Here is a 115,343-nt window from a genome sequence, read left to right on the forward strand (position 1 = left end):
AATCACGCGCGCAACACGGCCGTGCAGATCGTCGACGGCACGGTGCAACTGACGCCCCTGTTCGATTTCGCGCCGATGTACCTCGACCCCGAAGCGATCTCGCGCACGCTGCGCTGGTACGCGCCCGACACCCGGGCCGAGCTGACGGATTGGCGAAGGATTCTCGACGCACTGCCCGTGCCGGAACCCGAGCGCATCGCGCTGCGCGAGCAACTCGGCCGCTTCGGGCAGCAACTCGAACAGCTCCCCGAAATCATGACCGCGCAGCGCGTCGATGCCGACATCACCGAATTCCTCAAGCCGTCGATCGCCACGCAGGTCCGGCAACTGCAAGCCCTTTGAACCCCGGAGCCCTTCCATGCCGCGCCTGACCCGCCCCAGCCGAGACGAGCAGAACGCCCTGCGCCTGGCCTTCTACGAACAGATCGGCCAAGGCGCCCTGACGCTGCCCGAAGCCATGAAGGCGATGCGCAAGATGACCGGCCTGACGCAAGCCGAATTCGCCGCGCATCGCGGCGTCAGCCGGCGCGTCATTCAGGACATCGAGCGCGGCACCGGCAACCCGACCGTCGAATCGCTGAACAGCATCGCGAAATTGTTCGGCCTGCAGGTCGGGCTGGTGCCGGTCCGGCGCAAGAGCATCACGCCAAGCGCCGTGCGTTGAGCCACGCAAGCCGAAAAAAACGGACCCCGAAAGGTCCGTTTTTTCACCCGGCATCCCGCACCGGCAACCGGCTACGCGCCGCTCAAAACCCGAGCCGCTCGCAGATCACCCGCGTCGGCGAAGCCAGGTTCAGCGTGTAGAAATGCAGCCCCGGCACGCCGGCCTTGATCAGCCGCTCGCACATCGCGGTGATCACGTCGGCGCCGAACGCGCGGATCGACTCGCGATCGTCGTGATAGCTTTCGAGCCGGCGCGCGATCCAGCGCGGCACTTCCGCGCCGCACATCTCCGAGAAGCGCATCAGTTGGGTGTAGTTCGTGATCGGCATGATGCCGGGCACGATCGGCACGTCCACGCCGAGCCGCACGGCATCGTCGACGAAACGGAAATACGCGTCCGCGTTGAAGAAGTACTGCGTGATGGCCGAATTGGCGCCGGCCTTCACCTTGTCGGCGAAGTGCTGCAGGTCGAGCTTCGGCGAACGCGATTGCGGATGGTATTCCGGGTACGCCGCCACTTCGAGCCAGAACCAGTCGCCGTGTTCGGCGCGAATGAAGCTGACGAGCTCGGACGCATAACGCAGCTCGCCCACCTCGCCCATGCCGGACGGCAAATCGCCGCGCAGCGCGACGATGTGGCGGATGCCGTGCGAGCGGTACTGCTCGAGGATCGCGCGCAGGCTGTCCTTCGACGAACCGATGCACGACAGGTGCGGGGCGGCCTCCAGGCCGTCCTTCTGCATGTCGAGCACGGTGTCGAGCGTGCCTTGCTGCGTCGAGCCGCCGGCGCCGAACGTCACGGAGACGAACTTCGGCTTGAGCGGCAGGAGCTGCGCACGCGTGGCGCGCAGCTTGTCGACGCCTTCCGCCGTCTTGGGCGGAAAGAATTCGAGGGAAAGTTCGATCGGTTTCATGATTCGGGAAAGCGGCTCAGCCCAGGTTGCGCTGGCCGAAGATCAGGGCGGACAGGAGCCACGACACGATGCTGTACAGGATCGATCCGAAGAACGCCGACCAGAACCCCGACACCTCGAAGCCCTTCAGCAGCGACGACGCGAACCAGAAGCAGAGCGCGTTGACGACCAGGATGAAGATGCCGAGCGTGAGGATCGTGACGGGCAGCGTCAACAGGATCAGCACCGGCCGCAGGATCGTGTTGATCAGGCCGAGCACCACCGCGACGATCAGCGCCGTCCCGAAGCTCTTGATATGAATCGAGGGCACCAGGTACGTGATGATCAGCAGCGCAAGCGCGTTGATGATCCAGGTCAGGATGACGGACATGAGAGGCTCCTAGTACAAACACAAACCGGGCCGTTCGACACGGCCCGGCTGGGCCGCGCTTGCGGCCGACGCTGCGTGGCGCGCCGCTCCGCGAGGAGCACCGCGCGCCACGCCCTGACCCGGCCCGCAGGCCGGGCTGGCGATCAATAACGGTAGTGGTTCGGCTTGAACGGGCCTTCCTGCGACACGCCGATGTACGACGCCTGCTCCGGCGACAGCACCGTCAGGTTCGCACCGATGCGCTCCAGATGCAGGCGCGCGACCTTCTCGTCCAGATGCTTCGGCAGCACGTACACCTTGTTCTCGTACTGCTCGCCACGCACGAACAGTTCGATCTGCGCGAGCGTCTGGTTGGCGAACGAGTTCGACATCACGAACGACGGGTGGCCGGTCGCGCAGCCGAGGTTGACCAGGCGGCCTTCGGCCAGCAGGATCACGCGCTTGCCGTCCGGGAAGATGATGTGGTCGACCTGCGGCTTGATGTTGTCCCACTGGTACTGGCGGGTCGACGCGATGTCGATTTCGGAATCGAAGTGGCCGATGTTGCAGACGATCGCGTTGTGACGCATCGCCTTCATGTGGTCATGGCCGATCACGTGGAAGTTGCCGGTGGCCGTCACGAAGATGTCGGCCTTGTCGGCGGCGTATTCCATCGTCACGACGCGGTAGCCTTCCATCGCCGCCTGCAGCGCGCAGATCGGATCGATTTCCGTGACCCACACGGTCGCACCGAGGCCACGCAGCGATTGCGCGCAGCCCTTGCCCACGTCGCCGTAGCCGGCCACCACCGCGATCTTGCCCGCGATCATCACGTCGGTCGCGCGCTTGATGCCGTCCACCAGCGATTCGCGGCAGCCGTACAGGTTGTCGAACTTCGACTTGGTGACCGAATCGTTGACGTTGAACGCCGGGAACGGCAGGCGGCCGTCCTTTTCCATCTGGTACAGACGGTGCACGCCGGTGGTGGTTTCTTCCGTCACGCCCTTGATGTGCGCGAGGCGCGTCGAGTACCACACCGGATCGGCGTCGAGGTGCGCGGCGATCGACTTGTACAGCGCGACTTCTTCCTCGTTGGTCGGCTTGGCGATCACCGAGCGATCCTTCTCGGCCTTCGCGCCGAGGATCAGCAGCAACGTGGCGTCGCCGCCGTCGTCGAGGATCATGTTGGCGAATTCGCCGTTCGGCCATTCGAAGATGCGGTGCGAGAACTCCCAGTATTCGTCGAGCGATTCGCCCTTGAACGCGAACACCGGCACGCCGGCTTCGACGATGGCCGCGGCCGCGTGATCCTGCGTCGAGAAGATGTTGCACGAGGCCCAGCGCACGTCGGCGCCGAGCGCCTTCAGCGTCTCGATCAGCACGCCCGTCTGGATCGTCATGTGCAGCGAACCGGCGATGCGCGCGCCCTTCAGCGGCTGCGATGCCTTGTTTTCCTCGCGGATCTGCATCAGGCCGGGCATTTCGGTCTCGGCGATGTTCAGTTCCTTGCGGCCCCAGGCGGCCAGCGCCAGGTCGGCGACGAGGTAATCGTTGGAAGCTTTCGAATCGATAACGGCGTTCATCACGCCCTCCTTTCTTGATGGATCAAAGATTGGTGACGTGAGCGCCGTTCAAGGAGCGACTCGCTGGCCGGAGGGTTCGTGGGGACGGACCCGCCGGGCGGTGCGGGCCGCGCGGTGAAGATTTCCGAGCCTGGCGGGCAGGACGCCCGTCGCAACGCTCCTCGGAAACGAGCACGGATTGTAGCAAACAGTCGTGAACAATTCCCACACGCACGGCGCGGGATTCGACGGCCGAAATCCCGCGATCGATCGCGACGATGGCGGCAGGCGGGCACTCGCCTGCGGGCCTCGTGCGGCGCGCCGTGGCGCACTGCGGCACCCGATACGCGGCGCTCAGTGTTCGGCGCCGACCCAGGCCTGTTCGCGCAGGCGGGCGCGCAGACGCGCCACGGCCTGGCTGTGCAACTGGCACACGCGCGATTCGCTGACCTCCAGCACCGCGCCGATTTCGCGCAGATTCAGCCCGCGCTCGTAATACAGCGACATCAGCAATTTCTCGCGCTCGGGCAGGCGATCGATCGCCTCCACCAGCGCGGCGCGCAGGTGATCGTCGAGCAGCGCCGACAGCGGGTCCGAATGGTCCACGCGATAGCGGTCGAGGAACGGCTCGTCGTCGGCGGAGCGGTCGAAATCCTCGTAATAGATCAACTGGCTGCCGTGCAGATCCTGCAGCATCGACTGGTACTCGTCGAGCGGCATCTCCAGGTGCGTGGCGATCTCGGTTTCGTTGGCCGGGCGGCCGAGCTTCTGCTCGACGCGGTGCACGGCCTGCTCCACCTCGCGCGAGGTCTTGCGCAGGCTGCGCGGCAACCAGTCGTTGCTGCGCAGCTCGTCGAGCATCGCACCGCGAATGCGCTGCGTCGCGTAGGTTTCGAACTGCGCGCCCTGATCTTCCTTGTAGCGGCCGGCCGCGTCGAGCAGGCCGATCATGCCGGCCTGGATCAGGTCGTCGAGATCGACGCTGGCCGGCATCTTCGCGACCAGTTGCAGGCCCAGACGACGCACCAGCGGCGCATATTTCGCGAGCACCTCGGCTTGCCCCATCCCGGCCTCGGCCATCGCCGACGTGGACAGTTTTCCTTGAGCGTTGTACATCGGCTCTCTCCTGGTAGCCCTTTGGGTCAGGCGGCTTGCGCCGCACCCCGTTCGACGGCCGGCGTAGCGGCGAACGGCCGGCCGGCGACCGGCGCCGAACGCATCGGCCAGTACAGCAGGTCCGACGCGATCTGCCGGTAGTCGCGCGCGGCGGCGGCCGACGGAAACGCGTCCACCACCGTGTGCACCAGTTCGCGGGCGCGCGCGACGAGCGGATCGGCGCTGACGTAGCCGCCTTCTTCCAGCGCGACCGTCAGGTAGCGCCCCGCCACGCCGGCCAGATTCTCGTAGGCGGCGCGCGCATCGGCTTCGCTCTGCACGTGGTTGATCAGCACGCGGAACTGCGCGAGCGCGTGCGCGTAGTGCAGGCGCTTCATGCAGGCATAGGCTTCGGTGATCGCCGCGCCGGCCACCCGCGTGACGATCAGCACGTCGTGCGCGGCGCGCGCGAGCGCCGACAGCGCACCGTTCGCGTCGCGCTGGGCGTCCACCAGCACGATGTCCGCCGCGCCGTCGAGATAGGCGGCCAGGCGCTCGTCGTCGTAGCCGTCGCGCGCCAGATCGGCCGCCACGCACAGCGAGAAGCCGGCCTCGTGACGCACCGTGGTGCCGGTGCGCAACCAGGCGCCGGCCAGCGTCGCGGTGGCGGATTCCACGTCCGAGCGCTCGTCGACCACCAGCACGTCCTTGCCGAGCGCGGCCAGCGCGGCGGCCAGATTGACGACCGCCGAGGTGCAGCCGACGCCCGACGGGCCGCCGGTGACCGCAACGATCCGGGTGGCGCGGCCGGCCAGCAAGCGCCGCAATCCTTCGGCCTGATCGGTAGTGCGCTTATCCAAAGTAGACCTCGTGTTGTCCGGCGCCCGGGCGGCCGGCCAGAGCCGACAGCATGCCGGGCAGTTCGTCTTCGTGCGGCACGAACGGCGAGCCGTCGCGCGGCACGCAGAACGCGCTCTTGAGCAGGAACTTGCGGGTGGCGACGTACAGGTTCTCCGGCACCTTCTGGCCGGTCGACACGTAGTGCACCGGCAGTTGGTAGCGGATCACCGTGTCGAGCACGCTGCCGAGGTTGGTGGCCTCGTCGAGCTTGGTCAGGATGCAGCCGGCGAGATCGGTCTGACCCGCGCCGCGATAGGCCTGCACCACTTCGTTGAGCGTATCGCCGTGGCTGGTCGCCGACATCAGCAGCAGCCGCTGCACGCGCGAATCGGCGCCTTGCAGCATCGCGATCTGGTCGGACACGGTGCGGTCGCGCTGGCTCATGCCGATCGTGTCGATCAGCACGATGTGCTTGTTGCGCAGCTCCGAGAGCGCCAGTTGCAGATCGCCGCCGTCCTTCACCGCATGCACCGGCACGCCGAGAATCCGGCCGAAGATGCGCAGTTGTTCGTGGCCGCCGATCCGGTAGCTGTCGGTGGTCAGCAGCGCGACCTTGCTGGCGCCGAAGCGCATCACGCAGCGCGCGGCCAGCTTGGCGGTGGTGGTGGTCTTGCCCACGCCGGTCGGCCCCATCAGCGCGAACACGCCGCCGCGCTCCATCAGCGCATCCTCGCTGTCGAGCACCGGCAGGTTGCCGGCCAGCACCGTTTCGGCCCATTCGCAGGCGCCTTCGAAGCTGCCCGCCGACACGTCGGCCGGCAGGTTGTCGACCAGGGTGCGCACCAGTTGCGCCGAGAAGCCGGCCGAGAACAGGCGCTTGGTCAGCGCGCCATGCAGCGGGCTGCGGCGTTGGCGGTCGCCCCACACGAGGCCGGCGAACTGCTCTTCCATCATGCCGCGCATCGCCGACAGCTCGTTCATCACCGTCTCGTTGACGATCCGCTCGATGCGCGAATTGACTTCGTCGGCGATCGAGGCGGCCGGCGTCTGGGTGCCGCGCACCACGCGTTCGGCGAGCTTGGCGACGGCCGGCGAGATCGCCGGGGCAACCGCAGCGGCCGGGGCGGCCGGGCGTTGCGGCGGCTCCACGCGGGCGGCGACGTTGCGCACGATGTCGCGCGCCCATTCGGGCGTCGCGCTGTCGTCGAGCGCCGCATTCAATTCGGCGGCCGTGACCGGCTCGCCGCGTGCGGCCGGGGCCGAGATCGCATCGTGCTGGCGCGTCAGGCGGCGCGCGTGCTCGACGAGCCACGGGGCCGGCGTGGACGGCGCGACGGCCGGGGCCGGTTCGTAGGCGGGTGCAACGGCGGCCGGGGCGGCCGGGGCGGCGTCGTGCTGGTCGTCGTCGCCCAGGTCGTAGCGCGAGGCAGCCGAGGCCGGTTCCGTGGTGTCGGCGCTCGCGCCGAACATCGACGAGAACACGTCGCCCGAGGCGTACGGATTGGCCGGCATGCGCGGCGCGGCGGGCGCGGCGGCAGCGTTGGCGGCCGGCGCCGGGCGGGCGGCGGGCGGCAGCGCGCGGGCCTGCGCGGGCGCGGCGGCCGGCGATTTCGGTGCCAGCGCGGCCAGCTCGGCGTCCGCGAGCGCGACGATTTCGACCGAACCGTCGTCGAGCGTGCGGTTCGACAGCACGACGGCATCGCCGCCAAGCGCTTCACGCACCAGACGCAGTGCGTCGCGGCTCGTTGCGCCAGTAAATTTGCGGATGTTCAAGCGTTACCCCCGATGACGTTCGTGACTTTGATCGTGCGTGTTTCCGGCACTTCGGCATAGGACAGCACTTTCAGTTGCGGCAGGCTGCGGCGCAGGAAACGCGCGAGCATCGCGCGCAGCGCGTGCTGCACCAGCAGCACGGGCGGCAGCCCCATGTTCTGCTGCCGCAGCATCGCTTCTTGCGTGCCGATCAGCAGCGTGTGCGCGAGACCCGGTTCGAGACCGGGGTTCGCGCCCGTGGCGAGCGCTTGCGACAGCACCCGCTCCAAATTCGCATCGATACCCATCACCTGCATTTCGCCGGTGCCCGGATACCACTGTTGCGTGATCGCGCGTCCCAGCGCGAGCCGCACCACGGCGGTCAGTTCGTACGGGTCGGTGATGCGTCCCGACTGCTCCGACACGGCTTCGATGATGGTGCGCATGTCGCGGATCGGCACGCCTTCTTCCAGCAGGTTCTGCAGCACGCGTTGCAGCGTGGTCAGCGAAACCGTCTTCGGCACCAGATCCTCGATCAGCGACGGCGCGTCGCGGCCGGTGCGCTCCAGCAGCGCCTGCACTTCCTGGCGGCCGAGCAGCTCGGCGGCGTGCTGCACCACCAGATGGTTCAGGTGGGTGGCGATCACGGTGCTGGCGTCCACCACGGTGTAGCCGTACACCTGCGCCTGTTCGCGCTGCGACACGTCGATCCACACCGCCGGCAGGCCGAACGCCGGGTCGCGCGTCTGCGCGCCGGGCAGCGCGGCCGTGACCTGGCCCGGGTTGATCGCCAGCCACTGGCCCGGAAACGCTTCGCCGGTGCCCACCTCGACGCCCTTCAGCGCGATGCGATAGCCGTTCGGGCGCAGCTCCAGGTTGTCGCGGATATGAATCACCGGCGGCAGGAAACCGATTTCCTGCGCGAACTTCTTGCGGATGCTCTTGATGCGCTTGAGCAGTTCGCCATCGCCGCTGTTGTCGACCAGCGAGATCAGCCGGTAGCCCACTTCGAGGCCCAGCGGATCGATCAGCGTGACGTCTTCCCAGGTGGCTTCGTGGCTGTCGGCCGGCAGCGCGGCGGGCGGCGCGATCTCGGTCACGTCGCCGGAGGCGCGCTTGGCGGCCTCGCGGCGGCTCATCGAGCGCGCCAGCCAGATCAGCCCGCCGCCCAGCAGCAGGAAGGCGAAGTGCGGCATGTTCGGGATCAGGCCCATCACCGCGATGATCACGCCGGTAATGAGCAGCACGCGCGGGTTGGCGAACAACTGGCCGGTGATCTGGGTGCCGATGTCCTCGTCGGTCGCCACGCGCGAGACGATCACGCCGGCCGCGGTCGAGATCACCAGCGACGGGATCTGCGCGACCAGGCCGTCGCCGATCGTCAGCAGCGTGTAGTTCTTGCCCGCGGCGGCAAAGCTCATGTCGTGCTGCACGATGCCGACGATCAGGCCGCCCAGCACGTTGATCACCATGATGATCAGGCCCGCGATCGCGTCGCCGCGCACGAACTTCGAGGCGCCGTCCATCGAGCCGTAGAACTCGGCTTCCTGCGCCACCGCGACCCGGCGCTTGCGGGCCTGGTCCTCGTTGATCAGGCCGGCGTTCAGGTCGGCGTCGATCGCCATCTGCTTGCCGGGCATCGCGTCGAGCGTGAAGCGCGCCGACACTTCGGCGATCCGCCCCGCGCCCTTCGTGATCACCGTGAAGTTGATGATCATCAGGATCACGAACACCACGATGCCGACCGCGAAGTTGCCGCCCACCAGGAAGTGACCGAACGCCTCGATCACCTGGCCGGCCGCGTCGGGGCCGGTGTGACCTTCGAGCAGCACCACGCGCGTGGAAGCGACGTTCAGCGACAGGCGCAGCAGCGTCGAGAACAGCAGCACGCTCGGGAACGCCGCGAAATCGAGCGGCTTCATGGTGTACATGCTGACCAGCAGCACCATCACCGCCAGCGCGATGTTGAACGTGAACAGCAGATCCAGCAGGAACGGCGGCAGCGGCAGGATCATCATGCCGAGGATCATGACGATCAGCACCGGGCCGGCCAGCGCGCGCAGGTTCGCCACGTCGAGGCGGCCGGCGCGCTTGGCGCCCGGAAGCGAGGTCGGCGTGCTCATGCGGCGCCTCCGGTGCGGCCGCCGAGCGCTTCGTCGGCTTCCTCGGCTTCGTCTTCGTCGGCAATCTCGCTGCCCTTGTCGAGTTCGGCCGGCACGTCGAGGCCGGTCGGCTCGGCCGGGAACGCGCCGCCTTCGCTGCGGAAACGCTTGAGCTGGTAGACCCACGCCAGCACTTCGGCCACGGCGCCGTACAGCGGGCCGGGGATCTCGCGTTCGAGATCGACGTTGTGATACAGCGCACGCGCGAGCGGCGGCGCTTCGAGAATCGGCACGCGATGTTCCTCGGCAAGTTCGCGAATGCGGGCGGCGACCAGGTTCACGCCCTTGGCGACCACCTTCGGCGCGCGCATTTCGCCGTCGGCGTAGCGCAGCGCAACCGCGAAGTGGGTCGGGTTGGTAACGACCACATCGGCCTTCGGCACGTTGGACATCATGCGGCGGCGCGCCATCGCGCGCTGCTGCTGGCGGATGCGGCCCTTCACGTGCGGATCGCCTTCGTTTTCGCGGTGCTCGCGCTTCACTTCTTCCTTCGTCATGCGCAGCTTCTTGTTGTGCTGCCACATCTGGTACGGCACATCGAGGGCCGCCACCACCAGCGTGCCGGCGACCGTCATGCCGCAGCACACGGCGATCAGGTGCATCGCATCGGCCAGCGCTTCGTGCAGCGGCAGCGTGGCGAGCGCGAGCAGGTCGTCGCGGCTGCGCCAGATCGCGACGCCGCCGATGCCGCCCACCACCAGCGTCTTGACCAGCGCCATGCCGAGCTGGATCACGCCTTTCGGCGAGAACACGCGGCCCAGGCCGGTAATCGGGTTCAGGCGGTCGAACTTGACGCCGATCGCCTTGGACGAGAGCAGCCAGCCGCCCAGCGCCAGCGGCGCGGCGAGCGCGGCCAGGCCGGTCAGCGCGAGCACCGGGGCCACCGCGCTCAGGCCTTCCATGCCGGCGCGGCCGGCGCCGGTCAGCATGGCATTGGTATCGAACGCGCTGGCGTGGTCGAAGCGCAGCGCGCCTTCGAGCATGGTGCGCAGATGCAGGCCGATCGGGCCGGACAGCAGCCAGGCGCCGTAGAAGCCGGCCGCGAGCAACGCGAACGACGACAGCTCGCGCGAGCGCGCGACCTGCCCCTCCTCCCGCGCCTTTTCACGGCGCCGGGGGGTGGCTTCTTCGGTTTTCTCGAGATCGCTGTCCTCTGCCACTGCAGCCTCCGGGGGAAACAGCGGGATGCCGTTTCCAGTGCATCGATTATTGATGGACGTGTCGAGCGGCGATCGGTCGAGGAAAGCAGGGAAACCGGGGTATTTCCGGCGATGGAGTCGGGTGGGCGGTAAAAACGACAGGGCGGCGGGCAGGTGCGCCGGGGGATCGCGGGTAGCTTGAGGCCGGGATGGGCGGCTCGGCGGGAGCACGGCCAGACATGACCGGGGCGGCGGGACGACGGCCCAACTCGGCACGGACGACGGCGACAAAACGGAAACAGCCGGCGAACGAGGCAACGGCGGGCGGTAGCGGTAGCGGTAGCGGTAGCGGTAGCGGCATCGGCATCGGCATCGGCATCGGCAACGGCATCGGCATCGGCATCGGCATCGGCATCGGCATCGGCATCAACGATAACGCCAGCCGGCCCGAGCGCGGCTTGGCGAGCCGGCATGGAGGCGGCGGCGATCGGAACGCGGCCGATCCGATCGCCCCGCGCCGTCCGTGCCGGCCTGCCTCAACCCACCGCCGCGCGCTCCAACCCTGCCAGATCGAGCTTCTTCATCGCCATCAACGCGGCCATCACACGGCCGGACTGCGCCGCGTCGGCGTCGCCGAGCAGCGCCGGCAACTGCACCGGGACGATCTGCCACGACACGCCGAAACGGTCCTTGAGCCAGCCGCATTGTTGCGCCGCCGCATCGCCACCGTCGGCCAGCGCGGCCCAGTAGCGGTCGATCTCGGCCTGGTTCTCGCAATTGACGACGAACGACACGGCCGGCGTGATCCGGAACACCGGCCCGCCGTTGATCGCCGAGAACGCCTGGCCGGCCAGCTCGAAACCGACCGTCATGACCGTGCCCTCGGGCTGGCCGGCGGCGCGCGCGCCCTCCTTGCCGTAGCGGGCCACGCGCGTGATGCGCGAATCGTCGAACACCGACACGTAGAAATGCGCCGCCGCCTCGGCGTCGTGCTCGAACCACAGGAACGGCGTGATGCGCTGGATCGACGGCCGCGCCGTCGCAGGGGTCAAGGTCATGGCCTGTCTCCGGATCGTCTCGCCGAGGCCGGCCGGTGCGCGTCGGCGCGGATGCCGGCGGTTTCCGGCAGGATTCGGCGAGCTTCGTTGAAGCCGCGCGCGCGTCGGGCACGCCCGGCCGGTTTTCGATGATAGGCCGCCGGCGCCGTCACCCGCAAAAAACGAAAAAGGGCGCGACCGTCGCGACCGCCCCTGCCGGAGCGGTGCGCGAGGTCGCGCCCTTCGAACCTTTGTGCAAAGCCGGCGGTTCGGCCGGCTCAGGCGGCTTACAGCGCCACGTAAGGTGTCTGCGTACCGCCGATCAAACGCTGGTCGATGCCGAAGTAGATGCTGCGGCCGTAGAAGTGCGGCAGGCCCAGATCGAGCGTGCTGCTCTGGCCGAACGGCCCGCCCAGATTCGCCAGCGCGAAACCGCCCGAGTTGAACAGGTTCTGCGCGTTGACCACCGAGAACGGCACCGCGAGGCTGGTTGCGCCGCCCGAGGCGGTCAGCGTGGCCGTCAGGCTGACCGTGGTCGACGGGCAGTAGAACGAGGGGTTCTGGCTGCAGGTCGGCAGCGTCGCGCTGTCGCTGGTGTCGAAGAAGTACGCGTTCGAGCCGCTGTCGATGAACGCCGACGAGATGGCGCGGCCCTGGAACGTGCCGGTCAGGTTGCCGGCCGTGGTGGTCGCGAGCTTGGTGACGCCGCTCGGCAAGCTGCCCACGCCGAGCGTCAGCGTGCCGGTGGCCGTGCCGTTGCTCGGTGCGTTGAGCTGGACGATCACGCCGTCGTTGTTGCTCGGAAAGCGCGACACCGGGTTCGCCACCTGGTTGGCCAGCGCGACCGTGGTGCGCGTGCAGGTGCCGTTCGACGGGCACGAGTAATAGTTGCTGTTCGCCGTCGAGCTCACGCAGCCCGAGCCGCAATCGAGCGGCGCCGGCCCGACGCCGAGGATGCCGTTCGCGCCGAGCGCGCTGACCGTGTTGGCCGAGGTGCCGCCGTTCGAGCAGGAGGTCGGCACGTTCGAGGTGCCGAGGTCGCCGATGATCTGCAGCGGCACCGAGCTGGCGGTGAGGCCGGCCAGCTTGATGTCGGCGCTGCGCACCGTGCCCCAGGTGTAGCTGGACACGAACTGGCCGCATTCGGTCAGCGCGCCGCCGTTCGAGGCGGTGGCCGTCGGCAGGCTGCCGAGCACGCTGGCGGCGGCCGAGCTGACGAGCCGCAGGCCGTACGAGGCGGTGTCGAGCAGCACGTTGCCGATCACCTGGCAGGTCGAGGAGCCCGGCGCGCAGACGGTGACCGACACGGTCGGCATGTTCACCACGTTGGCCACGCCCGCGTTGACGACGATCGGCACCGTATTGCCGGTGCCCACCGCGCTGCCGTTGCCCGCTTGGCCGTTGGCGCTGCTGCCCGAGGAACCGGCGTTGCTGCTGCTGTCATTGTCGCCACCGCCGCCGCAGGCGACGAGCGCGACCGTCAACGCAACCAGGCCCAGTGCGGCGAGTGCGCGGAAAGGATTCGATGGAATTCGCAAGGTCGGACTCCCGATGGTCACTGGATGTCGGCGCCGGACATGCCGGCGGGCAGAGCCTGGGGCAACCAGGCCGAGCCGGTGAAGGCGCCCATGTGGCCGCCCGAACGCACCACGAGCGAACCGGAATCGATCGCGACCGGCGCACGCAGGCCGTGGGCCGCGTGCGAGGCTTCGACGCCGCTGGTGTAGCTGGAGAAATAATCGCCGAAGATCGTGGCGAAATCGGGCTTGGTCGGACCTTGCCAAGCGACCCCGAATACGGCGCCGTTGGTGCCCACGTATTCGCGGATCACGGTGCCGGAACCGAGCGTGGTTTCGCGCACCGTGTAGGCGGCGGATTGCGTCGTGCCGGTGCCCGCGACGGTGCTCGCCGCCAGCTTCGAGCTGGCTGCCGCCGACGGCGACAATGTGCGCACCACGGCCCCGGTATCGTCGGCCGGCGGCGCCGACGGCGCCCCGCCCAGCGCGGCGAACGCGCCGGTGGCGGTTCCCGCCGCCAGCGCGGCAGCGGCCCATTTCGCGGCCAGGCCGCGCATGCGTTTCGAATTCACCCTGTCACCCCTCGTTGGCAGGCACCGCAGCGCGCAGGACGCGCGCCGCCGACGCCGCAAGTGCTCTCAGCGCAAACCGCCGGGCTGTCTGGCGGCGGCCCGGTCGCTGTCGCTCGACAGTATGCCTGTGAGAGATGGCAAAAACCAACCGGGATCGCCCGGGCGTAAGCAGAAGTAACAATTCGCCGCACGCGGTGCCGGCCGGCCCGGCGTCAACGTGCGCGCGCCCGCCGCCGGCTTACCGGGGGCGGGCGCGCGGGCATCCCGAAACAGCGGCGAAGGCGGGCCGAACCCGCGTCGCTCAGAAGCCCAGGCTGGCCAGCAGGTCGTCGACCTGAGCCTGATCCTGAACCACGTCGGTGCGGCCTTCGGGTGAGATTTGCGGGCCGTTCATCAACGATTCGGGCGAGGCCTCGTCGGCCATCACCGCGGCCAGCGCGGCGGCGTTCGCGGCGAACTGCTCGCGCCGTTCGGGCGCGATGTTGTCCACCAGCACCGCGAGCAATTGCTGCTCGATCAGATAGACCATATCCATGATCTTCTTGATCACCTGGCCGGTCAGATCCTGGAAATCCTGCGCGAGCATGATTTCGAGCAATTGCGTGCGCGTGGCGGAGGTCGCCTCGGGCAGCGTGCCGAGGAACGCGCGCGTGTCGTCCATCAACTCGCGCACTTCGGTCCGCTCGATCGGCGCGCGATACCAGGTCTCCCAGCGGGCGTCGAGCGCCTCGGCCTCGGATTGCAGCCGCTCCTGCACCGGCTTGGCGATCTCGATCGCGGTCAGCACGCGCTCGGCGGCCTGCTCGGTCATGTTGGCGACGTAACGCAGCCGATCACGCGCATCGGGCACGGCTTGCGCGGCCTGCTCGACATGCTTGTCGAGGCCCAGTTCGCGCATCGAATCGCGCAGCGTGCGCGTCAGTTGGCCGATCCGCGCCAGGATCCGGTCGCTCGTGAAATCCGCGCCGTCCGCCGAATCGTCGTCGGGGAAATCGGCGCCGGCCTTCGCTGCATGAATCGGCTCGTCCATCTCAGCTCCCGGCCTTCGCCATTTTTTCGAGAATCTTGTTCAGCTTCTCGTCGAGCGTGGCGGCCGTGAACGGCTTCACGACATAACCGCTCGCGCCGGCCTGGGCCGCCGCGATGATGTTTTCCTTCTTCGACTCGGCCGTCACCATCAGCACCGGCAGATGCGTGAGCGCGGCGTCGGCGCGGATCGCCTTCAGCATCGCCAGGCCGTCGAGATTCGGCATGTTCCAGTCGGAAATCACGAAATCGAAGCCGCCGCTCTTCAGGCGCGCCAGCCCGGCCGCGCCGTCTTCGGCTTCATCGACGTTCGAATAGCCGAGTTCCTTGAGCAGGTTGCGAACGATCCGACGCATCGTCGGAAAATCGTCCACCACCAGAATCTTCATGTTCTTGTCCATCACAGTTCCTCTGCAAAATTCCGTATTCTCGCCGCAACGTCAGACACGTTGCGTACGCTCACCCATTGCGGACAGCACGCGGCGGCTCATTTCCGAGAGCGGCACCACCTCGTCGGCCCCACCCAGCGCGATCGCCTCGCGCGGCATGCCGAACACCACGCAGCTCGCCTCGTCCTGCGCGAAGGTGCGCGCGCCCGCGCGTTTCATTTCCAGCAGACCGGCCGCGCCATCGCGGCCCATGCCGGTCAGGATCACGCCGATCGCATTCTTGCCGGCGTGCGTCGCCGCCGAGCGGAACAGCACGTCGACCGACGGACGATGCCGGTTGACCGGCGGCTCGTCCGACAGGTGTGCAATATAGTTCGCCCCACTACGTGCGAGCAACAAGTGTGCGTGGCCCGGCGCGATATACGCGTGGCCCGGCAGCACCCGCTCGCCATGCTCGGCTTCCTTGACGGCGATCCGGCACAGCGTGTTCAGGCGCTGCGCGAACGACTTCGTGAAGCCGGGCGGCATGTGTTGCGCGATCAGCACCGCCGGCGCATCGGGCGGCAGCGGCACCAGCAGCTCGCGAATCGCCTCGGTGCCGCCGGTGGACGCGCCGACGATCAGCAGCTTTTCCGTACTGACCAGCGGGTTGTTCATCAACGGCGCGTTCGCCTGCCCCGCCGCAGCCGCCGGTCGGGCCGGCGCCGCCTGGCGCACACGGGCGCGCGCCGCGGCGCGGATCTTGTCCGCCAGCTTCTCCGCGTAATCGAGCATGCCGTCGCGAATCCCGACGCGCGGCTTGGTGACGAAATCCACCGCGCCCAGTTCGAGTGCACGCAGCGTGATTTCGGAGCCGCGTTCGGTCAGCGACGATACCATCACCACCGGCATCGGACGAAGCCGCATCAGGCGCTCGAGGAAATCGAGGCCGTCCATGCGCGGCATTTCGACGTCGAGCGTCAGCACGTCGGGGTTGTGTTGCTTGATCAGATCGCGCGCGACGAGCGGATCCGGCGCCGTGGCACAGACCGACATGTCGGGCTGGCTGTTGATGATTTCGGTCATCAGGCTGCGGATCAGCGCCGAATCGTCGACGCACAATACCTTGATTTTCTGCACGGTGCTCAGGCCTCCTGCTTTTTTGTTCCGCTCGGGGCGGTCGAGCCGAACAGCTCGATGCGCGGCTTCGGCGATGCCGGCGCGGCGAACAGCTCGACGTGGGCGCGTGCCCGCTGCGCGCGGGCGGCGCGGGCGTCGGCGGCGGAGCGCGCGAGCGCGGCTTCGCGCTCCGCGACGCCCGGCACCGCCAGCCGCAATTTCTTGACCATCGCCTGCCCGGTGCGCGGCATGAACGCGACCTTGCGTGGATGCACGCCCTGCAAATCCTCGGCGACGATGCGGATCTTCTCGAGCGCCAGGTAGCGACGCACGAAATCGGCGTTGCGATCGCCGATATTGATGGTGGTCATGCCGGCCAGCACGGCCGCGCCGCCGAACACCTTCGCCTCGAAGCGCTCGCGCCTGCCGCCCGCCTTGATCAGTTCGTTGATCAGCACTTCCATCGCGTAGGCGCCGTAGCGCATCGAATCGGACGCCGTCGCGCGTGCGTCGGCGCCGTCGTCGGGCAGCATGAAATGGTTCATCCCGCCCAACCCCATGAACGGATCGTGCAGGCAGGCGGCCACGCACGAGCCGAGCACGGTCACCAGCACCATGTCGTCGCGCGTCGTGAAGAACTCGTTCGGCAACAGCTTCACGCCGGGCTTGCCGAAATGCGTGTCCTGATAGTGATTGGTGGCGATCGGCAGGCCGCTCATGCGTCCTCCCCGGCCAGGCTCGGCACGCCGGCCCCGGCCGACGCGCCGGCCGCCTTGGGCCGCGCGCGCGGCGCGGCGCCCGGCGACGCATCGCGGGTGCGCTCGTACACAGTCTGGCCGCGCAGCCGGAACGCCTGCGTCACGTACGAGAAGTTCTCCGAATGGCCGGCGAACAGCAGGCCGCCCGGCTTCAGCAGCGGCTCGAAGCGGGTCAGCACCTGCCCCTGCGTCGGCTTGTCGAAGTAGATCATCACGTTGCGGCAGAAGATCGCGTCGAACGTCTGGCCGATGCCGTAATCGGCGTCGGTCAGGTTCAGCGGCTCGAAGCGGATCATCTGCTTCAGCTCGGGCCGCACCTTCACGCGCCCCGCCTGCGGGCCGGTGCCCTTCAGGAAGAAGCGCCGCAGCCGTTCCTGCGACAGGTGCTTGACCTGGTCGAACGTGTAGATGCCCGCGCGCGCCTTTTCGAGCACCTGGGTATCCAGATCGGTTGCCAGGATCGTGGCCGAGCGCGAGGCCGACGGGCCGAGCGCTTCGAGCAGCGTGATCGCCAGCGAATACGGCTCCTCGCCGGTCGAGGCGGCCGAGCACCAGACAGTGACGGGCGACTGCCGCGTCTTGGCGAACTCGGCCAGGATCGGGAAGTGATGCGCCTCGCGGAAGAACGCGGTCAGGTTGGTGGTCAGCGAATTGGTGAACGCTTCCCACTCGGCCGGATCGTTGTTGCGTTCGAGCTGGTCGAGGTAATCGCGAAAACTGTCGAGGCCGAGCGCGCGCAAGCGGCGCGCCAGGCGGCTGTAGGCCATGTCGCGCTTGTGCTCGGACAGCGAAATGCCGGCCCGGCGATGGATCAGCGCGCGAATCCGCGCGAAATCCTCGCTGGTGAAGGCGAAATCGCGGCCGGCCTCCGACACGCGCGGCGGCAGCGCGGCAGGCAGATCGAGACGGGACGCAGGGCGGGCGTTCATGGCTGGGCCGGGATCAGAAGGTTTCCCAATCGTCGTCGGAACCGGCTGCCACGGCGGCCGGCTTCGACTCGCCCGACAACGCCGGGCGCTTCAGCGCGCCGCCGTTCTCGGTTGCGGCCGCTTTCGCGACGCGCGGTGCATAACCCGCCTTGGCGGCGGCCGGCGCGGCCGAGGCGCTGCCGGCGCGCGGCGTGGCCACGGCGGCAGCCGGACGGCGCGGCGGCTTGGCAGCCGACGACGCCGGTGCCGATGCCGCGCTGGCGTGTTCCTTGGCCGGTTCGGCCGCAGGCGACGGCAACGCGGCCGGCTTGGCGGCCGGCTTGGCCGCCGGCTTCGGCGCGGGCAGCGCCGCCGCTTGCGGACGGCGCGCCGGTTCGGCCACGGCCAGCGTCAGTGCCGCGACGCCGCCCTCCACGCGCCAGCCCGACACGACCGCCTTCAACTGGCGGGTCTGATCTTCAAGCGAAGCGGCAGCCGCGGCGGCCTGCTCGACCAGCGCGGCATTCTGCTGCGTGACGGCGTCCATCTGGCCGACCGCGCGGTTGATCTGCTCGATGCCGGTCGATTGCTCGTGCGACGCGGCGCTGATCTCGCCGATGATGTCGGTCACGCGGCGCACCGCCTGCACGATCTCGGCCATCGTCGCGCCCGCGCGCTCGACCAGCTCCGAGCCGTTGCGCACGTTGTCGGCCGAATCGCCGATCAACTGCTTGATTTCGCGCGCGGCCGTGGCGCTGCGCTGCGCGAGCGAGCGCACTTCGCCGGCCACCACCGCGAAGCCGCGGCCCTGCTCGCCGGCCCGCGCCGCTTCCACCGCCGCGTTCAGCGCCAGGATGTTGGTCTGGAACGCGATGCCTTCGATGGTGCCGATGATGTCGACCACCTTGTTCGAGCTGACCGAGATCGCCTGCATGGTGGACACCACCTCGCTGACCACCTCGCCGCCGCGCGTCGCGATGTCCGACGCGTTGACGGCCAACTGGCTCGCCTGGCGCGCGTTCTCGGCGTTCTGGCGCACGGTGCCCGTCAGTTGCTCCATGCTCGAGGCGGTTTCCTGCAACGACGCGGCCTGCTGCTCGGTGCGCTGCGACAGATCGACGTTGCCGCTGGCGATCTCGTGCGCGCCGACATCGATCGACTCGGTGCCGCGATGCACGGATTTCACCATCGACGTCATCGCTTCCTGCATGTGGCCGATGCCGCCGAACAGACGCCCGATCTCGTTGCTGCCCTGACGCTGCACGCGCTCGGACAGATCGCCCGCGGCGATCTTCTCGAACTTGCCGATGGCTTCTTCGAGCGGGCCGACGATCAGGCCGCGCAGCATGAAGCGCACCAGCACGATCAGCAGCACCGACAGGCCGATGCCCACCGCGATGCAGGTCAGCATCAGCGAGATCTGCGCTTCGGTGCGATCGTGATGCGCGGCGACGCGCTTGTCGAGCGCGGCCACCACGGCCGTGGCCGCGTTGTCGTAGGCCACGAACATCGGGCTGATCTGCGTATCCGCGATCGCGTGGTAGGCGGCCATGTCGCCGCCCTTGACCGCGGCGATCTCGGCGTCGAGCGCCGTCTTGAGCGTATCGCGGCGCGCCGACACTTCATCGAGCTGCGCGCTGTCGACGCCGGTTTTCGGCAGCGCCTGGAACGACTGCCAGCTCTGCACGGCCAGATCGTAGAGCTGCTGGGTGCGGGCGATGGCGCTTTGCGCGTCTTCGGTCTTGCCCGATTCGGTCAGCGAGCGTACCCGGTCGAGCGAGACGCGCGTGCGCAGCAGATACGACGAGCCGTTGGTCAGCGCCCGGATGGCGGGGATATCGCCACCGACGATTTCGTCGAGCGCGCTGCCCGTCTGGTTCAGCGCCACGAGGCCCAGGCCGCCGACCACGGCGGTAAGCAATACGAACGACAATCCGATCGCGGTTAGCGTCGTGCGGATCGACCAGTTGTGCAACATCGTGACTCTCCCCGTGAGAAGTCGGGTTGGCGATTACACGCCGAATTGGTCGATGAGGGCCATTTCGCGGCTGGTCATCAACTTTTCGATATCCATCAGGATCAGCATCCGGCCGTCCACGCTGCCGAGGCCCGTCAGGTACTCGGTGGTCAGCGTCGCGCCGAATTCCGGCGCCGGCATGATCTGGTCGGAGGTCAGCGTCAGCACGTCGGACACGCCGTCCACCACCATCCCGACCACGCGATGCGCGACGTTCAGGATGATCACCACCGTCTGATGGTCGTAGTCGATGCGGCCGAGATGGAACTTGATGCGCATGTCGACGATCGGCACGATGATGCCGCGCAGGTTGATCACGCCCTTGATGAACTCGGGCGCGTTCGCGATGCGCGTGACGCTGTCGTAGCCGCGAATTTCCTGAACCTTCAGGATGTCGATGCCGTATTCCTCGTCGCCGAGCGTGAATACCAGGAATTCCTGGCCGGCTGCGTCGGCATGCGCGGCGTCGCGCCGGTTGGCGCCCGCGAGCGCGGCCGCCTGTTGGATCGATTGGACTTCGGACACGTTGTCCTCCAGTGCGGGCAAGCCGCGTAGCGGTTAGAAAGTCGCGAGCGCCCCCGCGCCATGCGCGGCGCGGGCATCGCGGTTGAGGGCGGCCACGTCCACGATCAGGGCGACGCTGCCGTCGCCGAGGATCGTTGCGGCCGAAATGCCATGAACCTTGCGGTAATTCGTTTCGAGGTTCTTCACGACCACCTGCTGCTGGCCCACCAGTTCGTCGATCAGCATCGCGAAGCGGCGGCCCTCGGTTTCCATGATCGTGACGATGCCCTGGGTCGGATCGGTACGCGCATCCTCCACCGAGAACACCTCGTGCAGCGCGACCAGCGGCAGGTATTCGCCGCGCACGCGCACCACGCGTTCGCCGTTGCCGACCGTGTAGATGTCGGCGGCGGCCGGTTGCAGCGACTCCATCACGAAGTTCAGCGGCAGGATGAAGATCTCGTTGCCGACCTTCACCGACATGCCGTCGAGGATCGCCAGCGTCAGCGGCAGCACGATCCGGGTGGTGGTGCCGCGGCCCGCGAACGACTGAATCTCGACGTGGCCGCCCATCGACTGGATGTTGCGCTTGACCACGTCCATGCCGACGCCGCGGCCCGACACGTCGGTGATCGTCTCGGCGGTCGAGAAGCCCGGCGCGAAGATCAGGTTCCAGACTTCGTCGTCGCTGATGTTGTCCGCCACCGGAATGCCCTGCTGGGCCGCCTTGGCGAGAATCCGTTCGCGGTTCAGGCCGGCGCCGTCGTCGCTGACCTCGATCACGATGTTGCCGCCGTGATGCGCGGCCGACAGCACCAGTTGGCCGACCGCATCCTTGCCCGACGCCCGGCGCTTCTCGACCGTTTCGATGCCGTGGTCGAGGCTGTTGCGCACCAGGTGGGTCAGCGGATCGATGATCCGTTCGATCAGGCTCTTGTCGAGTTCGGTGGCCTGACCGAACGTGACCAGTTCCACTTCCTTGCCGAGCTTGGTGGCCAGGTCGCGCACCAGGCGCGGGAAGCGGCTGAACACGTAATCCATCGGCATCATGCGGATCGACATCACCGCTTCCTGCAGGTCGCGCGCGTTGCGTTCGAGCTGCGCCATGCCGTTGTAGAGGCGGTCGTGCAGGGCCGGATCGAACGCGCTGGTGGTTTCGGCCAGCATCGCCTGCGTGATCACGAGCTCGCCGACCAGGTTGATCAGCTGGTCGACCTTTTCGACGCCGACGCGAATCGAGCTGCCTTCGGCGTTCGCCGGCGCATGCGAGCGGGCGCGGCGGTCCTCGCCGTGCGCGGCCTTGGCGTCGCCGTCGGCCGGGGCGGCGGCCGGTGCGGCTGCGGCCGGCGCGGGGGCGACCGGCGCCGGCGCAGCGGCAACGGGTGCAGTGGCCGGAGCCGGTGCGGGCGCGGCGGCCGGCGCGGCAGCCACCGGTGCGGCGGGCGCGGGCGCCGGAGCCGCTTCGAGCGTGGCCGGCGCACTCGCGGCGCCGTCGCCCGGCGCGGTGCCGTGGCCGATCGAGATCTGGCTGTCGTCGATCACGAAGCACAGCACGGCGACGATGTCGTCGGACGGCACGTCGCTGTCCAGCCAGAGCGTGACGTCCTCGCCCGCTTCGCTGCGGCCGACGATGCGGCCCAGGTTGCCGAGTTCCTCGACCAGCAGGTCGCGATCCTTGGCGCCGACGCCGCGCAGCGTGATGCGCAGATGCGGGCCGCTCTCGCCGGCGGCGGCCGGGGCGCTGCCCGGATGGGCCGCTTCCACCGCCTGCGCGATGACGTGATCGGGCGCGCCGTTGCCGGCCGTCGCGCTGAATTCGGCGGCGGCCGCCGCGAACGCGAGTTCGAGATCGGCTTCGGATTCGTCTTCCTCGGCAGCCGGTGCGGCGGCGGCCGGTGCCGCCTTGGGAGCCGCAGCAGCCGGAGCCGCAGCTTGACCGAGCGCTTCCCGCTGCAGCGTTTCGAGCTTGGCGCAGATCGCCGCGGCGGCCGCCGCATCGGGCTCGGCGCTCGCGCGATAGTCGGCCAGCTGATCCGACAGCACGTCCTTGGTTTCGAGGAACGCGTCGATCATCGGCATCGTCAGCGTGATCTCGTGATTACGCGCGCGGTCGAGCAGCGATTCGAGGATGTGGGTGGTGTCGGTCAGCGCCGCGAAACCGAAGGTGGCCGCGCCCCCCTTGATCGAATGCGCGGCGCGGAAGATCGCGGCCAGATCCTCGGGGTCCGGCGAGCCTGCGTCGAGACCGAGCAGCAACTGCTCCATCTGCGCGAGCAGCTCGTCGGCCTCGTCGAAAAACGTCTGATAGAACTGGGTGATATCGAGAGTCATGCCGGATCCACGTCGGTGTCGTCGGTTGGCGTCTTATGGGGTTCGGTCGCGGTGCGCTCGCGCGACTACGGGTGGCTCGGCGCCGCCAACGCGGCCACCAGGTCCAGCAGGGTGTCGGGGTCCAACGGCTTTTCGATCCAGCCGGTCGCCCCCGCCTCGCGCACCGACGACTTGAATTCGTCGCTGCTTTCGGTCGTCAGCACCAGGATCGGCGTGTCCGCGTAGGTGCCGCGCGCGCGCAGCGTGCGAATCACGTCGAGGCCGTTCTTGCCCGGCATGTGGTGATCGGTCACGACCAGGTCGAAGGCGATCGCCGCCGCGAGTTCGAGCGCGATCTCGCCGTCGGCGGCCACGTGCACGTCGTAGCCCGCGTCGGCGAGCGTCGCCTGGAGCAGCGCGCGCATGGTCGCGGAGTCGTCGATGGCGAGAATGGAGCGGATCATGTCGTTCGGTTCCGGTTCACATTAGTGGGCGCTGCCGGTCGCCGGGGCCAGCGGCGCGATCGGCGCCGCCGGGGCGACCGCCGGCTTGCCGGCCACCGGCGCCACGGCCGTGCCCGGCGCCGCCGTGGCCGGCTTGCCGGCACCGCCCGCGATCTGCTGGGCCAGCGCCTGCGAGCCCGCGGCGTCGTTCGACAGCGTGGTGGCGGTCGAGTCGTCGCGCATCAGCGCCATTTCCGACTTGTGGTTCAGCACCAGGATGCTGATCCGGCGGTTTTCCGGATCGAGCGGATCAGCCTTGTTGAGGTTCTGCGTGGAGGCCAGGCCGGTCACGCGCAGCACTTTCGCCTCGTCCATCCCGCCCGACACCAGTTCGCGGCGCGACGCGTTCGCGCGGTCGGCCGACAGTTCCCAGTTGCTGTAGCCCTTCTCGCCGCCCGAGTACGGAATGGCGTCGGTGTGGCCCTGCATCACGATGCGGTTCGGCACGTCGTTCAGCGTCTTGCCGATCTCGCGCAGGATGTCGCGCATGTACGGTTCGACCGCGTCGCTCGACAGCGCGAACATCGGCCGCTTCTGGGTATCGACGATCTCGATGCGCAAGCCCGTCATGGTCGAATCGATGCGGATCTGCTGCTTGAACTGACGCAGCACGGGGTTGGCCTCGATCGCGGCCATCAGCTTGATCTGCAGGTCGTGCAGGCGCACCTGTTCGAGACGGTCCTGCGCGCCGGCGGTCTGTTCGGTGTTGTGCTCGTCCTCGCGGCCGCTCTGCGCGAGCCGGTTGGCCAGCGCCGAGGTGCCGTCGGTACGGCGCGTGGTGCCCGAGTCGCTGCGCGTGATGTCCGCGCCGCCGCCGTTGACGATGCTCGAATCCTGCGAGCTGCGATCGCCGGAGCCGAAAATCGCGGCCTTCAGCGGGGTATTGAAATAGTCGGCGATGCCCTTGAGCTGCACCGGCGTGGCCGCCGACAGCAGCCACATCAGCAGGAAGAACGCCATCATCGCGGTCATGAAGTCCGCATAGGCGAGCTTCCAGGCGCCACCGTGGTGGCCCTTCTTCGCCGGCGCGACCCGCTTGACGACGATCGCTCGATCCTTGCCCTTGCTCATCGCCCGGCCGCTCCGCTTACTTCGCCTTCACACGGCGCACGTGCTCTTCCAGCTCGGCGAACGACGGGCGTTCGGTCGAGAAGAGCACCTTGCGGCCAAATTCCACGGCGATCGCCGGCGCATAGCCGTTCAGGCTCGCGAGGATCGTCACCTTGATGCACTGGAACAGCTTGGTGGATTCGGCCGCGCGTTGCTCGGCCAGGCTCGCGAGCGGGCCGATCAGGCCGTACGACAGCAGAATCCCGAGGAACGTGCCGACCAGCGCCTGCGCGATCATCGCGCCGAGCACCGCGGGCGGCTTGTCGGCCGAGGCCATGGTGTGCACCACGCCCATCACGGCCGCCACGATCCCGAACGCCGGCATCGCGTCGCCGACGCGGTTCAGCGCATGCGCGGGGCCTTCCACTTCCACGTGGTGCGTCTCGATTTCCTCGTCCATCAGGCTTTCGATCTCGAACGCGTTCATGTTGCCGCCAACCATCAGGCGCAGGTAGTCGGTCAGGAACTCGACCATGTGCTTGTCGGCGAGGATCTTCGGGTATTGGGTGAAGATCGGGCTCTTCTCGGGGTCGTCGATGTCGGCCTCGAGCGTCAGCGTGCCTTCCTTGCGCGCCTTGGCGAGCAGCACGTAGAGCAGCCCCATCAATTCCATGTACAGCTCTTTGGTGTACTTCGAGCCCTTGAACAGGCTCGGCAACGCGCGCAGCGTCGACTTGATCATCTTCACGCCGTTGCCGAGGATGAACGCGCCCACGCCGGCGCCCACGATCATCAGGATTTCGAGCGGCTGAACCAGGGCGCCCAGGTGGCCGCCCGCGAGCGCGTAGCCGCCGAACACGGACAACAACGTCACGAGAGTTCCCACGATAATCAGCACAGCCTGTCCCTCACGAGTGGCCGGCGGGAAGGCCGCCGTTAAGTGGTTTACGGCAGATGGGGCGAAAACTTTCACCGTCCCGGGCGGGGGCTAACCCGATATCGGCGCCGGCCGGCGAGCCGGCTGCCGGACGGCCGCGCGGCGGGCCGCCAGGCGCCCGTCGCCGGCCATCGCGATGCGGCGCCGGTCCTGTCATGGGGTCGTGTCGATCGATCGGCTCGCGCCGGGAATTTCGTGCCGAACCGGCCGTGCGGGCGCGCACCGGGCGGCTGCCCGGTCAGCCGCTCAGGCGGCGGCCGGCACCGGCAGCTCGGCCAGGCGTGTCTCCGCTTTCGCCGCGGCCTTGCGGGTCTTGCCGGCGCGCGACGGCGGCTGGCACAGGCCGCACACGAAGCCGTGCTGCGGATCGTGGGCATGGGCGACGAATTGACCGCCGCAGCGCGTGCAAGGCGTCATCTGGAGCATCCCCGAATCGAAGAAACGCACCAGCGTCCAGGCGCGCGTGAGGCTCAGCGCCGCTTCGTCGTCGGACAGCCCGACGTGTTCCAGGTAGAGCCGGTAGCTCTTGACGATCGACTGGATCGAATCGCAGCCGCCGTGAGCCTGCATGAAACGGTAGATGTTATAGAACAGCGACGAATGGATATTCGGCTGCCAGGTCATGAACCAGTCGGTCGAGAACGGCAGCATGCCCTTCGGCGGGGAGACGCCCTTCAGTTCCTTGTACAGCTTGATCAACCGGTCGCGAGACAGGTTGGTCTCGGCCTCGAGCAGTTGCAGTCGTGCACCCAGCTCGATCAGCTCGATCGCCAAGGTGATTTCCTTGACCTCGAGCACCACGCTCTTCGTCGCCATTGCTAGCCTCCGGATTTTCCGGGAATGAGTCGGCGCTCGCGCTCACCGGACGCGCGAACGCGTACCGGGCCACGGCTGCCAGTGTTCTGGGAAAAAAATTATCGGAGGCTTTCGACGGGCTGGCCGGCCATCAGGATGGCCGTGTGTGCCTGCGCGACGGCCGTGCTTCGGCCCTTGTCGGCAAGCGAGGACAGCAACGCATGATCGTCGAAACGGAAGCGGCAGAGCATCTGGTTCGATGCGGCCAGCTTGACCGTTTGTGCGAGTGTCAGGTTCGCGAGGACTTCCGCGAGATCTTCCGAGATACCCATGCGGAACATGCCCATAGCCTTGTCCTCACGCAGCAGACGCTGCGCCAGCAACAGGTACGACAGGTTCACTTCCTTGATCTCGGCGAGCATTTCACTGGTCGCGCTCATGATTCCCCCGTAAGAAATCTTGGCCATCTGCTTTGAAAACGTTTGCCTCGATCGCTCGCCCTCCATGGGTCGGCAACCGGCGTTTATATTCTTACGGCATTGTGGCCAATCGGATTTTGCGCCGGTATCAGCGAAGACGAATCTACAACGCAGGATTTCTCTGTAAACCGTGTAGGAATTTTTCCGACAGTGTCAGAGAATTACCGGAGATGAAAAAATCGCGTAAACCGTTGATCAGTAAGGGATATAGGGCGACCGATCAGAGTTTTTTTGGCAAATTATAGAACTATTTCTACGGCTGTAACAATCGGTAGGTAAGGGTAGGAAAGAACCTTCCGATCGCGGCGAGGTCCCCGTGGCGGCAACCCGGTAAACTCCCTATTTCAGCCTGTAACAAGGGTTAAGCGTTTGAAAATTCGCTCGATTCGCCGCGAGCCATCCCGATAATAGAGTCGAACGGTCGGCCGGCGGTCAAAAGATTTTCGTCAGCGCCGCCCCATCGTCTGCCGCCGGCGACGCCCTGCATGGGCGCGACCTTCCGGCAGGCCCGGCCACCCTACGCCCAGGAGAACCACTCATGCGCATCGCACAAGTTGCCCCGCTCTACGAAGCCGTCCCGCCGAAACTTTACGGCGGCACCGAACGTGTCGTGTCTTACCTCACGGAAGCGCTGGTCGAACTCGGCCACGACGTCACGCTGTTTGCAAGCGGCGATTCCGTCACGTCGGCGAAGCTCGAAGCGTCGTGGCCGCGCGCGTTGCGTCTCGACCCGTCGATCCGCGATTCGATGGCGCCGCACATGCGCCTGCTCGAGCAGATCGCTCGCGTCGCCCAGGATTTCGACGTGCTTCACCTGCACCTCGACTATCTGCCGTTCCCGCTGCTCTCGCGCCTCGACGTGCCTTACGTGACCACGCTGCACGGCCGTCTCGACCTGCCCGAGCTGCAGCCGGTGTTCAATGCGTTCCCGAATGCGCCGGTGGTGTCGATCTCGAACTCGCAGCGCGTGCCGCTGCCGCAAGCCGGCTGGGCCGGCACGGTCTATCACGGCCTGCCCGACACGCTGCTCACGCCGCACACCGACCGCAAGCCCGAATATCTGGCCTTCCTGGGCCGTATCTGCCCGGAAAAGCGCGTCGATACGGCCATCCGCATTGCGGCCAAGAGCGGCCTGCCGCTGAAGATCGCGGCCAAGGTCGACAAGGTCGACGAGGAATACTTCAAGACCGAGATCGAGCCGCTGCTGGCATCGGCCGATGTCGAATTCATCGGCGAGATCAACGAAGCGCAGAAGCCGGCGTTCCTGTCGGGCGCCAAGGCGCTGCTGTTCCCGATCGACTGGCCGGAGCCGTTCGGCCTGGTGATGATCGAATCGATGGCGTGCGGCACGCCGGTGATCGCGTTCAACCGCGGCTCGGTGCCGGAAGTGATCGAAGACGGCCTGACCGGCTTCATCGTCGAGGATGAACACAGCGCGGTGGGCGCACTGCAGAAAATCGATACGCTCTCGCGCACCGCGATTCGCGAACGTTTCGAAACCCGCTTCAGCTCGAAGACAATGGCGCGCCAATACGTGGAGATTTACGAAAAGCTGGGCGCCACCGCAAGTCAACCGCATTTGACGCGACTGGCCGCAAGCTGATCGGCATTCGGGCCAAGCGGCCCGAAATTCGAATCAAAAAAAGAAAGCCGCATCGACGATGCGGCTTTTTTATTTCCGGTAACACAACGCGGCGGCTTACTCGACGAGAAAGCGCTCGCGATTTTTACCGACGATCCAATTCGGCGGCTTGCCCCGGCCGCTCCAACTGGCACCCGACTTCGGATCCCGATACTTGGGCGGCAGCGGCGCCTTTTTCGGCGGACGGCCGCGCCGGGCTTTCTCGGCAAAACCGAGATCCTGCGCGGTCAGGCCATATTCGGCGATCTTGCGTTGCACATCGGCTATCACGGCCTCCACTTCCTGACGGCGAACGTCATCGGCTTGCGCTTGAAGGTCAGCGATCTGCGCCTTGAGTTTTGCGTATTGAGACATGTTTACTCCCTATTCACGATTCGCCAGGCCATCGGAGCCTAATCACTATTCCCGCTTTTCGCAATCGGCACTGCACCGGAATTCAATCAAAACGAATGCTTACGAAAAGAATTTATAGCGGACCCACTCTATTTGGACACCGAGTTAATTCTAAAGAAATTCGTACCGGATCCATCTTGGATTTAACAATCCTTGACGCTTCGACACGCTCTGGCTTTCCCCATAATCCTTAACGAAACAGGATGCGTCAATTGCATCGCGTTACGTCCCATCACGGTGACAAAATTAACGCCCTTTTTGACTCGAATCGTGACGAAAAGGTGTCGGAAAGTTAACGTGCGAGAGGTGTTGTGCAATCGCGCCAAGCCACGCCGGCAAAAGGCTGGCGGCTAGCCGAATGGTGCATGCACGGCAATGGAGAAACGCCCGGCACCGGCACTGCCGAATCAGAAACGCCATTCGGTCTATTTTCTCGAACCGGTACTCCGGCGCATTGTTTTATCAGCGAGCGCGATGGCCCCCGAGTGTGAATGGCCGGCCGACGGGTTCCGGGCCGGCGCCCCCTCAGCGCGCGATGCCGGCCCCGGCGTCGAGTTCGAACAGGCTGCGCAGATGCCGGGCCACCCCGGCTTCGGCGTTGCTGCCGATGCGCGGCACCTCGGGCAGGCGCAGCATCAGGTCCGGATTGGCATTGTTCATCATGAACGGGAAGCCGGCCGTTTCCAGCAGGTCGATATCGTTCATGTTGTCGCCGAACGCCACGCAGTGCGCGCGATCGAGGCCAAGCCGCTCCAGCACGACACGCAGCGCGCGGCCCTTCGAGACGCCGGCCGTCATCACTTCCAGGCAATCGGGCAGCGAATAGGTGACGTACAACGCTTCGCCGAAGCGGTTCTTCAGATTGGCGGCCACTGCCGCCAGATCCTGCGGCTCGCCGATATAGAGCACCTTGGCGACATCGGTGCCGTCGTGCGCCAGCAGATCGGTGACACGGTAGACGAAGCCCGAATCCTGATGGAACTCGAGCAGATCCGGCGCTTCGCGGTCGATCAGCCAGCTTTTGTCGGTGAACAGGTTCACGATCACGCGGCCATGCTGGCCGACCACTTCGGGACGCACCAGCTCACGCACCATTTCCGGCGCGATGTCGCGCGCGTGGAGCGGCGTGTCGTCGGGTGCGTGCACGCGCGCACCGTTCGACGTGATCAGGTACGGCCGGATGCCGAGCACGTCGCGAATGCCGGCCACGTCGGCATGATGGCGCCCCGTCGCGATGATGAACGGCACGCCGTCGGACGCCAGCCGCTGGACCGTCTCGACCGTGTACGGATCGAGCTGGTGGTCGCGGTTGAGCAGCGTGCCGTCGAGATCGGTGCAGATGACTTTGTACATGGCGGGGGTGGGCTGGGCGCGGAAAGCTGGCATTTTACGCTGCCGCGCCCACACGTCGCGCTGCAGCAGCGCCGCCGCAGCCTGCCTGCCGGGCCGGTCATCGCCCACCTCAGCGCCCCCCGGCGCGGCGCGCGGCTTCGCGTTGCGCCAGTTGCAACGCGCCGTGCGCGGAATCGGCCAGCGGCGCGCGCAACCGGGCCCGGTGCGCAGCCGGCACGGCCGCTTCGAGTTGACCGGCCAGCCCGCCGCACAGCGCAACCGGCAAAGATTGATCAGGATCAAGCGCATCAATCATGCGGCCGATCGCCTCGCCCGCCTCGGCAATCAGGCGTTCGGCAAGCGGATGCGCGCGGTGCGCGAATACGGCCGGCGCGAGCGTGGCGTAGGCCGTCTGGTTGGCGGCGCAGGACCAGACCACCAGGCTGTCGCGGTCGGTCGCGCCAGTGAGGCCGATCAGCGCCTCGGCCAACGCATCGCGCGGCGCGCGACCGTCGAGCGCCTGCTGCGCCTGCGCGAGCGCACGCAGCCCGAACCAGGCGCCGCTGGCTTCGTCGCCCGACGGGAAACCGTAGCCGCCCGCGATTCGGCACGCGCCCTGCGCATCGATCGCGGCCGCCACGCTGCCGGTACCGAGCGCGACGATCACGCCCGCCGCCCCGCCGTGCGCGCCAAGCACGGTGGTGTAGGCATCGTTCTCCACCGCCAGCGCCGGTACCGGCGCGCTGGCCAGGAAAGCCGCGAGCCATGCCGCGTGATTGCTGCCGGCCAGGCCGCAGCCCATCGTGCAGCGCGCCCAGTCCAGCGACAGGCCGGCCTGCTCGAACGCCTGCGCGCAGGCCGCCTCGATCGAGCGCCATGCCCCCTCGATGCCGAGCGCCAGCCCCGACGGGCCGCCGCTGCCGCGCGCGAGTTCGCGCCCGCGGGCATCGGCCAGCACCGCGCGCGTGCCGGTGCCGCCGCCATCGATGCCGATCAGGTAAGTGGGCTCTGTCATGGTGAAACACTCCGGAATTGCCGATCAGTCGAGCCGAGAGCTTAACCGCATCGGCGCGCCCCGCCCATTGGCCGGATGGCCGGCTTGCGCGGCACGGGCATTGCGCTATGCTGGGCGCCTTCCGTGCCGGCATGGGCGCCGGCACCCACCCGAGGCGCGAGGAATCGATGAGTGAACGCTGCAACTGGGTCCGCACGGATGCCGATGCGCTTTATCACGACACCGAATGGGGCCGTCCGGCCCACGACGAACGCTACCTGTTCGAGATGTTGATCCTGGAAGGCGCACAGGCGGGGCTGTCGTGGTCGACGATCCTCAACAAGCGTGAAGGCTACCGCGCCGCGTTCGCGAATTTCGACGCCGACGCCGTGGCGCGCTTCACGCCCGCGCAGGTCGACACCTTGATGCAGAACCCCGGCATCGTGCGCCACCGCGCCAAGATCGAATCGACGATCGGCAATGCGCGCGCCGTGCAGCGCATTCGCGCCGAACACGGCTCGCTCGATGCCTTTCTGTGGTCCTTTGTCGGCGGCGTGCCGATCCAGAACGGCTGGCAGTCGTACCGCGACGCGCCGGCCTCCACCGCCCTGTCGGACGCCATGAGCAAGGCGCTCAAGGGCTATGGCCTCAAGTTCGTCGGCTCGACGATCTGCTATGCGCTGATGCAGGCCACCGGGATGGTCAACGATCACGAATTCGACTGCCCGTGCCGCGACGCCTGCGCGGCGCTGGGCCAGCCCGACGCCGAGGTGGCGGAGAAAACCACGATCAAGGCAGTGAAACAACCGGGTGCAGCAAAGCCGACCGCCGCCAAGCGGGCCGGAAAAACCGGCGTGGCCTGAACGCAACACCGCCGTAAGCGAGAAAGCGCCGCCCCAAAGCAAAACGACGGTGCCCCTCTTTCGAGGGACACCGCCGCTTCAATGCGAACCGGGGAAGCCTTAGTGGAGCTTCTTCGGCAGCATTTGGCTGCGCAGGCGCTTGTGCAGGCGCTTCACAGCTGCCGCCTTCTTGCGCTTGCGCACGGCGGTCGGCTTTTCGTAGGACTGGCGCTCGCGCAGCTCAGCGATCAGGCCGTTCTTTTCGATCGCGCGGCGGAAGCGGCGGATCGCTACTTCGAACGGCTCGTTTTCTTTCAGAAGAATCGTCGTCATGTCGTTCCTAAATTGCTTGATACGGTCAAAAACGTAGCGGCCAAGCGCCACGCACCGGCCTTCCGGGCGTTCCCACAACAGGCGAAACGAGCGGGTTTTGTGGCCTGGGAGGCCGGAAAAGAGAGGCGGAATGCGCCGCGAAACGCTCGGCAAGCTGCAACCGGCGCCGCGTTTGACTGCCAGCTTTGACATGCCGAAACGGCAAGGGCTTGACAGAAATCTCAATTCAGCCCGCCATGCTAGCAGGTAAACATTCGTAGAGCCAGCGGTTTACCACGCCTGCCAGACAAATTTCGAGCACACGACGGCTCAAGAGAATCGCGAGAAAACCGTTAACAATCAGGGACGGGGCTGCAACACCCCCGCTCGGCATCCCGCAACGCAGCACCACTGCGGGATTCGAGCGAAACATCCCCGGCAAGTGCGCCTCCGACAAAAAATCGGAAGAAATTGCAAGTGATCGCAATCTTCCCCCTCAAGTTTTTTTTGGGAGCGCCGAAATCCTGCTTTGAGGCGGCCAGCAAAGAACGAGTGCGTCCGCCGATGCCCACGTTGGCTTGTCAAAGGCTTATCGGCTTTTAGGAGATTTACCATGCTCGGAATTACAAGCAATATCAACTCGCTGGTCGCTCAGCAAAACCTGAACGGCTCGCAAAGCGCACTGTCGCAAGCCATCACGCGTCTGTCGTCGGGCAACCGCATCAACAGCGCAGCAGACGATGCAGCCGGTCTGGCAATCTCGACCCGCATGCAAACGGCCATCAACGGCCTGAACCAAGGCGTGTCGAACACGAACGACGCCGTCTCGCTGATCCAGAGCTCGTCGAGCGCCCTGTCGGCACTGACGACCAGCCTGCAACGTATCCGGACGCTGGCCAACCAGGCCGCAACGGGCACGCTGTCGACCAGCGACCAGGCTGCTGCCGAGCAAGAAGTTGCCGCGCAGATCTCGGAAGTGAATCGTATTGCTTCGCAAACGAACTTCAACGGCAAGAACCTGCTCGACGGTTCCGCCGGCATCACGACGTTCCAGGTCGGCGCGAACGTCGGCCAGACGGTCAGCCTGGACCTGAGCCAAAGCCTGTCGGCTGCCAAGATCGGCGGCGGTCTGGTGGCACAAGGTGAAACGGTCGGCACGATCTCGAACCTGCACCTCGACACCAACGGCGCGGCCACGACGGCAACCAACCCGGCGATCACGTCGGTCAACGTTCTGTCGGACGGCAAGGGCGGCTTCACGTTCACGGACCAGAACGGTCAAGCGCTGAGCACGACGGCAGTCGGCGCGATCTTCACGACGGGTACGGCAGCCGGCACGGGCACGGCCGTCACGAACCTGACGCTGTCGACGGGCGCCACGAGCGGCATGACGACGGCGCAAGCCAGCGCGGCCGCCAACATGATCACGCAGATCAACTCGGTCAACGCTCCGCCGACCGTGGCGAACATCAACATCAGCAACACCACGGGCGCCAACCAGGCCCTGGTCGCGATCGAAAACGCGCTGTCGACGGTGAACAACCTGCAGGCAACGCTGGGCGCGACGCAAAACCGTTTGACCGCCATCGCGCAAACGCAGCAACAAAACTCGACGAACCTGTCGTCGGCCCAGTCGCAAATCCAGAGCGCGGACTTCGCGCAGGAAACCGCGAACCTGAGCAAGGCACAAGTGCTGCAACAAGCTGGCATCTCGGTGCTGGCTCAAGCGAACTCGCTGCCGCAGCAAGTTCTGAAGCTCCTGCAGTAAGGCATCTGGCAGGTGCTTTGAAAACCGGGCCGCGCCCTCATGGGCGGCCCGTTCGCGCGGCGGTGCAGTCTTCCTCGTGGCTGCCGCGCGTTTTTTGCTTTTGAAGTCTTCCGTTTTCCCCCGGTTTCCCGCAGTATCCGCACGGTCAAACCGACTTGTCAGCGCCACGGAGCTCCGCGATGTCCACGATTTCGTCCACGTCATCCACGTCCAACAACGCGATCAGCAGCAGTTCCGCGTTGCAGCAAGCCGCACAGTCGATCATCAACGGCACGACGGGCAATGCCAACCTCGACGTCAATTCGCTCGTGACCGCGCTGGTCAACTCCAAGACCGCCGGCCAAACGGCGATCCTGTCGACCGCTGTCCTCACCGACAACAACAAGGCCGCTGCGTACACCAGCCTGCAGACTGCGCTGCAGAACCTGCAAAGCTCGCTTTCCACGCTGACCGACGGCTCGTTCGCGCAAACCTTCACCGCGACCACCACGGGCGGCACGGGCCTGACCGCGACCACCGCCTCCGGCGCCGTGGCCGCCTCCTATGGCGTGACCGTCAACCAGATCGCGCAATCGCAATCGCTGACCTCGCCGGCCTTCGATTCCACCGCCGCGCTCGGCACCGGCTCGATGACGCTGACGGTCAACGGCAAATCGTCGACGATCTCGCTCGATTCCACCAACAACACGCTGTCGGGCATCGCCTCCGCGATCAACAACGCGAGCGACAACCCCGGCGTGACGGCCAGCATCGTGACCGGCAGCGACGGCGCCCACCTGGTGCTGCGCTCGAACAACAGCGGCGCGGCCAACACCATCTCGGTGGCCGTCAACGCCACCACCGACAACGGCCTGTCGAACCTGGCGGTCAGCTCGACGCCGAACACCACGGGCGGCCAGTCGACGATCACCACCGGCACCACCACGGCGACCAAATGGACGCAATCGTCGGGCGCGCAGGATGCCTCGGTCACGGTCAACGGCGTGACCAATCTGAGCCCGACCAACGCCGTCACCAACGTGATCAACGGCGTCACGCTGAATCTCACGCAAGCCGCCGTGACCAACCCGGCGACCACGCAAACGCTGACGATCGCGGCCGATACGACCAAGCAGGCCTCGGCGGTCACGACGTTCGTCAGCAACTACAACACGCTGGTGCAGGCGATCGCCACGGTCGGCTCGTTCGACAACACCAACCCGACCGCCCCCGTCACCGGCCCGCTGTTCGGCGATTCGACGCTGAACACGATCAGCACCCAGATGCAGTCGATCCTCGGCAGCGCCGTCAACAGCAACGGCGTGGGTGCGACGCTGCAACAGCTCGGCATCACGGTGGCCGACGGCACCACCGCGGGGCAGCCGGCCGGCACGCTGATCGTCGACCAGACGGCCCTGACCAACGCGCTGACCAACAACCCCACCGCGGCCTCGACGCTGTTCAACAGCACCAACGGCCTCGGCGAGCAGATCAACGCGGCGATCACGTCGTACACGGACCCCAAAAGCGGCATTCTGACCCTCAGCGCCAATGCGGTGCAGACCGACCTGAAGAGCCTGACGGCGCAGCAGACCACGCTGTCGGCCTACGCGGCGACGCTGACCACGCAGTACAACGCGCAGTTCACGCAGTTGAACACCGTGCTGGCCAACATGAACCAGCAGCAAAACTACCTGACCGCGCTGTTCGGCGGCACCAACAGCGCCGGCGCGCTGGCGACCAACAAGTCGTCCTGAGCCACGCCCGCCCCCTGGAGAACCGGACATGGACCAGCACATCCTCGTCTCGCAACTGCTGTCGATGACGCACGAGATCGACCGCGCGGTGCGGCTTGCCGACTGGGAAGGCGCCGAGCGCCTGATCGGCGCGCGCGCGCCCTACCTGCAATCGCTCGACGCGGCGCAAACGCCGGAAGATCTGCTAATGATCCGCGAAATCCAGGCGCTCGACGCCGGTATCGAGGCCGAAACGGCACGCGCCAGCGAGGAACTGCAACACGAATACCGGACCGCCTCGGAACGCTTGAACGCGGCCAAACAGTACAACCAGGCCGCACTGCGCTTCTGAGCGGCCTGCCCGAATAACAATTCGCGCGCACGAGCGCGCGCTCGTTCAACTCACGGCCCGCCTTGCGCGGGCCGTTTTTCTGTGCGGCCGCCGACGCCCCACGCATCCCGCCCCCTCGGCCTTCGTTCCCGCCCCGTTTCCCCGTCCGCATTCACATCGATGAAATTGACGCCCGTTTACCGGTCAGTTCCACGCTTCGCCGGGCCGGGGCCAGCCGGATAATTCTCACCATTCGCTTCTTCCGTCCGGTTTTCCCATGTCCGATACGATGTCCGCCGGCCTCTCGCCTGAACAGCAACAGCAGTTCGACGCGGACATCGCGTTCGTGCTCAAGAACGCAATCGCCCATCATCATCGCGGCGAGCTCGCCGACGCGCAGGCGCTTTACGAGGCGATCCTCGGCGCGAAGCCCGATCAGGTCGACGCCAACTACAACCTCGCCGTGCTGAAAGTGCAGAGCGGTGACGCCCACGGCGCGCTGCCGCACTTCGAGGCAGCGCTCGGCATCGATCCGAACAACGGCCAGCACTGGGTCAGCTATGTCAACGCGCTGATCGAGGCGGGCCAGGTCTCGGCGGCCTGGACGGCGCTCGGCATGTGCCAGCAGCGCGGCTTCAAGGGGCCGGCGGTCGATGGGTTGATCCAGCGCCTGGCGCTGTCGGCGGAGGGCAAGGCGGCCACGGTGTTCACGGCCGCCGCGAACGCAGCCAGCGCCGCGCCGGCCCGCGTGGCCGCAGCCCCGGCGCCCGCGCCGGCCGCGGAAACGCGCGGTGTGGTGCGCCATCCGAGCGCTCAGGACACGAGCCGCTTCAACGCGCTCTACAACAAGAAACGCTATGGCGAAGCCATCAAGCTCGCGCACACGCTGACGCAACGCTACCCGTCGAGCAGCGTGGCCTGGCGTTCGCTGTGCAACGCGATGCACAAGGACGGCCAATACCTGGAAGCGACCGAACCGCTCATCCGCGCCACCACGCTCGATCCGAGCGACGTCGCGATGGGCCTGCTGCTCGCCGACGTGTTTCGCCTCGGCAACCGCCTTGCCGATTCGGAACGCGAGATCCGCCGCGTGCTCGCGCTCGATCCGGACAACGCCGAAATGTGGCGCGTGCTGAACGCCACGCTGACGGCCGCGGGCCGGACCGTCGAGGCGATCGAGGCGGGCCGCCGCTCGGTCGAGCTGGCGCCGAATTCGGTGCAGATGCATGGCTCGCTGGCCGTCGCGCTCAGCGAACTGGGCGCCACCACCGAAGCCGAGGCCAGCTTCGGCCGCGCACACGAACTGTCGCCGCGCGACGCCGCGGTGCACAGCAACCTGCTGTTCTGCCGCACCCACCACCCGGGCCTCGACGCCGCCACGCTGTTCGACGAACACCGCCAGTTCGCGAAGATCCACGAGGCGCCGTACCTTGCGCGCTGGCCGCGCCACGCCAACAAGCGCGAACCGGAGCGCAAGCTGCGCTTGGGCATCGTGTCGGGCGACATGTTCAACCACGCGGTGGCCTCGTACGCGCTGCCGATCCTCGAGACGCTGAAGGACGATCCGACGTTCTCGCTGCACGTCTATCACAACCACACGCTCGAGGATCAGATCACGGTGCGGCTGCGCGCCTGCGTGCAGCACTGGACGACGGTGGCCGGCTTCACCGACGACCGTCTGGTCGAACGCATCCGCGCCGACCGGATCGACATCCTGCTCGACCTGTCGAGCCACACCGGCCGCAACCGGCTGCCGGTGTTTGCGCGCAAGCCGGCGCCGGTGCAGATCACCTGGATCGGCTACCCGGGCACCACCGGCCTGGAGGCGATGGACTACTACCTGGCCGACCGCCATGCGATCCCGTTCGGCGAGATGGAACGCCAGTTCACCGAAAAGATCATCCACATGCCGGCCAACAGCGCGTTCAAGCCGGCCGACAACGCGCCGCCGGTCAACCTGCTGCCGGCGCTGCACAACGGGCATGTGACGTTCGCCAGCTTCAACCGCCTGAACAAGCTGCGCCACGACGTGATCGCGGTGTGGGCGCGCGTGCTGCACGCGGTGCCCGGCTCGCGGATGCGGATCGGCGCGATCCCAGTGGACGGGGGCAGCGAGATGCTGCTCGACTGGTTCACGGCCGAAGGCATCGCGCACGACCGGCTCGACCTGCAGCCGCGCGCGCCGATCGCCGTGTACCTGCAACAGCACCACCACGTCGACCTCTGCCTCGACACGTTCCCGTACACCGGCTCGACCACCGCGCTCAACGCGCTCTGGATGGGCGTGCCGACCGTGACGATCCGCGGCGCCACGCTCGCGGGCAGCGCCGGCGCGGTGTGGATGTCGTCGGTCGGCCTCGAACAGTTCGTGGCGCGCGACGCCGACGATTTCGTGGCCAAGGCGGTGGCCTTCGCGAACGACCCGCAAGAGCTGGCCGCCCTGCGCGGCAGCATGCGCGCGCGTTGCCGCAACATGACCAGCTTCCAGCCCGCGCGCGTCGCGCAGGGCGTGGCCGATGCGATGCGCATGGCCTGGCGGCGCTGGTGCGCCGACCAGCCGGCCGCGCCGTTCACGGTGCCCGAGCGCACCGCCGAGCCCGCCGTCGCTGCCGAGGAATCCGCCGCTCTCACCGGAGATGCACGATGAACGCCCTGCCGCTGCGCGCCGTCGAATCGGTTGTCGAACCGGTTGCCGACGAGCGCATCTATGTCACGCAGCCGCACCTGCCGCCGCTGGCCGAATTCCTGCCGTATCTGGAGCAGATCTGGGACAGCAAGGTGCTCACCAACGCCGGCCCGTTCCACCAGAAACTCGAGAAGGCGCTCTGCGAATACCTCGGCGTCAAGCATCTGGCGCTGTTCACCAACGGCACGCTGGCGCTGGTCACGGCCTTGCAGGCGCTGCGCATCACGGGCGAGGTGATCACCACCCCGTATTCGTTCGTCGCCACCGCGCATTCGCTGTTGTGGAACGGCATCAAGCCGGTGTTCGTCGACATCGATCCGCACACGCTGAACCTCGATCCGAAGAAGATCGAGGCGGCCATCACGCCGCAGACGGCCGCCATCATGCCGGTGCACTGCTACGGCCGGCCGTGCGACGTGGACGCAATCCGCCGCATCGCCGACAACTACAACCTGAAGGTGATCTACGACGCCGCGCACGCGTTCGGCGTGCAGATGCACGACAGCAGCGTGCTGGAGCACGGCGACCTGTCGATCCTGAGCTTCCACGCCACCAAGGTGTTCAACACCTTCGAGGGCGGCGCGATCATCTGCCCGGACGCGAAGACCAAGCAGCACATCGATCACCTGAAGAACTTCGGCTTCGTCGACGAGGTGACGGTGGTGGCGCCGGGCATCAACGCCAAGATGAGCGAGATCAACGCCGCGTTCGGGCTGCTGCAACTGGAACACGTCGATGCCGCGCTCGCACGGCGCGCCGAGATCGACGCGCGCTATCGCGAGCTGCTGGCCGAGGTGCCCGGCATCCGCTGCGTGCCGACGGTGGATGCGAAGGTGGTCAATCACTCGTACTTCCCGATCCTGGTGGATGACGACTACCCGCTCGCACGCGACGCGCTCTATCAGCACCTGCGCGAGCACGAGATCTACAGCCGCCGCTACTTCTATCCGCTGATCTCGGATTTCCCGAACTATCGCGGGCTGCCGTCGGCGCATCCGGACAACCTGCCGGTCGCGCGCGACGTGTCGCGGCGCGTGCTGTGCCTGCCGATCTACCCGGCGCTCACCGATGCGAACATCGAGCGCGTGGTGTCGCTGATCGCCGGGGCCGGCCGATGAACCCACGCGCCGCGATCCTCGACATCGCGAGCCATCTTCCCGACGGCGTGCTCGGCAACGACACGCTCGCGGCGCTCTATCCCGAGTGGCCGGCCGAGAAGATCCTCGCGAAGACCGGGATTCGCGAGCGGCGCATCGCCGCGGACGGCGAAACCGCCTCCGACCTCGCGTTCGCGGCCGCGCAGCGGCTGTTCGCGAAGGGCACGGTGAGCGCGTCGCAAATCGATTTCGTGATCCTCTGCACGCAGGCGCCCGACTACATCCTGCCCGCCTCGGCCTGCATCCTGCAGCACCGGCTCGGCATCCCGACCCACGCCGGCGCGTTCGACGTGAACCTCGGCTGTTCGGGCTACGTGTACGGGCTGTCGCTGGCCAAGGGCCTGGTGGAAACCGGCGCGGCGCGCTGCGTGCTGCTGCTGACGGCCGATACCTATTCGAAATACCTGCACCCGCTCGACAAGAGCGTGCGCACGCTGTTCGGCGACGGCGCGACCGCCACCGCGATCGGCGCCGACGAGCACGCTGACGCCACCGGCGCCGAGCCGATCGGCCCGTTCGTGTTCGGTACCGACGGGCGCGGCGCCGAGAACCTGATCGTGCGCGCGGGCCTGTTTCGCGAGCCGCGCAGCGCGGCGAGCGCGGTCGAGCGCGAGGATGCCTCGGGCAACGTGCGCACCGACGAGCACCTGTACATGAACGGCGCCGAGGTCATGGCGTTCTCGCTCGCCGAGGTGCCGCGCGCGGCCGACCGGCTGCTGGAGCGCGCCGGCCTCGCGCGCGACGAGATCGGCTGCTTCGTGCTGCACCAGGCGAACCGGTTCATGCTCGAAGCGCTGCGCAAGAAGATGAAGATTCCCGAGGATCGCTTCCCGATCCTCGTCGAGCACACCGGCAACACGGTGTCGTCGACGCTGCCGCTCGCCCTCGAGCAATTGCGCGCCGACGGCAGGCTCGCGCGCGGCACGCGTGCGATGCTGCTCGGATTCGGCGTCGGCTACTCGTGGGCCGGCTGTCTGTTGAACTGTTAGCAGGAAAAGCAATGAACGCATTCTACGAAGGACTCGCGGAAGTCTTCGAAATCGACACCGCCGAGGTGTCGCCCGCCCTGGTGCTCGCCGAACACAACTGGGATTCGCTCGCGATCGTCTCGACCATCGCGCTGGCCGACGATTGCTTCGGCGTGCTGTTGAGCGGCCAGGCGCTCGGCGAGTGCAAGACGGTCGCCGACATCGACGCGCTCGTCGCCGCGCAAAAGGGCTGAACTTGAACGCGCCGCTCGCCCCGATCGGCCGGGAACTGCGCGCAGGCGGCGTCCGCCTGGCCGGCGTGGTGTCGTGCCTGCCCGCGCAGGAAGTGCCGAACACGGTGTTCGTCGAGCGCTTCGGCGAGGCGGCGGTGCGCGACGTGGTCAAGATGATCGGCGTCGAAAGCCGCCGCCGCGCGGCCGAGCACCAGACCGCCGGCGACCTGTGCCGGGCGGCCGGCGCGCATCTGTTGCAGGGGCTGGGCTGGCGCGGCGAGGACGTCGACGCGGTGCTGTTCGTCTCGCAGACGCCCGACTACCGCCTGCCCGGCACCGCCTTCGTGCTGCAGGCCGCGCTGGGGCTGCCGGCCGCGTCCATCGCGCTCGACATCAACCTCGGCTGCTCGGCCTATCCGCAGGCGCTGTGGCTCGGCATGAACCTGATCCGCAGCGGCGCGGCGCGCCGCGTGCTGCTGGCGGTGGGCGACACCATCAGCAAGCTGGTCGATCCCGAGGACCGCGCCACCGCGCTGCTGTTCGGCGACGCGGGCACCGTCACCGCGCTCGAAGCCGACGACACCGCCCCCGACGCGCATTTCGTGATCGGCTCGGACGGCGGCGGCGTGCCGAACCTGATCGTGCCGGCCGGCGGCTGCCGCCCAGCGCCAAGCGACGACGCGCGCCTGGCGGGCCGCTCGCTCGCGCACCTGTACATGGACGGCGGCGAGATCTTCAATTTCACGCTCAAGCGAATTCCGCCGCTGGTGGCGCGCACGCTCGAACTCTCGGGCCACGGCGTGGACGGCCACGACGCCTTCCTGTTCCACCAGGCGAACCTGTTCATGCTGAAGCACCTCGCGAAGAAGGCCGGGCTGCCGGCCGATCGCGTGCCCCTCAACCTGAACGCCTACGGCAACACGAGCTGCGCCTCGATCCCGCTGCTGATGACCACCGACCTGCGCGAGGCGCTCGCCACGCGCGAGATGCGGCTGGCGATGTTCGGCTTCGGCGTCGGCTACTCGTGGGCCTCGGCCTCGCTCGTGACGGGGCCGCTCGCCGTCGTCGACACCATCGAACTATGACTGCCTTCTCCGATCGCTGCCTGGCCGGCGGCACCTATCTCGTCACCGGCGCGTCGTCGGGCCTGGGCCGCGCCACGGCCGTCGCGATCGCCGCCGCGGGCGGCCGCGTGATCGCCGGCGGGCGCGACGCCGAACGGCTCGCCGCCACGCTCGCCGCCTTGGCCGGCGACGGCCACGCGGCCGACGCGCGCGCGCTCGACGACGCCGACGCCACCGCCGACTGGGTCGCGCAACTGGCCGAGCAGCACGGCGGCTTGACGGGCGTGTTCCATGCGGCCGGCACCGAACTGATCCGCCCGGCGCGCATGACGAAGCAGGCGCAGCTCGACGAGACCTTCGGCGGCAGCCTGTTCGCCGCGTTCGGCATCGCCCGCGCCGCCGCGAAGAAGGGCGTGCTGGCCGACGGCGGCTCGCTGGTGTTGATGTCGTCGGTGGCCGCCTCGACGGGGCAGGTCGGCATGACCGCCTATTCGGCGGCCAAGGCCGGCGTCGAGGGCCTGGTGCGCTCGCTCGCCTGCGAGCTGGCGCCGCGCCGGATTCGCGTCAACGCGATCGCCGCGGGCGCGGTGCGCACCGCGATGCACGAGCGCCTCACGCGCGGCAGCCCCGACGAGGCCGTAGCCGCCTACGAGGCCAGCCATCTGCTCGGCTTCGGCGAACCGGACGACGTGGCGCAGGCCGCGCTGTTCCTGCTGTCGGAGGCGAGCCGCTGGATCACCGGCACCGCGCTCGCCGTCGACGGCGGCTACCGCGTGCGCTGAGTGAGGGCAAGCCGATGAATGCATCGCTCACCGCCGCGCAGGCCGCCCCGCTCGCCCTGGCCGCCGCACCGGACGCCACCCGCCTGATCGTCGCCGGCGGCGGCGCGTTCGCGCGAGAACTGATCAACTGGGCCGACGACGTGGCCGACGCCGGGCTCGGCCCGCGCGTGACCGGCTTTCTCGACGCCAGCGCCGATGCGCTGGCCAACTTCGGCTACGACCTGCCCTGGCTCGGCGACATCGACGCCTACCAGCCCGCCGACGGCGACGCCGTGCTGATCGGGATCGGCGATCCGCAGGGCAAGGCCAGCGTGGTCGCGCGGCTGGCCGCGCGCGGCGCGCGCTTCGCCTCGCTGCGCCATCCGAGCGCCGTGGTGGCGCGCCGCGCCACGCTCGGCATCGGCGTGGTGATCTGCCCGCACGCCGTGCTGTCGGCCGATTGCCGCGTGGGCGATTTCGTCGCCATCAACATCCTGTCGAGCGTCGGCCACGACGTCGTGCTCGGCGCGTATTCCACGCTCAGCGCGCACGTCGACCTGACCGGCCACGTGGTGGTGGGCGAGCGCGTGTTCTTCGGCTCGGGCGCGCGCGTGCTGCCGCGCGTGACGGTGGGCCACGACGCGCGGATCGGCGCGGGCGCGGTGGTGATGCGCAAGGTGCCCGACGGCGCGACCCTGTACGCGGCCCCGGCCAAGAAGCTCTGAGATGGATTTCGATCTAGAACTGGTCGCGCGGCACTGGCACCTGGTGGCGCACCGGCGCGAGCTGCCGGCCGACGGCGATTTCGTGCGCTTCGACTGCGCGGCCGGCGAAATCGTGGTGTTCAACGACGGCGGCGATTACGTCGCGTTCGACAACCGCTGCCCGCATCGCGGCGCGCGCATGTACCTCGACGACGGCGGCAACCAGCCGGCCACCTGCGCCTATCACGGCTGGACCTATCGTCACGGGCAGTTGATCGTGCCCGAACGCGAGCGCTTCCGGCACTGCCAGATCGAGCGCGCGCAACTGCGCCGCTACGCGCTCGACTGGTGCGGCGATTTCCTGTTCGTCGGAATTCGTCCGGCCACCGACCTGAGCACCCAGCTCGGCGAGTTCGAGCCGCTGGTGGCCGACATCTCGTTCAACATCGACCGCCGTGTGGACCTGAACCGCTACGATTTCCAGTGCTATTGGCCGCTGGCGGTGGAAAACGCGCTGGAGCCGTATCACATCGGCGCGGTGCATCCGGGCTCGCTCGGCACGCTCGCGCTCGAAGATGGCGAGAACCGCTACGACGGCGCGAATTCGGCCTGGTACGCGCCGCTCGGCGCCTCGCGCCAGCGCAACCAGCTCGCCAAGCTGCGCCGGCTGTTCGCGATCGATTTTCAGTACGAGGGCTACCTGAGCCTGTACCTGTTCCCGTTCACGATGATTTCGTCGACCTACGGCTACTCGTATTCGCTCCAGCACTTCCTGCCGCCCGGCGGCGACGCGAACGTCACGCGCTTCACGAGCCGGCTCTACGCGGTGCCCACCACGGGCGCGTCGGCCGATGCGATCGTCGAGCCGTTCCTCGCCTCCACGGCGCGGCTGAACCGCCAGGTGTTCGACGAGGATCATGCGATCTGCCAACGGATGCCGCGCGACGCGTGGCAGATGGCGCCGCTGGCGTTCCCGGCCGATACCGAGGCGAAGATCGACCATTTCCGCGCGTCGTGCCGCGCGTTCGATGCGGCGCTGCGGCCTGGGGTGGCGGTGGCCGTGACGGCGGCGGCCTCGGCGGCCTGAAGGGTCGGGGCGGACTGCGTTCCGGGTGGCGCGATGGACGCGATGGCCAGTGTTTCGGACTGCGTTTCGGGCTGCGCGATGGGGCCGGAAAGCGGCCCGACTCTCGAGCCCGAAGCGCGGGCCGACGCGCGAGTCGAATCGCCTACCGAACACCCGGTCGAATCGCGAACCGGCCGTCGAACCGAATCGCGACGCCCTCCTCGTCCCGCTTGACAGCCCTGCTCCCGCCGTGGATCACTGAGGCCTCCTCCCTTTCCCGGAACCTCCCGATGAGCCTCGAAACCTGGCTCGCGTTCGCCGGCGCGAGCATCCTGCTGCTGTTGATCCCCGGCCCGACCATCCTGCTCGTGATCGGCGATTCGCTGGCCAACCGCAACCGCTCGTCGTGGAGCACGGTGGCCGGCGTCGCGTCCGGCGACACCACCGCGATGGCCGTCTCGCTGGCCGGCGCGGGCGCGCTGCTGGCCGTCTCCGCCACCGCGTTCACGGTGCTGAAGCTGGCCGGCGGCGCGTATCTGATCTATCTCGGCGTGCGCTCGATCCTGCAGGCGCGCGCGGCCGGCCGCCAGAGCGTGCCGGTCGAACCGAAATCGGCCGGCCGCCGCTTCCTGGCCGCCTATGCGGTGACCGCGCTGAACCCGAAAAGCATCGTGTTCTTCGTCGCGTTCGTGCCGCAGTTCGTCTCGCCACATCAGAGCTTCGCGTCGCAATGCGCGCTGCTGCTGCCAACCTTCGTCTGCCTCGCCGCGCTGAACGCCGCTTGCTATGCGCGGCTCGCGCGCTACGCGGCCTCGCGGCTCACCGGCGCGGATGCGCAGCGCCGTTTCGGCTACGGCGGCGGCGCGGTGCTGATCGGCGCGGGCGCGCTGACGTTGCGGCTGTCGCATCACTGAGCGAGCGGCGCGGCTTGCCGTGGGCCAAACGGCGCGGGCGCGCTGACGTTGCGACTGTCGCATCGCTGAACGAACGACGCGGCTTGCCGTGCGCCAGACGGCGCGGGCGCGCTGACGTTGCGACTGTCGCATCGCTGAACGAGCGGCGCGGCTTGCCGTGCGCCAGACGGCGCGGGCGCGCTGACGTTGCGACTGTCGCATCGCTGAACGAGCGGCGCGGCTTGCCGTGCTTCAAACGACAACGGGCAGCCATCGCGGCTGCCCGTTGTCGTTGCAGCGCGCGTTTCAGCGCGGTGCCCTCACCAGCGCATCACGCCGCCGCGTCCCCGATCGTCAACGCATTGACCAGATCCCCCGGCGGCGTGGCTCCGCGCGCGGCGAACGCGCGGTCGCGGTGCGTCACGCCGTCGAGCGGCGCGAGGCCATGCACGCGGCTGATGAAACGCAGGATCGAATTGGTGTCGTAGAGCGTGTGATCGACATGGCCGCGCCGGGCGAACGGCGAAATCACCAGCGCCGGAATGCGCGAGCCCGGCCCCCAGCGGTCGCCCTGCGGCGGCGCGACCGGGTCCCACCAGCCGCCGTTCTCGTCGTGCGTCATCACGATCACGGTGTTGGCCCATTGCGGGCCGCGGCGGATGTGGTCGATGACGGTCGAGATATGCCGATCGCCCGACTCGACGTCGGCATAGCCCGCATGCATGTTCAGGTTGCCCTGCGGCTTGTAGAACGTGACGGCCGGCAGCTTGCCGGCGTCGATGTCGGCCAGCAGGCGGTTGGTGGACGGATCGTCGCCGAGGCCCGCATCGCGCAGATGGCGGCGGCGCGCCTCGGTGCCGGGCGCGTAGTTCACGAAATAGTTGAACGGCTGATGGTGATGCTGGAAGTCCGGCACCATGCCCGTGTCGCGATGGTCGATCGCGTATTGCCACGCGCCGCTGTACCAGGCCCAGTCGACACCCTTCTCCGACAAACGATCGCCGATCGTCGCGTAGCGCTGCGGCGGCAGCACGCGCGGGTTCGACGGGTCGGCATAGGCCGGATTGCCGTCTTCCGGCGGGCGCACGTTGCTCGGCTGATACGGCGGCGCCATCGTGTTGACGGCGTAGCCGTCGGGCGTGAACAGCCCGTCGTTGACGAACTTCGGCGGGCCGTCGAGCGCCGAGGCCGGCGAATCGCCGGCCACCTTCAGGCGCGTGCCGGTGGGATCGTCGCCCTCCACCACCGAGGCCAGATGCTTGGCCGGGCTGGTGGCGATGTCGGGATAGAACGGCGCCTGCGCCGAAATCAGGAACATGTGGTTCAGCCAGGAGCCGCCGAACGCCGCCATGAAGAAGTTGTCGCACAGCGTGTAGTCGCGCGCGAGCTGCCAGAGCTTCAGCGTGTCGGCCGAGTTGCGGTAATGCCCCATCACCAGGCCGCCCGAATCGGCCCAGGCCGCGAACTGGTTGTTCCTGCCCGCGTTGATCTGCATCTGGTTCTGATAGAAGCGGTGCCAGAGGTCGCGCGTGATCACGCCGTTCGGCAGCGGCTTGCCGTGCGCGTCGGGAATCCGGAACGGCGCGTTCTTCAGGCCCTGAATGTCGCGCTCGGCGATCATGTAGCGCGTGCCGTTCACCTCCTGCGCCTGCGGCACCAGCCCGCCCCAGATCGCGGGCAGCGTGGGCATCGGGGTCTTGCCGTCGCGGTCGAGCTGGGTGGCGCGCGCCGCCGCGACCGACGACAGCGGCGTCTCGACGCCGGGGAAATCGCCGTACAGGTTCGCGAAGCTGCGGTTCTCGGCGTAGATCACCACGATGTGGCGCACCTGCTCGCGCAGCGCGCTGTCCACGCGCAGTTCGGCCTCGGTGCGCGGCGCGGGCGCGGCGGCGCTGTCCTGCGAACGCGTCGTGCAGCCGGCCAGCGCGAGGCTCGCGCCGAACGCGGCGATCCCGCCGAGCGCGCGGCGGCGGTCGGGGTCGGGCGTGCCGGCGGGGCGGTGGGCCGGGTTGGCCGAGTTCGCGGCGGCGCTGGCTTCGCGGCCACCGTCATCGGCAGCGGCGGGGTCGGCCGGCTTGCGGCCGGGGTTCGTTTTCGGATCGGTCACGTCGTCATCCTCCTCGTCGGATTCGGGGCGGGGACGGCTTCGCCCTACGCATCGTCTGCCCGCCGACATGCGGCATCATGACACGGCACAGCCCGGCGATCGTAATGCCGGACGGCCGCCGCGTCGGCAACGGCGTGACGAATTCGGCGCGCGGCCTGCGTGGTAAGCTCGCGCGGCCAGCCGCCGCCGCGGCCCCTTCGCGCCGTGTCGACGAGACTCATGCACGCATCCGATCCCTATTCCGGCTACGTCAGCGACATCACGTTTCCTGACCGTTTTCACCGCGAGCTGTCGCCCGCCTGGCTCAATTACGCGAGCGTGCCGGGCGGCTTTCGCCCGGTCCCGCTGGACCACCCGTTCCGCTACCTCGATCTCGGCTGCGGCTTCGCCTACGCCAGCACGATCCACGCCGCCGCGTTCCCGCACGCCGAATTCCACGTCTGCGACATCAATCCGGCCCATATCGCGATGGCGCGCCGCCGCGCCGAGCGGCTCGGGGTCGGCAACCTGGTGTTCCACGAGGCGAGCTTCGCGGCGCTGCTCGATGCGGGGCTGCCGTCGTTCGACTTCATCGCGATGCACGGCGTGTACAGCTGGGTCGGCGCCGACGTGCGCGAGACGGTGCGGCAACTGGTGGCGCGGCATCTGGCGGAGAACGGGCGCGTGTATCTGAGCTACAACTGCCAGCCCGGCTGGGCCGCCGAGGCGCCGCTGCGCAAGCTGATGCTGGAACTCGCGCAGGCCGCCGAAGGCAACACCGCCGCGCGCACCGGCCGCGCCGTGGCCGACCTGCAGCGGCTCGGCCAGCCCGCGCTGCGCTACTTCCGCGACAACCCGTCGGCCGCCGAGGCGCTGGCCGCGCTCGCGAACGATCCGCACGATTACCTCGCGCACGAATTCCTGAACCGAAGCTGGCAGGTGCACTACTCGGTCGACGTGGCCGACGAGTTCGCGGCGGCGGGCCTGGCGTACGCGGGCAGCGCGACGCTCGCCGACAACTACCCGATGCTGCTGATGGACCGCCCGGCCGCCGACGCGATCGGCGCGCTGCCGAACGCGCGGCTGCGCCATCTGGCCGAGGATTTCGCGGTCAACCGGCGCTTCCGGCGCGACGTGTTCGTGCGCGGCGCACGCACCGCGCAGGCGCCCGGCGACGCGCTGCGGCAACTCGATGCGTTGCCGGTGGGCTGCGTCGGCGATCCGGCGCGGATCGAGGCGCGCGTGACGATTCCGCGCGGGGCGCTGAGTTTCCAGCCCGATTTCGTCGAGGACCTGCGGGCGTTGATGGCGCACGGCGCGATGCCGATCGGAGAGATCGTCGCGCGGCTCGGCGGCGGGGCCACGCGAAATGCGGGCGAGTTGCGGCAGAACCTGCTGTTCATGGTGGCGGGCGGTGCGTTGACGCCGTTCGCGCAGGCCGGTGGAGCCGACCACGCGGGTGCGCGGCGCGCAGCGAGCCCGGTGGTGACCGAGGCACTGGCGTCGGCCTCGGCATGGCGCGACGGCGAGACGCCGGTGTTCGTACCGAGCGCGGCGCTGGGCAGCGGGGTGGCGGTGGGCGTCGATGAGGCGAAGCAGGCGCGGGCCTGGCTGGCCGGAGAAGCGGTGGCGCGACCGGATCGGTTGGCGAGGTTGGGGGTGGTGAGCGGTGGGTGAGCCTGGATGAGCGGCGGTGGAGCCGTGAGTGAACGGTGGGGAGCGGCGGTGGAGCGATCAGCGGCCGGCCGAACCATCCCCGGACGAAAATCCGCCATTCGCGGAGCCGCTTTCGCCGGACATGCTGCTGCCGTTGGAAAATCCGCCGTTGCTCGAAAATCCGCTGCCGCCAGAAAAGCCACCGTTGCTTGAAAAGCCGCTGCCGCCCGAAAATCCGCCGTTGCTCGAAAATCCGCTGCCGCTAGGAAAACCACCGTTGTTGGAAAAGCCACTGCCGCTAGAAAAGCCGCCGTTGCTCGAAAACCCGCCGCCGCCAGAAAAACCGCCGTCGTTCGAGAACCCACCGCCGCCAGAAAACCCACTGCCGTTCGAGAACCCGCCACCGCCCGCAAATCCCGCACCGTTGGCGATACCGCCATCGTCGTCGCCGAACGGATCGTCCGCGTCCTTCCCCACCAGGCTCGACGCAGGCTGCCCATTCACCGTCACGCCTCCACCAACCGGCACCGGCACGGCCCCGCCGCCCGGCCCCACCGCCCCGCCCAACGTGCCGGCCGGCAGGTTCGCCCGTTCCGGCGAATTCGCGACGAACACCCACCGCGTATAGCGGCGCTGGTTCTCGAAGCCGGCGAACTCCTTCGGAAACTGCTTGATCTGGATCGGCCGCGCGCGCGACGCGCTGTGGATGCCGACGATGCCCTGCCCATCCGGCGAGCGGATCAGCACCCAGTCGGCCTTGCCCGTCAGCGGATCGGCGTAGATGCGGCGCAGGTGCCGCGTGGGGTTCGGAAAGCGCGGGTCGTGCAGCAGATCCTCCAGCGTGCTCGGCGCGCGCGGCAGGCCGGCCGGCGTGCTGTCGGCGTAACTGAGCAGCGCGCGCTGGAACGCGTCGCCGACATCGAGCAGCGCGCGTTCGGCCATGCGCCGCTGATACAGCGCGCCGATCTGGATCGTGGCGGCGGCCGCCACGGCGATGATCGCGATGCCGATCAGCAACGCGATAAACGCAAAGCCGCGCTGCCCGGCGCGTGGAACGCGGCGGCGAATGCGGGCGAGTGCGCGGCGGCGTCCGGTCGCCGTCATAAGGAATCGAACGGCCGCCCGTCCTGCGTGGCGCCCTGCGCGCCGCTCTTGAGGTCGTAGACCTTGCCGGGGAACTGCTCCTCGGGCGCGATGATCTGCCAGGTGGTCGCGCTGTCGGCCACCGGATCGAACGGCAGCGCGCGCAGGTAGTGCTTGTCGACGAGTTCCTGCAGCGAATCCGGGTAGCGCCCCGCGTCGCCGTAGAACGCATCGATCGCGTCGCGCGTCGCGTGCAGGTTCTCGGCGAGGATCTTCTCCTTCGACGAATCGATCGAATGGAAATACTGCGGCAGCGCGATCGTCAGCATCAGCGCGATGATCGACAGCACCAGCAGCAGCTCGATCAGCGTGAAGCCGCGGCCGAGAGGGCGACGCGGCGCACCCGCGCGGCCGATCGGAGGAAGTGTCATCGCCGTCACCAATTGCGGTAGGGAATGCCGTTCAGGCCGACGCCCCGGGACAGCGAATAGACGTCGTAGACGTCGTCGCCTTCCTGCGGATCGTCGGGTTCGCTCGAATAGGCGCGCTTGCCCCAGGTGTCGGCGGCGTCGAGCGCGGCGTCGCGGTTCATCGGATCGCGCGGCAGGCGGCGCAGGAAATAGAGCTTGCGGCCCTTGAGGTCGGTCTGGTCCTTCACGCCCTCCACCAGCACCGACAGCTTCGCCGGATAGCCCGAGCTGCCGCTCTCGACGGGAATCCGGCCGTCCTTGCCGGCCGTCTTGTAGGCATCGAGCGCGGTGCGGATCTGATGCAGCGCGTCGCGCAGTTCCTGCTCGCGCTCGCGCTGGCGCATCACCTGCGCGACGGGCACGGTCATGCTGGCGAGCACGCCGAGGATGGCCAGCGTGACGAGCAACTCGATCAGCGTGAAGCCGGCGGCCCGGCGCGTGGTGGACCGGCGCATGGCGGCGCACTCGCCGTGCGCGCGCCGCGCCGTCGCGAACCAGCGGGACATGCGCCGTGGCTGCGAAAGCTGCGCCGGCAACGGCAACTGCGACGAAGGCCGCGACTGCGATGGGGCCTGCCGCTGCGACGAAGGCCGCGACTGCAATGACGCCTGCGACTGCGACGAAAACCGCGCCTGCGACAAAGCCTGCCGCTGCGACGAAAACCGCGACCGCAACGAAGGCAGAACCTGCGACAAAACCAGCCGCCGCAGCCAAGACCCGACCAACCGCAAAGTCAGCGCCCCCATCATGGCCTCGGATCGATGCCGAGCGTATAAGCCGACGGCGTGGCCAGCGTGATCGGCCCGCCGGTCAGGCCCACGAACGCGCCGGGCTGGACCTTGATCGAGGTCTGCGAGACCGGTGCGAGCGCCTTGAACGTCAGCACCGCGTAGGTGCCGGTCGAGGCGGCGCCCAAGCCGCCCTGCACGGCGTCCGACAACTGCACCTGGCCCGTGCCCACGCGGCTGGAGAAGGTGGTCGGCGTGCCGCCCTGCTTCATGAAATCGCCCTCGCTGACGCCGACGAACTGCAGCTTGGCGGCGTCGAAGCCCACCGTCGTCGACGCGCTCGCCACCGGCTGATCGGCCGACAGCGTCAGCGATACGGTGACCGAATCGCCGGTCTTGACGAGCGGCGGCCCGTCCACCGTCATCTGCGCGGTGCCGACCGTCGGCCCGACGCCCGGCGCGGCCAGCCCGTCGCCCAGCGTGCCCGTGCCATAGCCGCCGCCGTAGCCGCTGCTGCCCGCGCTCGCGCCGTAGGCACTGCCCGCTCCGTTCGCACCGGCCGATGCCCCGGAGTTGCCCGCACCGCCCGCGCCGAAGCGCGAAGCCGCGGCACCTGCCGCCGCGCCGCCCGAACTGACCGCCGGCTGCGCCAGCCCGTTCGACTGGATCATGCTGCGCAGATTCGTTTCGGTGCCCGACGTGAAATACGCCAAATCGGCATCGGGGCGACGAATGTTGCGGATCAGGTGCGGGGTAATCGCCAGCACGATCTCGGTGTTCTTGGCCTGATCGTCGGTCGCGCCGAACAGCCGCCCGAGGATCGGCAACTGGCCGAGGCCGGGCACCTTGTTGCCCGAGGTGCGCTCCTCGTTGTCGATCAGGCCGGCGAGCACGTCGGTCTCGCCGTTCTTCAGTTGCAGCACGGTGCTCGCGGTGCGCGTGCCGATCTGGAACGCGGACGTGCCGGTGCTGCTCTGGATCGAGTTGCCGAGGCTGCTGACCTCCAGCGCGAGCTTGATGCCGACGGTGTCGTCGAGATAGACGGTCGGCTCGACGTTCAGCGTCAAGCCGATGTCGAGATAGTTGACCGACGACGACAGGAAGCCGGTGGAAGTCGCCGTCGACGTGAAGTTCGGCACGCGCTCGCCGATCAGGATCTTGGCCTTCTCGTGGTTGCGCACGCGAATGCGCGGGTTGGTCAGCAGCTTGACGGTGGAATCCTGCACGTTCGCGTTGGCGGTGGCCTGCAGCGACGACAGGCCGAGCGTGCGCACCGTCTGGTGCAGCAGGTCGTTCATGGTCAGTGCCGGCGAATTGACGCCGGAACCGCTGCCGACCACGCTGCTGCCGATGCCGAACGGGTTCAGCGCGGTGGTGGTCGTGGTGGTCTGCCCCGTGACCGGCGCGATCACGCTGCCGAGCGGCAGCGGCGTGACGTTCACCGAGCCGGGCCAGGCCACGCCGAGGTTCAGCTCGTTGTTGTGCTGCACTTCGAGCACCTCCACTTCGAGCATCACTTCCGGCTCGGGCACGTCCTCCAACGACACCAGCCGTTCGGCCATGCGGATCGCGTCGGGCGTGTCGCGCACGATCACCATGTTGAGCTTCTCGTCGGCCACCACGTCGTGGATCTTCAGGATCGTCTTCAGCGTGTTGGCGATGGTCTTCGCCTCGGTGTTCGACAGGAAGAACGTGCGGACCGCCAGCTCCTGGTAATCCTTGATCTTGGCCGCCGTGTTCGGATAGATCAGCACGGTGTTCTCGTCGAGCACCTGCTGCGCGAGGCCGTTGGTGGCCAACACGTAGCGCACGGTCGCGTCGATCGTGCTGTTCTTCAGGAAGATCGTGGTGCGCTGGTCGGTCTTCACGTCGCGGTCGAACAGGAAGTTCATGCCCGAGCTGTGCGAGATCACGTCGAAGATCTGCTTGAGCGGCGCATCGCGGAAGTCGATCTGGATCGGCTTGCGATAGGCCGCCGCAAGCGCGGCCTCGACGCGCGCCGAGCCGGTTTCGCCGGCCAGCCGGCGTTGCAGGTCGAGCGCACGCGGGTTGGTGGGCGCCTCGGTCAGCACCGCATCGAGCAGGCGGCGCGCGTCGTCGGGCTGGTGGCGCAGGAACAGCGCCTCGGCGCGGCTCAACGCGATGTTGAGGCGCGCGTCGGCGTCGAGCCGCGCGATGCCGTCCGCCGCGCGCTCGTTGCCGGCGTTCAGCGCCAGGGCGTGCTGATACGACTTGCGCGCGTCCTCGCGCGAGCCGGCCGCCGCGAGCCGGTCGCCGGCCACCACCAGATCGTCGACGGCCTTCTCGCGCTCGGCCAGCCAGGTCTTGCGGTATTCGGCGTCCTCGGGCTCGGCCTTGGACGCCTCCTTGTACTTGGCGATGCCGGCGTCCACCTTGCCGGACGCGGTCAGCTTCTGACCGTCGTGAAAGGCCTGCTGGGCGGCACACGCACCGAGCAGGACCGACAGCGCGACCACCAGCGCGCCGCGCCGCAGCGCGATCGCGACGGCGTGCGGCGCGCGCGGGCGGATTCGATTCGAAGAAAGCTTGCGCAACGGTTCGTTCCTCATGGCGCGCGGATCAGTCGGCACTGCCGATATCCATCGTCTGAACTAGTTTCTGGGGCAGATAGACAAGCGTCATGGTGGGCGGCGTGATCGAATCGATCTTGTAGGCGCCGTCGATGACCATCTGGTCGTGCACGATCAGCGTGTCGTCGCCGCGCGCGAGATACACCTCCCAATGTCCGGCCGATTTCTGTTTGCCGAGATACGCGAACGGCATCGCCGGCGTGTTCGGCAGCGGCGGGATATCGGCTTGCACCGGCGCGGCCGACGGCAGCGGCGGGGCCAGCATCACGGTGCCGAACAGCGCATGCGCGCCGGCATCGCCGCGCACGGTGCGCGGGCGGATCGCGGCGATCTCGACGGCGCCCGGCGCGCGCGGGTCGGCGGCGCGCGCGGTGGCCGGCGCGGTGTCGGACGCACCGCCGGGCCGCGCCGCGTGCGGGGCGGCTTCGACCAGGCCGTCGTCGGCATCGTGGTGCGTGAACACCAGCACCACCGCGCACGCGACGAACAGCACGGCCATCGCGATGTGCTTCGGTTGCGGCTTTTTCATGGGGTGCCTCCGGGAGGGGAGGCGGTGGCATCGGCGGGATCGGGGGCCGAGGCGGCATCGGAAGCCGAAGCGGCGGCGGCGAGCGCGGCCGGCGTGACCACCGCGCCGCTCGCAAAGGTGCGCGTGGACCCGCCGGATTGGGCGTGCAGATCGATAACGTGCACGGCGTTCGCGGATGACGATGATGCTGGCGATGTGGACGATGCGGCGGTCGGGTAGGCCGCGCCGGACGATGCGGGCGTCGGCGCGAACGGGCGAGCCGCGCCGGACGATGCGGGCGTCGGCGCGAACGGGCGAGCCACGGCGGCTTGCGCGGCGAGGTTCGCCATGCGGGCGGAGCCGCCCAAGGCGGGATGAGGCGCTGCCGGTTCGGTCGACGCAACCGCCGATCGGGCGAGCGCGGCCGGTGCCGATGCGGGCAGGTACGTTGCCTCGCGCCTGGCCGTAGCGGCCGGTGGCGGCACCGCCACCGGCATCGCGACGCCAGCCGCACCGGGCGCGTTCGCCGCATTGGCGGTGCGGGCTTCGGGCTTTGCAGTCGAGTACGTATACGGCGACGGGAGCTTTGCCTCGTGCGTTGCGTTGGCGCGTGCGACCGGCGATGCGATTTCTGCTTCGCGCGTGGCGGCCGAACGTGCAGCCGGCGACACCGGCTTTGGCTCGCGCGTTTCGACGGCACGCGCCACCGGTGACGAGGTCTTGCCTTCATGCGTTTCAGCAGCACGCGCAACCGGTGACGACATCCTGCCTTCATGCGTTTCAGCCGCACGCGTAACCGGCGACGACATCCTGCCTTCATGCGCTTCAGCCGCACGCGCAACCGGCGACGGCATCTTGCCTTCATGCGCCTCGACAGCACCCGCAACCGGCAACGATGTCTTCCCTTCATGCGCCCCACTCGCACGCACCTCCGGCGACTGCGCTTTTGCTTCGCGAGGTTCGGCAGCACGCGCCTCCGGCGCAACCGCTCCCTTCGCCTGCGCCGAACGCGTCTCCACCGGCCGAATCACCGCCAGCCCCGGCAACGTCACCGGCCCCTTCGCCAACGCGGCATCCGCTCCACGCGGTTGCGCGTTGACCGACACGACCGTCGCCGGATGCCCCACTGCCCCCACTGCCGCATCCGACACCGGCAATGGCACGAAGCCGTCGCCCGAGGCCAGCACACGCCCGGTCGTATCGACAGCCGACGCCCCGGAAACCGCCGAAGCCACCGCAACCGTCGAAGCACCGTCAGCCGTCGAAGCCCCCGCCTCGATCGCCGCCGCCTCCGACGCGCTCAACGGCGCGATCGCCACCGGCCGCAAGAACGCCGTGAAGCGCAGATTGGCCTCCACGCCGGCATCCTCGGCCGAGCTGCGCTTGAAGCGCATGTCGTCGAGCGCGGCGTACGGCACGGCCGCCAGCACCGTCTCGCCGAACCGCCGCAGCCGCGCGTAATCGCCCTTCACCGGCAACACGACGGTGTAGGTATCGAAGCGGCCGAAGCCGTCGTGCCCCGGCTTGTATTCGGCCTTGTCGAGCGTCACGCCGGCCGCCGCAGCAGCCTCGAACAGATGCTGGACGATCTCGCCGGTATGCGTCGAATCGCCGAGCCCACGATAGAAACCGGCCAGCCGGTCGGCCGCCAGCGCCGCAGGCGGAATCGCGGGTTTGGGCGGCGGCGCGGCGGCGAGCCGCGTGGCCGCGCGCGTGGCGTCGTCGACCTGCGCGGCCATGCCGGGCAGCAGGCCGAGCCACAACAACACCGCGCCGAGCAGCGCGGCGCCGGCCACCAACGGCCCCGCGCCGAAACGCGTCAAGGCCAGACGCAGCCGCAGCAGGCTGCGCACGGGCAACGAGATCGTCATGCGCCGCCCCCGCGCCATTGCACTTCGATCTGGAAACGCAGCACCGTATCCATGCCGTCCTTCACGCGCTCGTGCCGCGTCAGCGTCACGCGCCCGAGCATCGGCTGCCGGCCGAGCGCGGCCAGGTAAGCGAGCATGTCCTGCGGGTCCTCGCATTCGGCCTCGATGCGCAGCAGCGCGCCGGCCGGCTCGGGGGTGATCGACATCAGCGCGATCTGGCTGGGCGTGGCCGCCTCGATCGCATCGAGCAACGCGTCCCACGGCAGATTCAGGCGCGCGATGGCCAGGTTGACGGCGGCGGCCTGCTTCGCGTCGACCGGCTCGCGGCTCACGCGTTGCGCCGAGCGCACGATCCGGTCGTTGCGCTCGACGATGCGCGCGGTTTGCGCGTCGAGCGCCTGCAGCCGCACCAGCAGCGTCTGCGCGCGCCACGCGGCCACGCCGCACAGCAGCAGGCCGATCAGCGCGAGCACGCGCGCGAACGGCCGAATCCGGTGCCACTCGCGCCGCACGCTGAACGGCGCGAGATCGATCGACAGGCTTCTCATTGCGTCGGCGCGCTCCAGGCAAGCGGCGCGGCCGATTCGGCCACGGCCCCGGCCGGCAACGCGTTGATGCGCTCGGCCACGCCGGCCCAGCGCACCGCCAGGCCCGGATCGGTGAAATCGGTCGCGCCCGGCATCCACACCTCGCAGCGCGGGCCGTGCAGCACCAGCGCCGACGGTGCCGGCAGATTGTCGAGCAGCGCCGCGCGCGTCACCTGCTCGCGCAGCCAGCCGAGCGACGGCACCGGCTCGGGCACGGCGAGCGTGCGCACCGCCACCACCCGCGCACGCGGCGCAGCCGCGATCAGGCCGAGCGTCAGCGCGCGTTCGCCGCGCGTGGCGAGCCACGTGTGCGCGCCAAGCTCCCGGCGCGTCTCGTTCCAGGCCGCCACGAATTCGGGCTGCGCCGACACCACGCAGCCGCGCCCGGCCGCCACCGCCTCGTGCAGCGCGCCGGCCCAGTAGCGCGGCACCGCGCAGGCGAGAAACGGCTCGGCGGCCTGCCAGTCGGCCTGGATCTGCCAGCCGGCCGGGTCCTGGCCGTACAGCATGCGAAACCGCACCTCGGCCGCCGCGCGCAAATCCGACAGGCGGCGCGCGTTCTCGGCCGGCGTGACCATGAAATAGCGGGCGAGCGCATCGGCGAACCGCACATGCACGGGCAGCCCGCGCCCGCCCGATTCGTCGATCGCGGCAGCCAATGCCGCGGCCAACGCACCGGGCGCGGCGTCGCCGGCAAAGCCGGCGCCCATCAGCGGCCGCTCGACGAACTGCGCCGCCGCATGACGCGACGCGCCCGTGCGGCGCACCGTCACCGCCTCGCGCGACACCGTGAGGCGGCATTCCCCGCGCGGCGCGAGCCGCTTCAGCCAGCGATCAAGCATTGAGGGTCACCCGTTTCACTTCGGCCAGCGTGGTTTCGCCGCGCTTCACCAGGCCGAGCGCGACCTCGCGCAATTGCCGCGTGCCGTTGCGGCGCGCCGCTTCCTTGATCACGCGGATCGGCTGCTTCTCGACCACCAGGTCGCGGATCTCGTCGTCGAGGATCAGGATCTCGGCGATCGCGCGCCGGCCGCGATAGCCGGTGCCGCGGCAATCGCCGCAGCCGGTGCCCTGGCGGAAGTCGTAGCCGGCGGTGGCCTCGCGCGTCAGGCCGAGCCGCGCCAGCTCGGCGTCGCTCGGCTGATACGGCACGGCGCAGCGCGGGCAGTTCACGCGCAGCAGGCGCTGCGCCCAGATGCCGTTGAGCGCCGACACGAACGCGTACGGATCGATGCCCATGTGGCCGAAGCGGCCGAACACGTCGAACACGTTGTTGGCGTGCACGGTGGTCAGCACGAGGTGGCCGGTCAGCGCGGATTGCACGGCGATCTCGGCCGTTTCGCGGTCGCGGATCTCGCCCACCATGATCTTGTCGGGGTCGTGACGCAGGATCGAGCGCAGCCCGCGCGCGAACGTCAGCCCCTTCTTCTCGTTGACGGGAATCTGCAGGATGCCGGGCAGTTGATATTCGACCGGGTCCTCGATCGTGATGATCTTGTCGCGGCCGTTGTGGATCTCGGTCAGTGCGGCGTACAGCGTGGTGGTCTTGCCCGAGCCGGTCGGGCCGGTCACCAGCAGCATGCCGTACGGCTCCTCGGCCAGCGCGCGCAGCGCGACCAGCGAATCGGCGTCGTAGCCGAGCGCCTCCAGCGTCAGCGCGCCGTAGGCCTCGATCATGGCGCGCTTGTCGAGAATCCGGATCACGGCGTCCTCGCCGTGGATGCTCGGCATGATCGACACGCGCAGGTCGATGTCGCGCCCGCCCGCCGCCACCCGGAAGCTGCCGTCCTGCGGCACGCGCCGCTCGGCGATGTCGAGTTCGGCCAGCACCTTCAGGCGCGAGATCACCTGCTCGGCCGCCTCCACGCCCTGGATCGTGGCGGCCGCGTCGAGCACGCCGTCCACGCGGTACTTGAGCGCGAGCCCGGTGGCCGTGCTTTCGAGGTGGACGTCGGACGCGCCGGCCTTCAGCGCGTCGTACAGCGTCGAATTGACGAGCTTGACGGCCGGGCTGGCCGCCTCGCTGACGCTCTGGAACGACAGCACCTGGGTGGTGCGGCCATCGGCCTGGCTGCCGTCGGCGGCGCCCACGAGGTTGTCCACCGCGCGCGCCGATTCCTCCAGGCGCGCGTGATAGGCGAGCAGGTCGCCCGGCAGCGCGAGCCGCATCTCGAGCCCGCCGCCCGCCTGCGCGTCGAGCCAGGTCTGCAAATCGAGATCGAACGGGCTGGTGACCACGCCGATCAGCGCGCCGCCCGGGGCACCCGGTTCGCCGGCGTCGGCCTTCTCGCGCAGCAGCGCGCAGCCACGCTGCATCGCGAGCGACAGCGGCACGCGGTCGAACGCCGGTGCGAGCGCCAGCATGCCGGCCGTCTCGATCACGGTCATCGCCGTCTGCGCGGCGAGCGCGCGCAGCAGCTCGATCGGCTCGGTGCCGGTCAGCGCCTGCAACTCGTCCACCAGATGCCGCCGGGTAGCCGCGGCGGCCGTGCGCGCGTGCATCAGTTGCTCGGCGTCGAAGTGCGCCACCGGCGCGTCGAGGGTCGTCATGACAGGCTCCCCGCCAGATCGAAGATGGGCATGTACAGCAGCACGACGATGGTGCCGACCACCACGCCGATCGCCGACATCAGCAGCGGCTCGAACATGCGCGTGAAGCGGTCGATCCAGCGAGTGATCTCGCCGTCGTAGAACGCGGCCGACTGGGTCAGCATCGCGCCGAGTTCGCCCGAGCGCTCGCCCACCCGCAGCATGCGCAGCGAGATCGGCGTGGTCAGCCGCTGCGCCTGGAACGCGACCGACAGCGATTCGCCCGATTGCACGGCCGTGCGCGCCAGTTGCAGCGCCTCGCGCATCGACGGCGACACCGTGCCGCTGGCCGTCTGCATCGCCGTGACCACCGGGATGCCGCCTTCGAGCAGCATGCCGAGCGTCAGGTACAAACGCGAAAGCTGGTAGATGCGCAGGTGCGGGCCGAGCAGCGGAATCCGCCCGAGCAGCGTGACCAGGCCGATGCGCGCCACCACCGCGCGTATGCCGAAAAACAGCGCCGCCGCCGTGCCGCCGGCCGCCAGCACCAGCGTCGGGCCGTGCGCCGACGCGAAGCGGCCCCAGTCGAGCAGCATCTGCGACATCCACGGCAGCGCGCGGCCGGTGCCTTCGTAGATGGTCGCGAAGCGCGGCACCACGTAGGTGATCAGGAACGTCGATACGCCGCCGCCCACCACCAGCAGGATGCACGGATAGATCGCCGAACTGACGAGCTTGTTGCGCACCGTGTCGATGCGCGCCTGGTAATCCACATAGCGCGCCAGCGCGCGCGGCAGGTCGCTGGTGCCTTCGGCCGCGCGCACGATGCCGACGTAGAGCGGCGGGAACACGTCGGGCTGCTCGCCGAGCAGGGCCGAGAAGCGCTTGCCTTCGCGCAGCCCTGCCAGAATTCGTTGCAGCACGCCGCGCAGGCGCGCGCCGGCCTCGCGTTCGAGCAGCGCCTCCAGCCCCTCGACGATCGACAGGCCGGCCTTCAGCAGCGCCAGCAGCTCCTGGCTGAACAGCACCAGCGAGATCCGTCCGCGCACGGCCGCCGGCCCGCGCAGCGTGCGCACCGGCGCGACGCGCATGGCGTGCAGGCCGCGCGCCTCGACCTGCGCGCGCGCGCCGGCCTCGTCCTGGGCGTCGACCACCAAGGCCGTGATCCGGTTATCCGGCGAAAGCGCTCTGACTTCGAATTGCATGATGCCGCGTGTTCCTTTGCTGAGCCGAGCGTCTGCCGTGGCATGGCGGTGCGTCCGTGGTCCGTTCCTCGTTGCGAGAACGGCCCGGGCGCACCGCCATGCCGGGTCCGCTTGCGCGAACCCGATGCATGGCGCGGCGATGTCACTCGCTGCTGAGATCGGCGTCCTCGCCCGAGCCGCCCGGTTGCCCGTCGCGGCCGTACGAGATCACCGCGTAATCGCCCTTGGTGCCGGGCACCTGATAGACGTACGGATGGCCCCACGGATCGAGCGGCACGTCCTTCTTCAGGTACGGGCCGTTCCACTTGTCCGCGCCGGCCGGCTTGACCACCAGCGACTGCAAGCCTTCCTCGGTGGTCGGGAAGCGCCCCACGTCGATCCGGTAGTTGTCGATCGCCTTGGTCAGCACGTCGATCTGCGCGCGCGCCACCGTCACCTGCGACTTGCCGAGCTGCGCGAAATAGCGCGGCCCGACGATCGCCGCCAGCATGCCGATGATCACCAGCACCACCAGCAGTTCGAGCAGCGTGAAGCCGCGCGTATGACGGCGCGGCGTGTGCGCGAGCCGGTGTGCGCCGGCGGTTCGGACAGTCGTCCCGTTCATCTTCGATCACCCATCAGGAAAAACGCGGGCGCGCCGCTTGGGCGCGCCCGCCGGTTCGACCTCAGTAACCGATGCCGAGCACGATGTGCTCCGGTACCGGCACCTGAATCGTCGAGCTCTGGTTGTTGACGTCGTCGAACGCGTAGCCGTAGGCCAGACCGCTGATGCCGTGGTCGTGCCAGAAGCGTGCGTACTCGTTGAACGGCGAGGCCGCGTAGTACGCCGACGGCACGTTCCACTTGGTCGTGTCGCCCATCACGTGGCGGTTGATCGCGGCGCACAGCTGCGCCTCGATCTGCTGCTGCGTGCCGTCGCCATCCAGGAACACGTCATTGCACAACAGCACCGCCTGCGTGTTCGGCTTGTTGACCGTGTAGGTCGCGCCGGCAAACTGGCCGTTGTGCTGATCGACTTCCTTGAACACCAGTTGCGTGCCCGAGGCGCGGCCGACGAACGCGCGAGCGCCCGCCACCACCGGCAGATCGTTCGACGCGTAGTACGTCCACATGTCGTTGACGTAGCCGTCGAAATACGTGCCGTTGGGCTTGCCCGCGGCGAACGAGTCGTGGGCCGGCGCCATGATGCGGAAGTTCGACGGCGTGGACGGCTGGAACGGCGCCGACACTTCGCGTGCATACGCCTGGTACAGATCGGCGCGGCGTTGCGTGATGCCGGTGCGCTGATGCACGGTGCCGTTGGCCGAGTAGACGTCCTGCGAGAGCGGGAAGCCGAACTCGTCGACCTGCGTGGTGTTGATCCACAGGCCGTTGCTGCCGTACGCGAACTCGTACCAGTCGAACGGGATGCCGAGGCTCGGGTCCGTGCCGTTGTTCGGATCGGGCGGCGCGAAACCGATGTTGCCGTTGGCGTCCGTGTTGATCTTGATGTACAGCGGGCTGCCGAGCGACACGAAGATCCGGCCGGAGAACATCGGCGGCAACTGCAGCGTCTTGCTCTGCGCGAGCGTGAAGAAGTAGTTGCTGTAGTTCTGCCCGTTCGGCGCGGTCAGGTGGTTCGGCGCGTCGTTGTCGGCCGCGCTGGACGCCACGATCGTGCCGTCCGGCTTGAGCCACGCGAACTGGCCGGTGGCCGGGTCGCGCGCGATGACGGCCACGTACACCTGGTCGTCGGTATAGGCGCCCTGCGTGTTGTTCTGCAGGTCCACGCCGATCAGGCCCGGCTTGACCGTGTAGGCCGGCACCGCGGTGTCCACCGTCAACGTCGCGTTGCCCGAGCCGGTAACGGTGCCGTCCGGCCCCGTCACCGCCACGCTGAACACCTTGCCGGTGTCGCCGGCCACGGCCAGCGGCGTGTCGTAGGTGCGGTTGGTCGCACCGGCGATCGGCTTGCCGCCGAGCTGCCACTGGTACGTGTACGGCCCCGTGCCCGACATCAGCACGGCGAAGTGGCCGCTCTGGCCCACCGGCACCGCCTGGTTGGCCGGCTGCTCGACGAACGGGCTGACCGGTTGTTGCGGCGGCGGCGTGCTGCCCGAGCCGGCCAACGCCGGATCGTTGTACACGGCGAACTCGAACAGCGAGTAGCCGTAGCCGGTTGCGCGCTGTACCCCTTGCAGGCGGATGTAGCGCGCCGTGGTGGTGGCGGTCAACGGCAGATCCTCGATGCCGCCGCGCCCGTTGTTCTGGGTGTAGACGGTGTTCGACCAGTCGACGTTGTCGTGCGAGGTCTGGATCAGGTACTGCTTGCCGTAGGCGTTCTCCCAGTTCAGGACCACCCGGTTGAACGTGCTTTCCTTGCCGAGATCGAGCGTGATCCACGCCTTGTCGTCAAAGTTCGACGACCAGCGCGTGTTCAGGTTGTTGTCCACCGCGTTCGACGCCGGATAGCCGTCGTTTTCCAGGCCGCTCGCGCTGGCCTTGGTGCCCAGCGCCAGGTTCACCGCCGCTGCCGCGGAGCCGAACGTGACATTGACCGTGTGCGGCGCCAGCACTTCGTTGAACGTGTAGTGATCGACGATGCCGACATCCGCGCCGTCGACCTGCACGCCCGTCACCGCGCTGCCTGCCGCCGGTGCGAACTGGTAGTTCTGCACGCCGCCCTGCAGCACCTGCGTGCTGCCGGCCGGCGTGATGCTGCCGCCGCCGTTGCCGTTGCTGGTGGCCGTGACCGCGTAGCTCGGCGTGTTCGCGCTGTTGTACACCTCGAACTCGAACAGCGAGTAGCCGTACTGCGTCGCGCGCTTGGTGCCGTACATGCGCACGTAGCGCGCCTGCACCGGCGCCGGGAAGCGCAGGTCCTCGGTGCCGCCGGTGTCGCCCGTCTTGGTCACCGCGTCGTTCCACTGGCTGTTGTCGGTCGAGGTCTGGATCTTGTAATCCACCCCGTACGAGTCCTGCCAGCGCAGCACCACGCGATCGACCGTCTGCACCGAGCCGAGGTCCACCGTGATCCACTGCGGATCGGCGAACGCCGACGACCAGCGCGAATTGAGGCTGCCGTCGGTGGCGTTGCCCGGGCCGTAGCCGTCGTTCTCGTTGCCGCTGGAGGTAGCCGGCTTGCCGTACGCGAGGTTCGCGCTCGGCACGGTCGGCGGCGGCGGGGTGGTCGTGCCGCCACCGTTGCCGGTGTTGCCCGGGTCGCCCGTGTTGCCGTTACCGTTGCCATTGCCCGTGCCACCGGTATTGCCGGTGCCGCCGGTCGTGGCGGCCACCACCGTCAGCGTGGCCGGCGCGGTCGTGACCGTGCCGCCCGCGTTGCTGATGTCGACCGTGTAGATCGTGCCGTTGTCGGCCGCGACCGTGACGGGCGGCGTGGTGTACGACGGGATCGTCGTGATCGCCACCAGCGTGCCGTTGCGCTTCCACTGATAGTCGAGCGGGCCGGTGCCCGTGACGGCCACCGTGAACTTCGCGCTCTGGCCTTCGCTGGCCGTGAGCGCCGCCGGTTGCGCCGTGATCACCGGCGCCGGCGAGGTGTTGCCCGACACGCACATGACCCACGCCGGGGCGTTGTTGATGATGCCCTGCGACTGACGGCCCGACGAATCGACCAGCCAGGCATTGGTCGGCAGGTTCGGCACCACCGTCGTGGTCCAGGTGCGCCACGGCGACGGGAACGCGCACGAGGCGTAGTTCGAGCGTGCCACCGTCTCGGCTTCGTTGAGCGTCGGCACGCGCATGCCCACCGCGTTGCAGTACTTGATCGCGACGTCCTGCGTGAACTGCGCGCCGTCGGCCGCGAACGTGGTGTACGTCTGCTGCCACGTCAGGCCGCTCTGGTTGTCCTTCACGTTCGGCACGAACGGGCCGTTCGGCAGGCCGGGAATCGTCGACTGCCAGATGCCCGGTTGCGGCGCCAGCGGCGTGTAGCGCTCGGTTTCGCCGCCGCACTGCGGGGCGTCGAGCACCTGGAACTCGAACAGCGAGTAGCCGTATTGCGTGGCGCGCTTCACGCCCAGCATCCGCACGTAGCGGGCCGAGGTGCTCGCGAAGTTCTGCGTCTCGACGTTGCCGCCGCCCACCACCGGCGCGGTGGTGCCGCCGGCGCCGTCGGGCTGGCCGTTCGGGAACACGGTGTTCCACACCTTCTCGTCGTTCGACACCTGGATGTCGTACTCCGAGGCGTAGGCGTTTTCCCAGTTCAGCACGACCTTGTCGAAGGTCTTGACCGAGCCGAGATCGACTTCGAGCCAGGACGGATCGATGTCGGGCGCCGACGACCAGCGCGTGGCGACCGAGCCGTCGATCGCGTTGGCCGCCACCAGGCCGCCGTTCTGATCGCTGCTCGACTTCGCCGTCGCGCCGAGCGCGAGGTTCGACGCGTCGGTGCCGCTCACGGTCAGCGTCGCCGTACGGCTGTCGACGCTGCCCGCGCTGTTGCTCACCGTGACCTTGTAGCTGCCCGCGTCGGTGGATTGCGCCGACGGGATCAGCAGGCTGTCGGAGTTGTCGCCCACCGGCTGGTTGCCGTGGAACCACTGGTAGCTGAGCGGGTTCGAGCCGGACGCGGTCACGCTGAACGTCACGGCCTGGCCGACCGGCACGCTCTGGTCGATCAGGTCGGTGGCCGACGGGATGGTCGGCGCCACCGCCACGTTGACGGTCAGGCCGACCGGATCGGAGGTGATCTGGCCCGCGCTGTTCTTGACCAGCACGCTGTAGAGCGCGCCGCTGTCGGTCACCTGCATCACCGGCGTGTCGTACACCGGCGCGTTGGCGCCGGTGATCGGCGTGCCGTTGCGCAGCCATTGATAACTGAGCACCGGCGAGCCCGACGCCACCACCAGGAACTCGGCGCTCTGGCCCGCGGTGATGTTGCGCGCGAGCGGGGCCGTGACGATGGTCGGCACGGCCGGCTGCACCAGCGTGACCGTCGCGCTGTTCGACGGCACCTTGCCGATCAGGTTGCTGACCTCGACGCTGAAGTTCGCGCCGTTATCGGCCTGTTGCAGGGCCGGCGTGGTGTACGTGTAGCTGTTCGCGCCCGGGATCAGCTGGCCGTTCTTGAACCACTGATAGCCGATCGGCGTGGCGCCGGCGGTCAGCACCGTGAAGGTGCCGCTCTGGCCCAGCGTGACGACCTGGCTGGCCGGCTGGGTCAGGATCTGCGGCGCGGTTTGCGGCTGCTGGCCGACCACCATGTCGGTGCCGTCGAACGCTTGCGCGTTGACGGCCGGCTGCACCGCGAACGATGCGGTTGCGCTGCCGAGGGTCGGCGACGACACCGTGACGTTGACCGTGCCCGGCTGGAACTGCGTGCGCACCGCGATCTTCGCCATGCCGCCTTCGGCGGACAGGTTCGGGTCGCCCGGTGCGTGCCAGCCTTGCGGCTGCGCGTCGTTGACGTAGTGGTCCGAGCCGCCGCGATAGGTGCCCGGGCCGCTGACTGCAAACGTCAGCGTCTGGCTCGCGTCCGGCACCAGGTTGCCCGCCGCGTCGACGACCTTGGCCGTCAGCGTGGCCGCGTCGGTGCCGTTGGCGGTCAGCACGAAGCTGTCGCCGTCCGGCTTGACGATCTGCGGATCGACCGTGAGCAGCAGGTGATCGGCCGCGCCGGCGGTGGTCAGCGTGTCGGTGGCGGCGACTTGCAGGTCGTCGTTCAGACACTCGGCCACCAGCGTGCCCGGCTGGAACGGGATGTTGTCCCAGTGCACCTGGCCCGGCAGCAGCGTGGTGTTTTCCGAGAGGTCGGCCGACGGGTCGGAGCTGGTCGGGTTCGGCGTTTGCGCGCCGCCGACGATCTGGCCGTTCAGGCGCAGACGCACCGACGGGCAGTTGCTGAACGCGTTCACGCGCACCAGGCCCGTGCGGTTCCAGGTGTTGGCCAGCTTGACCACCGGCTGGAGCGTGCCGTTGAAGCCCTTGTACGGCGTCCAGACCGACTTGTAGATGTAGTAGATCAGGCGCGGCAGGCGGTTCCAGTCCATCATCGACGCGCCGTTCGACCGCACTTCGCTGTTCAGCACGCCGTCCGTCTGCGTGTTGATTTCACCCGGCGTGTCGGCCAGGTACCAGTGCGCCATGCCGAACGACTTGCCGATCATGCTGTGCACCCAGTCGCGCAGATACGACGCCGCGAACTGGATCTCGAAGTCGTACTTCCAGCGGCCCACGCCGTCGCCCCAGTATTCGGAGCCGTAGGCCGGCGTGGCCGGGTACGTGGTCTTGACGTTGACGTCGCAGCCCTGGCCCGAGCAGCCGAGGATGTCGCCGTTGGCCGGGTTCGGCGTGCGGTCCGCCTGCGCGCGCGTGTTGATGAAGTCGTACACACGCGAAATTTGCTTCAGGTTCGCCGCGATGCCCGGGTCCATCGTGCCGTTGTTCGCCTCCCAGGCGAGCACCGACGGATGGTTGCGGTCATGAATGATCATGTCGCGGTGCAGTTCCGACTTCAGCGTGATGTTGTCCTGCGTCACGCAGCCGGTCGTGGTGGTCGCCGTGCAGGGCGCGGGGAAGCCGTTCTCGCCGTCGCCGCTGGGCTGCAGCATCATGATCCCGTACTCGTCCGCGCCGTCGAGCCACTCGCGGCCCTGGCTCGAATGGCCCGGGCGATACGAGCTGCCGCCGGCCTGCGCGAGCAGCGAGAGATCCTGCCATTGCAGGTCTTCCGGCACGGCCGAGCCGAGCGCCGGATAGTCGTAGCGGCCCGATGCACCGAACAGGTAGTGCGGGTGGCCGTTGATGATCGGGAAGTTGTGATCCCAGGTGATGGTGCGGATGCCCAGCGGGCTTTGCTTGGTATCGACCACCACGCCGTTCACGCTGACCGAATGGATCACGTGGTACAGGTACGGACGGCCGTAGACGCTGTTGTTCGGATACCAGAGCGTCGGGTTGTTGACCGTCAGGATCTGGTCGAACGTCGATTGCGGCGCGGGCAGCACGGTCGCGGTGTTGGCCGCGAGCGTCTTGGTGTCCTGCGCCGTGGCGACCACGTTGCCGCCCGCGTCGACGATCTGCGTCGTCAGCGTGACCGGCTGGTCGTTCGAGTATTCGTTGAGGACGTTGGTCTGCACGCGGATCGTCGCCACCGCGTCGTTCGCCGTGACCGTCGCCACGTAGGTGCCCCACGTGTTGAGCACCGAGTAGACGTTCTCCGGAATATGGACGCGGTCCGTGATGTGCATCCACACCGGACGGAAGATGCCCGTGTCGTCCTGGCCGAAGCGGAACGCACCCGAGAAGCTCGGCGACTCGAAGAACTTGTCGCCACGCGACACCTTCACCGCCAGCACGTTGTCGGCCGGCTGGCCGTTGGCGTCCTTGAATTTCACGTAGGGCGTGAGGTCCACCACGAACGGCAGGAAGCCGATCACGTGGGTGGCCTGCGCGTTCGCCGCCACCTGGCTGTTGCCCTTGATGAACTGGCCGTTGATGTACACCTGCACGCCCGTGTGCGCGCCTTCGAACAGCACCAGCACCTTGCGGGCGAGCTGATCGGGGCCGAACGACGGATCGAGCTTGAAGTGCTTGCGATACCAGTTCGTGTTGCCGGTCAGCTGGCCTTGGCCGCCGCCCGACTCGATATTGATGAACGTGTCGTTGTCGGCGGGCGTTTGCGGCACGCCGATCGATTGCCACTTCGAATCGTCGAAGGCGGGATTCGAATAGCTCGGATCGTCACTGTCCTTGAGGTATTTCCATGGGGTCGCCCCCAGGTTGATCACGATGTGATTGCTGGGCGGCAGCGGTACCGCTGCTCGCGCGTGCACGATGGAGAGCAGGAGCAGCCCCCATAAAAGGAGCAGCCACCCTCCACCCTGCCAGGCTGTTTGCCTAACACTATTGCGCATGTTGGTTATCCCGGTGATCCACGTAATGCGTCTGTCGCTACGGACACGGCCGCCCCCTGCGGGCGTCCCCCAATGCCTGCCGCACGGGTGACGCGACGGCCTGTCCGGCCCGACGTTCCCGCGCTTCGATTCCTTACTTGTTTGTCAGCCTCGTGCCCGTTCATGACGGGTCGCAAACGTTTGACCGATCGGACGCAAACGTTTTACACGCGAAATAGGGGATGACCCTCGCTCTGCACTGGAGGAGATAACGGCCCGGGTCGGGAAAGGTTGACTAAGTGGAAACCCTTAGGAATTTTCGACTTTTCGGGGAAGTCGGCTAAAAGGGGACAAATGCTTTTGTTTGTTGTTGAAAACCGATCCTAAATGGTTGCGGGTGCAACTTTTTGCATGGTTTTGGGGCAGGGAGGGGAGAATTTTTGAGGGTTGGGTGGGGGGATGGGCTGGGTTGGGGAGCCGGGGATGAGGAGGTGTCGCAGATCAGCACCTCGACCGATTCCAAGGAGATGTCTGCGGGCCTGTCCGCATTTCTCGAACTGCATTTCCCAGTTTTTTCAGCTACTCCGAAACGCCAGGTTTCTTCCGACGGCCGTCTCAGCACCACAGGTATATCCCGTTGACATATCCTTCAGCGTCACTACAATTGCATATACGTTCAACATATCCCAAGGAGTCCATCGTGGAACAAGGTGCCATCTTCAAAAGCAACCGCAGCCAAGCGGTGCGTCTGCCGAAATCCGTGGCGCTTCCTGACGATGTGAAACGGGTCGACGTGGTGGCGATCGGCCGCGTTCGTATCCTGACCCCTGCCGGCGAGTCCTGGGATAGCTGGTTCGATGGCGAGGGCGTCAGCCCCGACTTCATGTCCACCCGCGGCCAGCCCGCCGATCAGGAACGTGAGGGGTTTTGATGCTCAAGTACATGCTTGATACGAACATCTGCATCTTTACCATCAAGAACAAACCTCACGAAGTTCGCGAGGCCTTCAACCGCTACCATGGCCAACTCTGCATCAGCACGGTGACGTTGATGGAATTGATCTATGGGGCGGAGAAGTCCGCTTCACCGGAGAAAAATCTGGGCGTGGTCGAGGGGTTTGCGGCCCGTCTGGACATCCTGGATTACAACTATGAGGCTGCCGCTCATAGCGGCCAACTCAGAGCCGAACTCGCCAAGACGGGAAAATCGATCGGCCCCTACGACCAAATGATTGCCGGTCATGCACGATCTCGGGGCCTGATTCTGGTAACGAATAATCTTCGGGAGTTTGACCGGGTAGCCGGTCTACGCGTTGAGGACTGGGTAGCGTGAATATTTTCATCGCCATCGCGCATCTTCGAATCGAATTGATGTGAGCGTTTTGATTGTTGCAACCCGGGTTTATTCGTCTATTTTTGGATGCACCTTGGAGCTGTGTATTTTCCAATATCTCGGCACACAAACCAGCGTTTGACGTATACAGCGCGGCATCAAGAATCAAACGCAACGTTGAGTTAATTTGGCAGCGGCCAACTCGATGTCCAAGGCGTCCAGATTCAGTCGCTCGGCTTGTTCGACATGACAGGCCATCCTCGTTCCGCGATCGTAGGTCAGACGCTCACGCAGAAACGCCGGCATCTTTTCATCTGGTGCGTGAACCCTTTCAGGGCATCCTGCGTCGCGCATCCGTCCATTCGACAGAGCGCAATGAACCGCGTTTTACGTTCGACCAGCGTACCGACGCACGAGCGGTTGAATGCACCACTTGCAGTGGGCGCAGTCGCACACGCAGGCCGCCGAGCCGCACATCGCTGCCGGCTGACTGGAATTTCACTGAAGTGGGAGAAAACGCTGAAGCGGCGAAACCGCTGAATGCCTGACTAGGCTTGGTGCGCCCGGCTGGGATCGAACCAGCAACCCCTGCCTTCGGAGGGCAGTACTCTATCCATTGAGCTACGGGCGCTTTTAGAAACCGCGTCACGACCCCGTAAACCTGGGTGCAACGCCGGCAAGAGCGAGAGCATACCTTGTTTCCATGACAGCGTCCACCGCGCGCCGGCCGCCTCCCGCGCGGCTTCCGGCTTGCGGGTAAACGCCCGCCGCGCTGCCCCCTTCCGGGTGAAAAAGAGCCGTCTATAATCATTCGAGCTTCCGTCAACAGCCATTCTGCCGCAGCCGGACCCGACCTAATTCCTATTCACGGAGACGAGGCCAGCATGAGCGAAGCGCCCCATCAGCCCCATCACGAAGCGCCCATCAAGACGCCCGAGCAACTGATCGCCGTCATCGTCGCGTCGTTCGCGATTCCGATCGTGATCATCATCCTGCTCGCCACCTACGTCGATCACGCGTTCCGCGTGGGCGCCGGCACCGACGGCCTGTCGGACGCCGCCGTGGCCGCGCGCATCGCGCCGCTCGCCCAGGTGGACGTCAAGGACGCCAACGCGCCACGCACCTACAAGACCGGCGAAGCGATCTACACGGCGGTCTGTGCGGCCTGCCACGCGGCGGGCGCGGCCGGCGCGCCGAAGTTCGGCAACGCGGGCGACTGGGCGCCGCGCATCGCCCAGGGCTACGACACGCTGCTGCACACCGCACTGGCCGGCAAGGGCGCGATGCCCGCGCGCGGCGGCACGAACCCCGACGACGTCAGCGATTTCGAGATCGCGCGCGCGGTCGTCTACATGGCGAACAAGGGCGGCGCGACCTTCCCCGAACCGGCCGAGCCGGCAGCCAATGCGACACCGAACGCGGCACCGAACGCGACAGGCGCGCCGGGCGCGGCCTCGGGCGCAACGGCGGCCTCGGGTGCAACCGACGCATCGGCCATCCCCGACGCAGCCGCCGCCGCGAACGCGCAGGCCGCCGCCGCCATGGCCGCGATCGCGGCGCTGCCGAAACCGGGCGCCGCCCCCGCTGCGGCGCCGGCCGGCGCCGCGGGCGCAGGCAAGGCGCTCTACGAATCGGTGTGCATGGCCTGCCACGCGGCCGGCGTGCTCGGCGCGCCGAAGTTCGGCAACAAGGCGGACTGGGCGCCGCGCCTGAAGGACCCGATGGACACGGTCTACAACTACGCGCTGCACGGCAAGGGCTCGATGCCGCCGAAGGGCGGTTCGAACGCGTCCGACGCGGACGTCAAGGCGGCCGTCGACTACATGGTGGGCGCGGCGAAGTAAGCCAAACCGCGCAGCCCGCCAGACGCCCGCGCAAAAAAATGGCCCGTGTCCGCAATCCGCGGCACGGGCCATTCTTATCGAAACGCGCCGCCGGGCTTACTTCTGCAGCAACGCCTTCAAGCTCGCCAGCCGATCCTTCGGCGTCATCGGCGCTTCCTCGGGCGTGGGCGGCGGCGCTTCGTCGAGCCCCATTTCGACGATGAAGCGCGACTGCTCGCACACCACCGTCTCGCGCGCCCGCTTGCGCTTCTTGCACCAGTTCAGGTGCAGGCTGCGCTGCGCACGCGTGATCGCCACGTACATGAGCCGGCGCTCTTCCTCGATGCGCGCGTCGTCGACGGCTTCGTCCTCCGAGTTGCCGCGGTGCGGCATCACGCCTTCCTCCACCCCGACCAGGAACACGTGCGGATACTCCAGCCCCTTCGACGCATGCACGGTGGACAGCCGCACCGCGTCGGGGTCGTCCTCCTTGCCTTCGAGCATCGACATCAGCGCGACGGTCTGGATCAGGCCGAGCAGGTTCTTGCCGGTGTCGGCGAGCCCGTCGGCGTTATGGAAGCCCTCGGACTCGCCATCGACGGCCTCGGTTTCGGGCTTGGTGCCCTTGCGCTTGAGCCATTCGAGGAATTCGAGCACGTTCTGCCACTTCGACTGCGCCTGGCGCTCGTCGAACGCGTCGTACAGATACGCCTCGTAGTGGATCGCCTCCATCATGTCGTCGAGCACGGTGGTGGCCGGATCGGTATCGGCACGCTCGGTCAGGCGCTGGATGAAGTCGCAGAACATGCGCAGCGGCTCGACCTGCCGCGCCGACAGCCGCGCCTCGATGCCGCCCATGTACACCGCCTCGAACAGCGACACCTTGGCCTGCCCCGCGAACGAGCCGAGCGCCTCCAGCGTGGTGTTGCCGATGCCGCGGCGCGGCGTGGTGACGGCGCGGATGAACGCCGGATCGTCGTCGGCGTTGGCGATCAGGCGCAGATAGGCGCACAAGTCCTTGATCTCGGCCTTGTCGAAGAACGACTGGCCGCCCGACAGCACGTACGGAATCCGCTCGCGGCGCAGCACCTGCTCGAAGATCCGCGCCTGGAAGTTGCCGCGATACAGGATCGCGTAGTCGCGGAACTGCGTGCGCCGCTCGAACTTGTGCGCCGACAGCCGGAACACCACCGATTCGGCCTCGTGCTCCTCGTCGTTGCACGGCGTGACGGTGATCGTGTCGCCCATGCCGTGCTCGGACCACAGCTTCTTCTCGAACAGCTTCGGGTTGTTGGCGATCACGTTGTTCGCGGCGGTCAGGATCCGCACCGTCGAACGGTAGTTCTGCTCCAGCTTCACGAGATGCAGCTTCGGGAAATCCTTGCCGAGCTGCGCCAGGTTCTCCAGCGTCGCGCCGCGCCAGCCGTAGATCGCCTGATCGTCGTCGCCCACCGCCGTGAACGCGGCGCGCGGGCCGGCCAGCAGCTTGAGCAGCGTGTACTGGCAGGTGTTGGTGTCCTGGTATTCGTCGATCAGCAGGTAGCGCAGCTTGTTCTGCCAGCGGTCGCGCACCTGCTCGTTGCGCTCGAACAGCTCGGCCGGCAAGCGGATCAGATCGTCGAAATCGACCGCCTGATACGCGTGCAGCGTGGCCACGTAATTGCGGAACACCAGCGCGGCCTGCTGCTCGTCCTCGTTGGCGGCGATCGCGAGCGCCTGCTCGGGCGTGACGAGGCCGTTCTTCCACAACGAGATGATGTTCTGGATCTTGCGGATCAGGCCCTTGTCGGTGGTGCCGAGCTGCTCCTGCACCATGCCGAAGCAGTCGTCCGAATCCATGATCGAGAACTGCGGCTTGAGGCCCACGTGCTCGGCCTCCTGGCGCAGGATCTGCACGCCGAGCGAGTGGAACGTGCACACCGTGAGTTGATTCACGGGCACCTTGCGGCCTTCCTTGCCGGGCGTGGTCAGCGTCTTGCCTTCGAGCAGCTTGCCGACGCGCTCGCGCATTTCGGCGGCGGCCTTGTTGGTGAACGTGACGGCCGCGATATGGCGCGGCTCGAACCCCTTGTTCTCGATCAGATGGGCGATCTTCTGGGTGATCACCCGCGTCTTGCCGCTGCCGGCGCCGGCGAGCACGAGACAGGGGCCGTCGAGATAGCGCACCGCTTCGTTTTGAGCGGCATTGAGACCTGCGGACATGGTGGCTGACGGACTGGAGATGCGGATGGCGGCGCCGCCGCCGCGCCTTCGAACAGGGCGCGGTGCGCGCCGCCGGAGGCTGCGCGGATCGGAATACGACGGACGCGGGAGGCCGCATGTTAACACGCCGCCTGCGTGCCGATCGTGACGCCAAAATGGGGCCGGACAACGAATCGGGCTACCGCCCACCCGGCGTGCCGGCGTGTTCGCGCCCCGCTTCGCCGTGCCACAATAGCCGCTCGTTTGATCTCGCTCGCTGACAGGATTCGCTTATGGCTTCTTTGCTGAAAGTAGGTCTGATGGGTTTCGGTTTCGCCGGCGCGACGTTCCACGCGCCCGTGATCGCGCACAGCGGCCGCACCACGGTCGCGGCGATCGCCACCGGGCAGCCCGAGAAGGCGCGCGCCGCCTATCCGCAGGCGGCCGTGGTGGCCGATTTCGAGGCGCTGCTCGCGCACGCCGACGTCGAATGCGTGGTGATCGCCACGCCGAACGACACCCACTTCGATCTGGCCCGCCGCACGCTGGAAGCGGGCAAGCACGTGGTGGTCGACAAGCCGGTCACGCTGAGTTCGGCCGAGGCGCGCACGCTGGCGCGGCTCGCGGCGGACCGCGGGCTGGTGTTCGCGCCGTTCCACAACCGCCGCTGGGACGGCGATTTCCTCACCGTTCGCCAGCTCGTCGCGAGCGGCGAACTGGGCCGCATCACCTGGTTCGAATCGCACTTCGACCGCTTCCGCCCGCAGATCCGCCAGCGCTGGCGCGAGGACGCGACGCGCGGCGGCGGCCTGCTGTTCGATCTCGGCCCGCACCTGATCGACCAGGCGCTGGCGCTGTTCGGCGCGCCGGACACGGTCAGCGCGACGGTGCGCGCGCGCCGCGACGGCTCGGAGGCCGCCGACCTGATCCACCTGGTGCTCGGCTATCCGGACAAGGAAGTGGCGCTGCACGCGAGCGCGCTCGCGGCGATCGAGCCGGCGCGCTTCACCGTGCTCGGCACGCGCGGCGGCTATCAGAAGTTCGGGCTGGACACGCAGGAAGATCAACTCAAGGCGGGCCTGACGCCCGACGACGTCGAATTCGGCGGCGGCAACCACCCCGGCGTGCTGCATCTGCTCGACGGCGACGTCGAGACGGAACGCCCGGTGCCCACGCTCGACGGTCAGTACGCCGAGTTCTACCGCGCGCTGGCTGCCTCGATCCACGATCGCGCGCCGTTCCCGGTGACGGCCCAGGATGCCGTCGACGTGATGGCGATCATCGAGCTGGCCGATCGCAGCGAGCGCGAAGGCCGCCGCCTGCCGTTCGTGCGCGAAACGTTTTGACACCGGCGTACGCGCTCGCCGGTACAAACCGTTACAAAAGTCTCGGGAACCCGAACTGACTTAGGAATAGTCTCAATCGTGCTTAAAACGGCCGGCCCCGAGAGGGCCGGCTTCGTTTTCGGCACGCCGCACCCGCATTCGCGCCTCACCGATCCGCCACAAGGAGAACGATTCATGCAACGGTTGATCCGTACGGCCCTCGGCGCCGCCCTCGTCGCCTCGCTGGCCGCGTGCGTGGTCACGCCGCCGCCGAAGCGATGGACGCCGCGTCCGCGCCCCGTTCAACCGGCCCCCGTCCAGCCGACGCTGCCGCCCCCGCCGCAACCGGCGCCGCCGCCGGTGGGCGTCGAGCGCATGAACGACATCCTGGCCCGGATCGACAGCCTCGGCGGGCGCATCGATTCGCGCGTGACGGGTGGCGCCTATCCGCCCCCGCAAGGCCGCGCGCTGCATCGCCGGCTCGACGTGATCCGCCAGGAAGCGAACGACATGAGCGCCCAGCACGGCGGCGGCCTGACCGCCGACGAACAGCGCGTGCTGAACCAGGAACTCGATACGGCCGCGCGCGCGATCGGCGTGTAAGCGGTGGGTGTGGGCGGGTGAGCGCGACGTGCGCCGCCGGCTCCGCGCCGTTCTTTCTCCGTCTTCGTTTCATCTCGCAAGCCGCCGTGACGCGGCATCGCGTGGCGCGCCGTCGGCTCCGCGCCCGGCTTTTCCCTCTCCGTTCATCTCGCAAGCCGCCATGGCGCGGCCTCGCGCGGCGCGCCGTCGGCTCCGCGCCCGGCTTTCTCCCTCTCCGTTCATCTCGCAAGCCGCCATGGCGCGGCACCGCGCGGCGCGCCGTCGGCTCCGCGCCCGGCTTTCTCCCTCTCCGTTTCATCCCGCAAGCCGCCATGGCGCGGCCTCGCGCGGCGCTCCCGGAGCCCGCTCCGCGCGACTTGTTCACCGCTCGCCCACCGGTTATCCCAAGGCTTGTCCACCGCGAACGGGCAGTTGCCCACCGCTTATCCCACGGTTTTCCGGCCCCCTTTCCACAGCTTTTTCAGCGCTTTTCCACCCGGTTATCCACCGCCTTATCCCACACTTCGCCCCTGCTTACCCACCCGTTATCCACCGCCTGCCCACCGCTTATCCCCAGCAAATCCCGCGCTTGCCCACGTAGTCATCCACACGATTTTCCACAGCCGAACAGCCGGTTACCCCCTGCCGTTCCACACCTTGTCCACCGGCTTATCCCCAGCCTCGCCACGCAGGCGTGCGACATCCGCCTGCCGCCAGGCGACATGAATTTGCGCAAATTGACAAGCCGTTGGGCCTCGCGTACATTCGCCGGCACGCGTCGGGAGAGCGCGCAGCAGCCGGTACATCGGCTCGCCGCGCCGCCGAAGGGGCACACCCGCAAACTCTCAGGCAAAAGGACCGACCGCGTCGAAACACCGTGCGCGCCGCCAATGCGGCGCGTCGCGCGTTTCGAACTCTGGAGAGCGGCAGTAGCCCGTGCGAACGCACCGGCAAGCTGCCCACCGAAGGGGCGCGCGCAGGCCGGTCACGGCCGCGCAATCTCTCAGGTACCAAGGACAGAGGGGCTTGGCAAGGATTCACTGGCGTCGTGTCGCCCGTGCATCCCGCGAATTGCCAGATCGTTGTCACGCTCGCGCACCCGCGCGGACGGAACCCCGAGGCCCCGATGACCGCACTCAAACACACCCCGCTTCACGCCGCGCATACGGCGCTCAATGCCCGCATGGTCGATTTCGGCGGCTGGGACATGCCCGTGAACTACGGCTCCCAGCTCGACGAGCACCGTGCCGTGCGCACCGATGCGGGCATGTTCGACGTGTCGCACATGTGCGTCGTCGATTTCCGCGGCGAGCGCGTGCGCGCGTTCTTCGAGCACGCCATCGCCAACCACGTCGGCAAGCTGCAAACCCCGGGCAAGGCGCTCTATTCGTGCCTGCTGAACCCGGAAGGCGGCGTGATCGACGACCTGATCGTCTATTACTTCACCGAAAACTTCTTCCGCGTGGTGGTCAACGCCGGCACCGCCGAGAAAGATCTCGCCTGGTTCGCGCGCCTGAACGCCGACGGCGGCTTCGGCCTCGAGATCACGCCGCGCCGCGAGCTGGCGATCGTCGCCGTGCAAGGCCCGAACGCGCGCGCCAAGGCCTGGGACACGATTCCCGCCGCCCGCGCCGCCACCAGCGAACTGAAGCCGTTCAACGCCGCGCAGGTCGCCGGCACGCCGTTCGGCGACCTCACCGTTGCCCGCACCGGCTACACGGGCGAGGACGGCTTCGAGATCATCGTGCCGGCCAGCCACGTCGAAGCGCTGTGGAATGCGCTGGTCGCCCAGGGCGTGCGCCCGGCCGGGCTCGGCGCGCGCGACACGCTGCGCCTCGAAGCCGGCATGAACCTCTACGGCCAGGACATGGACGACACCGTCTCGCCGCTCGACGCGGGCCTGGCCTGGACGGTCGACCTCGCCGCCCCGCGCGATTTCGTCGGCCGCGCCGCGCTCGAAGCCAACGGCCAGCGCGCCGCCTTCGTCGGCCTGATCCTGCTGAAGGAAAACGGCAAGGCCGGCGGCGTGCTGCGCGCCCACCAGAAGGTCGTCACCGCGCACGGCGAAGGCGAGATCACGAGCGGCACCTTCTCGCCCACCATGCAGGAATCGATCGCGTTCGCGCGCGTGCCGGCCGGCGTATCGGCGGGCGATGCGGTGCAGGTGCAAATCCGGGACAAAAACCTTCCCGCGCGCGTGGTAAAACTCCCGTTCGTGCGCAACGGCAAGGTGCTGGCCGTCTGACGGCCCCCTCCCGCGCGCACGGCGAACTTCAACGCACAAAACCCAATCAGGAGCATCCGATGAGCAACGTCCCGGCCGATCTGAAATACACCGACGAACACGAATGGATCCGCACCGAAGCTGACGGCACGCTGACGGTCGGCATCACCGATCACGCGCAGAGCACGCTCGGCGACATCGTCTTCCTCGAACTCCCGGAAGTCGGCAAGCAGTTCAAGGAAGGCGAAGCAGTCGGCGTCGTCGAATCGGTCAAGGCCGCTTCCGACATCTACTCGCCGGTATCGGGCGAGATCCTCGCCGTCAACGCCGACGCGATCGACACGCCGGAATCGGTCAACGAAGACGCCTACGAAGCCTGGCTCTTCAAGATCAAGCTCGCCCCCGGCGCCAGCACCGACAAGCTGATCGACGCAGCCGCGTACACCAAGCTGATCGACTAAGCGTTTTACGACCCGCGCGGCGCGCCCGGCTCCGGTGCGCGCCGCCACCCCGCAGGACATGCCATGAAGCTCGACCATCCGGATCACCTGATGAACCGCACGCCCCTCTCGCTCGCCGCGCTCGAAACGCACGACGCGTTCGCCGAACGCCATATCGGCCCCGACGCCGCCAGCCAGCAGGCGATGCTCGACACGCTCGGCTTCGCGTCGCGCGCGGCGCTGATGGATGCGGTGATTCCCGCCGCGATCCGCCGCGACGAAACGCTGCCGCTCGGCCCGTTCACGCAGCCGAAAAGCGAAGCGGAAGCGCTCGCCGCGCTGCGCGAGCTGGCGAATCAGAACCAGGTGTTCCGGACCTTCATCGGCCAGGGCTATTACAACGCGCATACGCCGGCCGTGATCCTGCGTAACGTGCTCGAAAATCCGGCCTGGTACACGGCCTACACGCCGTACCAGCCCGAAATCTCGCAAGGCCGCCTCGAAGCGCTGCTGAACTTCCAGCAAATGGTGACCGACCTCACCGGCCTCGCCATCTCGAACGCCTCGCTGCTCGACGAGGCCACCGCCGCCGCCGAGGCGATGACGCTGCTGCAACGCAACGGCAAGCCGAAGTCGAACCGCTTCTTCGTGGCCGACGACGTGCTGCCGCAAACGCTCGAAGTGATTCGCACGCGCGCCGTGCCGGTCGGCATCGAAATCGTCACCGGCCCGGCCGCGCAAGCCGCCGAGGCCAACGCGTTCGGCGTGCTGCTGCAATACCCGGGCGTGGACGGCGACGTGCGCGACTACCGCGCGCTGACCGAAGCCGTGCACGCGGCCGGCGGCCACGTGGTGGTGGCGGCCGACCTGCTCGCGCTGACGGTGCTGACGCCGCCGGGCGAATGGGGCGCGGATGTCGCGATCGGCAACACCCAGCGCTTCGGCGTGCCGGTCGGCTTCGGCGGCCCGCACGCCGCGTACCTCGCGGTGCGCGACGAATTCAAGCGGCAGATGCCGGGCCGGCTGGTCGGCGTGACCGTCGATGCGCAAGGCAAGCCGGCGATGCGCCTCGCGCTGCAAACGCGCGAGCAGCACATCCGCCGCGAGAAGGCCACCTCCAACGTGTGTACGGCGCAGGCGTTGCTCGCCATCATGGCCAGCTCGTACGCCGTCTATCACGGCCCGCGCGGCCTCAAGACCATCGCGCTGCGCGTGAACCGCATCGCCGGCCTGCTGGCCGCGGGCCTCGGGCAGCTCGGCTTCGCGCTCGTCAACGACACGTTCTTCGACACGCTGACCATCGAAGCCGGCGCGCAGGCCACGGCGCTGCACGACGCGGCGCGCGGCAAGCGCATCAACCTGCGCCGCGCCGGCGAAACGCGCGTCGGCGTGTCGATCGACGAAACCACCACGCGCGCCGACCTGGCCGACCTGCTGGCCGTGTTCGCCACGGTGGCGGGGGCCGCCGCGCCGTCGGTCGAGGAACTCGACGCCGCGCTGCCGGGCGCGCCGGTGCTGCCGGCCGACCTCGAACGCACCAGCGCCTACCTGACGCACCCGGTGTTCAACCGCCATCATTCGGAAACGGAAATGCTGCGCTACCTGCGCAGCCTGTCGGACAAGGATCTCGCGCTAGACCGCTCGATGATCCCGCTCGGCTCGTGCACGATGAAGCTGAACGCCACCTCGGAAATGCTGCCGGTCACCTGGCCCGAATTCGGCCAGATCCACCCGTTCGCGCCGGAAGATCAAACGGTGGGCTATCGCACCATGATCGCCCAGCTCGAACAGATGCTGGTGGCGGCCACCGGCTATGCGGCCGTGTCGCTGCAGCCGAACGCCGGCTCGCAGGGCGAATACGCGGGCCTGCTGATCATCGACGCGTATCACGCCTCGCGCGGCGAAGGCCATCGCGACGTCTGCCTGATCCCGGCGTCGGCGCACGGCACCAACCCGGCCTCGGCGCACATGGCCGGCATGAAGGTGGTGGTGGTGGCCTGCGACGAGCAGGGCAACGTCGACATCGCCGACCTGAAGGCCAAGGCGGATCAGCACTCGGCCAACCTCGCCGCGATCATGATCACCTACCCGTCCACCCACGGCGTGTTCGAGCAGAACGTGCGCGAGATCTGCGAGATCGTGCACGCGCACGGCGGCCAGGTGTACGTGGACGGCGCCAACATGAACGCGATGGTCGGCCTGACCGCGCCGGGCCAGTTCGGCGGCGACGTGTCGCACCTGAACCTGCACAAGACGTTCTGCATCCCGCACGGCGGCGGCGGCCCGGGCGTCGGCCCGGTCGCGGTCGGCGCGCACCTCGCGAAGTTCCTGCCGAACCAGCGCTCGACCGGCTACACGCGCGACGCCGACGGCATCGGCGCGGTGTCGGCCGCGCCGTACGGCTCGGCCTCGATCCTGCCGATCTCGTGGATGTACATCGCGATGATGGGCGCGCGCAACCTGACGGCCGCCACCGAAGTGGCGATCCTCAACGCGAACTACATCGCGCGCCGCCTCGCGCCGCATTACCCGGTGCTGTATTCGGGCCCCGGCGGCCTGGTCGCGCACGAATGCATTCTCGATTTGCGCCCGATCAAGGAATCGAGCGGCATCACGGTGGACGACGTGGCCAAACGCCTGATGGACTACGGCTTCCACGCGCCGACCATGAGCTTCCCGGTGCCCGGCACGCTGATGGTCGAGCCGACCGAATCGGAATCGCAGGAGGAACTCGACCGCTTCATCGACGCGATGGTGGCGATCCGCGAGGAAATCCGCGCCGTCGAGGAAGGCCGCGCCGATCGCGAGGACAACCCGCTGCGCCACGCGCCGCACACCGCCGCGGTGGTCACCGCGAACGAGTGGAACCACGCCTATTCGCGCGAACAGGCCGCGTTCCCGGTGGCGTCGCTGGCCACCGGCAACAAGTACTGGCCGCCGGTCGGCCGCGCCGACAACGTCTACGGCGACCGGAACCTGTTCTGCGCCTGCGTGCCGATGTCCGACTACGCCTGAGCGAACGCCTGACGCTTCCCTCGCCGCCCGCCATGCGTCGCGCCGCCGCGCCTGCCACCGCCCTCGGGCCGGCGGGCGCGGCGGCGCGCGGTCGCGTTCGTTACCAAGTCCGGCTACCATCACACACCGCCATCCAGCCAAACGAGGAGTTCCGCATGGTGCGCAAGGTGTTACCGGACAACACGGCCGTCCATCGCGTGAGGGCCGCCGCCGCGCGGCCTCGCTGGCGGGCGTTCGCACCGGCCGTCGCGGCCTGCGTCGCGTTCGCCGCTTCGGTCGGCGCGTCGCCCGCTCGGGCGGCCATGAATTTCTGCGCCGCGCCCGCGCTGCAGAGCAACGAATCGACTTCCGCCGAACCCGGCATCCAGGCGCTGATCCGCGGCGTCGACGCGCACCTGAACGACGCGCCGAACGCGATGCAGCACCTTCATACCGAGGGGCTGCTGCCGCATGAAGGCATCCGCGATCAAAGCGAGGCCGCGCTCGACGACATGGAGCGCATGCGCGACGCGGCACTGGCCTGGCGCGTCACCAACAAGCCGGCCTACCTCGCGTTCGTGAACCGTTTCCTGCTCGCCTGGGTCACCACCTACGAGCCGGATTTCAATCCGATCGACGAAACCCGTTTCGAAAGCCTGATCGTCGCGTATGACATGACGGCGAGCACGCTGCCGGTGAAAACGCGCAACGCCGCGTCGGCGTTCATCGCCAAGCTCGGCGCCGGCTACGTCGCGCAGGTCGAGGCGCAGCCGCGCCCGCTCACGGGCGTGTGGCGCAACAACTGGCAGAGCCACCGGATCAAGCTGATCGCGCTGGCCGCGTTCACGCTCGGCGACCGCAAGATGATGAACGCCGCGCAGCGCCTGTTCGTCGAGCATCTGGCCGACAACATCAAGCCCGACGGCACCACCATCGATTTCGAGGAGCGCGACGCGCTCCACTACACCGTCTACGACCTGCAGCCGCTCGTCACGGCCGCCTTGGCCGCGCGCCGCTTCAACCGCAACTGGCTCGGCGAGCGCGGCGCGAACGGCGCGACGCTGAAGGCCGCGCTCGACTGGCTGGTGCCGTACGCGCGCGGCGAGAAGACCCACGAAGAATTCGTCAACTCCACCGTGCCGTTCGACGCCAAACGGCGCGAAGCCGGCCTGCCCGGCTACTCGGGGCCGTGGGCGCCGAAGAACGCCACCGAACTGTTCCACCTCGCGGCCCGTCTCGACGGCCGCTACAACAGCGTCGCGCAATCGCTGTCGCCGCAGCCGCCCGCGTGGCTGGCCGCGTGCCTGCCATTGCCGGCGCGTTAATTCACCCGCTCCGCATACAGGAACTCCCCCATGGCAGTCAGCGTGTTCGATCTCTTCAAAATCGGGATAGGCCCGTCCAGCTCGCATACGGTCGGACCGATGCGCGCCGCGCTGATGTTCGTCCAGGGGCTGGAGCGCGACGCGCTGCTCGAACGCACGGCCACCGTGCGCGTCGACCTGTACGGCTCGCTCGGCGCGACCGGCAAGGGCCACGGCACCGATCGCGGCGTGATGCTCGGCCTGATGGGCGACGCGCCCGACACGGTCGATCCCGACACCATCGATGCGCGGCTGGCCGCCGTGCGCGACAGCAAATCGCTGTCGCTGCTGGGCCGCCACCCGGTGCCGTTCTCGATCAAGGAGCAGATCGGCTTCTACCGCCAGGCGCTGCCCGAGCATCCGAACGCGATGACGCTGCGCGCGCGCGACGCGGCCGGCGAGGCGCTGCGCGAAACCACCTATCTGTCGGTCGGCGGCGGCTTCGTGGTGACGGCCGGCGCGGCGAACACCAAGGTGCTGAACGCGGCCGACCAGATGCCCTACCCGTTCAGCTCCGGCGCCGAGCTGCTGGCGCTGACCGCCTCCACCGGCAAGTCGATCGCGCAACTGATGTGGGACAACGAACGCGCCTGGAACGACGAGGCCACCACCCGCAGCGGCCTGTTGAAGATCTGGGACGTGATGCAGTCGTGCGTGTCGCGCGGCTGCGGGATCGGCAACCCCGATGCCGAAGGCACGCTGCCGGGGCCGTTCCAGGTCAAGCGCCGCGCGCCGCAGCTCTATCGCACGTTGAGCGGCAACCCCGAGCAGGCGCTGCGCGATCCGCTGTCGATGGTCGACTGGATCAACCTCTACGCGATCGCCGTCAACGAGGAGAACGCCGCCGGCGGGCGCGTGGTCACCGCGCCCACCAACGGCGCGGCCGGCATCATCCCGGCGGTGCTGCACTACTACGCGCGCTTCGTGCCGGGCGCGAGCGAACAGGGCGTGATCGACTTCCTGATGACAGCCGCCGCGATCGGCATCCTCTACAAGCTCAACGCGTCGATCTCGGGCGCCGAGGTGGGCTGCCAGGGCGAAGTGGGCGTGGCCTGCTCGATGGCGGCCGGCGCGCTGGCCGCCGTGATGGGCGGCACGCCGCGCCAGGTCGAGAACGCCGCCGAGATCGGCATGGAACACAACCTCGGGCTGACCTGCGACCCGGTCGGCGGGATGGTGCAGATTCCGTGCATCGAGCGCAACGCGATGGCGTCGGTGAAGGCCGTCAACGCGGCGCGCATGGCGCTGCGCGGCGACGGCAGCCATTACGTGTCGCTCGATTCGGTGATCAAGACGATGCGCGAAACCGGCGCCGACATGAAGACCAAGTACAAGGAAACCTCGCGCGGCGGGCTGGCGGTCAATATCGTCGAGTGTTGAGCCGGCCGTGAGCCGTGACGGCGCGGCGCACCGCCGCCGCGCCCGCGTTTTTCGTTACTCCCGCGTGGTTCCTATCCGGCGTAAGCTATCCCCCTCGCCACCGAGAGGGAGCCCGCAGCCCATGCCGTCCACCCCGGATTCCGCCGCCCCGGCCAGCGTCAACGGCGCGCGACTGCTCGTCGACGCCTTGCTGGCCAACCATGTCGAGCGCGTGTTCTGCGTGCCCGGCGAAAGCTTCCTCGCCGTGCTCGACGCACTCGGCGACGAAACCGCCCGCATCGCCACCCTCGTCTGCCGCCACGAAGCCGCCGCCGCGAACATGGCCGAGGCCACCGGCAAGCTCACGGGCCGGCCCGGCATCGCGTTCGTCACGCGCGGCCCGGGCGCGGCGCATGCGTCGATCGGCGTGCACACCGCATTCCAGGATTCCACGCCGATGATCCTGTTCGTCGGCCAATGCGCGCGCGAGCATCTCGATCGCGAGGCGTTCCAGGAAATCGATTACCGCCGCATGTTCGGCGAGATGGCGAAGTGGGTCGCGCAGATCGACGACGCGCGCCGCATCCCCGAATACTTGAGCCAGGCGTTCCATGTCGCCACCGCGGGCCGGCCCGGCCCGGTGGTGCTCGCGCTGCCGGAGGATCTGCTGTCCGATCCGTGCGCGCCGCAGCCGGTGCTGCCGGCCGCGAAGCGGATCGCGGCGTCGCCGTCCGATGCGCAGGTGGCGGAGTTGCGCGAGCGGCTCGCGCGCGCCGAACGGCCGCTCGCGATCGTCGGCGGCAGCGGCTGGACGCGCGACGCCTGCGCCGACCTGCGCCGCTTCGCCGAAGCCTGGCAACTGCCGGTGGCCTGCGCGTTCCGCTATCAAGACACGTTCGACAACGCCCATCCGCTCTATGCGGGCGACGTCGGGCTCGGCATCAATCCGGCGCTCGGCAAACGCATTCGCGAGGCGGACCTGCTGCTCGCGATCGGCCCGCGGCTCGGCGAGGCCACCACCGGCGGCTACACGTTGCTCGACATCCCCAAGACCCGGCAGGCGCTGATCCACGTGCATCAGGGCGCGGAGGAACTGGGCCGGGTGTATGCGGCGGACCTGCCGATCGTCTCCGGGATGCCCGAAATCGCCGCGCGGCTGGCCTCGCTCGCGCCGCCCGAGGTGCTGCCGTGGGCCGGCAGCGCGGCCGACGCGCACGCGGCCTACGACGCGTGGCGCGCGCCGCTGCCGATGCCGGGCGACGTGCAGTTGGGCGAGATCATGCAGCAGTTGCGCGAGCGGTTGCCGCACGACGCGATCGTCAGCAACGGCGCGGGCAACTACGCCACCTGGTTGCATCGTCATTACCCGTATCGCGCGTTTCGCTCGCAACTGGCGCCGACCAACGGCGCGATGGGCTACGGCGTGCCGGCCGCGCTGGCGGCGAAATCCTTGTATCCGCAACGGGTTGCGGTGGCGCTGGCCGGCGACGGCTGCTTCATGATGGCCGGCCACGAACTCGCCACGGCCATGCAGTACGGCCTGAACGTGGTGGTGATCGTGGTCAACAACCAGCATTTCGGCACGATCCGCATGCATCAGGAACGCCATTACCCGGGGCGCGTGCACGGCACCGGCCTGACCAACCCCGATTTCGCCGCCTATGCGCGCGCGTTCGGCGCGCATGGCGAAACGGTGCTCGCCACGGCGGAATTCGCACCGGCGCTCGAACGTGCGTTGGCCGCGAACTTGCCGGCGCTGATCGAGATCCGCGTGCCGCAGGAGGCGAGCACGCCGTCCGCGACGCTCGCGCAGGTGCGCGAACAGGGCCGCAAGCTGCGCGGCGAGCCGGGTAATTGAGCGTGAGCCTGGCCATGCCCCCGGCAACCGGGGCCGCGATGCAAGGCGTGGAGAGCGACGGCCCCGCCGGCCTCGATGCCCTCGATGCGCATGCGGCCTTGCGGCACCCGGGTACGCTGCTGACGCCGGAGCGCATGCTCGTCGCGCCGTACGATCTCGAAATGGCCGGTGCGGTGCCGGCGGGCGTGATCGCGGCCACGGCGAGCGCGGCAGGCGCGGGCATCCTCAACGCGGCCGAGCGGCCGTTCCGGCTCGACTACGCGCGCTGCGCGACGGTGCACGTGATCAACGGAATGGGCGTCGCGCTCGGCGATTCGATCATCGGCCTCACGGCGCTCGACGCGCTGCGCGGCGCGCATCCGGCACTGCGCTTCGTGCTGTATCGGCCCGCGCGGCTCGCGGCCCATGTCGCGCAACTCGACGCGCTGGCTGGCCGCCCCGCCTCGCATGGCGACGCCGTGGCCGAGATTCGCACGCTGCCGGTCGCGCTCGATGCGCTGCCGGCTGCCGACCCGAAGATCGACGTCGGCAACCAGCTCTACCGGCCCGCGTTCGCGGCGCTGCCGATGATCGACTACTTCCTCGATGCGCTCGGCGCCGAGCCGGCAGCAATCCCGGCGGAAGCCAAGCGCAACCGCTGGCTCGCGCGGCTCGCCTTGCCCGCGCTGCCCGCGCCGTGGCATGCGCGCCGCTACGCGCTGTTCTGCGCCGACGCCAGCACGCCGCTGCGCAGCATCCCGCCCGCGCGGCGCGCGGCGCTCGTCGAACGCATCGCGCAGCGCTATGGGTTGCCGGTGCTCGGCTTCGGGCCGGTCGATCATCGGGCGTATGTGGACGTGCGCGCACTGTCGCCCGATACCGCCGCCTATCTCGCGTGGGTGCGCGGCGCGGCGGTGCTGATCGGCGCCGATTCGTCGGCGATCCACCTGGCCGACGGCTTCGACGTGCCGACGCTGGCCTGCTTCACGAGCATCGCGCCCGAATTGCGCGTGCGCGACTATCCGCATTGCCGGCCGGTGGTGGTGCCGGTGCCGCCCGCGCTGCACGATCGGCATGCGAGCGACGATGCGGGCGATATTGCTGCGGTGGATGACGCCTATCGTGCGCTCGATTGGGATGCGCTGGCTTGGCCGCTGGCGCGTGATGGTGACGGCTAGTCAGTTCATCCACGCCGCCCTCAGCACCTTGGACGGCCGCATGCCGAACATGCGCCGGTAATCGGTGGCGAACTGGCTCAGGTCAGTTCATCGCTGCCCCGGACGCCTTCCTCAGCACCTTGGACGGCTACATGCCGAACATGCGCCGGTAACCGTTGACGAACTGGCTCAGGTCAGTTCATCGCTTCCGCTATCGCAGCCCCGGGCGCCTCCCTCAGCACCTCGAACGGCCGCATCCCGCACATGCACCGATAACCGATGGCGAACCGGCTCAAGTCAGTTCACCGCTTCGGCCACCGCAACCCCGGACGCCTCCCTCAACGCCTCCGACGGCCGCATCCCGAACATGCGCCGGTAGTCGGTCGCGAACTGGCTCAAATGCCAGAAGCCCCACGCGGCGGCCACGTCCTGCACCGAGCCGGCCGCGCGGCCGCACAAGTCGCGCCGCGCGCCGTTCAGGCGCAGCGCGCGCAGGTACGTGGCGGGCGCCATGCCGAGCACATCCTGGAAGCAGTTCTGCAAGGTGCGGCGGCTCACGTGAAGCTGCTCGCACAGCTCGGGCACGCCGATCGGCCGGCTGCGATGCGCGAGCATGTAGTCGCGCGCCAGCGCGACGATGCGGCGGCGGCGCTGCGGATGCAGGCCATCGGCCTCGTCGTCGGCGTCCGGCCCGGCGCACACGTCGAACAAGGCCGCCAGCACAGCCGCCTGCAAATCGTGACGCTCGCATTCGGACAACACCGCGCGCGGCGCGACCGCATCGTCGAAACGCGCGGCCAGCAGCGCACGCAGCCGTGCGAGCCGCGCCGCGCCAGCCTGCACCACCGGCTGCCGCAGCCGCGCGTTGGGGCCGACGTGCTCGACATGCTCGGCGTAACGGCGCAGCACCTCGCCGCGCACCACCACGCCATAGATCGAGAACGCGGCCGGCGTCAGCAGTTCGAATTCGACGTTGCCCGGCCGGCAGGCGAAACCGTCGGCCGCGATCGGCCGCGCATCGATCCGCGCGCTGCCGTCGGGCCTGGCCGGGATGCCGAACCAGTACGCATCGCCGCGCACCTCGCAGCCCTGCCGCAACGCGTGGCTGGTGGTTTCGCTAAACAGCTTCATGGTGTCGAGCGGCAACTCGGTGAGCGTGCCGGCGAAGCGCCCGGCCGCGAGCTGGTCGTAGGTCTGGCGCCAGCCGATCAGGTTGCGCGCCTGCTCGTCGGCGTCGTGCGCGACGCTGACCACGGCGCGGCCCGCCGGCGCTTCCGTGCCGGCCGCGCTGCGGCGCGTGTCTTCCGCGGTGGCCTCGGCCCGCGCGCCGGCCGCCGCATCTTCCGCGGTGGCCTCAGCCCGCGTGCCGACCGCAGCCCAGCCGCCAGCCAAGGCCAAAACTTCGGCGTCCTTCACGGTTTCGATCCCGCCCCGAGCATTCATCGTCCCTGCCCCTTTTTCGGTCCCGGCTTTCATCGACACGACAAATATGCAAATCCCGTGCCGAAAGTCCGTCAGGCCCGCGTTGCCCGGCCTCGCGCACGGCTGTGCCACGAAGGCACAGCGCGCCACGTGGCGGCGTGCCAGTTCTGCGCACCCGCCATCGCACGAGCACGGCACACGCGGCCCGGCCCGCCGCCGCGCCCCGGCTGGCCGCGCCTCGCACCGCGACGCGCCCGGCACGCACCGCCGCGCGGCGCACTGGCACGCTTTTGGCGTATTTCACAGGCCCCGCCGCGCGTGCGCGGCGACGTTTCCTAATTCCGACATGCGAGGAGCGACAGATGAACCACGCCGAGATGCAGCATCTGAACATCGAATTTCCGTATCGCAAGCAGTATGGGAACTTCATCGGCGGCGAATGGGTGCCGCCCGTCGCAGGCCAGTATTTCGACAACATCTCGCCCGTCACCGGCCAGCCGTTCACGGCCATCCCGCGCTCGCAGGAAGCCGATATCGAACTGGCGCTCGACGCCGCCCACGCGGCCAAGGCCGGCTGGGGCGCGACGCCCGCGGCGGACCGCGCCGCCGTGCTGCTGCGCATCGCCGATCGCATGGAGCAGAACCTGGCGCGGCTGGCGGTGGCCGAGACGATCGACAACGGCAAGCCGCTGCGCGAAACCACGGCGGCCGACATCCCGCTGGCAATCGACCACTTCCGCTATTTCGCGGGCTGCCTGCGCGCGCAGGAAGGCTCGATCGCCGATATCGGCGGCGACCTGGTCGCGTACCACTTCCACGAGCCGCTCGGCGTGGTCGGCCAGATCATCCCGTGGAACTTCCCGATCCTGATGGCCGCCTGGAAGCTCGCGCCGGCATTGGCCGCCGGCAACTGCGTGGTGCTCAAGCCGGCCGAGCAGACGCCCGCCTCGATCCTGGTATGGGCCGAACTCGTGCAGGACCTGCTGCCGCCAGGCGTGCTCAACATCGTCAACGGCTTCGGGCTGGAGGCCGGCAAGCCGCTGGCGTCGAGCAAGCGCATCGCCAAGATCGCGTTTACCGGCGAGACCACCACGGGCCGCCTGATCATGCAGTACGCCAGCGCGAACCTGATCCCGGTCACGCTGGAGCTGGGCGGCAAGAGCCCGAACATCTTCTTCGCCGACGTGATGGACCGCGACGACGGCTACTTCGACAAGGCGCTCGAAGGCTTCGCGATGTTCGCGCTGAACCAGGGCGAGGTGTGCACCTGCCCGTCGCGCGCGCTGGTCGAGGAAAGCGTGTACGAGCGCTTCATCGAGCGCGCCGTGAAGCGCGTCGAGAAGATCCGCCAGGGCCACCCGCTCGACGCGCAGACGATGATCGGCGCGCAGGCCTCGGCCGAGCAGATGGAAAAGATCCTGTCCTACATCGACATCGGCCGCCAGGAAGGCGCCGAGTGCCTGACGGGCGGCGAGCGCAACACGCTGACGGGCGAGCTGGCGAGCGGCTACTACGTCAAGCCGACGGTGTTCCGCGGCCACAACAAGATGCGGATCTTCCAGGAGGAGATCTTCGGGCCGGTGCTGTCGGTCACCACCTTCAAGAACGAGGATGAAGCGCTGGAGATCGCCAACGACACGTTGTACGGCCTCGGCGCCGGCGTGTGGACGCGCGACGGCACGCGCGCCTACCGCTTCGGCCGCGCGATCCAGGCCGGGCGCGTGTGGACCAACTGCTATCACGCCTACCCGGCGCACGCGGCGTTCGGCGGCTACAAGCAATCGGGCATCGGCCGCGAAACCCACAAGATGATGCTCGACCACTATCAGCAGACCAAGAACCTGCTGGTCAGCTACAGCGAGAAGCCGCTCGGGTTCTTCTGAGTTTTGCGGGTTTTCCGGGCAGCATGCGAGCACCGCCGGCGAGCGATCGCCGGCGGTTTTTCATGGCGCGTCGGCGGGCTTCTCGCCAAGACGTTCGGTGTCCGTTTCATTGCCGGGCAGCAGCGCGTCGCTGTCGTCCTTGAGGCCCACGCCGGTCAGTTGCAGCCGGCGCGCGTGCGTCAGCAGATAGTGCAGCTTGTGTGCGGCTGCCGCGTGCGGCAGCCCTTCGGGCCGCACGTTCGAGATGCAGTTGCGTTGCGCGTCGTGGCAGCCGACCTTCGGCGCGTAGGTGAGATACACGCCGAGGCTGTCCGGCGAACTGAGGCCGGGCCGCTCGCCGATCAGCATCGCCACCAGTTGCGCGCGCAACAATTCACCGATCTCGTCGCCGAGCGCGACGCGCGCCTGACGCGCCACCACCACCGGGCCGATCGACCAGCCGTCGGCATCGAGCCGGCCGCGCACCGCCTCGATCAGCGGCAGCGCCTGCTTCGCGGCCGCGAGCGCCGACAGGCCGTCGCCGATCACGAACACCAGGTCGGGCGCGGCCTCGGCATCACGGCCGGCCGCCGCCAGCGCCTCGCGGCTCGCGTCGGACAGCCGCCTGCCGAGATCGGGACGCCGCAAGTAGTGCTGACGATCGGGCGCGGCGCTGTCGGCCGCGAGCGTCGCGTAACCGGCCGCCTCCAACTCGCCGCGCAGCGCGTCGGCCTCGAGCGGCTGATGCACGGCGTCGCGCGCCTGCGCGTGCGACAGGTTGAAGGCCAGCAGCGGCTCGGTCGGCAGGCTGCTGCCCGCGCGGCCGAGCGCGATGCGCGCGTTCGTGAACGACTTGAGCCCGCCCCACGGGTTCTTCTCGACGGGGTCGCTCATGCGCCGATCCCCATCCAGTCATCCGCGCCCGTCAGCAGCGGCGTGCGTGTCGAAGCCGGCAACAGCACGCCCTTCGCATCGGCGATCTCCATCGTCTCCAGCCATTCCTCGAACTCGGGCGCGCGGCGCAGGCCCAGCACCTCGCGCACGTACAACGCATCGTGGAACGAAGTGCTCTGGTAGTTCAGCATCACGTCGTCCGCGCCCGGAATGCCCATGATGAAATTGATGCCGGCCGCGCCGAGCAGCGTCAATAAGGTATCCATATCATCTTGGTCGGCCTCGGCGTGGTTCGTGTAGCAGATGTCGCAGCCCATCGGCACGCCGAGCAGCTTGCCGCAGAAGTGATCCTCCAGCCCCGCGCGGATGATCTGCTTGCCGTCGTACAGGTATTCGGGGCCGATGAAGCCCACCACCGTGTTGACCAGGAACGGCCGGAACTTGCGCGCCACCGCGTAGGCGCGCACCTCGCAGGTCTGCTGGTCGACGCCGTGATGCGCGTTGGCCGACAGCGCGCTGCCCTGGCCGGTCTCGAAGTACATCAGGTTGTCGCCGACGGTGCCGCGCTTGAGCGAGCGCGCCGCCTGGTGCGCCTCGTCGAGCAACGCCAGCGAGATGCCGAAGCTCGCGTTGGCCTGCTCGGTGCCCGCGATCGACTGGAACACCAGGTCGACGGGCGCGCCTTTCTCGATCGCCGCGATGGTGTTGGTGACGTGGGTCAGCACGCAGGATTGCGTCGGCACGCGATAACGCTCGCGAAACGCGTCGATCATGTTCAGCAAGCGGGTGATCGCGGCGAGGCTGTCGGTGGCCGGATTGATGCCGATCATCGCGTCGCCCGAGCCGTACATCAGGCCGTCGAGCATCGAGGCGGCGATGCCGCGCGCGTCGTCGGTCGGATGGTTCGGCTGCAGCCGCACCGACATGCGGCCCGGCAGGCCCACCGTGTTGCGAAAGCGCGTGACCACGCGGCGCTTGCGGGCCGCCAGGATCAGGTCCTGGTTGCGCATCAGCTTCGAGACGGCCGCCGCCATTTCGGGTGTGATGCCGGGCGCAACGCGTTCCAGCGCCGCGCCATCGGCCGCCGGCGACAGCAGCCAGTTGCGAAAGTCGCCCACCGTCAGATGCGAAATCTCGGCGAATGCGGCAGCGTCGTGATCGTCGACGATCAGGCGCGTGACCTCGTCGCGTTCGTACGGGATCAGCGCCTCGTTCAGGAACGCCTTGAGCGGCACCGCGGCCAGCGACATCCTGGCGGCCACGCGCTCTTCCTCGCTGGCCGCCGCGACACCGGCGAGCTGGTCGCCCGAGCGCAAGGGGCTTGCCTTGGCAAGCAGGGTCTTGAGGTCCGCGAACCGGTAGGTCTGCGAACCGATCGTCTCCGTGTAGGCCATCTGTGAATCTCCTGAGGTCGAGCGGTGCGCGGCGCGGCAATCCGGGCCGCGCGCCGCCTCATTCCTCGAGCAGCGCCTCGGCGGGCGCGGCGGCGCGTTGTGCGCGCGTCGCCAGGAAGTAGACGAAGCCGAGCGCGACGATCGCCACGAACACACCCGCCACCAGCGCGTTGAAATAGAGCATCGTGCCGAGGCAGATCAGCGCGGCGACCAGCGCGAACGCCGGGAACAGCGGGTACAGCGGCGCGCGGAACGGCCGCGCCATGGTGGGCTGCGAGCGGCGCAGCTTGAACAGCGCCGCCATGCTGACGATGTACATGACGATAGCGCCGAACACCGACATCGTCACGATGTTCGCCGTCAGCGTCTGGCCGCCGAACTGGATCAGCTCGTCGCTGTAGATCGCCGCGATGCCGATCACGCCGCCCGCGATGATCGCGCGATACGGCGTGCGAAAGCGCGGATGCACCTTGGCCAGCCACTCGGGCAGATAGCCTTCGCGGGCCAGCGCGAAGATCTGGCGCGAATAACCGAGGATGATGCCGTGGAACGACGCCACCAGCCCGAACAGGCCGAGCCACACCAGCATGTGCATCCAGCCGCTGTGCTCGCCGACGATGTATTTCATCGCCTGCGGCAGCGGATCGTTGATGTTGGCGAGCTTGCTCCAGTCGCCCGCGCCGCCCGCGAACACCATCACGCCGATCGCCAGCACCACGAGGGTCAGGATGCCGGCCACGTAGGCGATCGGGATCGAGCGCTTCGGGTTCTTGGCTTCCTCGGCGGCCATCGCCACGCCTTCGATCGCGAGGAAGAACCAGATCGCGAACGGGATCGCCGCGAACATGCCGTTGAACGAGCCGAGCGAGAAGTGATCGGCGCCGCTCCAGCCCGCGTGCGTGAAGTTCGCCCACGAGAAGCCCGGCGACACCACGCCCATGAACACCAGCAGCTCGAAGATCGCCAGCACCGTGACGATCAGCTCGAACGTCGCAGCAATCTGCACGCCCACGATGTTGAGCGCCATGAACACGAGGTAGGCGCCCATCGCCGCGTGCTTCGGCTCCAGCGACGGGAACTGCACATGCAGATAGGCCCCGATCGCCAGCGCGATGGCCGGCGGCGCAAACACGAACTCCACCAGCGTGGCGATGCCTGCCAGATAACCGCCCACCGGCCCGAACGCGCGGCGCGCGTAGGCGAACGGGCCGCCCGCGTGCGGAATCGAGGTGGTCAGCTCGGTGAAGCTGAAAATGAAGGTGGTGTACATCGCCGCGATGAACAGCGCGGTGACCACGAAGCCGAGCGTGCCGGCGCTGGCCCAGCCGTAGCTCCAGCCGAAATATTCGCCCGAGATCACCAGGCCCACCGCGATCCCCCAAAGTTGCCAGGTACCGAGGGTCTGTTTCAGCGCCGGCCCGGAATGGCCGTTCGACTCTGCATGCATCGCGTTCTCCTCAGGTGCGGCCCGTCGAACGCGGCGCGCCGGAACGGGTGTGGGAGAACCGATGCTAGAGAGTCATAAATCGACGTGTTATCGAAAATCGGCAAAGGTGGGGGCAGGCGAGGGCGGGCAGCGGAGATATTGCGCGCACGGCAACGGTTTCGTACGATGAGCGGCGCCGCGCGCCGGTTCGCGATTGCCTGGGCGTTCGCGTTGCCACCGGCCCGTGTGCATCGACCCTATTCAGGAGACCTGTTCATGAGCACGCGTCAGATCGAGATCCGCGAGCTTGACCCGATCGAGGTGGTGGCCGCCGAACATCGCGGGCCTTACAGCGAGATGCACACCGCGTTCGCGCGGCTGGCAGGCTGGATCGATGCGCAAGGCCTGTTCGGCCCCGACGCGTGCTGCCTCGGCATCTTTTACGACAATCCGGCCGTGGTGCCCGCCGCGCAGCTTCGCTCGCACGCGTGCTACGCGCTCGGCCCGGACACGGCGGCCATTGCGCTGCCCGAACCGTTCGAACACCTGACGATCGCGGGCGGCACCTGCGCCGTGCTGATCCATGAAGGGCCGTACGACACGCTCGGCCACGCCTACGCCTGGCTGTACGGCGAATGGCTGCCGTCATCGGGCCACGTGCCGGCCGATGCGCCCTCGTTCGAGGCCTATCTCAACGACCCGCGCACCACGCCGCCCGAACAACTGCTGACCGCCATCCACCTGCCGCTGCGTTGAATGATGAGCAACGGCCCGCAACGGCCCATTTGCTGCGGATAACGAAATGACCGCCTAGCCGCGCGAGGCGCGCAGCAGCCGCAAGCCGTTGCCGACCACGATCAGGCTCGCGCCCGCGTCGGCGAACACGGCCATCCACATCGTGCCGAGCCCGGCGATGGTCAGGCCGAAAAACACCGCCTTGACCGCCAGCGCGAAGCCGATGTTCTGCACCAGCACGCGGTGCGTGGCGCGCGAGAGCCGCACGAACTCGGGGATCTTGCGCAGGTCGTCGTCCATCAACGCGACGTCGGCCGTCTCGATGGCGGTGTCGGTACCCATCGCGCCCATCGCGAAGCCGATGTCGGCGCGCGCCAGCGCCGGCGCATCGTTGATGCCGTCGCCGACCATCCCGACCGCGCGCCCTTGCCGCCCCAGTTCCACCACCGCCGCGAGCTTGTCCTCGGGCAACTGGTTGCCGCGCGCATCGTCGATGCCCACCTCGCGCGCGATCGCCGCCGCCGTGTAGGCGTTGTCGCCCGTCAGCATCGCGGTGCGGATGCCGAGCGCGTGCAGTTGCGCGATCGCCTCGCGGCTGCTGTCCTTGACCGTGTCGGCCACCGCGAACAGCCCGAGCACGCGCGCCGCGTCGATCAGCATCACCACCGTCTTGCCCTGCGATTCGAGCGCGGCGACGCGTGCGTCGAGCGCGGCCGAGGCGCGTCCGAGTTCGGTGGCCAGCCGCTGATTGCCGAGCCAGTACGACACGCCGTCGATCGCGCCGCGCACGCCGCGGCCCGGCAGCGCCTCGAAGCCGTCGACCTCGGCGAACGGCGCGGCATCGGCCGAGGCGCGCGCGATGGCCTGCGACACCGGGTGATCGGAGCGGTTCGCGAGGCTCGCGGCCAGGAACGCAAGGCGGGCCGGCGCGATGTCGTCGGCCAGCGCCTCGAGATCGGTGCGGGCGGGCTTGCCGTGCGTGATCGTGCCGGTCTTGTCGAGCGCGAGCCAGCCGAGCTTGCGGCCTTCTTCCAGATACACGCCGCCCTTGACCAGGATGCCGCGCCGCGCGGCGGCGGCCAGCCCGGAGACGATCGTGACCGGCGTGGAGATCACCAGCGCACACGGGCAGGCGATCACCAGCAGCACCAGCGCGCGATAGAACCAGTCGTGCCACGCACCGCCGGCCAGCAGCGGCGGAATCACCGCCACGGCCAGCGCGATCGCGAACACGATCGGCGTATAGACGCGTGCGAAGCGGTCGACGAAGCGCTGCGTCGGCGCCTTCGCGCCTTGCGCCTCCTCGACGGCGTGGATGATGCGCGCGAGCGTGGTGTTCGAGGCCACGGCGCTCACGCGATAGTCGAACGAACCGGCCTCGTTGATGGTGCCGGCGAACACGGCGTCGCCGGGCGCCTTTTCGACCGGCAGGCTTTCGCCCGTGATCGGCGCCTGGTTGACCGTCGAGCGGCCGTCCACCAGTTCGCCGTCGAGGCCGATCCTCTCGCCGGGGCGCACCCGCACGATCGCGCCGAGCGCCACCGTGGCCGCCGCGACCGGTGCCCAACTGCCGTCGGGCTGCCGCACCGTGGCGGTGTCGGGGGCGAGCCGCATCAGGCCCGAGATGGCGTTGCGGGCGCGATCGAGCGACTTGGCCTCGATCAGTTCGGCGATCGTGAACAGCACCATCACCATCGCGGCTTCGGGCCACTGGCCGATCAGCATCGCGCCCGTCACGGCGATGCTCATCAGCGCGTTGATGTTGAGGTTGCCGTTGCGGATCGCGATCCAGCCCTTGCGGTAGGTGGTGAGGCCGCACACGGCCACCGACGCCACCGCGAGCAGCGCGGCCAGCCAGCCGGGCAGGCCGGCCCAGGTCACGGCTTCGGAGGCAAGCGCGGCCACCCCGGCGGCCACCAGTGGCCAGACCGGCTTCGGCGCATCGGCCAGCGGCGCGCCGGATGCGCCGGCCGCCGAGGCACCGCCGCCGGCCAGTTCGGGCGTCATGCCGAGCGAGCGGATCGCCGCGGCCACCGATTCGGCCGCGCCGGGCGCGTGCACGACGGTCAGCAGCCGCTGCATCAGGTTGAAATCGAGCGTCGTGACCGAGGCCATGCCGCCGAGCTTCTTGCGGATCAGCGTTTCTTCGGTCGGGCAATCCATCTGCATGATCCGGAACGCCGAGCGCTCGGTGCCGTCGGCCAGGCGTTGCGTGCCAGGCAAGGCGGCGAGGATCGGTGCGGCGGGGGCGCAGCAGGAGGCGGCGGAGGGGTGATCGTGTGCGGCGTGGTCGTGCGAGCCGTGGTCATGCGAATGGGCATGTGCGCCGTGGTCGTGCGTGCCGTGGTCGTGTGAGTGGGCATGTGCGCCGTGATCGTGCGTGCCGTGATCGTGCGAGTGGCCATGTGCGCCGTGGTCATGCGAATGGGCATGTGCGCCGTGATCGTGGCTATCGTCGCCTCCGCCGTCGTGCGCGTGGCCGCATTGGCCGCGACCCTCCGCAGCATGGTCATGGCCCTGCTCACCCTGGCCAAGATCGCCGTGCGCGTGCCCATGATCGTGGCCAAGCCCTCGCGCCTGTACCGGCGCGTCGTCCTTCTTCACCCAGCGGATCGCCAGTTGCGGCTTCGCGTCATCACGCGCACCCGCATCATCATGGCCGTGATCGTGCGCGCAGCAGCCGGCTGGCGACGGTGCGTCGTCGGCGCGGTGCGCGTCGTGAGTGCGGTTTGATTCGGCCATGGCGTTCTCCTGATTGCATGAGGTGTAGAGTTAACACCCTGAAGCCACTTCAGGGTCAACCGTTTCCGACAGGAGAATCTGATGAAGATCGGCGAACTTGCCAAAGCCGCACGCTGCACGCCGGAGACCATCCGCTTCTACGAAAAAGAGGGGCTGATGCCGGACACCGAGCGCACCGACGCGAATTACCGGCGCTATACCGAGCTGCACGTGGAGCGCCTGCGGTTCATCCGCAATTGCCGCGCGCTCGACATGACGCACGACGAAATCCGCACGCTGCTGCGCCTGACCGACGACCCGGCCGATCGCTGCGATTCGATCAACACGCTGCTCGACGACCACATCGGCCACGTCAACGCGCGGCTCGTCGAACTGCAGCAGTTGAAGGCCCAACTGAGCGAATTGCGCGAGCAATGCCAGGGCGAGCACACGGTCGAGGATTGCGGCATCGTGCACGGCCTTGCGACCATGGAGACACCGGAGGCGGGCGCAAAGCGCACCCACGTCGGCTAATTGCCACCGGCGTTTTTATTGCATCAAACAATGACTAGCCATAAAATGATCAGTCATTGTTTGATGATTGATTTGACTGGCTCCCATGCCTAAATTCTCCCCTCTCGCGCTCGCCGTGCTGGCCATGCTGACCGAAGCGCCGATGCACGTGTATCGCATCCAGCAGCTCATCAAACTGCGCGGCAAGGACGACGTGATCAACGTCCGCCAGCGCAACAGCCTCTATCAAACGCTCGATCGCCTGCTGCGCGAACGCCTCGTGGTGGTTCACGAAACCGAGCGTGACGGCATGTTCCCCGAGCGCACCGTCTACGCCGTGACCGAGGCCGGCCGCAGCACGGCGCGTGGCTGGTTGCGCGAACAACTGGCGCAGCCGGCCCGCGAATATCCGGCGTTTCCGGTGGCGCTGTCGGTGCTGCCGCTGCTGTCGGTGGACGACGCGCGCCGCCAGCTCGAAGCGCGCATCACGGCGCTGGAGGCGGAACTCGAACGGCTCGACGCGGCGCGCAACGCGGCGCTCGCGCTGCAGATCCCGCGGCTGTTCCTGCTGGAAAGCGAACTGCTGCAGGCGAGCGTCGAAACCGAACTCGATTGGGTGCGCAGCGTGGTGGCGCATCTGAAGGCCGGCGCGCTGACCTGGAGCGAGGCCTGGCTCAAGGACGTGGCCGAGCGGTTGGCGGCCAGCGATCCGGATTGAAGTCGGATTGAAGCGAAACAAATGAAACTCGAAGCGGGGCAGGGCAGCACGACGAACGCCGCTCCAAAACAAAACCGGCCGGCGGCACGTCCTGAAACGTGCCGCCGGCCGGTCCCGTGAGTCATCCAACCCGCGCGGGGCGCACCCCGCTCAGGCCGTGCGCATTACTTGCCGCCGATGCTCTTGAGCGGCACCCACTCGCCCTTTACGACCTTGTACATCGTGATGCCGCCGTTCTTCAGGTCGCCCTTCGAGTCGTACGCGATGTGCGTCGAGGTCACGCCGGCCATATCCGTCTGCGCGAGCACCGGCAGGTACTTGGCCGGATCCGTCGAGTTCGCCTTCTTCATCGCGTTGAACATCGCCATCGCGCCGTCGTAGGCGTACGGCGAGTAGGTCTGCACGTCTTCGCCGAAACGCTTCTTGTACTTCTCGGCGTAGGCCTTGCCGCCCGGCATGTCGTTCAGCGGCAGACCGGCCAGCGAGGCGATCGTGCCGTCCGACGCGTCGGCGGCGATCTTCAGGAAGGTCGGCGTGTGGACCATTTCGCCGCTCATCAGCGGGGAGGCGAGGCCCAGCGACTTCATCTGCTTGACCATCGGTGCACCTTGCGAATCGGCGCCGCCGTAATAGACCATATCCGGCTTGGCAGCCTTCAGCTTGGTCAGGATCGCCTTGAAGTCGACGGCCTTGTCGTTCGTGAATTCACGATCGACGATGGTCGCGCCGGCTGCCTTGGCGGCTTTCTCGAACTGGTCGGCCAGGCCTTGGCCATAGGCGGTGCGGTCGTCGACGATCGCGATCCGCTTCATGCCCAGATCCTTGACCGCGAACGCGCCGGCCACCGAGCCCTGCTGCGTGTCGGACGTCATCATCCGGAACGTGGTCTTGTAGCCCTGCGTGGTGTATTCGGGCGCCGTCGCCATCGCGATTTCGGGGATGCCGGCGTTCGCGTAGATGCGCGAAGCGGGGATCGTGGTACCCGAATTGAAGTGGCCGAGCATGCCCTTGATGCCGTCGTCGACGAGCTTCTGCGCGACCGTCGTGCCGGTGCGCGGGTCAGCCTGATCGTCTTGCGAGTCGAGCACGAACGTCACCGGCTTGCCGCCGATAACCGGCTTGGTCGCGTTGAAATCCTCGATCGCGAGCACGATGCCGTTTTGCATGTCCTTGCCGTAGTGCGCCTGCGCACCCGTCATCGGCCCTGCAAAACCGATCTTCACGTCCTCCGCGTATGCGGTCCCCGCCAGCGACATGACCGCAACCAGCGTTGCGCCTGCCACTTTTTTCATCGTGTGTTGCATAGCTTCTCCTAATACCAGGGTAGATGGAGCGGCTTCGGGTTTGCCTTGCCGCTTCCGTTTCGTCATGCCAACCAGCCGGGATCGCTCAGCCGATCGTCATCAGATTGGCGTTGCCGCCGGCTGCCGCCGTGTTCACGCTCACCGAGCGCTCCGTCAGCAGCCGCTCCAACGCGTAATCTTCGTCGCCGTTCTCGAACGCGCCGGCCGCCACGCCCTGCACCGATACGATCGGGCCGGGACGTTGCGAGACTTCCTTCACCAGCGCCAGCAACTCGTCGCTGTCGCCTTCGAACAGCACCGCATCGAACGCCGCGTCGGCCTGCTTGCGCACCGCCGCATACGACTTCAACGAAGCGGGCAAGGCCGCGGCCAATGCTTCGCCAGCCGCACCCGCGAACAGCGCGCGGTTGCCGGTGGCGAGCACCGAGGCGAACTGCGCACGCGCGCCCTTCGCCGTTGCCGCCATGCACAACACCGTGCCGCGCGGGCCGAGCGTGTACGTATTGCGCTCGCCGGTCGGCCCCGGCAACACCGCCGTGGCACCCGCCAGCACGCGCGACAGGTAGCCTTCGCAGCGTGCGGCGAGCGCCGGCTCGCGTTGTTCGATCAGCCAGTCGCGCAGCGCGGTCAGCGCCGACGACGGATTATCACCCGACTCGCCCGCCACCGGCGCATCGACGATCAGCGACGATTCCAGCGCCTTCGGCAGGCCGGCCGGGCGCGTGGCCAGCAGGCGTTGCAGATAGAGCGCGCCGCCGGCCTTCGGGCCGGTGCCCGACAGGCCTTCGCCACCGAACGGCTGCACGCCCACCACCGCGCCCACCACGTTGCGGTTCACGTAGATGTTGCCCACATGCGCGCGGCCGATCACGTGCGCGATGGTTTCGTCGATCCGCGTGTGGATGCCGAGCGTCAGGCCGTAGCCGGTCGAACGCACCTGGTCGAGCAGCTTGTCGAGCGCGCTGCGGCGGTAGCGCACCACGTGCAGCACCGGGCCGAACACTTCGCGCTTCAGTTCGTCGATGCTGCCGATCTCGATCAGCGTCGGCGGCACGAAGGTGCCCTGCGCGCAGCCGGCCGGCATCGGCAACTGCGTGACCGCATGGCCCTTTTCCTTCATCGCGGCGACGTGGGTGTCGATCGTTTGCTTCGCCTCGGCATCGATCACCGGGCCGACGTCGGTCGACAGGCGATCGGGGTTGCCGAGCGTCAGTTCGTGCATCGCGCCCTTGAGCATGGTGAGCGTGCGATCGGCCACGTCGTCCTGCAGGCAGAGCACGCGCAGCGCCGAGCAACGCTGGCCGGCCGAATCGAACGCCGAGTTCATCACGTCGGCCACCACCTGTTCCGCGAGCGCCGACGAGTCGACGATCATCGCGTTCTGGCCGCCGGTTTCGGCGATCAGCGGGATCGGCTTGCCGTCCGGGTCGAGGCGCGCGGCCAGCACCTTGTTGATCAGGCGCGCGACTTCGGTCGAGCCGGTGAACATCACGGCGCGCGTGCGCGGGTCCGACACCAGCGCCGCGCCCACCGTCTCGCCGTCGCCCGGCAGCAGTTGCACCGCGCCGGCCGGCACGCCGGCCTCGCGCAGCAGGCGCACCGCCTGCGCCGCGATCAGCGGGGTCTGCTCGGCGGGCTTGGCCAGCACCGTGTTGCCGGCGGCCAGCGCCGCGGCCACCTGGCCCATGAAGATCGCCAGCGGGAAATTCCACGGGCTGATGCACACCACGGGCCCGAGCGGGCGGTGCGTGTCGTTCGAGAATTCGTCGCGGATCTGCGCCGAGTAATAGCGCAGGAAGTCGATCGCCTCGCGAATTTCCGCCACCGCGTTCGGCAGCGATTTGCCCGCTTCGCGGATCACCAGGCCCATCAGCGTATGCATCTGCGCTTCGAGCAGATCGGCGGCGCGCGCCAGGCAATCGGCGCGGGCTTCGACCGGCGTGGCCTGCCAGATCGGCGCGGCCGACACGGCATGCGCGAGCGCGGCGCTCACGTGCTCCGGGGTCGCCTCGCTGACGGTGCCCACCACGTCGCGCTGATCGGACGGGTTGCGCACGTCGCGCGCCGGGGCGTCGGACAGCGCTTCGTCGGCCAGCATCGGCGCGGCGCGCCACGGGTGATGCGCGCTCGTCAGCAGTGCCGACGACAGCGACGCCAGACGATGCTCGTTCGACAGATCGAGGCCCATCGAATTGGCGCGCGAGTCGCCGTACAGGCCTTGCGGCAGCGGGATTTTCGCGTGCGGCGCGCCGAGCGGGACGATCTTCGCGGCTTCGTCGACCGGGTCGGCCACCAGTTCCTTGACCGGCACGGCCTTGTCGGCGATGCGGTTCACGAACGAGGTGTTCGCGCCATTCTCGAGCAGGCGGCGCACGAGGTAGGCGAGCAGCGTTTCATGCGTGCCGACCGGGGCATACACGCGGCACGGACGGTTCAGCTTGTCGCGGCCCGTGACTTCCTCGTACAGCGGCTCGCCCATGCCGTGCAGGCACTGGAATTCGTACTGGCCCGGGTAATAGTTCTGGCCGGCCAGGTGATAGATGGCCGACAGCGTATGCGCGTTGTGCGTGGCGAACTGCGGATACACCGCATCGGGCGCGCCGAGCAGCTTCTTCGCGCAGGCGACGTACGACACGTCGGTGTAGATCTTGCGCGTGTAGACCGGATAGCCTTCGAGGCCGTCCACCTGCGCACGCTTGATTTCCGAGTCCCAATACGCGCCCTTCACGAGGCGGATCATCAGGCGGTGACGGCTGCGGCGCGCGAGGTCGATCAGGTAGTCGATCACGAACGGGCAGCGCTTCTGGTACGCCTGCACCACGAAGCCGATGCCGTTCCAGCCGGCCAGCTCCGGGTCGAAGCACAGCGCTTCGAGCAGGTCGAGCGAGATTTCGAGGCGGTCGGCTTCCTCGGCGTCGATGTTCAGGCCGATGTCGTAGCGGCGCGCGAGCAGCGCCAGCGCGCGCACGCGCGGCAGCAGTTCGCTCATCGTGCGGTCCTGCTGCGCGCGCGAGTAGCGCGGGTGCAGCGCCGACAGCTTGATCGAGATGCCCGGGCCTTCGTAGATGCCGCGGCTGCCGGCGGCCTTGCCGATCGCGTGGATCGCCTGTTCGTAGGATGCGTAGTAGCGCTGCGCATCTTCTTCCGTGGTGGCCGCCTCGCCGAGCATGTCGTACGAGTAGCGGAAGCCGCGCGCTTCGTACTTGCGGCTGTTGGCCAGCGCCTCGGAAATGGTTTCGCCGGTGACGAACTGCTCGCCCATCAGGCGCATCGCCATGTCCACGCCCTTGCGGATCAGCGGCTCGCCGCCGCGGCCGATCAGGCGCGTGAGCGCCGACGACAGGCCCGTCTCGCTGTTGGTGGTGACCAGCTTGCCGGTGATCATCAGGCCCCAGGTGGCCGCGTTCACGAACAGCGACGGCGCCTGGCCCATGTGCGAGCGCCAGTCGCCCTTGCTGATCTTGTCGCGGATCAGCGCGTCGCGCGTGGCGCGGTCGGGAATGCGCAGCAGCGCTTCGGCCAGGCACATCAGCGCGACGCCTTCCTGGCTCGACAGCGAGAATTCGTGAATCAGCCCCTCGACGCCGCCGCCCGAGCTCTTGGTGCGCAGCGCCTCGACCAGCGTGGTCGCCATCGATTGCACGTCGGCCGCGAGATGGGCGGGCAAGCGCGCCTGGCCGAGCAGGAACGGCACGCACTCCGGCTCCGGACGGCGGTAAGCCGCCGTGATCGCGGCGCGCAGCACCGATTGCGGCTGCACGCTTTGCGCGAATTCGAGGAACGGATGCGGGGCGCCGTCGTCTTGCTCCTGACCATCGGCCAGCTCGGCGAAGCCGCTGCGGCCCGACAGTTCGGCCGGCAGATGGCCGTGCTCGATCTTTTCCAGGTACGCGAAGATCGCCTGCTTGATCAGCCAGTGGGGAGTGCGCTCCAGCCGCGCGGCCGCGTCCTTGAGACGCGAACGGAGCAGATCGTCGACTTTGACGCCTAGGGTGGTGCTTGCCATGATTCCTTCTGTGCCAGGCCGGAGCCGGCGGTCGCGTGAATATGAGACTCGCGGAATCCTATGCCACACAATAAAAAGGTGCAACCGATTCGACGATCCGGTTGCACCCTTACAAAATTCTTTTGAATCAATGCATTAGAGCATTGCAACCGGCTGTCGCCAAGCATTCGCCGGATCAGTACTTTCCCTTAGCCCACAAAAGTGCCACCCGCGCAATCGGGTATGCACCGGAATGGTGAAACTCGCTTGCGACGGCTTGTGTGCGTGGGGCGATGTAAGTGCCGGCTATCGCCAATCAGGCGACAGGCCTTGTGTGACAAGGCTGTGTGGCAGATGGATGAGGGATTGGACAACGCCACGACGATGAGATGCACAACCGTTCCGGCGCGCGGGCGCGATGGGAAACCGGCCAGCCGACGCGGCGGTTGCACCACTTCGAGGCATGTCGGGTGGCATCGTTTTCTTACGCCGGTGTGCCGAATCGAGTGCGCCGTCGCACCGACACGCCACGATTTCGGTTCGGCGGCGCAGTTCGGTCAGATGTCGAGCGGGTCGACCTCGACACTCCATCGCAACACGCCCTTCAATTCACGCAAGCGCGGTTGCCACGCCGCCAGCACATGTTGCAACACCGCGCGCGAGGCGCTTTCGACCAGCAGTTGCGCACGGTGCACGTTGAACACCTTGACGATCGTCATCGGCACCGCGTCGTAGGCCGTCACGCGCTCGGCGCCCGGCAGCGTCGCCAATTCGGCGGCGGCGGCCTGCAGGAACGCCAGCGCGGCGTCGATGGTACGGCCCTCGGCACGCAGCAACGCCTGATAGACGAACGGCGGCAGGTGCGCGTCGCGGCGCTCGGCCAGCGTGGCGCTCGCGAAGCCCACGTAATCGTGGCGCGACAGCGCGTGATAGAGCGCGTGGCGCGGGTAGCGCGACTGGATCAGCACCTCGCCGGGCAACCCGGCGCGGCCGGCTCGGCCGCTGACCTGCATCAGTTGCGCGAACATCCGCTCGGTGGCGCGGAAGTCGGCCGAGAACAGCGCCGTATCGGCATTGAGCACGCCGACCAGCGAGACGCGCCGGAAATCGTGGCCCTTCGCGATCATCTGCGTGCCGACCAGGATATCGATCTCGCCCGCGTGCACCTCGGAGAACAGCGCCTGGGCGCTGCCCTTGCGGCGCGTGCTGTCGGCATCGATGCGCAGGATTCGCGCACCGGGCACCGCCTCGGTCAGCGTCTCCTCGATGCGCTGCGTGCCACGGCCGAGCGGCGCGACGTCGACGTTGCCGCACTCGGGGCATGCATGCGGAATGCGCGATTCCCATCCGCAATGGTGGCAGCGCAGCGCGCGTTCGGGCTTGTGCAGCACCACGTAGGCGCTGCAGCGCGGGCAGCCGGCCACCCAGCCGCAGGCGTCGCAGGCCAATGCGGGCGCGTAGCCGCGGCGGTTCAGGAAGATCAGGCTCTGCTCGCCGCGTTCGAGGCGGCCCTTGAGCGCCGCGACCAGCGGCCCGGACAGCCCGCCGATCGAGGCGCGCCCGCGCCGCCGTTCCTCTTCGAGATCGATCAGCTTGACGGTGGGCAGCACGGCGTCGGCCACCGCGCGGCGCGACAGCGTGAGCCGCGTGTAGCGCCCCTGTTCGGCCTGCCACCAGCTTTCCAGCGACGGCGTGGCCGAGCCGAGCACCACCGGAATATCGAGCCGTTTGGCGCGCCAGACGGCAAGGTCGCGCGCCGAATAGCGCAGGCCTTCCTGCTGCTTGTAGGCCGGCTCGTGTTCCTCGTCCACCACGATCATCGCAAGCGCGGGCAGCGAGGCCAGCACCGCGAGCCGCGTGCCGAGCACGATGCGCGCGCGGCCGGTGTGGGCGGCGAGCCAGTGGCGCGCACGCTCGCCCTCGGCCAGCCCGCTGTGCAGCGTGACGATTGCGTCTGGCGGCAGCACGGCCGCGAAGCGCGCGCGAAACGCCGCCTCGAACTGCGGCGTCAGATTGATTTCAGGGACCATCACCAGCGCCTGCGCGCCCGGCCGCTGGTCGAGCAGCGCGGCGAGCGCATGCAGGTACACCTCGGTCTTGCCGCTGCCGGTCACGCCATGCAGCAGGAACGGCGCGAAGCCGCGCGCGGCGCGAATCGCATCAAGCGCGTCGGTCTGCTCGGGGTTCAGCGCCGGGGGCACAGGCGCGGACACCCGGTTATCCACTGCTTGTCCACCGGCGTCGGCCACCGAAATTTCATCGCAGGCGGCCCAGCCCGATTCGCACCAGGCGTCGAGCGTGGCCTGCGCCTTCGGATGCAGCGCGCGCAGCTCGGGCAGCGTCAGCGAGGCTTCGTCGAGCAGCGCCTGCGCGAGCCGGCGCAGCGCGGCGGCGCGCGCGGGCAGGGCGTCGGGCAGCGCCTCGCGGCCGGCCGGCAGCAGGCGGTAACGGATTTCGGGAGCGAGCAGGCGGCCCCAGCGCGAGGCATCGCGCAGCGCCTGCGGCAGCGCCGGCAGCGCAACCTCGCCGCGCCCGCGCTGGTAGTAATCGGCCGCGAACGCGACCAGATCGAGCCACGCGTCGCCCAGCGGCGGCAGTTCCGAGCACAGCTCGACCACCTCGCGCAGGCGGTTCGCGGGCACCTCAGAGTGAGTGGTGACTTCGCACACAAGCCCCACCGCCAGCCGCTTTCCGAACGGCACCTGCACCAACATGCCGACCTGCGGCGGCACCGCGCCGCGATAGCGGTAGTCGAACAGCGTCTGCAGCGGATGGTCGAGCGCAACGCGCACGTAGAGATCGCCGCTCATCGGCCGCCCGGCGTGCCTGGCGGCGCGATCGACGGCCGGCTCACGGCCGGCGGAGCGAAGTTAAAGTAAAACATCACTTTCGGCGCTAAGTTTCGGATTCTGATTAGGAATCAGCGGAAGCCGACTCGCCCTGTGGATAACTTTGTTGAGAACTCGATCTTGACTGTCCCAAACTGGCTTCCCCGCGTGCCGGACGCTGCTTTTCGAGACATCGGACCGCCTGTCGCGGAGCCTTGCCCAGCAAGGCTGCTATCCGATTTTCAACGCAATAGCATGGGCATTTTGTGGACGAGGCGCTCTACCGCGCCGCAACGAGCAAAATGTGCATAAGTCAAGTCTTGACAAGCCGGAAAGTGCCGCTTGGCGGGCACCTGCGCCCCGATTACGCTGTCGGCCACGGCCGCCGCGCGCTGCGACGCAGCATCGCAAGCGGCTGATCGAACCCTGATTGAAGCGGTACCGGCAGGGTCTGCCGGTGCCTTCCCGGCGTTCAGCCGAGCGAGCCGGCGCGCAGCGTGCGGCTATGGCGATGCACTTCGTCCACCAGTTCCGCGACGCTTTCGGGCGGCGTGAATTGCGAAATGCCGTGGCCCAGATTGAAGATGTGGCCCGGATGGTTGCCGTAGCTGTCGAGCACCGCGCGGGCTTCCATGCGGATCGTTGCCGGCGGCGCGAACAGGATGGTCGGATCGAGGTTGCCTTGCAGCGCCACCGCGCCGTTCACGCGCTCGCGTGCGCGGCCGAGATTGACCGTCCAGTCGAGGCCGACCGCATCCACGCCGGTGGCCGCGATCTCTTCGAGCCACAGGCCGCCGCCCTTGGTGAAGGTGATCACCGGGATCTGTTCACCGTCGTGGCTGCGCTTGAGCTTGGCCACCACGCGGCGGATCGGGTCGAGCGACAGGCGCTGGTAAGCGCCGTCGGCCAGCGCGCCGCCCCAGGTGTCGAAGATCATCACGGCCTGCGCGCCCGCTTCGATCTGCGCGTTCAGGTAGGCGGCCACCGCGTCGACGTTGACGTCGAGGATCTGCTTCATCAGGTCGGGCCGCGCATAGGCCATCGACTTCACGGTGCGGAAATCATCCGAACCGCCGCCTTCCACCATGTAGCAGGCGAGCGTCCACGGGCTGCCCGAGAAGCCGATCAGCGGCACGCGCTGACGGCCCTGCGCATCGGTCAGCGCGCGGCGGATCTCGCGCACGGCGTCGGTCACGTAGCCCAGCGTCGCGCCGATGTCGGGCACGGCGAGCTTGGCGACATCGGCCTCGGTGCGCACCGGGTGCGCGAATTTCGGCCCTTCGCCGGCCAGGAATTCGAGGCCGAGGCCCATCGCGTCGGGGATCGTCAGGATGTCGGAGAACAGGATCGCGGCGTCGAGCGGAAAGCGCTCGAGCGGCTGCAGCGTCACCTCGGTCGCGTATTCCGGGTTCTTCGCGAGGCCGAGGAAGCTGCCGGCACGCGCGCGCGTGGCGTTGTACTCGGGCAGGTAACGGCCGGCCTGGCGCATCAGCCAGATCGGCGTGTAGTCGGTCGGCTGGCGCCGCAGCGCGCGCAGGAAGGTATCGTTGAGCAGGTTATGAGCCACGGTATGAGCGACCAAGCGGGGGCAAACGGGCATTCTACCGGAGCCGCCCGCCCGAGGCGGCACGCCGTTATCATCGTGCCCCATACGACACCCGGCGCGCGCGGCTCGCACCGCACGCCGCCCCTCGCCGATTCCGGAGACAGATCGATGATTGCCGCCCGCCGTGCGCGCCCGCGCCGCCTTGCTTCCGTTCCCGCTTCAACGCGTCTGGCCGCCTTGGCGCTGGCCGCATGCGCCACGCTCGCCGGCGGCGTGGCCCATGCGGCGACGGACGCCGCCCCCGACGCGACGGCTCCGGTTGTTGCCGCCCCGGCCCCGGCCTCACGGCTCGACGCCGTGCTCGCGCGCGGCACGCTGCGGGTTTGCACCACGGGCGACTATCGGCCCTATACGTATTACCGCCCCGACGGCCGCTTCGAAGGCATCGATATCGATCTGGCCGAATCGCTTGCGCGCTCGCTCGGCGTGAAGGCCACGTTCGTCAAGACGAGCTGGCGCACGCTGACCGACGATTTCGTCGCGCACTGCGACATCGCGGTGGGCGGCATCTCCACCACGCTCGACCGCCAGCGCCGCGCCTTTTTCACCCAGCCCACCGTCAAGGACGGCAAGACGCCGATCGTGCGCTGCGCCGACGCCGCGCGCTTCCAGCGCGTCGAGCAGATCGACCGGCCGTCGACGCGCGTGATCGTGAACCCCGGCGGCACCAACGAGCGCTTCGCGCGCCAATACCTGACGCACGCCCAATTGACCGTCTATCCCGACAACGTGACGATCTTCCGCCAGATCCTCGACGGCCACGCCGACGTGATGGTGACTGACGCCTCCGAAACGCTGCTCCAGCAAAAGCTCAACCCCGGCCTGTGCTCGGTGCACCCGGACCAGCCGTTCCAGTTCGGCGAGAAGGCGTACATGGTGCCGCGCGGCGACGTGGTGTTTCAGCAGTACGTCGACCAATGGTTGCACCTCGCCCACGAAACCGGCGAATTCCAGGCCGCGACGGACACTTGGCTGAAGTAAGCGCGCGAGCCGCCGCCGCGCTCTGTTTCGGTTCCTTACGACCCACGGGGAAAGTAACGACGGGAGCGGCAGTCACCTCGCAACGGCTCGGCCCGACTGCCTCGCCTCGACGGCAAGATTTGCCGCTGCCTTGCAGCGTTCGCCAGCACCGGCCCCGCCCGGCCACCGCACGGCAAGGTGTCCGCCCCGGCCCGCGCGATTGCGCACCACGGCGACGCATTGGCCGATCGGCAGGATTGTTTCCCATCGAAAAACGAGGGATTATCCTTACCCATCAAATTACAAATTTGTTCAGTGCGGGAACGACTATTCGGAACCTGATGGAAAAAACAAAATAATTATGCAAAAAGATCAGTGGAAAAGGCGGTAAAAATGACCCTGCTTTTAGCCATTTGGCGGAGTAAAAAATCCCGTATCGCCTTATCTGGCGGGCGTTACAACCGGATACACTTTGTTACCGCGCAGGCCCTCTAATTCGCCCACAATGGTTCTCACGGTTTCAACACGGATGTGGTCCTTCTTGTGCAGCGTGTGAGCGGATACAAAGCACAATGAATAGATCGTCGGTTTCATACCGAATCCCTTCTTAGGGGCATCCTTGTTGGAATCGTGATCGGCACCTGCCGATTGCTTCCACCTTTGGTCTCCTCGCGCTAACCCCGTAGCGTGTGGTTTTTAGCGGGCTTATGAGCCCGCTTTTTTCGTCCATAGAAAACGCACGTACAGATTGTCACGCCGTTTTCTGCTGCGTCAGCCCCAGTTCGTCGATCATCGCTTCGCGCATCACGAACTTCTGCACCTTCCCCGTCACGGTCATCGGCAAGGCGTCCACGAAGCGCACATAGCGCGGCACCTTGTAGTGCGCGATCTGGCCGTCGCAATAGGCACGCAGTTCCGCTTCGTCCATCGTCGCGCCGGCGCGCAGCACGATCCACGCGCACACTGCCTCGCCGTATTTCGCGTCCGGCACGCCGAACACCTGTGCGCTCTGCACTTTCGGATGACGGAACAGGAATTCCTCGATCTCGCGCGGGTAGATGTTCTCGCCGCCGCGAATCAGCATGTCCTTGAGCCGTCCGACGATGTTGCAGAAGCCCGCCGCGTCGAGCGTCGCGAGGTCGCCCGTGTGCATCCAGCCATCCACGATCACCTCGCGCGTGCGTGCCTCGTCGCCCCAGTAGCCGGCCATCACCGAATAGCCGCGCGTGCACAGCTCCCCCGTTTCGCCGACCGGCACGATGGCCCCGCTCGCATCGACGATCTTCGCCTCCAGATGCGGCTGGACCCGGCCGACCGTGGTGGTGCGCTTCTCGAGCGAATCGGTGGTGGTGCTCTGGAACGACACGGGGCTGGTTTCCGTCATGCCGTAGGCGATCGTGACCTCGGCCATGTGCATCTCGGCCACCACGCGCTTCATCGTCTCGATCGGGCACGGCGAGCCGGCCATGATGCCGGTGCGCAACGAGCGCAGGTCGAAGCGACCGAATTCGGGGTGATCCAGCTCGGCGATGAACATGGTCGGCACGCCGTGCAGCGCGGTGCAGCGTTCCGCCTGCACGGCGTCGAGCGTGGCGAGCGGATCGAACGCCGCGCCGGGGAACACCATCTTCGCGCCCACCGACACGCAGGCCAGCACCGCCAGCACCATGCCGAAACAGTGATAGAGCGGCACCGGGATGCAGAGTGCGTCCTGCTCGGTCAGCCGCATCACGCCGGCGATCGAGCGGGCGTTGTTGACGATGTTCCGGTGCGTCAGCGTTGCGCCCTTCGGGCTGCCGGTGGTGCCGCTGGTGAACTGGATGTTGATCGGATCGGTATCGGCGAAACCCGCGCCCAGCACGTCGAGCCCGGCATGCTCGCGCAAGGTGCGGCCGTGCGCGATCAGATCCGCGAAGCGCAGCATGCCGGCCGGCGCCGCCTCGCTCATCGACACCACCGTGCGCAGCGCCGGCACGCGTTCGGCGCGCAGCATGCCAGGCGCGTGCGTGTCGAGCTCGGGGGCGAGCGTGCGCAGCATCAGCGTGTAGTGCGAGGTCTTGAACGATTCGGCCGCGATCAGCAATTTGCAGCCGACCTGGTTCAGCGCGTAATCGAGTTCGGCGAGCCGGTAGGCCGGATTGATGTTGACGAGGATCGCGCCGATGCGGGCCGTGGCGAATTGCGTCAGCAGCCATTCGACGCGGTTCGGCGCCCAGATGCCGACGCGCTCGCCCGGCGCGATGCCCAGCTCGATCAGCGCGGCGGCCAGCGCATCGACCTCGTCGCCGAATTCGCGCCAGCTCCAGCGCACGCCCTGCTCGCGGAACACCACGGCCGGACGGTCGGGAAAGCGCGCGATGGTGTCGGCCAGGAAGCGGCCGACGGTGGCGTGGCTCAACGCGGGCGTGGTTGCGCCACGGACGTGGGACAGGCCGTCGCGTGGGGCGATGCCGTTTTCACGGGCCTTGCCGCCCTCGCCTGCCTCATCCGGACGATCGCCGCCGTTCAGGCTGCCTGCGTTGTTTACGTCGCCTGCCGCGCCATCACCGCCCCGATCGCCTTGATTCGCCGCCATCGCTGTCTCCGACCAAGCCTTGATCGAACCATTCTGCCCTGCCTGACAGTCGGCTGACATCGGGGTTAGCGCGCCTGGCCATCGGCGGCGATGCGCGAACGCCAGACGAAAAAAGCAGCCCGAAGGCTGCTTCTTCCTGCCTGCGCGCAAGGCGCCGGCGTGTCAGTTCTTGCTGCGGATCTTCGCGAGACGCTGGATCGCTTCGAGCTGCGCCATGGCCGTCGCGAGTTCCGACTGGGCCTTGGCGAGGTCGATGTCCGACTTCGCGTTCTGCAGCGTTTCCTCTGCACGGCGCTTGGCTTCTTCCGCCTTCGCGCTGTCGAGATCCTTGCCGCGGATCGCGGTGTCGGCGAGCACGGTCACGGCACCCGGCTGCACCTCGAGGATGCCGCCGGCGACGAACACGAACTCGTCCGCGCCGCTTTCCGATTCGATGCGCACCGCACCCGGACGAATCCGGGTGATGAGCGGCGTGTGGCCCGGCAGAATGCCCAGCTCACCCGATTCGCCCGGCAGCGCGACGAACTTCGCCTGGCCCGAGAAGATCTGCTCTTCCGCGCTGACGACGTCTACTTTGATGGTTGCCATATGGACTCCTGTCGATGAAAACCGGCGCTGGCGCGCCGGCCTCCATCCCATGCTCGGCAGGTAAAACGAACCGCGGCAGGCTTGCGCCGCCGCAGCTCATCGAACCCTTACTGGATCTTCTTGGCCTTTTCGAAGGCTTCGTCGATCGTGCCGACCATGTAGAACGCCTGTTCCGGCAGGTGGTCGCACTCGCCGTCGACGATCATCTTGAAACCGCGGATCGTTTCCTTCAGCGGCACGTACTTGCCCGGCGCACCCGTGAACACTTCGGCGACGTGGAACGGCTGCGACAGGAAACGCTGGATCTTCCGTGCGCGGGCGACCGTTTGCTTGTCGTCCGGCGACAGTTCGTCCATGCCCAGAATCGCGATGATGTCGCGCAGTTCCTTGTAGCGCTGCAGCGTCATCTGAACGCGACGCGTGATCGTGTAGTGCTCTTCGCCGATCACGTTCGGGTCGATCTGGCGCGAGGTCGAGTCGAGCGGATCGACTGCCGGGTAGATACCCAGCGAGGCGATGTCACGCGACAGCACGACGGTAGCGTCCAAGTGGCCGAAGGTGGTGGCCGGCGACGGGTCGGTCAAGTCGTCCGCAGGGACGTACACGGCCTGAACGGACGTGATCGAACCCGTCTTGGTCGACGTGATGCGTTCCTGCAGCTTGCCCATTTCTTCTGCCAGCGTCGGCTGATAGCCCACGGCCGACGGCATACGGCCGAGCAGTGCCGACACTTCGGTACCGGCCAGCGTGAAACGGTAGATGTTGTCGACGAAGAACAGCACGTCGAGGCCTTCGTCACGGAAGTGCTCGGCCATCGTCAGGCCGGTCAGCGCGACGCGCAGACGGTTGCCCGGCGGCTCGTTCATCTGGCCGTAGACCAGCGCGACCTTGTCGAGAACGTTGGAGTCCTTCATTTCGTGGTAGAAGTCGTTCCCTTCACGGGTACGCTCGCCCACGCCCGCGAACACGGAGTAACCGCCGTGTTCCTTCGCGATGTTGTTGATGAGCTCCATCATGTTGACGGTCTTGCCCACGCCGGCACCACCGAACAGGCCCACCTTGCCGCCCTTTGCGAACGGGCACACCAGGTCGATGACCTTGATGCCGGTTTCGAGCAGTTCGGTCGACGGCGACAGTTCGTCGAACGCCGGTGCCTTCTGGTGGATCGAGCGCGTCTTTTCGCTCACGATCGGGCCGGCTTCATCGATCGGACGGCCGAGGACGTCCATGATGCGGCCGAGGGTCGGCTTGCCGACCGGCACCGAGATCGGCAGGCCGGTGTTCTTCACCAGCACGCCGCGGCGCAGGCCGTCGGATGCGCCCAGACAGATGGTACGAACGATGCCGTCACCCAGCTGTTGCTGGACTTCGAGCGTCAGTTCCGAACCTTCCAGAATGAGTGCGTCGTAGATCTTCGGCATGCGGTCGCGCGGGAATTCCACGTCGATAACGGCGCCGATGCACTGTACGATCTTGCCTTCTACCAAAGCAGTAGTACTCATCGCTTTTCCTTTCAATACCTGATTCTTTACTCGCGCAAGGGCGCAGTTTCGAGGCGACAGTCGCTGACTCGCTTAAACAGCGGCGGCACCGCCGACGATCTCAGACAGTTCCTTCGTGATCGCTGCCTGACGGCTCTTGTTGTACGACAGCTGAAGCTCGCTGATCACGGTCTTCGCATTGTCGGACGCAGCCTTCATCGCGACCATTCGCGCCGATTGCTCGGACGCCATGTTTTCCGCCACGGCCTGATACACGAGCGCCTCGACGTAACGCACCAGCAACTCGTCCACCACGGCCTGCGCATCCGGCTCGTAGATGTAATCCCACGAGGTCGAAGGCGTGCCGTCTTCGCCGTTCTCGAAGTGCTCGGCCGCCAGCGGCAGCAGCTGCTCGATCACCGACTCCTGCTTCATCGTGTTGATGAAGCGCGTGTAGGCGATGTACACGGCCGACAGCTTGCCTTCCGAGTACGCATCGAGCTGCACCTTCACCGCGCCGATCAGCGCGTCGAGGTGCGGCGTGTCGCCCAGATGGACGACCTGCGAGACCACCTTGCCGCCGAAGCGGTTCAGGAAGCCGAGGCCCTTGCTGCCGATGGCCGTGGCTTCGAACTTCTGGCCTTGCTTCTCGAGTTCCTTCAGCTTGCTGACCGTCGCGCGCAGCACGTTCGTGTTCAGGCCACCGCACAGACCCTTGTCGGTCGTGACGAGGATCACACCGGCCGTCTTGGCATCTTCGTTCGCCACCATGAACGGGTGGCGGTATTCCGGGTTCGCGCGGCTCATGTGCGCAGCAATCGCGCGGACCTTGTCGGCGTACGGACGGGCAGCGCGCATGCGTTCCTGCGCGCGGCGCATCTTGGATGCCGCGACCATTTCCATCGCCTTGGTGATCTTGCGCGTGTTTTGCACGCTCTTGATCTTGCCGCGAATTTCCTTCATTCCAGCCATTGCTTGCTCCTTGACCGAAGCGGGGCGTCAGCGCTTACGCGCGTCGCACCGCTTCGAGGTGTCCCTCGCGGATCAATAGGCACCCGACTTCTTGAAGGACTTCAGCGCTTCGTGCAGCGCGCCGTCATCTTCCTTCGACAAAGCCTTGTTGTCTTCGATACGCTTGATCAGGTCGGCGTGGCTGGCCTTCAGGTATTCGCGCAGGCCCTTTTCGAAGGCAAGCACGTCCTTCACTTCGACGTCGTCGAGGTAGCCGTTGTTTGCCGAGAACAGCGCGACGGACAGTTCCCAGACCTGCAGCGGCTGGTATTGCGGCTGCTTGAGCAGTTCCGTCACGCGGCGGCCGCGTTCGAGC

The 115,343-nt window shown here is 67.9% G+C and carries 90 protein-coding genes, 1 tRNA gene and 3 riboswitches (2 of these 94 cut by a window edge); of the genes, 34 read left to right on the plus strand and 57 right to left on the minus strand.

Going from position 1 to position 115,343, the window contains the following annotated elements:
* Both AB4851_RS15505 and AB4851_RS15510 read left to right on the plus strand, forming a co-directional pair.
* A protein-coding gene (locus AB4851_RS15505) for a type II toxin-antitoxin system HipA family toxin (protein WP_414450562.1) crosses the window boundary here: on the plus strand, window positions 1–342 show its final stretch. The gene continues 921 nt to the left of window position 1, outside the view; 342 of the gene's 1,263 nt are visible here — the last part of the coding sequence; its start codon lies off the left edge, out of view; its stop codon occupies window positions 340–342.
* A 16-nt stretch (window positions 343–358) separates the two neighbouring features.
* Window positions 359–664, plus strand: a complete 306-nt coding sequence (locus tag AB4851_RS15510) for a helix-turn-helix domain-containing protein (protein WP_414443618.1) — start codon at window positions 359–361, stop codon at window positions 662–664.
* 82 nt (window positions 665–746) lie between these two features.
* Here AB4851_RS15510 and metF read toward each other — a convergent pair whose 3' ends face one another.
* The 24 genes from metF to flhD form a co-directional block, all read right to left on the minus strand.
* The gene (gene metF, locus AB4851_RS15515; protein WP_414443617.1) at window positions 747–1,577 is read right to left on the minus strand and encodes a methylenetetrahydrofolate reductase [NAD(P)H]; all 831 of its coding nucleotides are present in this window, start codon (window positions 1,575–1,577) and stop codon (window positions 747–749) included.
* Window positions 1,578–1,593: 16 nt separating this feature from the next.
* Window positions 1,594–1,947: a phage holin family protein gene (locus AB4851_RS15520; RefSeq protein ID WP_206126279.1), complete on the minus strand. Its 354-nt coding sequence runs from the start codon at window positions 1,945–1,947 to the stop codon at window positions 1,594–1,596.
* 143 nt (window positions 1,948–2,090) lie between these two features.
* The gene (gene ahcY, locus AB4851_RS15525; protein ID WP_414450563.1) at window positions 2,091–3,509 is read right to left on the minus strand and encodes an adenosylhomocysteinase; all 1,419 of its coding nucleotides are present in this window, start codon (window positions 3,507–3,509) and stop codon (window positions 2,091–2,093) included.
* A 101-nt stretch (window positions 3,510–3,610) separates the two neighbouring features.
* Window positions 3,611–3,678: riboswitch (S-adenosyl-L-homocysteine riboswitch) on the minus strand.
* Between the two features lie 164 nt (window positions 3,679–3,842).
* Window positions 3,843–4,604 (minus strand): RNA polymerase sigma factor FliA, encoded by a 762-nt coding sequence (locus tag AB4851_RS15530; protein WP_414443615.1) that lies wholly within the window; start codon window positions 4,602–4,604, stop codon window positions 3,843–3,845.
* 26 nt (window positions 4,605–4,630) lie between these two features.
* Window positions 4,631–5,443 (minus strand): MinD/ParA family protein, encoded by an 813-nt coding sequence (locus tag AB4851_RS15535; protein WP_414450564.1) that lies wholly within the window; start codon window positions 5,441–5,443, stop codon window positions 4,631–4,633.
* Complete coding sequence (gene flhF / locus AB4851_RS15540) at window positions 5,436–7,196, minus strand: flagellar biosynthesis protein FlhF (RefSeq protein WP_414450565.1); 1,761 nt, start codon at window positions 7,194–7,196, stop codon at window positions 5,436–5,438. Before flhF ends, AB4851_RS15535 begins: the two co-directional genes overlap by 8 nt.
* Window positions 7,193–9,298, minus strand: a complete 2,106-nt coding sequence (gene flhA / locus AB4851_RS15545; RefSeq protein ID WP_414443612.1) for a flagellar biosynthesis protein FlhA — start codon at window positions 9,296–9,298, stop codon at window positions 7,193–7,195. Before flhA ends, flhF begins: the two co-directional genes overlap by 4 nt.
* Window positions 9,295–10,497 carry a flagellar biosynthesis protein FlhB gene (flhB, locus tag AB4851_RS15550; RefSeq protein WP_414443611.1) on the minus strand — a complete coding sequence of 401 codons (1,203 nt, stop codon included), beginning with the start codon at window positions 10,495–10,497 and terminating at the stop codon, window positions 9,295–9,297. The genes flhA and flhB overlap by 4 nt, the downstream gene beginning before the upstream one ends.
* Window positions 10,498–11,012: 515 nt before the next feature.
* Window positions 11,013–11,534 (minus strand): VOC family protein, encoded by a 522-nt coding sequence (locus tag AB4851_RS15555; protein ID WP_414450566.1) that lies wholly within the window; start codon window positions 11,532–11,534, stop codon window positions 11,013–11,015.
* A 266-nt stretch (window positions 11,535–11,800) separates the two neighbouring features.
* Window positions 11,801–13,051, minus strand: coding sequence for a DUF3443 domain-containing protein (locus AB4851_RS15560; protein ID WP_414450567.1), 1,251 nt, complete (start codon window positions 13,049–13,051; stop codon window positions 11,801–11,803).
* Window positions 13,052–13,068: 17 nt separating this feature from the next.
* On the minus strand, window positions 13,069–13,602 hold the full coding sequence (locus tag AB4851_RS15565; protein ID WP_414443608.1) for a DUF2844 domain-containing protein: 534 nt from the start codon (window positions 13,600–13,602) through the stop codon (window positions 13,069–13,071).
* Between the two features lie 301 nt (window positions 13,603–13,903).
* Window positions 13,904–14,632, minus strand: coding sequence for a protein phosphatase CheZ (gene cheZ / locus AB4851_RS15570; RefSeq protein ID WP_414443607.1), 729 nt, complete (start codon window positions 14,630–14,632; stop codon window positions 13,904–13,906).
* A gap of 1 nt (window position 14,633) precedes the next feature.
* Complete coding sequence (gene cheY, locus AB4851_RS15575) at window positions 14,634–15,029, minus strand: chemotaxis response regulator CheY (RefSeq protein ID WP_414443606.1); 396 nt, start codon at window positions 15,027–15,029, stop codon at window positions 14,634–14,636.
* A gap of 39 nt (window positions 15,030–15,068) precedes the next feature.
* Entirely contained in the window at window positions 15,069–16,136 is a 1,068-nt protein-coding gene (locus AB4851_RS15580) for a protein-glutamate methylesterase/protein-glutamine glutaminase (protein WP_414443605.1), read from the minus strand.
* A gap of 5 nt (window positions 16,137–16,141) precedes the next feature.
* Window positions 16,142–16,834 carry a chemoreceptor glutamine deamidase CheD gene (gene cheD / locus AB4851_RS15585; protein ID WP_414450568.1) on the minus strand — a complete coding sequence of 231 codons (693 nt, stop codon included), beginning with the start codon at window positions 16,832–16,834 and terminating at the stop codon, window positions 16,142–16,144.
* A complete protein-coding gene (locus AB4851_RS15590; protein ID WP_414443603.1) occupies window positions 16,831–17,802 on the minus strand; it encodes a CheR family methyltransferase in 972 nt (323 codons plus the stop codon). Before AB4851_RS15590 ends, cheD begins: the two co-directional genes overlap by 4 nt.
* Before the next feature lie 13 nt (window positions 17,803–17,815).
* On the minus strand, window positions 17,816–19,759 hold the full coding sequence (locus AB4851_RS15595; RefSeq protein ID WP_414450569.1) for a methyl-accepting chemotaxis protein: 1,944 nt from the start codon (window positions 19,757–19,759) through the stop codon (window positions 17,816–17,818).
* Between the two features lie 33 nt (window positions 19,760–19,792).
* Window positions 19,793–20,323 carry a chemotaxis protein CheW gene (cheW, locus tag AB4851_RS15600; protein WP_414443601.1) on the minus strand — a complete coding sequence of 177 codons (531 nt, stop codon included), beginning with the start codon at window positions 20,321–20,323 and terminating at the stop codon, window positions 19,793–19,795.
* Between the two features lie 33 nt (window positions 20,324–20,356).
* Window positions 20,357–22,633 carry a chemotaxis protein CheA gene (cheA, locus tag AB4851_RS15605; RefSeq protein WP_414450570.1) on the minus strand — a complete coding sequence of 759 codons (2,277 nt, stop codon included), beginning with the start codon at window positions 22,631–22,633 and terminating at the stop codon, window positions 20,357–20,359.
* A 65-nt stretch (window positions 22,634–22,698) separates the two neighbouring features.
* Entirely contained in the window at window positions 22,699–23,076 is a 378-nt protein-coding gene (locus tag AB4851_RS15610; protein WP_414443599.1) for a response regulator, read from the minus strand.
* Between the two features lie 21 nt (window positions 23,077–23,097).
* Window positions 23,098–24,186 (minus strand): flagellar motor protein MotB, encoded by a 1,089-nt coding sequence (gene motB, locus AB4851_RS15615; RefSeq protein ID WP_414443598.1) that lies wholly within the window; start codon window positions 24,184–24,186, stop codon window positions 23,098–23,100.
* 16 nt (window positions 24,187–24,202) lie between these two features.
* Entirely contained in the window at window positions 24,203–25,063 is an 861-nt protein-coding gene (gene motA, locus AB4851_RS15620) for a flagellar motor stator protein MotA (protein ID WP_414443597.1), read from the minus strand.
* Between the two features lie 285 nt (window positions 25,064–25,348).
* On the minus strand, window positions 25,349–25,918 hold the full coding sequence (flhC, locus tag AB4851_RS15625) for a flagellar transcriptional regulator FlhC (RefSeq protein ID WP_414443596.1): 570 nt from the start codon (window positions 25,916–25,918) through the stop codon (window positions 25,349–25,351).
* Between the two features lie 98 nt (window positions 25,919–26,016).
* Window positions 26,017–26,337 carry a flagellar transcriptional regulator FlhD gene (gene flhD, locus AB4851_RS15630; protein ID WP_277396217.1) on the minus strand — a complete coding sequence of 107 codons (321 nt, stop codon included), beginning with the start codon at window positions 26,335–26,337 and terminating at the stop codon, window positions 26,017–26,019.
* Between the two features lie 577 nt (window positions 26,338–26,914).
* Between flhD and AB4851_RS15635 the strand changes: the two genes are divergently transcribed.
* A complete protein-coding gene (locus tag AB4851_RS15635) occupies window positions 26,915–27,979 on the plus strand; it encodes a glycosyltransferase family 4 protein (protein ID WP_414443595.1) in 1,065 nt (354 codons plus the stop codon).
* A gap of 96 nt (window positions 27,980–28,075) precedes the next feature.
* Here the strand turns inward: AB4851_RS15635 and AB4851_RS15640 are convergent, their stop codons facing one another.
* From AB4851_RS15640 to AB4851_RS15650, 3 genes are all read right to left on the minus strand, one after another.
* Window positions 28,076–28,372 (minus strand): H-NS histone family protein, encoded by a 297-nt coding sequence (locus AB4851_RS15640; protein WP_414443594.1) that lies wholly within the window; start codon window positions 28,370–28,372, stop codon window positions 28,076–28,078.
* Window positions 28,373–28,936: 564 nt separating this feature from the next.
* On the minus strand, window positions 28,937–29,764 hold the full coding sequence (locus AB4851_RS15645) for a Cof-type HAD-IIB family hydrolase (RefSeq protein WP_414450571.1): 828 nt from the start codon (window positions 29,762–29,764) through the stop codon (window positions 28,937–28,939).
* A gap of 109 nt (window positions 29,765–29,873) precedes the next feature.
* The gene (locus tag AB4851_RS15650; RefSeq protein ID WP_414450572.1) at window positions 29,874–30,758 is read right to left on the minus strand and encodes a BadF/BadG/BcrA/BcrD ATPase family protein; all 885 of its coding nucleotides are present in this window, start codon (window positions 30,756–30,758) and stop codon (window positions 29,874–29,876) included.
* Between the two features lie 167 nt (window positions 30,759–30,925).
* Between AB4851_RS15650 and AB4851_RS15655 the strand changes: the two genes are divergently transcribed.
* Entirely contained in the window at window positions 30,926–31,600 is a 675-nt protein-coding gene (locus AB4851_RS15655; RefSeq protein WP_414451866.1) for a DNA-3-methyladenine glycosylase I, read from the plus strand.
* A gap of 99 nt (window positions 31,601–31,699) precedes the next feature.
* Here AB4851_RS15655 and rpsU read toward each other — a convergent pair whose 3' ends face one another.
* Entirely contained in the window at window positions 31,700–31,912 is a 213-nt protein-coding gene (rpsU, locus tag AB4851_RS15660) for a 30S ribosomal protein S21 (RefSeq protein WP_006401410.1), read from the minus strand.
* A gap of 592 nt (window positions 31,913–32,504) precedes the next feature.
* Between rpsU and AB4851_RS15665 the strand changes: the two genes are divergently transcribed.
* From AB4851_RS15665 to AB4851_RS15720, 12 genes are all read left to right on the plus strand, one after another.
* Window positions 32,505–33,659, plus strand: coding sequence for a flagellin (locus AB4851_RS15665; protein WP_414443590.1), 1,155 nt, complete (start codon window positions 32,505–32,507; stop codon window positions 33,657–33,659).
* Window positions 33,660–33,838: 179 nt separating this feature from the next.
* Window positions 33,839–35,395 (plus strand): flagellar filament capping protein FliD, encoded by a 1,557-nt coding sequence (gene fliD / locus AB4851_RS15670; protein WP_414450573.1) that lies wholly within the window; start codon window positions 33,839–33,841, stop codon window positions 35,393–35,395.
* A gap of 28 nt (window positions 35,396–35,423) precedes the next feature.
* On the plus strand, window positions 35,424–35,726 hold the full coding sequence (locus AB4851_RS15675; protein ID WP_414450574.1) for a flagellar protein FliT: 303 nt from the start codon (window positions 35,424–35,426) through the stop codon (window positions 35,724–35,726).
* Between the two features lie 256 nt (window positions 35,727–35,982).
* On the plus strand, window positions 35,983–38,352 hold the full coding sequence (locus AB4851_RS15680) for a tetratricopeptide repeat protein (protein WP_414450575.1): 2,370 nt from the start codon (window positions 35,983–35,985) through the stop codon (window positions 38,350–38,352).
* Window positions 38,349–39,509 (plus strand): DegT/DnrJ/EryC1/StrS family aminotransferase, encoded by a 1,161-nt coding sequence (locus AB4851_RS15685; RefSeq protein ID WP_414450576.1) that lies wholly within the window; start codon window positions 38,349–38,351, stop codon window positions 39,507–39,509. The genes AB4851_RS15680 and AB4851_RS15685 overlap by 4 nt, the downstream gene beginning before the upstream one ends.
* Window positions 39,506–40,537, plus strand: coding sequence for a ketoacyl-ACP synthase III (locus AB4851_RS15690; protein WP_414450577.1), 1,032 nt, complete (start codon window positions 39,506–39,508; stop codon window positions 40,535–40,537). The genes AB4851_RS15685 and AB4851_RS15690 overlap by 4 nt, the downstream gene beginning before the upstream one ends.
* An 11-nt stretch (window positions 40,538–40,548) precedes the next feature.
* Window positions 40,549–40,770, plus strand: coding sequence for an acyl carrier protein (locus AB4851_RS15695; RefSeq protein WP_414443584.1), 222 nt, complete (start codon window positions 40,549–40,551; stop codon window positions 40,768–40,770).
* Window positions 40,771–40,772: 2 nt separating this feature from the next.
* Window positions 40,773–41,834 carry a ketoacyl-ACP synthase III gene (locus AB4851_RS15700; protein ID WP_414450578.1) on the plus strand — a complete coding sequence of 354 codons (1,062 nt, stop codon included), beginning with the start codon at window positions 40,773–40,775 and terminating at the stop codon, window positions 41,832–41,834.
* Window positions 41,831–42,595, plus strand: a complete 765-nt coding sequence (locus AB4851_RS15705) for an SDR family NAD(P)-dependent oxidoreductase (protein WP_414450579.1) — start codon at window positions 41,831–41,833, stop codon at window positions 42,593–42,595. Before AB4851_RS15700 ends, AB4851_RS15705 begins: the two co-directional genes overlap by 4 nt.
* Window positions 42,596–42,609: 14 nt before the next feature.
* Window positions 42,610–43,299 (plus strand): acetyltransferase, encoded by a 690-nt coding sequence (locus AB4851_RS15710; protein WP_414450580.1) that lies wholly within the window; start codon window positions 42,610–42,612, stop codon window positions 43,297–43,299.
* A 1-nt stretch (window position 43,300) separates the two neighbouring features.
* A complete protein-coding gene (locus AB4851_RS15715; protein WP_414450581.1) occupies window positions 43,301–44,365 on the plus strand; it encodes an aromatic ring-hydroxylating oxygenase subunit alpha in 1,065 nt (354 codons plus the stop codon).
* Between the two features lie 269 nt (window positions 44,366–44,634).
* Entirely contained in the window at window positions 44,635–45,258 is a 624-nt protein-coding gene (locus AB4851_RS15720) for a LysE family translocator (protein ID WP_414450582.1), read from the plus strand.
* Between the two features lie 310 nt (window positions 45,259–45,568).
* Here the strand turns inward: AB4851_RS15720 and AB4851_RS15725 are convergent, their stop codons facing one another.
* Entirely contained in the window at window positions 45,569–47,344 is a 1,776-nt protein-coding gene (locus AB4851_RS15725) for an acid phosphatase (protein ID WP_414450583.1), read from the minus strand.
* Window positions 47,345–47,563: 219 nt separating this feature from the next.
* Between AB4851_RS15725 and AB4851_RS15730 the strand changes: the two genes are divergently transcribed.
* Window positions 47,564–49,000 carry a class I SAM-dependent methyltransferase gene (locus AB4851_RS15730; RefSeq protein ID WP_414450584.1) on the plus strand — a complete coding sequence of 479 codons (1,437 nt, stop codon included), beginning with the start codon at window positions 47,564–47,566 and terminating at the stop codon, window positions 48,998–49,000.
* 57 nt (window positions 49,001–49,057) lie between these two features.
* Here the strand turns inward: AB4851_RS15730 and AB4851_RS15735 are convergent, their stop codons facing one another.
* From AB4851_RS15735 to AB4851_RS15790, 12 genes are all read right to left on the minus strand, one after another.
* Window positions 49,058–50,083 (minus strand): hypothetical protein, encoded by a 1,026-nt coding sequence (locus AB4851_RS15735; RefSeq protein WP_414450585.1) that lies wholly within the window; start codon window positions 50,081–50,083, stop codon window positions 49,058–49,060.
* Window positions 50,080–50,493, minus strand: coding sequence for a type II secretion system protein (locus AB4851_RS15740; protein ID WP_414450586.1), 414 nt, complete (start codon window positions 50,491–50,493; stop codon window positions 50,080–50,082). Before AB4851_RS15740 ends, AB4851_RS15735 begins: the two co-directional genes overlap by 4 nt.
* A 5-nt stretch (window positions 50,494–50,498) precedes the next feature.
* Window positions 50,499–50,987 carry a type II secretion system protein gene (locus AB4851_RS15745; RefSeq protein ID WP_414451867.1) on the minus strand — a complete coding sequence of 163 codons (489 nt, stop codon included), beginning with the start codon at window positions 50,985–50,987 and terminating at the stop codon, window positions 50,499–50,501.
* Window positions 50,988–51,277: 290 nt separating this feature from the next.
* Window positions 51,278–53,815: a secretin N-terminal domain-containing protein gene (locus tag AB4851_RS15750; RefSeq protein ID WP_414450587.1), complete on the minus strand. Its 2,538-nt coding sequence runs from the start codon at window positions 53,813–53,815 to the stop codon at window positions 51,278–51,280.
* A 25-nt stretch (window positions 53,816–53,840) separates the two neighbouring features.
* On the minus strand, window positions 53,841–54,380 hold the full coding sequence (locus AB4851_RS15755; RefSeq protein ID WP_414450588.1) for a hypothetical protein: 540 nt from the start codon (window positions 54,378–54,380) through the stop codon (window positions 53,841–53,843).
* Entirely contained in the window at window positions 54,377–56,230 is a 1,854-nt protein-coding gene (locus AB4851_RS15760) for a hypothetical protein (RefSeq protein ID WP_414450589.1), read from the minus strand. Before AB4851_RS15760 ends, AB4851_RS15755 begins: the two co-directional genes overlap by 4 nt.
* A complete protein-coding gene (locus AB4851_RS15765; RefSeq protein WP_414450590.1) occupies window positions 56,227–56,778 on the minus strand; it encodes a PilN domain-containing protein in 552 nt (183 codons plus the stop codon). Before AB4851_RS15765 ends, AB4851_RS15760 begins: the two co-directional genes overlap by 4 nt.
* Entirely contained in the window at window positions 56,775–57,659 is an 885-nt protein-coding gene (locus AB4851_RS15770; protein ID WP_414450591.1) for a hypothetical protein, read from the minus strand. Before AB4851_RS15770 ends, AB4851_RS15765 begins: the two co-directional genes overlap by 4 nt.
* Window positions 57,652–59,367 (minus strand): GspE/PulE family protein, encoded by a 1,716-nt coding sequence (locus AB4851_RS15775; protein WP_414450592.1) that lies wholly within the window; start codon window positions 59,365–59,367, stop codon window positions 57,652–57,654. The genes AB4851_RS15770 and AB4851_RS15775 overlap by 8 nt, the downstream gene beginning before the upstream one ends.
* On the minus strand, window positions 59,364–60,551 hold the full coding sequence (locus AB4851_RS15780) for a type II secretion system F family protein (RefSeq protein WP_414450593.1): 1,188 nt from the start codon (window positions 60,549–60,551) through the stop codon (window positions 59,364–59,366). The genes AB4851_RS15775 and AB4851_RS15780 overlap by 4 nt, the downstream gene beginning before the upstream one ends.
* A 142-nt stretch (window positions 60,552–60,693) precedes the next feature.
* Window positions 60,694–61,155, minus strand: coding sequence for a type II secretion system major pseudopilin GspG (gene gspG / locus AB4851_RS15785; RefSeq protein ID WP_414443567.1), 462 nt, complete (start codon window positions 61,153–61,155; stop codon window positions 60,694–60,696).
* A gap of 61 nt (window positions 61,156–61,216) precedes the next feature.
* Entirely contained in the window at window positions 61,217–68,281 is a 7,065-nt protein-coding gene (locus tag AB4851_RS15790; RefSeq protein ID WP_414450594.1) for a beta-1,3-glucanase family protein, read from the minus strand.
* 805 nt (window positions 68,282–69,086) lie between these two features.
* On the opposite strand from AB4851_RS15790, the gene vapB reads away from it, so the two are divergent.
* A complete protein-coding gene (vapB, locus tag AB4851_RS15795) occupies window positions 69,087–69,317 on the plus strand; it encodes a type II toxin-antitoxin system VapB family antitoxin (RefSeq protein WP_414443565.1) in 231 nt (76 codons plus the stop codon).
* A complete protein-coding gene (gene vapC, locus AB4851_RS15800) occupies window positions 69,317–69,718 on the plus strand; it encodes a type II toxin-antitoxin system tRNA(fMet)-specific endonuclease VapC (RefSeq protein WP_414450595.1) in 402 nt (133 codons plus the stop codon). The genes vapB and vapC overlap by 1 nt, the downstream gene beginning before the upstream one ends.
* Window positions 69,719–70,273: 555 nt before the next feature.
* Here the strand turns inward: vapC and AB4851_RS15805 are convergent.
* Window positions 70,274–70,349: transfer RNA gene (locus tag AB4851_RS15805), tRNA-Arg, on the minus strand.
* A 253-nt stretch (window positions 70,350–70,602) separates the two neighbouring features.
* Here AB4851_RS15805 and AB4851_RS15810 point away from each other — a divergent pair.
* A complete protein-coding gene (locus AB4851_RS15810) occupies window positions 70,603–71,562 on the plus strand; it encodes a c-type cytochrome (protein ID WP_414450596.1) in 960 nt (319 codons plus the stop codon).
* Between the two features lie 96 nt (window positions 71,563–71,658).
* On the opposite strand, the gene AB4851_RS15815 is transcribed toward AB4851_RS15810, so the two are convergent.
* The gene (locus AB4851_RS15815) at window positions 71,659–73,743 is read right to left on the minus strand and encodes a UvrD-helicase domain-containing protein (protein WP_414450597.1); all 2,085 of its coding nucleotides are present in this window, start codon (window positions 73,741–73,743) and stop codon (window positions 71,659–71,661) included.
* Between the two features lie 272 nt (window positions 73,744–74,015).
* On the opposite strand from AB4851_RS15815, the gene AB4851_RS15820 reads away from it, so the two are divergent.
* From AB4851_RS15820 to AB4851_RS15860, 9 genes are all read left to right on the plus strand, one after another.
* Complete coding sequence (locus AB4851_RS15820) at window positions 74,016–75,068, plus strand: oxidoreductase (protein ID WP_414450598.1); 1,053 nt, start codon at window positions 74,016–74,018, stop codon at window positions 75,066–75,068.
* 174 nt (window positions 75,069–75,242) lie between these two features.
* Window positions 75,243–75,650 (plus strand): hypothetical protein, encoded by a 408-nt coding sequence (locus tag AB4851_RS15825; protein ID WP_414450599.1) that lies wholly within the window; start codon window positions 75,243–75,245, stop codon window positions 75,648–75,650.
* Between the two features lie 748 nt (window positions 75,651–76,398).
* Window positions 76,399–76,501, plus strand: a riboswitch (glycine riboswitch).
* Between the two features lie 34 nt (window positions 76,502–76,535).
* Window positions 76,536–76,659, plus strand: a riboswitch (glycine riboswitch).
* Between the two features lie 96 nt (window positions 76,660–76,755).
* Complete coding sequence (gene gcvT / locus AB4851_RS15830) at window positions 76,756–77,874, plus strand: glycine cleavage system aminomethyltransferase GcvT (RefSeq protein WP_414450600.1); 1,119 nt, start codon at window positions 76,756–76,758, stop codon at window positions 77,872–77,874.
* A 59-nt stretch (window positions 77,875–77,933) separates the two neighbouring features.
* Complete coding sequence (gene gcvH, locus AB4851_RS15835) at window positions 77,934–78,314, plus strand: glycine cleavage system protein GcvH (RefSeq protein WP_414450601.1); 381 nt, start codon at window positions 77,934–77,936, stop codon at window positions 78,312–78,314.
* A gap of 63 nt (window positions 78,315–78,377) precedes the next feature.
* Window positions 78,378–81,308 (plus strand): aminomethyl-transferring glycine dehydrogenase, encoded by a 2,931-nt coding sequence (gene gcvP, locus AB4851_RS15840; RefSeq protein WP_414450602.1) that lies wholly within the window; start codon window positions 78,378–78,380, stop codon window positions 81,306–81,308.
* Window positions 81,309–81,463: 155 nt separating this feature from the next.
* Window positions 81,464–82,612, plus strand: a complete 1,149-nt coding sequence (locus AB4851_RS15845; protein ID WP_414450603.1) for an alginate lyase family protein — start codon at window positions 81,464–81,466, stop codon at window positions 82,610–82,612.
* 30 nt (window positions 82,613–82,642) lie between these two features.
* Complete coding sequence (locus tag AB4851_RS15850) at window positions 82,643–84,031, plus strand: L-serine ammonia-lyase (RefSeq protein ID WP_414443555.1); 1,389 nt, start codon at window positions 82,643–82,645, stop codon at window positions 84,029–84,031.
* Between the two features lie 121 nt (window positions 84,032–84,152).
* Window positions 84,153–85,868, plus strand: coding sequence for a thiamine pyrophosphate-binding protein (locus AB4851_RS15855; protein WP_414450604.1), 1,716 nt, complete (start codon window positions 84,153–84,155; stop codon window positions 85,866–85,868).
* A gap of 38 nt (window positions 85,869–85,906) precedes the next feature.
* Complete coding sequence (locus tag AB4851_RS15860) at window positions 85,907–87,025, plus strand: ADP-heptose--LPS heptosyltransferase (protein WP_414451868.1); 1,119 nt, start codon at window positions 85,907–85,909, stop codon at window positions 87,023–87,025.
* A 276-nt stretch (window positions 87,026–87,301) separates the two neighbouring features.
* Here AB4851_RS15860 and AB4851_RS15865 read toward each other — a convergent pair whose 3' ends face one another.
* The gene (locus AB4851_RS15865) at window positions 87,302–88,447 is read right to left on the minus strand and encodes a helix-turn-helix domain-containing protein (protein WP_414450605.1); all 1,146 of its coding nucleotides are present in this window, start codon (window positions 88,445–88,447) and stop codon (window positions 87,302–87,304) included.
* 341 nt (window positions 88,448–88,788) lie between these two features.
* On the opposite strand from AB4851_RS15865, the gene adh reads away from it, so the two are divergent.
* On the plus strand, window positions 88,789–90,309 hold the full coding sequence (gene adh / locus AB4851_RS15870) for an aldehyde dehydrogenase (protein WP_414450606.1): 1,521 nt from the start codon (window positions 88,789–88,791) through the stop codon (window positions 90,307–90,309).
* A gap of 60 nt (window positions 90,310–90,369) precedes the next feature.
* On the opposite strand, the gene eutC is transcribed toward adh, so the two are convergent.
* Genes eutC through eat form a run of 3 tightly spaced genes read right to left on the minus strand, consistent with a single transcriptional unit; the run spans window position 90,370 to window position 94,023 of the window.
* A complete protein-coding gene (eutC, locus tag AB4851_RS15875) occupies window positions 90,370–91,182 on the minus strand; it encodes an ethanolamine ammonia-lyase subunit EutC (RefSeq protein WP_414450607.1) in 813 nt (270 codons plus the stop codon).
* Window positions 91,179–92,576, minus strand: a complete 1,398-nt coding sequence (locus tag AB4851_RS15880) for an ethanolamine ammonia-lyase subunit EutB (RefSeq protein WP_414450608.1) — start codon at window positions 92,574–92,576, stop codon at window positions 91,179–91,181. Before AB4851_RS15880 ends, eutC begins: the two co-directional genes overlap by 4 nt.
* A gap of 58 nt (window positions 92,577–92,634) precedes the next feature.
* Window positions 92,635–94,023 (minus strand): ethanolamine permease, encoded by a 1,389-nt coding sequence (gene eat / locus AB4851_RS15885; RefSeq protein ID WP_414443549.1) that lies wholly within the window; start codon window positions 94,021–94,023, stop codon window positions 92,635–92,637.
* A gap of 255 nt (window positions 94,024–94,278) precedes the next feature.
* Between eat and AB4851_RS15890 the strand changes: the two genes are divergently transcribed.
* Window positions 94,279–94,758, plus strand: a complete 480-nt coding sequence (locus tag AB4851_RS15890) for an AraC family transcriptional regulator (RefSeq protein ID WP_414450609.1) — start codon at window positions 94,279–94,281, stop codon at window positions 94,756–94,758.
* Window positions 94,759–94,812: 54 nt separating this feature from the next.
* Here AB4851_RS15890 and AB4851_RS15895 read toward each other — a convergent pair whose 3' ends face one another.
* Window positions 94,813–97,479, minus strand: a complete 2,667-nt coding sequence (locus AB4851_RS15895) for a heavy metal translocating P-type ATPase (protein WP_414450610.1) — start codon at window positions 97,477–97,479, stop codon at window positions 94,813–94,815.
* Window positions 97,480–97,560: 81 nt separating this feature from the next.
* On the opposite strand from AB4851_RS15895, the gene cadR reads away from it, so the two are divergent.
* Window positions 97,561–97,992 carry a Cd(II)/Pb(II)-responsive transcriptional regulator gene (gene cadR, locus AB4851_RS15900; protein WP_414443546.1) on the plus strand — a complete coding sequence of 144 codons (432 nt, stop codon included), beginning with the start codon at window positions 97,561–97,563 and terminating at the stop codon, window positions 97,990–97,992.
* Between the two features lie 85 nt (window positions 97,993–98,077).
* Complete coding sequence (locus tag AB4851_RS15905) at window positions 98,078–98,689, plus strand: helix-turn-helix transcriptional regulator (protein ID WP_414450611.1); 612 nt, start codon at window positions 98,078–98,080, stop codon at window positions 98,687–98,689.
* 164 nt (window positions 98,690–98,853) lie between these two features.
* On the opposite strand, the gene AB4851_RS15910 is transcribed toward AB4851_RS15905, so the two are convergent.
* The 4 genes from AB4851_RS15910 to hemE all read right to left on the minus strand — a co-directional run bounded on the left by AB4851_RS15910 (window position 98,854) and on the right by hemE (window position 108,373).
* The gene (locus tag AB4851_RS15910; protein WP_414443544.1) at window positions 98,854–99,993 is read right to left on the minus strand and encodes a branched-chain amino acid ABC transporter substrate-binding protein; all 1,140 of its coding nucleotides are present in this window, start codon (window positions 99,991–99,993) and stop codon (window positions 98,854–98,856) included.
* 85 nt (window positions 99,994–100,078) lie between these two features.
* Entirely contained in the window at window positions 100,079–103,999 is a 3,921-nt protein-coding gene (gene putA, locus AB4851_RS15915) for a trifunctional transcriptional regulator/proline dehydrogenase/L-glutamate gamma-semialdehyde dehydrogenase (protein WP_414450612.1), read from the minus strand.
* A 536-nt stretch (window positions 104,000–104,535) separates the two neighbouring features.
* Window positions 104,536–106,788, minus strand: coding sequence for a primosomal protein N' (locus AB4851_RS15920; protein ID WP_414450613.1), 2,253 nt, complete (start codon window positions 106,786–106,788; stop codon window positions 104,536–104,538).
* A gap of 490 nt (window positions 106,789–107,278) precedes the next feature.
* Window positions 107,279–108,373, minus strand: coding sequence for a uroporphyrinogen decarboxylase (hemE, locus tag AB4851_RS15925; protein ID WP_414450614.1), 1,095 nt, complete (start codon window positions 108,371–108,373; stop codon window positions 107,279–107,281).
* A 147-nt stretch (window positions 108,374–108,520) separates the two neighbouring features.
* Here hemE and AB4851_RS15930 point away from each other — a divergent pair, with 147 nt between their 5' ends.
* Window positions 108,521–109,393, plus strand: coding sequence for a transporter substrate-binding domain-containing protein (locus AB4851_RS15930; protein WP_414450615.1), 873 nt, complete (start codon window positions 108,521–108,523; stop codon window positions 109,391–109,393).
* 730 nt (window positions 109,394–110,123) lie between these two features.
* On the opposite strand, the gene AB4851_RS15935 is transcribed toward AB4851_RS15930, so the two are convergent.
* The 5 genes from AB4851_RS15935 to atpA form a co-directional block, all read right to left on the minus strand.
* On the minus strand, window positions 110,124–111,947 hold the full coding sequence (locus AB4851_RS15935; protein ID WP_414450616.1) for an AMP-binding protein: 1,824 nt from the start codon (window positions 111,945–111,947) through the stop codon (window positions 110,124–110,126).
* 162 nt (window positions 111,948–112,109) lie between these two features.
* A complete protein-coding gene (locus AB4851_RS15940; protein WP_206125680.1) occupies window positions 112,110–112,535 on the minus strand; it encodes a F0F1 ATP synthase subunit epsilon in 426 nt (141 codons plus the stop codon).
* Between the two features lie 107 nt (window positions 112,536–112,642).
* Window positions 112,643–114,037: a F0F1 ATP synthase subunit beta gene (gene atpD / locus AB4851_RS15945; protein ID WP_414450617.1), complete on the minus strand. Its 1,395-nt coding sequence runs from the start codon at window positions 114,035–114,037 to the stop codon at window positions 112,643–112,645.
* A 72-nt stretch (window positions 114,038–114,109) separates the two neighbouring features.
* Window positions 114,110–114,988, minus strand: a complete 879-nt coding sequence (atpG, locus tag AB4851_RS15950; RefSeq protein WP_414450618.1) for a F0F1 ATP synthase subunit gamma — start codon at window positions 114,986–114,988, stop codon at window positions 114,110–114,112.
* Window positions 114,989–115,060: 72 nt separating this feature from the next.
* Window positions 115,061–115,343 carry the 3' portion of a F0F1 ATP synthase subunit alpha gene (gene atpA / locus AB4851_RS15955; RefSeq protein WP_414443535.1) on the minus strand. It continues 1,259 nt past the right edge of the window, so the window shows 283 of its 1,542 coding nt (coding positions 1,260–1,542); its start codon lies beyond the right edge, outside the window; its stop codon occupies window positions 115,061–115,063.

It is taken from the genome of Burkholderia sp. 22PA0099 (assembly GCF_047497165.1).
Lineage (GTDB): Bacteria > Pseudomonadota > Gammaproteobacteria > Burkholderiales > Burkholderiaceae > Burkholderia.

Bases quoted from the DNA above. Each gene is read 5' to 3' on its own strand.
- AB4851_RS15520 (WP_206126279.1), bottom strand. From the start codon at position 1,947: ATGTCCGTCATCCTGACCTGGATCATCAACGCGCTTGCGCTGCTGATC.
- AB4851_RS15920 (WP_414450613.1), bottom strand. From the start codon at position 106,788: ATGAGCGGCGATCTCTACGTGCGCGTTGCGCTCGACCATCCGCTGCAG.
- gcvT (WP_414450600.1), top strand. From the start codon at position 76,756: ATGACCGCACTCAAACACACCCCGCTTCACGCCGCGCATACGGCGCTC.
- AB4851_RS15850 (WP_414443555.1), top strand. From the start codon at position 82,643: ATGGCAGTCAGCGTGTTCGATCTCTTCAAAATCGGGATAGGCCCGTCC.
- flhA (WP_414443612.1), bottom strand. From the start codon at position 9,298: ATGAGCACGCCGACCTCGCTTCCGGGCGCCAAGCGCGCCGGCCGCCTC.
- cheA (WP_414450570.1), bottom strand. From the start codon at position 22,633: ATGACTCTCGATATCACCCAGTTCTATCAGACGTTTTTCGACGAGGCC.
- AB4851_RS15775 (WP_414450592.1), bottom strand. From the start codon at position 59,367: ATGACGACCCTCGACGCGCCGGTGGCGCACTTCGACGCCGAGCAACTG.
- AB4851_RS15595 (WP_414450569.1), bottom strand. From the start codon at position 19,759: ATGTTGCACAACTGGTCGATCCGCACGACGCTAACCGCGATCGGATTG.
- AB4851_RS15755 (WP_414450588.1), bottom strand. From the start codon at position 54,380: ATGAAAAAGCCGCAACCGAAGCACATCGCGATGGCCGTGCTGTTCGTC.
- motB (WP_414443598.1), bottom strand. From the start codon at position 24,186: ATGAGCAAGGGCAAGGATCGAGCGATCGTCGTCAAGCGGGTCGCGCCG.
- flhD (WP_277396217.1), bottom strand. From the start codon at position 26,337: ATGAGCGCGACCAGTGAAATGCTCGCCGAGATCAAGGAAGTGAACCTG.
- vapC (WP_414450595.1), top strand. From the start codon at position 69,317: ATGCTCAAGTACATGCTTGATACGAACATCTGCATCTTTACCATCAAG.
- AB4851_RS15820 (WP_414450598.1), top strand. From the start codon at position 74,016: ATGGCTTCTTTGCTGAAAGTAGGTCTGATGGGTTTCGGTTTCGCCGGC.
- AB4851_RS15865 (WP_414450605.1), bottom strand. From the start codon at position 88,447: ATGAATGCTCGGGGCGGGATCGAAACCGTGAAGGACGCCGAAGTTTTG.
- AB4851_RS15710 (WP_414450580.1), top strand. From the start codon at position 42,610: ATGAATGCATCGCTCACCGCCGCGCAGGCCGCCCCGCTCGCCCTGGCC.
- AB4851_RS15730 (WP_414450584.1), top strand. From the start codon at position 47,564: ATGCACGCATCCGATCCCTATTCCGGCTACGTCAGCGACATCACGTTT.
- cheY (WP_414443606.1), bottom strand. From the start codon at position 15,029: ATGGACAAGAACATGAAGATTCTGGTGGTGGACGATTTTCCGACGATG.
- AB4851_RS15590 (WP_414443603.1), bottom strand. From the start codon at position 17,802: ATGAACGCCCGCCCTGCGTCCCGTCTCGATCTGCCTGCCGCGCTGCCG.
- AB4851_RS15675 (WP_414450574.1), top strand. From the start codon at position 35,424: ATGGACCAGCACATCCTCGTCTCGCAACTGCTGTCGATGACGCACGAG.
- AB4851_RS15705 (WP_414450579.1), top strand. From the start codon at position 41,831: ATGACTGCCTTCTCCGATCGCTGCCTGGCCGGCGGCACCTATCTCGTC.
- AB4851_RS15690 (WP_414450577.1), top strand. From the start codon at position 39,506: ATGAACCCACGCGCCGCGATCCTCGACATCGCGAGCCATCTTCCCGAC.
- cheD (WP_414450568.1), bottom strand. From the start codon at position 16,834: ATGAGCGGCCTGCCGATCGCCACCAATCACTATCAGGACACGCATTTC.
- AB4851_RS15680 (WP_414450575.1), top strand. From the start codon at position 35,983: ATGTCCGATACGATGTCCGCCGGCCTCTCGCCTGAACAGCAACAGCAG.
- atpG (WP_414450618.1), bottom strand. From the start codon at position 114,988: ATGGCTGGAATGAAGGAAATTCGCGGCAAGATCAAGAGCGTGCAAAAC.
- rpsU (WP_006401410.1), bottom strand. From the start codon at position 31,912: ATGACGACGATTCTTCTGAAAGAAAACGAGCCGTTCGAAGTAGCGATC.
- AB4851_RS15635 (WP_414443595.1), top strand. From the start codon at position 26,915: ATGCGCATCGCACAAGTTGCCCCGCTCTACGAAGCCGTCCCGCCGAAA.
- AB4851_RS15735 (WP_414450585.1), bottom strand. From the start codon at position 50,083: ATGACGGCGACCGGACGCCGCCGCGCACTCGCCCGCATTCGCCGCCGC.
- AB4851_RS15760 (WP_414450589.1), bottom strand. From the start codon at position 56,230: ATGACGATCTCGTTGCCCGTGCGCAGCCTGCTGCGGCTGCGTCTGGCC.
- adh (WP_414450606.1), top strand. From the start codon at position 88,789: ATGAACCACGCCGAGATGCAGCATCTGAACATCGAATTTCCGTATCGC.
- gspG (WP_414443567.1), bottom strand. From the start codon at position 61,155: ATGAACGGGACGACTGTCCGAACCGCCGGCGCACACCGGCTCGCGCAC.
- AB4851_RS15825 (WP_414450599.1), top strand. From the start codon at position 75,243: ATGCAACGGTTGATCCGTACGGCCCTCGGCGCCGCCCTCGTCGCCTCG.
- AB4851_RS15895 (WP_414450610.1), bottom strand. From the start codon at position 97,479: ATGGCCGAATCAAACCGCACTCACGACGCGCACCGCGCCGACGACGCA.
- AB4851_RS15765 (WP_414450590.1), bottom strand. From the start codon at position 56,778: ATGAGAAGCCTGTCGATCGATCTCGCGCCGTTCAGCGTGCGGCGCGAG.
- AB4851_RS15665 (WP_414443590.1), top strand. From the start codon at position 32,505: ATGCTCGGAATTACAAGCAATATCAACTCGCTGGTCGCTCAGCAAAAC.
- eat (WP_414443549.1), bottom strand. From the start codon at position 94,023: ATGCATGCAGAGTCGAACGGCCATTCCGGGCCGGCGCTGAAACAGACC.
- AB4851_RS15685 (WP_414450576.1), top strand. From the start codon at position 38,349: ATGAACGCCCTGCCGCTGCGCGCCGTCGAATCGGTTGTCGAACCGGTT.
- AB4851_RS15855 (WP_414450604.1), top strand. From the start codon at position 84,153: ATGCCGTCCACCCCGGATTCCGCCGCCCCGGCCAGCGTCAACGGCGCG.
- AB4851_RS15890 (WP_414450609.1), top strand. From the start codon at position 94,279: ATGAGCACGCGTCAGATCGAGATCCGCGAGCTTGACCCGATCGAGGTG.
- eutC (WP_414450607.1), bottom strand. From the start codon at position 91,182: ATGAGCGACCCCGTCGAGAAGAACCCGTGGGGCGGGCTCAAGTCGTTC.
- flhC (WP_414443596.1), bottom strand. From the start codon at position 25,918: ATGGCGACGAAGAGCGTGGTGCTCGAGGTCAAGGAAATCACCTTGGCG.
- AB4851_RS15640 (WP_414443594.1), bottom strand. From the start codon at position 28,372: ATGTCTCAATACGCAAAACTCAAGGCGCAGATCGCTGACCTTCAAGCG.
- AB4851_RS15815 (WP_414450597.1), bottom strand. From the start codon at position 73,743: ATGTCCGCAGGTCTCAATGCCGCTCAAAACGAAGCGGTGCGCTATCTC.
- AB4851_RS15740 (WP_414450586.1), bottom strand. From the start codon at position 50,493: ATGACACTTCCTCCGATCGGCCGCGCGGGTGCGCCGCGTCGCCCTCTC.
- gcvH (WP_414450601.1), top strand. From the start codon at position 77,934: ATGAGCAACGTCCCGGCCGATCTGAAATACACCGACGAACACGAATGG.
- AB4851_RS15650 (WP_414450572.1), bottom strand. From the start codon at position 30,758: ATGACAGAGCCCACTTACCTGATCGGCATCGATGGCGGCGGCACCGGC.
- AB4851_RS15910 (WP_414443544.1), bottom strand. From the start codon at position 99,993: ATGCAACACACGATGAAAAAAGTGGCAGGCGCAACGCTGGTTGCGGTC.
- AB4851_RS15745 (WP_414451867.1), bottom strand. From the start codon at position 50,987: ATGCGCCGGTCCACCACGCGCCGGGCCGCCGGCTTCACGCTGATCGAG.
- AB4851_RS15695 (WP_414443584.1), top strand. From the start codon at position 40,549: ATGAACGCATTCTACGAAGGACTCGCGGAAGTCTTCGAAATCGACACC.
- ahcY (WP_414450563.1), bottom strand. From the start codon at position 3,509: ATGAACGCCGTTATCGATTCGAAAGCTTCCAACGATTACCTCGTCGCC.
- gcvP (WP_414450602.1), top strand. From the start codon at position 78,378: ATGAAGCTCGACCATCCGGATCACCTGATGAACCGCACGCCCCTCTCG.
- AB4851_RS15530 (WP_414443615.1), bottom strand. From the start codon at position 4,604: ATGTACAACGCTCAAGGAAAACTGTCCACGTCGGCGATGGCCGAGGCC.
- AB4851_RS15770 (WP_414450591.1), bottom strand. From the start codon at position 57,659: ATGCTTGATCGCTGGCTGAAGCGGCTCGCGCCGCGCGGGGAATGCCGC.
- fliD (WP_414450573.1), top strand. From the start codon at position 33,839: ATGTCCACGATTTCGTCCACGTCATCCACGTCCAACAACGCGATCAGC.
- AB4851_RS15780 (WP_414450593.1), bottom strand. From the start codon at position 60,551: ATGCAATTCGAAGTCAGAGCGCTTTCGCCGGATAACCGGATCACGGCC.
- atpD (WP_414450617.1), bottom strand. From the start codon at position 114,037: ATGAGTACTACTGCTTTGGTAGAAGGCAAGATCGTACAGTGCATCGGC.
- cadR (WP_414443546.1), top strand. From the start codon at position 97,561: ATGAAGATCGGCGAACTTGCCAAAGCCGCACGCTGCACGCCGGAGACC.
- cheZ (WP_414443607.1), bottom strand. From the start codon at position 14,632: ATGGACGAGCCGATTCATGCAGCGAAGGCCGGCGCCGATTTCCCCGAC.
- AB4851_RS15810 (WP_414450596.1), top strand. From the start codon at position 70,603: ATGAGCGAAGCGCCCCATCAGCCCCATCACGAAGCGCCCATCAAGACG.
- AB4851_RS15845 (WP_414450603.1), top strand. From the start codon at position 81,464: ATGGTGCGCAAGGTGTTACCGGACAACACGGCCGTCCATCGCGTGAGG.
- AB4851_RS15655 (WP_414451866.1), top strand. From the start codon at position 30,926: ATGAGTGAACGCTGCAACTGGGTCCGCACGGATGCCGATGCGCTTTAT.
- AB4851_RS15860 (WP_414451868.1), top strand. From the start codon at position 85,907: ATGCAAGGCGTGGAGAGCGACGGCCCCGCCGGCCTCGATGCCCTCGAT.
- AB4851_RS15930 (WP_414450615.1), top strand. From the start codon at position 108,521: ATGATTGCCGCCCGCCGTGCGCGCCCGCGCCGCCTTGCTTCCGTTCCC.
- putA (WP_414450612.1), bottom strand. From the start codon at position 103,999: ATGGCAAGCACCACCCTAGGCGTCAAAGTCGACGATCTGCTCCGTTCG.
- AB4851_RS15880 (WP_414450608.1), bottom strand. From the start codon at position 92,576: ATGGCCTACACGGAGACGATCGGTTCGCAGACCTACCGGTTCGCGGAC.
- AB4851_RS15935 (WP_414450616.1), bottom strand. From the start codon at position 111,947: ATGGCGGCGAATCAAGGCGATCGGGGCGGTGATGGCGCGGCAGGCGAC.
- AB4851_RS15715 (WP_414450581.1), top strand. From the start codon at position 43,301: ATGGATTTCGATCTAGAACTGGTCGCGCGGCACTGGCACCTGGTGGCG.
- AB4851_RS15720 (WP_414450582.1), top strand. From the start codon at position 44,635: ATGAGCCTCGAAACCTGGCTCGCGTTCGCCGGCGCGAGCATCCTGCTG.
- AB4851_RS15555 (WP_414450566.1), bottom strand. From the start codon at position 11,534: ATGACCTTGACCCCTGCGACGGCGCGGCCGTCGATCCAGCGCATCACG.
- AB4851_RS15905 (WP_414450611.1), top strand. From the start codon at position 98,078: ATGCCTAAATTCTCCCCTCTCGCGCTCGCCGTGCTGGCCATGCTGACC.
- AB4851_RS15940 (WP_206125680.1), bottom strand. From the start codon at position 112,535: ATGGCAACCATCAAAGTAGACGTCGTCAGCGCGGAAGAGCAGATCTTC.
- AB4851_RS15510 (WP_414443618.1), top strand. From the start codon at position 359: ATGCCGCGCCTGACCCGCCCCAGCCGAGACGAGCAGAACGCCCTGCGC.
- AB4851_RS15645 (WP_414450571.1), bottom strand. From the start codon at position 29,764: ATGTACAAAGTCATCTGCACCGATCTCGACGGCACGCTGCTCAACCGC.
- metF (WP_414443617.1), bottom strand. From the start codon at position 1,577: ATGAAACCGATCGAACTTTCCCTCGAATTCTTTCCGCCCAAGACGGCG.
- AB4851_RS15610 (WP_414443599.1), bottom strand. From the start codon at position 23,076: ATGATCCGCTCCATTCTCGCCATCGACGACTCCGCGACCATGCGCGCG.